111 protein-coding genes and 5 pseudogenes (1 of these 116 cut by a window edge) are annotated in these 115,343 nt (G+C 35.4%); 61 read left to right on the top strand and 55 right to left on the bottom strand.

The genetic code is table 11. The features are described 5' to 3' along the window. Positions 1-44 precede the first annotated feature (44 nt). Both D1867_RS10995 and D1867_RS10990 read left to right on the top strand, forming a co-directional pair. Positions 45-575: a hypothetical protein gene (locus D1867_RS10995; RefSeq protein ID WP_155864173.1), complete on the top strand. Its 531-nt coding sequence runs from the start codon at positions 45-47 to the stop codon at positions 573-575. Continuing rightward, positions 560-2,563 carry a hypothetical protein gene (locus tag D1867_RS10990; protein ID WP_155864172.1) on the top strand — a complete coding sequence of 668 codons (2,004 nt, stop codon included), beginning with the start codon at positions 560-562 and terminating at the stop codon, positions 2,561-2,563. The genes D1867_RS10995 and D1867_RS10990 overlap by 16 nt, the downstream gene beginning before the upstream one ends. 141 nt (positions 2,564-2,704) lie before the next feature. On the opposite strand, the pseudogene D1867_RS10985 reads toward D1867_RS10990, so the two are convergent. The 3 genes and pseudogenes from D1867_RS10985 to D1867_RS10975 all read right to left on the bottom strand — a co-directional run bounded on the left by D1867_RS10985 (position 2,705) and on the right by D1867_RS10975 (position 6,231). Further along, positions 2,705-3,838, bottom strand: a pseudogene (locus D1867_RS10985) (RNA-guided endonuclease TnpB family protein). Between the two features lie 338 nt (positions 3,839-4,176). Beyond that, the gene (locus D1867_RS10980; protein WP_155864171.1) at positions 4,177-5,754 is read right to left on the bottom strand and encodes a thiamine pyrophosphate-requiring protein; all 1,578 of its coding nucleotides are present in this window, start codon (positions 5,752-5,754) and stop codon (positions 4,177-4,179) included. Positions 5,755-5,927: 173 nt separating this feature from the next. Then, positions 5,928-6,231: pseudogene (locus tag D1867_RS10975) on the bottom strand (DUF488 domain-containing protein). A 723-nt stretch (positions 6,232-6,954) separates the two neighbouring features. Between D1867_RS10975 and D1867_RS10970 the strand changes: the two are divergent. Then, positions 6,955-7,581, top strand: a complete 627-nt coding sequence (locus D1867_RS10970) for an MBL fold metallo-hydrolase (RefSeq protein ID WP_155864170.1) — start codon at positions 6,955-6,957, stop codon at positions 7,579-7,581. 30 nt (positions 7,582-7,611) lie between these two features. Here D1867_RS10970 and D1867_RS12645 read toward each other — a convergent pair whose 3' ends face one another. Then, entirely contained in the window at positions 7,612-7,740 is a 129-nt protein-coding gene (locus D1867_RS12645; RefSeq protein WP_276608438.1) for a hypothetical protein, read from the bottom strand. A 223-nt stretch (positions 7,741-7,963) separates the two neighbouring features. Then, positions 7,964-8,761 (bottom strand): undecaprenyl-diphosphate phosphatase, encoded by a 798-nt coding sequence (locus D1867_RS10965; protein WP_155864482.1) that lies wholly within the window; start codon positions 8,759-8,761, stop codon positions 7,964-7,966. Between the two features lie 251 nt (positions 8,762-9,012). On the opposite strand from D1867_RS10965, the gene D1867_RS10960 reads away from it, so the two are divergent. Beyond that, a complete protein-coding gene (locus D1867_RS10960) occupies positions 9,013-9,399 on the top strand; it encodes a hypothetical protein (protein WP_155864169.1) in 387 nt (128 codons plus the stop codon). Positions 9,400-9,622: 223 nt separating this feature from the next. Here D1867_RS10960 and D1867_RS10955 read toward each other — a convergent pair whose 3' ends face one another. Both D1867_RS10955 and sfsA read right to left on the bottom strand, forming a co-directional pair. Further along, a complete protein-coding gene (locus D1867_RS10955; protein WP_155864168.1) occupies positions 9,623-10,333 on the bottom strand; it encodes a DUF72 domain-containing protein in 711 nt (236 codons plus the stop codon). 27 nt (positions 10,334-10,360) lie between these two features. Next, positions 10,361-11,020 (bottom strand): DNA/RNA nuclease SfsA, encoded by a 660-nt coding sequence (gene sfsA, locus D1867_RS10950; protein ID WP_155864167.1) that lies wholly within the window; start codon positions 11,018-11,020, stop codon positions 10,361-10,363. Positions 11,021-11,200: 180 nt separating this feature from the next. Here sfsA and D1867_RS10945 point away from each other — a divergent pair, with 180 nt between their 5' ends. The 7 genes from D1867_RS10945 to D1867_RS10915 all read left to right on the top strand — a co-directional run bounded on the left by D1867_RS10945 (position 11,201) and on the right by D1867_RS10915 (position 16,947). Then, complete coding sequence (locus D1867_RS10945; RefSeq protein ID WP_155864166.1) at positions 11,201-11,671, top strand: pyrimidine dimer DNA glycosylase/endonuclease V; 471 nt, start codon at positions 11,201-11,203, stop codon at positions 11,669-11,671. Beyond that, entirely contained in the window at positions 11,658-12,464 is an 807-nt protein-coding gene (locus D1867_RS10940; RefSeq protein ID WP_155864165.1) for an aldo/keto reductase, read from the top strand. Before D1867_RS10945 ends, D1867_RS10940 begins: the two co-directional genes overlap by 14 nt. A gap of 343 nt (positions 12,465-12,807) precedes the next feature. Beyond that, complete coding sequence (locus D1867_RS10935; RefSeq protein ID WP_162309170.1) at positions 12,808-13,572, top strand: hypothetical protein; 765 nt, start codon at positions 12,808-12,810, stop codon at positions 13,570-13,572. Then, positions 13,569-14,333, top strand: a complete 765-nt coding sequence (locus D1867_RS10930) for an ATP-binding cassette domain-containing protein (RefSeq protein WP_155864163.1) — start codon at positions 13,569-13,571, stop codon at positions 14,331-14,333. Before D1867_RS10935 ends, D1867_RS10930 begins: the two co-directional genes overlap by 4 nt. A 2-nt stretch (positions 14,334-14,335) precedes the next feature. Next, positions 14,336-14,929 carry a hypothetical protein gene (locus D1867_RS10925; protein WP_155864162.1) on the top strand — a complete coding sequence of 198 codons (594 nt, stop codon included), beginning with the start codon at positions 14,336-14,338 and terminating at the stop codon, positions 14,927-14,929. Further along, the gene (locus D1867_RS10920) at positions 14,922-15,233 is read left to right on the top strand and encodes a transcriptional regulator (RefSeq protein ID WP_338078046.1); all 312 of its coding nucleotides are present in this window, start codon (positions 14,922-14,924) and stop codon (positions 15,231-15,233) included. Before D1867_RS10925 ends, D1867_RS10920 begins: the two co-directional genes overlap by 8 nt. Before the next feature lie 586 nt (positions 15,234-15,819). Continuing rightward, positions 15,820-16,947 (top strand): MFS transporter, encoded by a 1,128-nt coding sequence (locus D1867_RS10915; RefSeq protein WP_155864161.1) that lies wholly within the window; start codon positions 15,820-15,822, stop codon positions 16,945-16,947. A 119-nt stretch (positions 16,948-17,066) separates the two neighbouring features. Here the strand turns inward: D1867_RS10915 and D1867_RS10910 are convergent, their stop codons facing one another. Together D1867_RS10910 and D1867_RS10905 are read right to left on the bottom strand one after the other, a co-directional pair. Next, a complete protein-coding gene (locus tag D1867_RS10910) occupies positions 17,067-18,785 on the bottom strand; it encodes an APC family permease (protein WP_155864160.1) in 1,719 nt (572 codons plus the stop codon). Between the two features lie 1,023 nt (positions 18,786-19,808). Further along, on the bottom strand, positions 19,809-21,863 hold the full coding sequence (locus D1867_RS10905; RefSeq protein WP_155864159.1) for a xanthine dehydrogenase family protein molybdopterin-binding subunit: 2,055 nt from the start codon (positions 21,861-21,863) through the stop codon (positions 19,809-19,811). 255 nt (positions 21,864-22,118) lie between these two features. Here D1867_RS10905 and D1867_RS10900 point away from each other — a divergent pair, with 255 nt between their 5' ends. Beyond that, positions 22,119-22,904: a hypothetical protein gene (locus D1867_RS10900; protein WP_155864158.1), complete on the top strand. Its 786-nt coding sequence runs from the start codon at positions 22,119-22,121 to the stop codon at positions 22,902-22,904. A 483-nt stretch (positions 22,905-23,387) separates the two neighbouring features. On the opposite strand, the gene D1867_RS10895 is transcribed toward D1867_RS10900, so the two are convergent. Genes D1867_RS10895 through D1867_RS10885 form a run of 3 tightly spaced genes read right to left on the bottom strand, consistent with a single transcriptional unit; the run spans position 23,388 to position 27,666 of the window. Then, positions 23,388-24,857, bottom strand: a complete 1,470-nt coding sequence (locus D1867_RS10895; RefSeq protein WP_155864157.1) for a hypothetical protein — start codon at positions 24,855-24,857, stop codon at positions 23,388-23,390. A 4-nt stretch (positions 24,858-24,861) separates the two neighbouring features. Next, positions 24,862-27,132, bottom strand: a complete 2,271-nt coding sequence (locus D1867_RS10890; RefSeq protein ID WP_155864156.1) for a LamG domain-containing protein — start codon at positions 27,130-27,132, stop codon at positions 24,862-24,864. Positions 27,133-27,138: 6 nt separating this feature from the next. Next, the gene (locus D1867_RS10885) at positions 27,139-27,666 is read right to left on the bottom strand and encodes a hypothetical protein (protein WP_155864155.1); all 528 of its coding nucleotides are present in this window, start codon (positions 27,664-27,666) and stop codon (positions 27,139-27,141) included. A gap of 175 nt (positions 27,667-27,841) precedes the next feature. Between D1867_RS10885 and D1867_RS10880 the strand changes: the two genes are divergently transcribed. The 4 genes from D1867_RS10880 (at position 27,842) to D1867_RS10865 (ending at position 32,001) form a co-directional block, all read left to right on the top strand. Next, positions 27,842-30,397: a hypothetical protein gene (locus D1867_RS10880; protein WP_155864154.1), complete on the top strand. Its 2,556-nt coding sequence runs from the start codon at positions 27,842-27,844 to the stop codon at positions 30,395-30,397. A gap of 52 nt (positions 30,398-30,449) precedes the next feature. Next, entirely contained in the window at positions 30,450-30,860 is a 411-nt protein-coding gene (locus D1867_RS10875; RefSeq protein ID WP_155864153.1) for a hypothetical protein, read from the top strand. A gap of 1 nt (position 30,861) precedes the next feature. Then, positions 30,862-31,329: a hypothetical protein gene (locus D1867_RS10870; RefSeq protein ID WP_155864152.1), complete on the top strand. Its 468-nt coding sequence runs from the start codon at positions 30,862-30,864 to the stop codon at positions 31,327-31,329. Between the two features lie 186 nt (positions 31,330-31,515). Next, a complete protein-coding gene (locus D1867_RS10865) occupies positions 31,516-32,001 on the top strand; it encodes a ribbon-helix-helix domain-containing protein (protein WP_155864151.1) in 486 nt (161 codons plus the stop codon). Positions 32,002-32,790: 789 nt separating this feature from the next. On the opposite strand, the gene cutA is transcribed toward D1867_RS10865, so the two are convergent. From cutA to D1867_RS10840, 5 genes are all read right to left on the bottom strand, one after another. Next, complete coding sequence (gene cutA, locus D1867_RS10860) at positions 32,791-34,974, bottom strand: glyceraldehyde dehydrogenase subunit alpha (protein WP_155864150.1); 2,184 nt, start codon at positions 34,972-34,974, stop codon at positions 32,791-32,793. A gap of 176 nt (positions 34,975-35,150) precedes the next feature. Next, positions 35,151-35,711, bottom strand: a complete 561-nt coding sequence (locus D1867_RS10855; RefSeq protein ID WP_155864149.1) for a DUF1404 domain-containing protein — start codon at positions 35,709-35,711, stop codon at positions 35,151-35,153. A 67-nt stretch (positions 35,712-35,778) separates the two neighbouring features. Next, positions 35,779-37,299, bottom strand: coding sequence for a proton pump complex quinol oxidase subunit SoxB (gene soxB / locus D1867_RS10850; protein ID WP_155864148.1), 1,521 nt, complete (start codon positions 37,297-37,299; stop codon positions 35,779-35,781). Between the two features lie 121 nt (positions 37,300-37,420). Continuing rightward, positions 37,421-37,957, bottom strand: coding sequence for a proton pump complex quinol oxidase subunit SoxA (soxA, locus tag D1867_RS10845; protein ID WP_155864147.1), 537 nt, complete (start codon positions 37,955-37,957; stop codon positions 37,421-37,423). 80 nt (positions 37,958-38,037) lie between these two features. Further along, positions 38,038-38,193, bottom strand: a complete 156-nt coding sequence (locus D1867_RS10840; protein WP_155864146.1) for an LPXTG cell wall anchor domain-containing protein — start codon at positions 38,191-38,193, stop codon at positions 38,038-38,040. A 140-nt stretch (positions 38,194-38,333) separates the two neighbouring features. Between D1867_RS10840 and D1867_RS10835 the strand changes: the two genes are divergently transcribed. The 3 genes from D1867_RS10835 to D1867_RS10825 all read left to right on the top strand — a co-directional run bounded on the left by D1867_RS10835 (position 38,334) and on the right by D1867_RS10825 (position 41,347). After that, positions 38,334-38,987, top strand: coding sequence for a sulfocyanin-like copper-binding protein (locus D1867_RS10835; protein WP_155864480.1), 654 nt, complete (start codon positions 38,334-38,336; stop codon positions 38,985-38,987). 71 nt (positions 38,988-39,058) lie between these two features. Beyond that, positions 39,059-39,811, top strand: coding sequence for a dioxygenase family protein (locus D1867_RS10830; RefSeq protein WP_338078131.1), 753 nt, complete (start codon positions 39,059-39,061; stop codon positions 39,809-39,811). Between the two features lie 153 nt (positions 39,812-39,964). Beyond that, complete coding sequence (locus D1867_RS10825) at positions 39,965-41,347, top strand: SelD-related putative sulfur metabolism protein (RefSeq protein WP_155864144.1); 1,383 nt, start codon at positions 39,965-39,967, stop codon at positions 41,345-41,347. Here the strand turns inward: D1867_RS10825 and D1867_RS10820 are convergent. The 4 genes from D1867_RS10820 to D1867_RS10805 form a co-directional block, all read right to left on the bottom strand. After that, positions 41,344-41,802, bottom strand: a complete 459-nt coding sequence (locus D1867_RS10820; protein ID WP_155864143.1) for a peroxiredoxin — start codon at positions 41,800-41,802, stop codon at positions 41,344-41,346. The genes D1867_RS10825 and D1867_RS10820 overlap by 4 nt on opposite strands. 38 nt (positions 41,803-41,840) lie before the next feature. After that, positions 41,841-42,275, bottom strand: a complete 435-nt coding sequence (locus D1867_RS10815; RefSeq protein WP_155864142.1) for a hypothetical protein — start codon at positions 42,273-42,275, stop codon at positions 41,841-41,843. A gap of 132 nt (positions 42,276-42,407) precedes the next feature. Beyond that, complete coding sequence (locus D1867_RS10810; protein ID WP_155864141.1) at positions 42,408-43,091, bottom strand: sulfocyanin-like copper-binding protein; 684 nt, start codon at positions 43,089-43,091, stop codon at positions 42,408-42,410. Between the two features lie 81 nt (positions 43,092-43,172). Beyond that, a complete protein-coding gene (locus D1867_RS10805) occupies positions 43,173-43,943 on the bottom strand; it encodes a hypothetical protein (protein WP_155864140.1) in 771 nt (256 codons plus the stop codon). 165 nt (positions 43,944-44,108) lie between these two features. Between D1867_RS10805 and D1867_RS10800 the strand changes: the two genes are divergently transcribed. Genes D1867_RS10800 through D1867_RS10790 form a run of 3 tightly spaced genes read left to right on the top strand, consistent with a single transcriptional unit; the run spans position 44,109 to position 48,935 of the window. Then, complete coding sequence (locus D1867_RS10800; RefSeq protein ID WP_155864139.1) at positions 44,109-44,738, top strand: arsenate reductase (azurin) small subunit; 630 nt, start codon at positions 44,109-44,111, stop codon at positions 44,736-44,738. Further along, positions 44,735-48,130, top strand: a complete 3,396-nt coding sequence (locus D1867_RS10795; protein WP_155864138.1) for a molybdopterin dinucleotide binding domain-containing protein — start codon at positions 44,735-44,737, stop codon at positions 48,128-48,130. The genes D1867_RS10800 and D1867_RS10795 overlap by 4 nt, the downstream gene beginning before the upstream one ends. 58 nt (positions 48,131-48,188) lie before the next feature. Next, positions 48,189-48,935: a hypothetical protein gene (locus D1867_RS10790; protein WP_240872238.1), complete on the top strand. Its 747-nt coding sequence runs from the start codon at positions 48,189-48,191 to the stop codon at positions 48,933-48,935. Positions 48,936-48,953: 18 nt separating this feature from the next. Here D1867_RS10790 and D1867_RS10785 read toward each other — a convergent pair whose 3' ends face one another. Next, positions 48,954-49,295 (bottom strand): DUF2173 family protein, encoded by a 342-nt coding sequence (locus tag D1867_RS10785; protein WP_155864136.1) that lies wholly within the window; start codon positions 49,293-49,295, stop codon positions 48,954-48,956. Between the two features lie 326 nt (positions 49,296-49,621). On the opposite strand from D1867_RS10785, the gene D1867_RS10780 reads away from it, so the two are divergent. Further along, positions 49,622-50,398 carry an aldose 1-epimerase gene (locus D1867_RS10780; RefSeq protein WP_155864135.1) on the top strand — a complete coding sequence of 259 codons (777 nt, stop codon included), beginning with the start codon at positions 49,622-49,624 and terminating at the stop codon, positions 50,396-50,398. Here the strand turns inward: D1867_RS10780 and D1867_RS10775 are convergent. Beyond that, the gene (locus D1867_RS10775; RefSeq protein WP_155864134.1) at positions 50,395-51,393 is read right to left on the bottom strand and encodes an SLAC1 family transporter; all 999 of its coding nucleotides are present in this window, start codon (positions 51,391-51,393) and stop codon (positions 50,395-50,397) included. The genes D1867_RS10780 and D1867_RS10775 overlap by 4 nt on opposite strands. A gap of 75 nt (positions 51,394-51,468) precedes the next feature. Beyond that, positions 51,469-51,789 carry a hypothetical protein gene (locus tag D1867_RS10770; RefSeq protein WP_155864133.1) on the bottom strand — a complete coding sequence of 107 codons (321 nt, stop codon included), beginning with the start codon at positions 51,787-51,789 and terminating at the stop codon, positions 51,469-51,471. A 398-nt stretch (positions 51,790-52,187) separates the two neighbouring features. On the opposite strand from D1867_RS10770, the gene D1867_RS10765 reads away from it, so the two are divergent. Continuing rightward, entirely contained in the window at positions 52,188-52,331 is a 144-nt protein-coding gene (locus D1867_RS10765; RefSeq protein ID WP_155864132.1) for a hypothetical protein, read from the top strand. Between the two features lie 107 nt (positions 52,332-52,438). On the opposite strand, the pseudogene D1867_RS10760 reads toward D1867_RS10765, so the two are convergent. After that, positions 52,439-52,861, bottom strand: a pseudogene (locus D1867_RS10760) (RNA-guided endonuclease TnpB family protein); the annotation flags it as partial. Positions 52,862-53,022: 161 nt separating this feature from the next. On the opposite strand from D1867_RS10760, the gene D1867_RS10755 reads away from it, so the two are divergent. Both D1867_RS10755 and D1867_RS10750 read left to right on the top strand, forming a co-directional pair. Further along, complete coding sequence (locus tag D1867_RS10755) at positions 53,023-54,570, top strand: APC family permease (RefSeq protein WP_155864131.1); 1,548 nt, start codon at positions 53,023-53,025, stop codon at positions 54,568-54,570. 30 nt (positions 54,571-54,600) lie between these two features. Next, positions 54,601-55,464 carry a KaiC domain-containing protein gene (locus D1867_RS10750; RefSeq protein WP_155864130.1) on the top strand — a complete coding sequence of 288 codons (864 nt, stop codon included), beginning with the start codon at positions 54,601-54,603 and terminating at the stop codon, positions 55,462-55,464. A gap of 300 nt (positions 55,465-55,764) precedes the next feature. Here the strand turns inward: D1867_RS10750 and D1867_RS10745 are convergent, their stop codons facing one another. After that, on the bottom strand, positions 55,765-56,595 hold the full coding sequence (locus tag D1867_RS10745; RefSeq protein WP_155864129.1) for a DUF973 family protein: 831 nt from the start codon (positions 56,593-56,595) through the stop codon (positions 55,765-55,767). 773 nt (positions 56,596-57,368) lie between these two features. On the opposite strand from D1867_RS10745, the gene treH1 reads away from it, so the two are divergent. The 4 genes from treH1 (at position 57,369) to D1867_RS10725 (ending at position 60,894) form a co-directional block, all read left to right on the top strand. Further along, on the top strand, positions 57,369-59,123 hold the full coding sequence (treH1, locus tag D1867_RS10740) for an alpha,alpha-trehalase TreH1 (RefSeq protein ID WP_338078045.1): 1,755 nt from the start codon (positions 57,369-57,371) through the stop codon (positions 59,121-59,123). Between the two features lie 267 nt (positions 59,124-59,390). After that, positions 59,391-60,134, top strand: a complete 744-nt coding sequence (gene cobB, locus D1867_RS10735) for an NAD-dependent protein deacetylase (RefSeq protein ID WP_155864127.1) — start codon at positions 59,391-59,393, stop codon at positions 60,132-60,134. Positions 60,135-60,242: 108 nt separating this feature from the next. Further along, a complete protein-coding gene (locus D1867_RS10730; protein ID WP_155864126.1) occupies positions 60,243-60,494 on the top strand; it encodes a VapB-type antitoxin in 252 nt (83 codons plus the stop codon). Beyond that, positions 60,463-60,894 (top strand): type II toxin-antitoxin system VapC family toxin, encoded by a 432-nt coding sequence (locus D1867_RS10725; protein WP_155864125.1) that lies wholly within the window; start codon positions 60,463-60,465, stop codon positions 60,892-60,894. Before D1867_RS10730 ends, D1867_RS10725 begins: the two co-directional genes overlap by 32 nt. Before the next feature lie 560 nt (positions 60,895-61,454). On the opposite strand, the gene D1867_RS12775 is transcribed toward D1867_RS10725, so the two are convergent. Then, the gene (locus tag D1867_RS12775; RefSeq protein ID WP_420809298.1) at positions 61,455-61,583 is read right to left on the bottom strand and encodes a hypothetical protein; all 129 of its coding nucleotides are present in this window, start codon (positions 61,581-61,583) and stop codon (positions 61,455-61,457) included. A gap of 415 nt (positions 61,584-61,998) precedes the next feature. Between D1867_RS12775 and D1867_RS10715 the strand changes: the two genes are divergently transcribed. Both D1867_RS10715 and D1867_RS10710 read left to right on the top strand, forming a co-directional pair. Beyond that, on the top strand, positions 61,999-63,318 hold the full coding sequence (locus D1867_RS10715) for an APC family permease (RefSeq protein ID WP_155864124.1): 1,320 nt from the start codon (positions 61,999-62,001) through the stop codon (positions 63,316-63,318). A gap of 674 nt (positions 63,319-63,992) precedes the next feature. Further along, positions 63,993-64,445, top strand: coding sequence for a hypothetical protein (locus D1867_RS10710; RefSeq protein WP_155864123.1), 453 nt, complete (start codon positions 63,993-63,995; stop codon positions 64,443-64,445). A 195-nt stretch (positions 64,446-64,640) separates the two neighbouring features. Here D1867_RS10710 and D1867_RS10705 read toward each other — a convergent pair whose 3' ends face one another. Beyond that, entirely contained in the window at positions 64,641-64,967 is a 327-nt protein-coding gene (locus tag D1867_RS10705; RefSeq protein WP_155864122.1) for a hypothetical protein, read from the bottom strand. Between the two features lie 131 nt (positions 64,968-65,098). Between D1867_RS10705 and D1867_RS10700 the strand changes: the two genes are divergently transcribed. From D1867_RS10700 to D1867_RS10690, 3 genes are all read left to right on the top strand, one after another. Continuing rightward, on the top strand, positions 65,099-65,356 hold the full coding sequence (locus tag D1867_RS10700; protein ID WP_155864121.1) for a DUF4898 domain-containing protein: 258 nt from the start codon (positions 65,099-65,101) through the stop codon (positions 65,354-65,356). Positions 65,357-65,675: 319 nt separating this feature from the next. Further along, positions 65,676-66,350, top strand: a complete 675-nt coding sequence (locus D1867_RS10695) for a hypothetical protein (protein WP_155864120.1) — start codon at positions 65,676-65,678, stop codon at positions 66,348-66,350. Positions 66,351-66,374: 24 nt separating this feature from the next. Then, positions 66,375-66,953 (top strand): hypothetical protein, encoded by a 579-nt coding sequence (locus D1867_RS10690; protein WP_155864119.1) that lies wholly within the window; start codon positions 66,375-66,377, stop codon positions 66,951-66,953. A 14-nt stretch (positions 66,954-66,967) separates the two neighbouring features. On the opposite strand, the gene D1867_RS10685 is transcribed toward D1867_RS10690, so the two are convergent. The 3 genes from D1867_RS10685 to D1867_RS10675 form a co-directional block, all read right to left on the bottom strand. Beyond that, a complete protein-coding gene (locus D1867_RS10685; protein WP_155864118.1) occupies positions 66,968-68,302 on the bottom strand; it encodes a hypothetical protein in 1,335 nt (444 codons plus the stop codon). Between the two features lie 50 nt (positions 68,303-68,352). Continuing rightward, on the bottom strand, positions 68,353-68,643 hold the full coding sequence (locus tag D1867_RS10680) for a DUF4898 domain-containing protein (protein WP_155864117.1): 291 nt from the start codon (positions 68,641-68,643) through the stop codon (positions 68,353-68,355). A gap of 92 nt (positions 68,644-68,735) precedes the next feature. Next, on the bottom strand, positions 68,736-69,044 hold the full coding sequence (locus D1867_RS10675; protein ID WP_155864116.1) for a hypothetical protein: 309 nt from the start codon (positions 69,042-69,044) through the stop codon (positions 68,736-68,738). 217 nt (positions 69,045-69,261) lie between these two features. Here D1867_RS10675 and D1867_RS10670 point away from each other — a divergent pair, with 217 nt between their 5' ends. From D1867_RS10670 to D1867_RS10650, 5 genes are all read left to right on the top strand, one after another. Next, positions 69,262-69,792 (top strand): hypothetical protein, encoded by a 531-nt coding sequence (locus D1867_RS10670; protein WP_155864115.1) that lies wholly within the window; start codon positions 69,262-69,264, stop codon positions 69,790-69,792. A gap of 71 nt (positions 69,793-69,863) precedes the next feature. Then, positions 69,864-70,895 carry a S26 family signal peptidase gene (locus D1867_RS10665; RefSeq protein WP_155864114.1) on the top strand — a complete coding sequence of 344 codons (1,032 nt, stop codon included), beginning with the start codon at positions 69,864-69,866 and terminating at the stop codon, positions 70,893-70,895. Positions 70,896-70,954: 59 nt separating this feature from the next. Next, entirely contained in the window at positions 70,955-71,260 is a 306-nt protein-coding gene (locus tag D1867_RS10660; protein ID WP_155864113.1) for an Sso10a family chromatin protein, read from the top strand. 70 nt (positions 71,261-71,330) lie between these two features. After that, a complete protein-coding gene (locus D1867_RS10655) occupies positions 71,331-71,810 on the top strand; it encodes a hypothetical protein (protein WP_155864112.1) in 480 nt (159 codons plus the stop codon). A 497-nt stretch (positions 71,811-72,307) separates the two neighbouring features. Continuing rightward, positions 72,308-72,706 carry a hypothetical protein gene (locus D1867_RS10650; RefSeq protein WP_155864111.1) on the top strand — a complete coding sequence of 133 codons (399 nt, stop codon included), beginning with the start codon at positions 72,308-72,310 and terminating at the stop codon, positions 72,704-72,706. Positions 72,707-72,878: 172 nt separating this feature from the next. On the opposite strand, the gene D1867_RS10645 is transcribed toward D1867_RS10650, so the two are convergent. Further along, positions 72,879-73,235 (bottom strand): hypothetical protein, encoded by a 357-nt coding sequence (locus D1867_RS10645; protein ID WP_155864110.1) that lies wholly within the window; start codon positions 73,233-73,235, stop codon positions 72,879-72,881. Between the two features lie 43 nt (positions 73,236-73,278). On the opposite strand from D1867_RS10645, the gene D1867_RS10640 reads away from it, so the two are divergent. Both D1867_RS10640 and D1867_RS10635 read left to right on the top strand, forming a co-directional pair. Continuing rightward, the gene (locus tag D1867_RS10640; protein WP_155864479.1) at positions 73,279-73,638 is read left to right on the top strand and encodes a PaREP1 family protein; all 360 of its coding nucleotides are present in this window, start codon (positions 73,279-73,281) and stop codon (positions 73,636-73,638) included. Beyond that, on the top strand, positions 73,598-73,960 hold the full coding sequence (locus D1867_RS10635; RefSeq protein ID WP_155864109.1) for a PaREP1 family protein: 363 nt from the start codon (positions 73,598-73,600) through the stop codon (positions 73,958-73,960). The genes D1867_RS10640 and D1867_RS10635 overlap by 41 nt, the downstream gene beginning before the upstream one ends. Here the strand turns inward: D1867_RS10635 and D1867_RS10630 are convergent. The 3 genes from D1867_RS10630 to D1867_RS10620 all read right to left on the bottom strand — a co-directional run bounded on the left by D1867_RS10630 (position 73,943) and on the right by D1867_RS10620 (position 75,429). Then, positions 73,943-74,362 carry a hypothetical protein gene (locus D1867_RS10630; RefSeq protein ID WP_155864108.1) on the bottom strand — a complete coding sequence of 140 codons (420 nt, stop codon included), beginning with the start codon at positions 74,360-74,362 and terminating at the stop codon, positions 73,943-73,945. The two genes, D1867_RS10635 and D1867_RS10630, sit on opposite strands and share 18 nt — an antisense overlap. A 481-nt stretch (positions 74,363-74,843) precedes the next feature. Continuing rightward, complete coding sequence (locus D1867_RS10625; RefSeq protein WP_338078044.1) at positions 74,844-75,215, bottom strand: type II toxin-antitoxin system VapC family toxin; 372 nt, start codon at positions 75,213-75,215, stop codon at positions 74,844-74,846. Further along, entirely contained in the window at positions 75,199-75,429 is a 231-nt protein-coding gene (locus tag D1867_RS10620; protein WP_155864107.1) for an AbrB/MazE/SpoVT family DNA-binding domain-containing protein, read from the bottom strand. The genes D1867_RS10625 and D1867_RS10620 overlap by 17 nt, the downstream gene beginning before the upstream one ends. A gap of 143 nt (positions 75,430-75,572) precedes the next feature. Between D1867_RS10620 and D1867_RS10615 the strand changes: the two genes are divergently transcribed. The 4 genes from D1867_RS10615 to D1867_RS10600 all read left to right on the top strand — a co-directional run bounded on the left by D1867_RS10615 (position 75,573) and on the right by D1867_RS10600 (position 81,200). Next, a complete protein-coding gene (locus tag D1867_RS10615) occupies positions 75,573-75,989 on the top strand; it encodes a double zinc ribbon domain-containing protein (RefSeq protein WP_155864106.1) in 417 nt (138 codons plus the stop codon). An 80-nt stretch (positions 75,990-76,069) separates the two neighbouring features. Further along, on the top strand, positions 76,070-76,351 hold the full coding sequence (locus D1867_RS10610; protein WP_155864478.1) for a Rieske (2Fe-2S) protein: 282 nt from the start codon (positions 76,070-76,072) through the stop codon (positions 76,349-76,351). A 96-nt stretch (positions 76,352-76,447) separates the two neighbouring features. Then, positions 76,448-80,311: a protease pro-enzyme activation domain-containing protein gene (locus tag D1867_RS10605; RefSeq protein ID WP_155864105.1), complete on the top strand. Its 3,864-nt coding sequence runs from the start codon at positions 76,448-76,450 to the stop codon at positions 80,309-80,311. A gap of 355 nt (positions 80,312-80,666) precedes the next feature. After that, a complete protein-coding gene (locus tag D1867_RS10600) occupies positions 80,667-81,200 on the top strand; it encodes a DUF350 domain-containing protein (protein WP_155864104.1) in 534 nt (177 codons plus the stop codon). Between the two features lie 49 nt (positions 81,201-81,249). Here D1867_RS10600 and D1867_RS10595 read toward each other — a convergent pair whose 3' ends face one another. From D1867_RS10595 to sta1, 3 genes are all read right to left on the bottom strand, one after another. Continuing rightward, on the bottom strand, positions 81,250-82,518 hold the full coding sequence (locus D1867_RS10595; protein WP_155864103.1) for an MFS transporter: 1,269 nt from the start codon (positions 82,516-82,518) through the stop codon (positions 81,250-81,252). Positions 82,519-82,549: 31 nt separating this feature from the next. Continuing rightward, the gene (gene lrs14 / locus D1867_RS10590) at positions 82,550-82,927 is read right to left on the bottom strand and encodes an Lrs14 family HTH-type transcriptional regulator (RefSeq protein WP_155864102.1); all 378 of its coding nucleotides are present in this window, start codon (positions 82,925-82,927) and stop codon (positions 82,550-82,552) included. 103 nt (positions 82,928-83,030) lie between these two features. Further along, the gene (gene sta1 / locus D1867_RS10585; protein ID WP_162309169.1) at positions 83,031-83,396 is read right to left on the bottom strand and encodes a Sta1 family transcriptional regulator; all 366 of its coding nucleotides are present in this window, start codon (positions 83,394-83,396) and stop codon (positions 83,031-83,033) included. Positions 83,397-83,671: 275 nt separating this feature from the next. Here sta1 and D1867_RS10580 point away from each other — a divergent pair, with 275 nt between their 5' ends. The 6 genes from D1867_RS10580 to D1867_RS10555 all read left to right on the top strand — a co-directional run bounded on the left by D1867_RS10580 (position 83,672) and on the right by D1867_RS10555 (position 88,938). Further along, a complete protein-coding gene (locus D1867_RS10580; protein WP_338078042.1) occupies positions 83,672-85,120 on the top strand; it encodes a cytochrome ubiquinol oxidase subunit I in 1,449 nt (482 codons plus the stop codon). 21 nt (positions 85,121-85,141) lie between these two features. Beyond that, positions 85,142-86,164 carry a hypothetical protein gene (locus tag D1867_RS10575; protein WP_155864100.1) on the top strand — a complete coding sequence of 341 codons (1,023 nt, stop codon included), beginning with the start codon at positions 85,142-85,144 and terminating at the stop codon, positions 86,162-86,164. Further along, positions 86,161-86,454 carry an antibiotic biosynthesis monooxygenase family protein gene (locus tag D1867_RS10570; protein ID WP_338078041.1) on the top strand — a complete coding sequence of 98 codons (294 nt, stop codon included), beginning with the start codon at positions 86,161-86,163 and terminating at the stop codon, positions 86,452-86,454. The genes D1867_RS10575 and D1867_RS10570 overlap by 4 nt, the downstream gene beginning before the upstream one ends. Before the next feature lie 126 nt (positions 86,455-86,580). Further along, positions 86,581-87,195 carry a hypothetical protein gene (locus tag D1867_RS10565; protein WP_155864099.1) on the top strand — a complete coding sequence of 205 codons (615 nt, stop codon included), beginning with the start codon at positions 86,581-86,583 and terminating at the stop codon, positions 87,193-87,195. Positions 87,196-87,261: 66 nt separating this feature from the next. Continuing rightward, positions 87,262-87,567: a hypothetical protein gene (locus tag D1867_RS10560; protein ID WP_155864098.1), complete on the top strand. Its 306-nt coding sequence runs from the start codon at positions 87,262-87,264 to the stop codon at positions 87,565-87,567. Positions 87,568-87,636: 69 nt separating this feature from the next. Continuing rightward, positions 87,637-88,938, top strand: coding sequence for a glycosyltransferase (locus D1867_RS10555; RefSeq protein ID WP_155864097.1), 1,302 nt, complete (start codon positions 87,637-87,639; stop codon positions 88,936-88,938). 296 nt (positions 88,939-89,234) lie between these two features. Here D1867_RS10555 and D1867_RS10550 read toward each other — a convergent pair whose 3' ends face one another. After that, entirely contained in the window at positions 89,235-91,442 is a 2,208-nt protein-coding gene (locus tag D1867_RS10550; protein ID WP_155864096.1) for a M1 family metallopeptidase, read from the bottom strand. A gap of 269 nt (positions 91,443-91,711) precedes the next feature. On the opposite strand from D1867_RS10550, the gene D1867_RS10545 reads away from it, so the two are divergent. Genes D1867_RS10545 through D1867_RS10535 form a run of 3 tightly spaced genes read left to right on the top strand, consistent with a single transcriptional unit; the run spans position 91,712 to position 94,969 of the window. Further along, positions 91,712-93,058, top strand: a complete 1,347-nt coding sequence (locus D1867_RS10545; protein WP_155864095.1) for a coiled-coil domain-containing protein — start codon at positions 91,712-91,714, stop codon at positions 93,056-93,058. Between the two features lie 45 nt (positions 93,059-93,103). Beyond that, positions 93,104-93,619 carry a hypothetical protein gene (locus D1867_RS10540; protein WP_155864094.1) on the top strand — a complete coding sequence of 172 codons (516 nt, stop codon included), beginning with the start codon at positions 93,104-93,106 and terminating at the stop codon, positions 93,617-93,619. Positions 93,620-93,625: 6 nt separating this feature from the next. Further along, entirely contained in the window at positions 93,626-94,969 is a 1,344-nt protein-coding gene (locus tag D1867_RS10535; RefSeq protein WP_155864093.1) for an ATP-binding protein, read from the top strand. On the opposite strand, the gene D1867_RS10530 is transcribed toward D1867_RS10535, so the two are convergent. The 8 genes from D1867_RS10530 to D1867_RS10495 form a co-directional block, all read right to left on the bottom strand. After that, positions 94,966-95,424, bottom strand: a complete 459-nt coding sequence (locus D1867_RS10530) for a PaREP1 family protein (protein WP_155864092.1) — start codon at positions 95,422-95,424, stop codon at positions 94,966-94,968. The two genes, D1867_RS10535 and D1867_RS10530, sit on opposite strands and share 4 nt — an antisense overlap. A 560-nt stretch (positions 95,425-95,984) precedes the next feature. Further along, complete coding sequence (locus D1867_RS10525; protein WP_152942426.1) at positions 95,985-96,893, bottom strand: 3-methyl-2-oxobutanoate dehydrogenase subunit beta; 909 nt, start codon at positions 96,891-96,893, stop codon at positions 95,985-95,987. Further along, complete coding sequence (locus D1867_RS10520; protein WP_155864091.1) at positions 96,886-98,046, bottom strand: transketolase C-terminal domain-containing protein; 1,161 nt, start codon at positions 98,044-98,046, stop codon at positions 96,886-96,888. Before D1867_RS10520 ends, D1867_RS10525 begins: the two co-directional genes overlap by 8 nt. A gap of 1 nt (position 98,047) precedes the next feature. Then, the gene (locus tag D1867_RS10515) at positions 98,048-98,308 is read right to left on the bottom strand and encodes a 4Fe-4S binding protein (protein ID WP_155864090.1); all 261 of its coding nucleotides are present in this window, start codon (positions 98,306-98,308) and stop codon (positions 98,048-98,050) included. Then, positions 98,301-98,846, bottom strand: coding sequence for a 2-oxoacid:acceptor oxidoreductase family protein (locus D1867_RS10510; protein WP_373469093.1), 546 nt, complete (start codon positions 98,844-98,846; stop codon positions 98,301-98,303). Before D1867_RS10510 ends, D1867_RS10515 begins: the two co-directional genes overlap by 8 nt. A 96-nt stretch (positions 98,847-98,942) precedes the next feature. Continuing rightward, the gene (locus tag D1867_RS10505) at positions 98,943-100,274 is read right to left on the bottom strand and encodes an APC family permease (protein ID WP_155864088.1); all 1,332 of its coding nucleotides are present in this window, start codon (positions 100,272-100,274) and stop codon (positions 98,943-98,945) included. A 72-nt stretch (positions 100,275-100,346) separates the two neighbouring features. Continuing rightward, the gene (locus D1867_RS10500) at positions 100,347-101,753 is read right to left on the bottom strand and encodes an MFS transporter (protein ID WP_155864087.1); all 1,407 of its coding nucleotides are present in this window, start codon (positions 101,751-101,753) and stop codon (positions 100,347-100,349) included. A 43-nt stretch (positions 101,754-101,796) separates the two neighbouring features. Then, entirely contained in the window at positions 101,797-103,107 is a 1,311-nt protein-coding gene (locus D1867_RS10495; protein ID WP_155864086.1) for an FAD-binding oxidoreductase, read from the bottom strand. A gap of 64 nt (positions 103,108-103,171) precedes the next feature. Here D1867_RS10495 and D1867_RS10490 point away from each other — a divergent pair, with 64 nt between their 5' ends. Continuing rightward, the gene (locus D1867_RS10490) at positions 103,172-103,909 is read left to right on the top strand and encodes a hypothetical protein (RefSeq protein ID WP_155864085.1); all 738 of its coding nucleotides are present in this window, start codon (positions 103,172-103,174) and stop codon (positions 103,907-103,909) included. A 58-nt stretch (positions 103,910-103,967) separates the two neighbouring features. Here the strand turns inward: D1867_RS10490 and D1867_RS10485 are convergent, their stop codons facing one another. Continuing rightward, a complete protein-coding gene (locus D1867_RS10485; protein WP_162309168.1) occupies positions 103,968-105,449 on the bottom strand; it encodes a thermopsin in 1,482 nt (493 codons plus the stop codon). Between the two features lie 221 nt (positions 105,450-105,670). Next, on the bottom strand, positions 105,671-106,396 hold the full coding sequence (gene nucS / locus D1867_RS10480; RefSeq protein ID WP_240872236.1) for an endonuclease NucS: 726 nt from the start codon (positions 106,394-106,396) through the stop codon (positions 105,671-105,673). A 53-nt stretch (positions 106,397-106,449) separates the two neighbouring features. Between nucS and D1867_RS10475 the strand changes: the two genes are divergently transcribed. After that, positions 106,450-107,415: a hypothetical protein gene (locus D1867_RS10475; RefSeq protein WP_155864083.1), complete on the top strand. Its 966-nt coding sequence runs from the start codon at positions 106,450-106,452 to the stop codon at positions 107,413-107,415. On the opposite strand, the gene D1867_RS10470 is transcribed toward D1867_RS10475, so the two are convergent. The 3 genes and pseudogenes from D1867_RS10470 to D1867_RS10460 all read right to left on the bottom strand — a co-directional run. Beyond that, positions 107,408-108,775, bottom strand: coding sequence for a hypothetical protein (locus D1867_RS10470; protein WP_240872234.1), 1,368 nt, complete (start codon positions 108,773-108,775; stop codon positions 107,408-107,410). The genes D1867_RS10475 and D1867_RS10470 overlap by 8 nt on opposite strands. Then, entirely contained in the window at positions 108,768-109,469 is a 702-nt protein-coding gene (locus D1867_RS10465) for an ABC transporter ATP-binding protein (RefSeq protein ID WP_155864082.1), read from the bottom strand. Before D1867_RS10465 ends, D1867_RS10470 begins: the two co-directional genes overlap by 8 nt. A gap of 197 nt (positions 109,470-109,666) precedes the next feature. Next, a pseudogene (locus D1867_RS10460) lies at positions 109,667-109,846 on the bottom strand (zinc ribbon domain-containing protein); the annotation flags it as partial. A 54-nt stretch (positions 109,847-109,900) separates the two neighbouring features. On the opposite strand from D1867_RS10460, the gene D1867_RS10455 reads away from it, so the two are divergent. From D1867_RS10455 to D1867_RS10445, 3 genes and pseudogenes are all read left to right on the top strand, one after another. Continuing rightward, the gene (locus tag D1867_RS10455; RefSeq protein ID WP_240872232.1) at positions 109,901-110,902 is read left to right on the top strand and encodes a GH12 family glycosyl hydrolase domain-containing protein; all 1,002 of its coding nucleotides are present in this window, start codon (positions 109,901-109,903) and stop codon (positions 110,900-110,902) included. 82 nt (positions 110,903-110,984) lie between these two features. Then, a pseudogene (locus D1867_RS10450) lies at positions 110,985-111,222 on the top strand (4Fe-4S dicluster domain-containing protein). A gap of 25 nt (positions 111,223-111,247) precedes the next feature. Next, entirely contained in the window at positions 111,248-111,781 is a 534-nt protein-coding gene (locus D1867_RS10445) for an adenosylcobinamide amidohydrolase (RefSeq protein WP_155864081.1), read from the top strand. Between the two features lie 449 nt (positions 111,782-112,230). Here D1867_RS10445 and lrs14 (D1867_RS10440) read toward each other — a convergent pair whose 3' ends face one another. Then, positions 112,231-112,602: an Lrs14 family HTH-type transcriptional regulator gene (gene lrs14, locus D1867_RS10440; protein WP_155864080.1), complete on the bottom strand. Its 372-nt coding sequence runs from the start codon at positions 112,600-112,602 to the stop codon at positions 112,231-112,233. Between the two features lie 239 nt (positions 112,603-112,841). Between lrs14 (D1867_RS10440) and D1867_RS10435 the strand changes: the two genes are divergently transcribed. Beyond that, complete coding sequence (locus tag D1867_RS10435) at positions 112,842-114,128, top strand: bifunctional DNA primase/polymerase (protein ID WP_155864079.1); 1,287 nt, start codon at positions 112,842-112,844, stop codon at positions 114,126-114,128. 16 nt (positions 114,129-114,144) lie between these two features. Here the strand turns inward: D1867_RS10435 and D1867_RS10430 are convergent, their stop codons facing one another. Continuing rightward, on the bottom strand, positions 114,145-115,296 hold the full coding sequence (locus tag D1867_RS10430; protein WP_155864078.1) for a hypothetical protein: 1,152 nt from the start codon (positions 115,294-115,296) through the stop codon (positions 114,145-114,147). Positions 115,297-115,320: 24 nt separating this feature from the next. Continuing rightward, positions 115,321-115,343, bottom strand: partial view of an MFS transporter gene (locus D1867_RS10425; RefSeq protein ID WP_338078040.1) — the 3' end only. 1,063 nt of this gene lie beyond the right edge of the window; only the last 23 of its 1,086 coding nucleotides appear in the window; the start codon falls outside the window, past its right edge; its stop codon occupies positions 115,321-115,323.

The following is a 115,343-nucleotide window of genomic DNA, read 5'->3' as shown; positions in this document are numbered from 1 at the left end:
AAGGCAAAGAAAAGTTTATTAGAATATATTCATATAGAGAACACATGGAAAACTCAGTGAGCGTCTTCATGATTCTAGTAGCTACATTAATCATAGGACTAATTATATTTGCATTAGCTTCCACATACTCTGCAGTTGTAACTGGCAATGCTTCCATTTCCAGCTATGCCAGTTCAGTCGCCCAAGGGCTTTACATAAGTACAACATGCCCAGTCGTTTCGGGCAATACTTATTCCATAGTTATAGTGCCTAGTGATTTTAACTATAATGGTACAATTTATCTAACAGCAATAGCAGTAAACCCCTCACTTTACGGAAGTAACGTAATATCACCATATCAAGCGTGTCCCGGAGTTAATGTTCAAATTAATGGTAGTAGTGGTAAAGTGGAAAATGTAATACTTTACACTACTTGCCTCAAAAAGCTTTACTGTGGAGAAGCCCAAATTTGGGAAAGTACAATTGGTTCTCCCCAAATTGTTACCGTACCTAAATGTCATGACGCAGTTGTTTGGATTTTCATTCAAACTCAAAAAGGACTAGTGGAGGTGGGTTACGCATGGGTAAAAGAGTGAAGGGTCTGTCTGAAGTAATCGGTTTCATAATCTTGTTAATAATAGCTTTAGCAATTCTAGTACCACTAGGATTTTACTTAACCTCACTCCCAACAAAGCAGGAACAAGCACAAGAGAATGCTGAAAGTTACAAAGCCCTAGCGGCTCAACAAATCTCTGAGTTCCAGCCAGTGTATAATCCACAATCGCCTTCACCGGTGCTACCGCCAGTCTACCTTACTTACACTGACGGAAGCTTGTACTTCATTTTAACCAGCTCAAAGAACCCGCCGATACCCGTAGTAGTTAAGGCGTATTTAATAGAATATGGAAATAATTGGTTGGTAGAGAAGACTAATCTAGTAGTAACTTCTACTACAGTTAACTCTACTTACGCTAATACATATAAAGCGATAGAAATACCATTGACCTCAATTTATAAGTTAAATCCCGCAAACATTAAAGCCGTAGCTATACTGACTAATTTAGGCAACATAATTTACGCTTACCCACCAACTTATATACCATTACCTAGTGTTAAACCAGAAGCAATTTTCATTTCGACCAACACCCTTTCAATTTGCATATTAAAAAACCCCAAGTTCGAACTAATTTGTAAATGCCTATACTTAATCGATTTAGCTAAACAACTAGGTACAAATACTCTGACTTTCTGGCTATCTTCATTTTCATATCTTACTGCGCCTCCAGGACGTGATTATTTGAAGCTAGACCTCAGTTGGTATGGGCCAATTGCCTTTTGCGGATCTTCATCCTCATGTTTAGCTAAATTCGAAGGCTACTTTAACGGCAGTTTCTCTCATGCATATATTAAGATTGACGGAAATATATCTAATGCCTACTTCATAGTTCCACGCTCTACATTTCCTACATTACTTTTAACTCAGAGAAATGTAATAATTAACGGTATCGCCCAAAATATAATATTCACAGATAGCCTTGTTAACAACGCGTGTATTATAAACGCTACTAACATTAATATATGTGTCGGATCTCCATCTTGCTTAGTTATTAAAGACGCTGTCAACGCAAATCTACATATTACTAACTCTACTGGTTGTATTGTATTCAATGGTACTTTTAAAGGCTACGTTTACGGGGTTTATGAACAAAAGTCTGGCAAAGGTATATCAATAAGTGGTTGTATAGACAACGGCTCGCTAATTGGAAATATTACTAGCATCAAGTTAACTTCAGGAGAAGGGATTAATGGGTGTATCGCTTCTGCACACGAAATTAAGATAAATTCCGCAACAATTAGCGGTAGTATTGCAAGTGGTAAAATAGAAGCATGTGAAACGGAAGGCGAGATTGAATTGGGCGAACTTGCTAACGGGAAAGTAGTAGTTGAAGGGGCTAATGGATACGTTACTACGTCTCAGAATACTATAGTAAAATTCTTACCAAATCCAAATTCATTCTTAGATAAGACGTCAGTGAGATTATTCAGCGGAATTATAGACGGTAAATTAAACTTTATTAATGATTGCTTAGAACTTTGCAACCTATTAAGTCCAGTTATAATATCAATACCACCAAGTGCTTTAAACATGGACGATAATAATGGTTACATTAAGACATTGGGTTATGTTATAACGCCGATAAAGATTAGATTTTCTCTTCAATTAGTCAATCCGACTAATGTAACTGAAGTTTTCACTCAAATGCCAATAGCGATAAAAGTTTCTGCAGATTTCCAGCCTAATAGTTTGTTTACCCATAATTGCTTCTTAGGTTCTACAACTGTGCAACTTTCACCACCGCTTGTGTTACAACCATTTAGCAGCGAAAATCAAACCTTCACAGTATCAATTCCCGTTACTTTGATAAACAAACCACAAATACAAAACCTCAAATCTCCATGCATCAACTGTTTCCAAATACAATACATCGAATTAACTATAGGACTGCGTTCAACATCAGGGTATACGTTTACAACAACTATACTAGTAACGCCTAACCAGATAATAACTTATCCACAAACCTAAACCTTTTTTTATTTCTTCTCAACTAACGCATGAAGTGAAGATTTTTTTTATAGAAATGTTAAACCCCAAACTCTAATCTTAATACCAACTATTCGTCTGACTTCCTCCCCGTCAGCGAGGGTTCCCCTCATCGATTCGGAGCTACATCTGGTGGGCAGTCGAGAGGGTCAGAGACCCCCTCCCATTTAAATTCATGATAGCAATAACATCACGATCGTTCTCATAACCACACGAGGGACAGTGAAAATACCTATAAGCAATCTCAATCATCTTCTTGCCACACTTTGGACAGGAAACGGAAGAGTACTTGGGATTAACATACTTAACAATCATTCCGTGTTTTCTGGCTTGCCACTCTATCCAGTATTGAATACGACGATATTGCATCAAATACAGTCTATCGCGAAACTCACTTGATAGCTTATTAACGTTCCTGATGAGGTTCTTAAGGTTCTCCAACTTTATAACGTTGGCACCCAAATCCTCAGCAAACTCAATGGTCCATCTGCTAACTTTCCTAGCAAAATCCTCTATGATTCGTTTAGCCTTTTGATGAAAAGAGCGTATTCTGTGTAGAATTCTCCTATTTTGTCCCCACCTCTTAGAATACTTCTTTTGCAAATTCTCAGCCAATGTCTTGAAGTGGTGAGCGTCGTGAAGGCGAGTGGGAATCCTAACATAGTGACTATCGTCCTTATCAACGACAATATCGCTCATGTTTACGTCTATGGCAACACTACCTTTGGGTTCTATCTTAACTTTTGGTTTCTCAAAAACCACCTGAGGAAAGCCTTGCCATCCTTAATTGTTAGCCTAGCTTCTTTCATCTCCCATGCTAAGTAGTCCTTTAGATTTCTAGGATAACCTAGTATTGGCAGTTTGCCAACACCTGCAATCTTAACTGTCATTCTATCTAAGTCTGCAGTATAACTTGCCTTTGGTGTTAGCCATACAGTGGGCTTATAAACTCTTGGAAACCTACCCTTTCTAGAATTGTTATGCCAAACTCTTGTATGTTGCCAGGGCATTACGATAGCAGTCCTCAGCAACCTTTGATGGTAGATTATAATCCTCCTTCAGCTTTTCATACAATCCCTCGTGCACTTTAGAAAGTGTGTCCTTTTCTTCGGGGTTTTTCACGTTTTCTTTCATCCAGTACAGTGCAAAACGGAGTGCTTTTACGTATCTATCAACTAAGGCTAGGAGAGAGTCAGATATGCCAATATTCATCGCAACTGTTGCTCTTATTGGGTTACGTGACCCCCTCCTAGCCATTGAATATTGGCAGGAAAAGAAGTTTTTAAATCTATAAGGGGGCTATCCATTGGCGAGGCTTTCCGCCCCCTTAACCCCCAGTTTTGTAAACTCACGGTTTATTTACGAGCTTGTGAAGTTGTATTGATAAATTATAAACTTTATTTGCTTAACCTCATACTTACCGGGATAAATTTCCTCATCTTCTAGTTCCTCTCAGCCCGGGTTTTCTCTAGCGTAGTCGAGAAGGAGAAATACTCCGTTGTCATAACTGAATATCCAGCGTAGGTCTCCCATTTATTTCCCAATTCTTGTGATACCTAGCCTCTAAAAAAGAATTGAACAACTTTTTCTAAGTTTTATTCTCCCCTCTTATCCGTTACCCTCGCGTGAACTATTGTTGGAATTCCATTCTTCACCTTCTCCTTTCCCCTCATCAGTGCTTCCTCAACTTCACTAGGCCTCTCCACGTACTCATAATACCCTCCTACGCTTTCTATCGTTTTGGGCAAGTCGTCAATATCAATTTCAGCCCCAGGGAAGCTCTCGAATTTCTCCCCGGGATAAACTTCCTTTACTGCCCTCTCTACTGCCTTCCAGCTTTTGTTGTCAAATATCACCACGAGTACTGGGAACTTTTTAACCACGTAATAGAAAGCAGTAGGAACTCCAAATATGAAGGAGCCGTCGCCAACCGTTATTACGACGTCTTTCCCAGTAGCCATTTTATAACCTACTCCTGCCCCTAGAGCCCAACCTAAATGACCAAACGCTGGGTCTCCAAAATACGAGTTGAAGGAGTTAAACTCTGCATATCTGGGGTTTAAATCGTACTCATTGAACACAGTCCACTTCAATTTCCCTATTTCATATGATAAATAGTCTGGGTGAATTTTCTTCTCGTCAGCTAATTTCCTTATCCTCTCCTTCTTTTCCTCCCTTTGCTTCTCTATCATCTCCTCCACGTCTTTCTCTAACTTCCTCTCCACTCTTAGTTTGTTAAAGAACTCGTCGACTGATGATTGTACACAAAGATCACACGGAAACTCGTAATAAGGAATGTATGAGTATGAAGGATCAACGTCGACTTTTATTACTTTAGCGTCTACGTCTGTAAAGCGGGGTATCCAAGGTACTTCAGTCTCGACTTCAATTATTAAGTCAGCCTCCCTTAAGTCTAAGTGATCTAAAGCCATCTTACCGTTTGAAGGGTAGTTAACTCTCTCGCCCACGTAGTTTAAGACGGGGATGTTTGCAGTTTCAGCAAACTCCTTTAGTGAGTTAAACCAACTTTCCTTCCTCCCGGCTCTCCAAGTTATCATTACCGGTCTTGAAGCCTTTAATATCATTTCCTTCGCCTTCTCGAGTACACTGTCAGGGACTCCAGGATAGAAGGGCTCCATTTTCACTTCCTTTTCCTCAACTCTTGCCACGCTGATTTCCCTAGGTATCGCCAAGTAAACTGGACCTTGTGGCTCGCTTAAGGCTATCTGTATTGCCCTAGATATTGCTGCAGGTACTTGAGAAGGATCTCTTATTTCAAACTTCCATTTCACGTATTTTACTAACTCCTCTTGGTTTGCATCTTGAGTCCAGTGGATCCTTAAAGACCTACTCGCTGTGCTCCCTTTATCAGTGTAAGGGCTTTTTCCTGCGATGACGAGCAAAGGTATCCTTGAAGTGTAGGCGTCAGCAATTATTCCCAAGGAGTTTAAAGTACCGGGAACAGTGTGAACCATTAGAACTCCTAGCTTTCCTGATAAGGAATAACCTAATGCTGCACTTGCTGCAGTGATTTCATGGGGGACTACCACGAATTCTGGGCTCTTTAATTTAAGCTCTGCTTTGATAAACGCTGGATAATCTGTACCAGATACTATGAATACCTTGTCAGTGTACCTTGAAATTACCCTGAGGATAAACTCTGCCGTGTCCATGTGTATTAAGTGTCTCGTGGTTAAATAAAGGTGATGAGCGTCTGTGACGCGGGCTCTTCTTAAGGAGACCGTTATAATACAATATCTCTTATCCCTTTATAACGTCTTCCACAGATATTACTCTCTCCTCGTTACTTCAAAGGGAGATCTGCTCATAACCTAACAGAAGGTTCTCAAACCCTTAATACTTTCTCTAAATACTCCTTAGCATTGTTATATGGGGACTTTGAGGCATAAAGTAAGGTTACATTTTCCCCTTTTTAATTAACTGTAAGAGCAACCTTAGGATTTTTACTGAGCTCCTCAAAGTACTTCCTTTTAAACTCCTCCCAATCGTGATTATACCATTTCATCACTAGGTGCTATGTCCTTAAGCCAAACGTCTACTTGATCCTTCTTAACACCTCTAGGCCACAACCTGTCTACTAGAATCCTAATTCCATCATCCTTTTCTAAAGGATCGTAAACCCTCTTAATGTCTAGTTTACACTCTCTAAAATAAGGAGGCTAATAGATTAGGTGTAATATTTTAAACCACCATCCTAGTGTGCAAAACCAATTCTTCTCATTATGTTACAAGTCCATATGAATAGTGAAGATCCTTTTTCGATTTAGGTCACTCTTTCAGATGTGGAAGAACTTTATGCATAAAGAGAGTCTTTTAAATATCCGGTAGAAATAATGATTTGGTCCCCCTAGCTGAGGTATGATGTAGGCTAGCGGGACTGAGAGGTGAGGATGTAATTTCTCTACGTCGTAATGAGAAAAAGACGATATAATGCTAGAAATACTGAGTAATTTCAAAAGGTTTTTATCATGGACGAAGGCAGAGCCTGGATTGCATTTCGAGTTAGAAAACCTTAATATTTCGCCCTATGACTGTTAATAGATGATGAGCACCCAACCTCCAGAGGAGTGAAGAAGGCTAGATTGTCTGAGCCACTCTAATTGAAAGCTAGTTGACCATGCAAGAAGCCCTAGATTTGCTGAGCTGTTTTACTAACGTTCTCAGTGTAACTGCAGAGACCATGGCATCAGTCTGACTTGGGTAGGCAGTCGAGAGGGTCAGAGACCACCATTTGAGGGGACTTTCATACTCTCGCCCTTCAATCGAGCTGGAGATGAGCCTCATTAACGTCTTGGGCTATTAATCCCCTTTTTGTGGCACACCTTTAATAACGTTGGCGAGGTAATTTAATTATGAAGGTTTATGAAATACCTTTGAGATTCGTTAAATCCTTCCTAATAGATTACGATAAAGGTTACATTCTGGTAGATGCGGGAACTCCGGGGAGCGGTAAGAGAATAGCTGAGTTCCTCAACTCAAAAGGAGTGAAGTTGGACTACGTAATTTTCACTCATTCTCATCCAGACCACATAGGTGGTGCTTATGAGCTTAGGAATTATACTAATGCTAAGTTTGCAATAGATGCCAACGGCGTTGATTATTTGAGAGAAGGCAAAATAAGGGAACCGGTTTTGCATTCCACCTTTCTAAAGGTGTTGTTTGCGCTAGGTAAGCCTTTCTTTTTTAAGAAATTTTCTGGAGTTAAGGAAGACCTTATACTTAAAGAGGGGGAATTAGTTGAAGGAGTTGAAGTTTTAAGGACTCCTGGACATACTAACGATTCCATCTCTTTATATTTACCTACTATAAATTCAGTAATTGTTGGCGACACTTTACAAGGAACTAACAAGGGCCTTAAATATCCACTAATATATGAGAACTTGGAAGAATTAATTAAGAGCGTTGAGAAAATAAAGTCTTTAAAGCCTTCATTCGTTTACGTTTCCCACGGGAAATCTGGAAGTAATTTCTTAGTTTAATTGCTCGGTCACGTTAAACTCAAAGCCTAGTTACCCCACTTCAACAACTTCCTCCCAGAATTCATCTAAGGAAGGCGATCCTTCCCTCAACAGAATATTCGCCATTTTAACACTAGGAATTCTGTCCCCTACTATCAAGACGTCGTAATCACTGGCCATTCCTTAGCGTCTTTTAGTATTAAAAGGTGAACCTTCATCGCCTTGATGAGAAAAATTGCGTACTGTCGTCTTCGGAGGATTTTCTAAAAGGTGAGAAATTTAGTTACCTCACTATAACAGCCTTCTATGCACATTGAATCACGCAAGTTCATAATATCCGCCATTCTCGGCATCCTCAGCTCGTTTCATATTAATTCAAGATGGCCAACAATCAAGGTAACCTCTAGCTTAAGATTAACCCTAGTACGCTCACTAGGATTGCTATCCCTCCCAACATGAAGTCTATTAAGTAAACCTTCTTGGTCTTGGCTATTCTCAATAGGAAGCTTATTACTACTAGACCAGTTAGTAAGGCAGAAATTACTGCCAAAACTATCCCATCAACTCCAATTAATGATATAACATAAGTGACGTGATGTCTAGTGAATAGGAGAGTTGTTCCCACTGCTCCTATTGCCGCAGGTATGTAAGCTAAGTAGGAGTAGTGAAATGCGTCCTCTGGATTTATTCCTAAAATTAACATTGTTGACACTGTCATTCCAGATCTACTTACTCCGGGAAGTGCGGCAATGCCTTGGGCTATGCCTATTAATATCATTTCTTTCGTGGAGAGATTCTTGAACTCCCTCGTTCTAGTTCTTGAGTACCTAATGTAAATTCCGTCGGCTATTAACGCTATGCCTAGAAATATCATTGGAATTGAAGGGTTATATGCGTTCTGCAGCAGCTTGTCAGAAATTATATAAAGCGGAACTCCAACTATTCCAGTGAAGACTGTTACCACGATCAGAAATTTTAGAAGGAATTTATCGTTGAAAACCTTCTTAACGTCATGTCTGAAATAAATTAATGCAGAACCAATTGATCCCATCTCCATAAATAAACCAAAGGTGTAAGCAATACTTACGTCTAGGCCAAGTAAATAATGGGAAGCAATTAATTCCTGAGTTTTACTACTTATAGGTAGCCATTCTGCAATTCCTTGTATTATTCCTAGAAGAATTGAAACAAAGAAGTTCATTTTACCACCTAGCTGTTGGAGATATAACGAATTGTCTAGAAAAACTTTTTCCAAGGAAAATCTCTTTTCCAGTTGATAGAAGACTTAGGGCACTTAAAGTAATGAATTTCATATGCTTAGACTTTTTAGCTAAATAATAAAAATAACCTATATAATCTATATATACAATAAAAGGATATATAAAATATATAGAGTGGATCTAAAAGTAGTGATATGAAAAAATATATATAGATAAAAAACCATGGAGATTTGTGGAGCATTCACCAGCTTTAACAGCCTTTATAATATTAATAGGAATAGTTGCTTCAACTTTTGCGGTAGTTTATGTTACTTACTCTTTAGTTTCAAGTTTATTTACTCAACAGTGCACAATTACTCTTTATAGTGGTTGTGTTTTTAACAATGACACTATTAAGGTTAAATTATTCTCTCCTAAGCAACTGACAGTAAGTTATGTTAAAATTAATGGCGAGGTATTTTACCCTGAAAATAAAGTTATAATATACCCTGGAACTAATACCTATTATATCACTACTGGAGACCAGAATTTATCTCCTCAATCTAAGGTTATGGTTGAAATATTCTTTAATAATGGTGAGGAAATAAGCTTCAATACTACAGTACTGACTTCCTCCTGAAAGGTTCCCTCCCAAAGCTAAATACCGTTTTGGATAGTTACACTTTTTATTTATATAATAGTAGGTAGTATTACATCATGTGTATTTTCTATTACTATTATGATAATCTCTCAACCGATGACTGTGTGACTGCTTCAGTTTCTGTTGGAGATTGCTCAAAAGGTAGTGATGTTTCCCTCTAACGGTGTATGATCTTTTAAGCCCGTGAGAAGTTACGCCAATCTCATCCTAGCATTTTCTTAAACCTTAACGCGTCATCAAAGGAATATATATTATTAAATAGAACGTATGTAGTAGAAGAACTAGCTTTAACAATGTCTTTCAATTTCTGCAAATCTTCATCAGTAAATTTATATGAATAATTAACTTCTCCTTTTCCTATTCCGTGTAGTCTATAATACTTCATTTGAGTTAAGGAGTTATGCCTAAATGGATCGACTACATGAACTACCCCTGTTCTTTCTAAAACTTCCTTCAAAAGGCTCTCATTATCGTACCAAGAGCCTCTAGGTTCCCAAGCATAAATAAAGCCCTTCTCTAAAGTTGAGAAATAGTCTATCAGCCTTTTCACGTTTTCCTCCGAAGGCTTAAAAGATGCAGGAGATTGAAAAACTATGATCCTAGCGTTCAATTCCTTGGCTTCCTTTAACGTTATTTCAGTAGCCTCCTCAACTTCCTTAGTTTCCTTAAAGGACCCAAAGTTCTCCTTATTTCCTTGGAATTTCTTCATTCTCTTATAAGTAGACGTGTTATATTCGTGAGTTATTACTTGCAGTGCCTTTAACGTTAGCTCTACGCCATTTTCCTCCGCCATCTTCCTCCATCTGCTTAGCGTTGTTTCACTAACCACGTCATAAAAGGTTTGTTGAACTTCTAATACGTTAAAATATTTGAAGTGCTTATTAGTAAAACCGCAAGTACCTACTTTTATCATCTAATTTTTTCTCTTCACTACTTTCTTTTAACCTTTACCGCATAGTGGAATATCCCTAACGTAGTATACCTTATTTCCTTCAAGTTTAAACTCCTTAACTTCAACTTCTAAGCCCTTGGTCAACGCTAGGTAAAAAGTTTCAGCAAATTTTCTATCAGTTTCAGCGTTTGGGGAAAAGCAGACTGCGTCGTCCCTCATTACTAGAACTAGGAGCTTAGCCCTCATCCCTCTCTCCATTGCTCTTATTAACTCTTCCAAGTGCTTTCTACCTCTCTCAGTTGGTGCGTCTGGAAAGAGTGCCACCCCGTCATTGACTAGGGTACAGCCCTTCACCTCAACGTAAGTGTTATCGTAGAAGAAATCTATCCTGCTCTTCCCAAGTTTTACTTCCTGCCTCGCCCCAGGTAAGAATTTTCTAGCAATAGCGTTGTGTATACTGGAGTCAGTAATGACCCACCTCCCATCCCAAGCTGCGGTGACTTGACAGGAGGTCTTCCTTTTCCCCTTTTCCACTTGCCTCACGAGGATTTTATTCCCAGGGTAAATTAACTCCTTTAGCCTCCCCGGGTCGTGTAAGTGGCAAAGCTTTCCGCTCTTTGTTTGTACTAGAAATCTATTTAATCTACTTTCCACAATTTCCTCGTGTAGTTCCTCCTTAAATTCGTAAACGAGTGATGATGCATTCATTTCTGAACTGTGAAGAACGGTGTAGGGACTGATTAAAAATTTTTATCTGAATATGATGGCTTAAATTCTATAGTTGCTACTGTGCAAAAGACTTTCTTTACAGCTTAAGGCTCTTCCTCTAGTCCTATTTTTCAATAAATTTTAACAGTAATTTTTAATTAGGTAGTATAATAAAAGATCATGAGACTTTGGTCAATTCATCCAAAGTACCTTGACACTCGAGGTCTTTTAGGCTTGTGGAGAGAAGGCTTACTTGCTCAGAAAGTTCTGCTAGGAGAAACGAGAGGATATAAAAACCACCCTCAGTTAATAAGGTTCAAGAGAACTAGCGATCCTGTCCTTTATTTAGGAACTTACCTTTACTACGTTTACATGGAGGGAGTGAGGAGAGGTTATTCCTTTAATAAGGATAAGATAGTCAAATATGATCTAACCTTAAGGATGCCGGTAACAGAGGGACAAATAAATTATGAATTCCATCACTTATTAGAGAAGTTGAAAATTAGAAACCCTAAAATGTACGCTGAACTACTCCAGGTTAAAATAATAGAAACTAACCCTATTTTCTTTGTCGTTAAAGGCGGAATAGAAGAGTGGGAAAAGATAGCGTTTTTTAATTCTAATACTACAATACCTTATGAAAAAGTTTAAGCACTTCACAATTTCTGATCTAGCCTTAGGAACTTGGAAGATGGGCGGAGGTTTCTGGACTCCCAGTTATGAGAACGACGAAAAAGACGTGAGCGCAATAAAGAAGGCTATAGAACTCGGAATTACAACTATTGATACTGCAGAAATGTACGGTGGAGGGCATGCTGAAGAACTAGTGGGCAAGGCAATAAAGGACTTCAAGAGGGACGACGTCTTTATAATAACTAAAGTTTGGCCTAACCACGCAAAGTATGACGACGTAATAAAATCAGCAAAGGCAAGTAGTTCAAGGCTCGGCACTTTCATAGACCTTTACTTACTTCACTGGCCTTCCTCCTCGGTACCAATATGTGAGACGATGAGTGCATTTGAAAAACTAGTGGAAGACGGAATCGTAAAGTTCATTGGGCTTAGTAACTTTAAACCAGAAGGAATACAAAAGGCCAACGAATGCCTTAAAAAGAACGAAATCACCGCAATTGAAAACCATTACAGCTTGTTGGATAGAAGTGATGAAGATACTCTGGAGTATGCTAAAAAGAACGGGATTGCGTATTTTTCCTATACACCGTTAGAAAAAGGAAGAATATCGGAAATTAAGATACTGGATAAAATTGCTAAAAAGTACAATAAAACACCAATTCAAGTTGCTCTAAATTGGTATATATCCATTGATGTTATGGTTCCAATAGTCAAAGCTAGTAATATAAAACATTTGGAAGAGAATGCTGGAGCAATGGGGTGGAAATTAAGTAAGGAAGATTGGGAGGCAATAGCTAAAGCTCGAGATTGACGTTGAGGAGGTTTACGGGAAGTGATGACAAACGAGGATTTCCAACCTTTTAAGGAACGTTTTTCTAACAAGAAAAATCCTAGAAATTCTAAATAACGAGAGAAAAAGAAATGTGAGGCATCCAAGTAGTCAGCCTATAAGTCGCAGATTACTTCGCTTCAATATAGAAAAATCTGAGGCTTCTCTCTTTCCCTTTTCAGTAGTTCAAAACCATACTTTCAAAAATTCTTTCAATGCTGACATCATTTCATAGTAGTTCAAAACCACGAACTTTCTTCACATTATAAAAGACAAGCAGTAAAAATATGAACACGTAAAGTTGCCTTTAATCCTCACAAAAAGGTTGTTAACTAACCCCTATGCCTTAGGTTGGGGGATAGCTTTCATGTTCTTCTGGATAGTAATGGGGGCTTTCATCGAGTCTGCCAGCGTTCCTAAATCATCAGCAGTTTACTATACCGCAAGTTGGTACGGCATAATAGCTTTGTTATCAACTTCATCATTTGCAACTTCCATAGCATTTATGATATATTATCAGTCCGGCAGTCTACCATACTTTATGAGGTTTTCGAAATTAACACCTAAATACTATCTATTTTCCCTTTACTTCACAATGTTAGTAACGACAATAATTGTAAGTATAATAATGGGCTTAGGAGTAATTTCGCTCTTCTCCTACCACTTTGGAGAAACAATAGCTCCCAAGAACTGGGGCTTATTCTTCCTCGACGCAATACTTGCTGGAGTATTTTATTTACCTTTATCCCTGCTTTTAGAGGAGCTTACAATAGTTACTACAAGGAGGCTGAGGGAGGCCATCTCATACATTCCCTTAGTCTTAGCTTACCTCTTCGGTTTATCTTATACAAACATAAACCTGGGTAACTTAGTTTATTACAGCCCATTCCTTTCTATTCAAGTTTTAGGAGTGCAGAGCTTCTTTACAGGGAGCATCCCGCTAAACTTTAACGACTTTAAAGGGCCCACCCTTAACGTAGATTACGTAATAATTTCAGCGATAGGTTGGTCTATAGTCCTTTCCTTCGCGTCGATGTTACTCTTCAGGAGGTTATATTATAAGAGTCTAGAGGAGGCGAGAATAGTATGATAGAGCTTAATGACGTCCACGTATATTACGATAGGGAAGTAATAAAAGGAGTAAACATGAAGGTAGATGGAGAAAAAGTGTTACTTTTAGGCCCTAATGGCTCTGGCAAGTCAACACTACTTAGTGCCATTGCGGGAATCATTCCGTACAAGGGGAGTATAAAGATTGACGGGATGGAAGTAAGAAACGTTAAGAACTACAACGAGGTTGCAACAAATTTGCCCCAAGCCTTCTCCATAGGATTGACAATAGATGACATAATAGAGATTTACGGCGAGTTAAAAGGGCTAAAGATTGACGTAAAGGCAGAACTTGAGAAGTTGGGAATAAAAACGAAAAAGAAGATTTACCAACTATCGGCAGGGCAGAGCGTTATAGTTAGGACTCTCATAGCCTTAGCTACAGATCCTAAGGTAATTCTAATTGATGAGCCTTTCGAGAACGTAGACGTTGCAAAGAGGAAAATTGTGGTGAATTGGTTGAAAGAACATGGTAAGGAGGGGATTATAGTTACTCACGAAGTTGATATTGCGAGGCAATTTAGCGACTATAAGGCTTTCATTATACTCGAGGGGAAAGTGTTTGGGCCAATAACCGTTAGCGACTTGCTCTCATCCTCAGTAGTTATGGGTGAAGACCCATCAGCTCTGCTTACCTTAGAAATTAATGGGAAGAAGGTGTCGTTAGTTAGAGGGGATAAAGGATATAAGATGGACATGATAGGTAGTTTAGAAAGGTTGTACAACCTATTGGAGGTATAAGGATGGAGAAGGACATAGTAAAGGAGTCTAGGGAGGTTGCAGAAAAAATCATTAAGGGAGAATTTAGGCTAACGCTTGCAAAGTATTATTTACTCTGGTCTACTTTTCCAATAGTTTCTTTCGCATTATACCTTATTAACACTAGATATCCCTTCTTGAATTACCCAATAGCTCTTTTTGGATATTTATATTATAATTTTAAAATTTTTTCAGATTTTTCAAAAATAGTAGAAAGAGTTTATGGGATTAAAAAATATAATAAGTATTCCGACATTATTTACACCGCAGTATGGTCAATCCCTACGGCTATGATATTCATAGGCTATGAGTTTAACTACCCTTACTTGGCTTTAGCTGGATTTGCTATCCTTGGAATTAATTATTCCTTTTTCGTTTATTTCTGCCTCAAAAAGTCATTCCATGATTTCCACTATTACGACTTGTTAGTAATGATGACTTTCATCGCTTATATTGTAAGCGTTGGAATTTGTGTTACGTTAAATATCTGTCTCACTAAAATAATGTGGATCCCCTTCACTCTATCTTGGATTTATGCATCGTATGCGTCTTTCATGGAGGTAATTGAAGGTGAGTGATGATTTAAAGAAGTTAATGGAGATACTCAGCGACCCTGCGTTGAACAACTCAATTAGGTTGGGCATTCTCCTCGCTCTATTTGGCTTAGAATCAATAAATTTCTCTCAGTTACTAAAAATTCTTAACATACCCAAAAGTTCCCTTTACACTCATTTGCAAGTTCTAGAGGAGGGTGGATATATAAGGATGACTAAAAAGTTTACAGCCTTAGGCCCAAGAACTTTTATAGAAATAACTGAAAAAGGGAAAGAGGTAATGAGACAATATTTAATGCTCGTGAATAAAATGTCAGATAAAAAATGATTCACGAAAATCTAGCTACAGAAGTTTTAGTTTCTTTGTGTTATTACATTTGAAACTTTTCATAGATCATCATCAAATTCGACGTATTTAATAACTCTTATAAGAGTGTTATCAAGTTAACAAAAATCCCCACGTTTTACTCAAAATAGTTGGGCACACTTTAATGGTCTTAGCTATGAATACTGATATACTTGTAATTTTCTACTAGTTAGGAAATAATTTTAGCTTACTCCCTCTTTAAACTGCACTAAATATTCTTATATTCCCGAATATATATTCGTGAATATATGTTTGAAGCACTGACTGGAAGGGTTCCCTCCCAGGGGGCTCATCGATTCGAGCTCAGAGAACCATTTGAGGGGACTTTCATACTGATTGCCCCTCACTCGAGCTGGGGAGTAGCGTCATCAACGTCTTGGGCTATCCATCCCCCTTTCCTCCCTTTGACCCCCATTTTTTGTAAAGCCTTTAAATTTTAAGAATGTCTCATTAGTAAATGAATGTCACGTTTCTATTATCTTGTAATTTCCGTGTAGTCCATCTTCTTGTTAGATAACCTTAAATTCTCAAAGTATTGGATTATGTGATGAAGCCTTTAAGGACTTATATCATGATAAGGAATTTTGCACTAAACCTTTCTCAACCTTTTATTTCATTCGTTTCCGCAGCATTTGGGATTTCTGGAGAGAACTTAGCTATAGTTTCTTCTGCAGGTTCAGCATTACCTTCATTTATACAGTTCGTAATGGGGTTCTTTAACCTCAGAGGGAAAATAATAACCTTTTACGGAACTCTTGCTGCAGGACTCCTTTGGATTTCCTTATCTTTTATCCCCTTTGGAGTGTTTTTCGTAGTAATTTACGTTATCTTGGAGGCTTCTCTAGGTATTTCTGCCTACGGTTGGTATTTAATTATGGAGAGAGTAAGCAATACTTCCAGAGGAAAAATCCTGGCTCAGTACTCCTTTTACTCCGTCATAGGAGGAATAATAGCTACGCTTATCACGGGTTTTATAGTAAACAAGGAATTTAATGAGGTGAGGTATTTCTTCCTCATAAGCGGTTCGCTTTTCATTCTTAGCTCATTAATCTCACTAGAGTTTGACGTTGATTATTCAAAGGAGCCTTTAAAGGGGCTTTCCTTAAATAAGGAGTTAAGTAAGTTCTTGATTATAACTTTCTTATTTGACGTAGTTTGGTCTATGGCTTGGCCTCTGTTTCCCCTTGCGCAAGTTTACTTGTTTAACATGGACTTTGAGAACATTGCAATAATTAACCTCATTGCCAATTTTTCTACCCTTTTGTTGCAGAGGAAGATAGGAGAGCTTGTGGATAAGAATAGGAGGTTAATGATGTTCTTAGGTAGGTTGGCTTTATCGGTTTTTCCTTTAGCTTACGCTTTGTCTACTTCTGTTTATGAGATTTACTTAGCTAACGTAGTTGCCGGATTTACTTCGTCCATTAATTCTACTGCTTACTTATCTTACATTTACGATAATTCAAAGGATGTGAGGAAGGGAATTGGTTTATATAATGCTGTGAGCGGACTTGGAGACATAATAGGATCAAGTATAGGAGCTTTTGGAGTTGAAGAATTAGAATTTTTGGGCATATTTTTAGCAATTAAGATTATGATGCTTATAGTTGCGTCATTGAGGGCAATTGCTTCCTTCTTCTATTTGAAGATACAGGAAGTAAAACCAGTGAAGTTTTAGCATTTTACTTAACTCTTAATATCTTTTAACAGCTTAAAAAAAAAGAATTGATTAAAAATTACGCTTCTCAATAAGGGAGGAGACACTAGCGGTTTAGCGTAAGACTGTGCGTGAGATCTTTATTCGCTCTCGTTTTTACTTGCTTCTATTCCTTTGCCAATGTTGACCTTTACGTGACATTCTGGTACTGCAGAGTTAATTGCCCATAAGTAAAATCCAATTGAAGCTATTATATCGATTATCCAGGCAAAGGGCAATGGTGAGCTAGGAATTACTCCAAAGCCGTAACAGCCTAAAGCTACTAATACTCCAGTAAAAATTAGGAAAGCGATCACCCACAATCCAGCCTTAAGGTCGCACGGCTTTTTATCCTTATATGTTAAGTAAGTTAATGCTCCTGCTAGCATTACACCTATTAAAATGTAACCTCCATATGGATCGGAAGGCGGTGCTATTAAAGCTCCTGCACCCCAGTAAACTAATAATGCTGAAATCACGAAAGCAGCAAGAGAGAATGCTTGATGTGCTGGTAATTTGAAAGGCCTAGGTAGATCCGGTGCATATTTCCTACTAAGTGGAAGGAATACTGAGCCTATAATATAGGAAAATACTCCAGTAGTAGTTATAATTGAAACTAATGCACTCCATGCACCTCCAACTGAAGAAACTAAAGTACCAGCGAAAGCCATTACTAACAGCACTATTGTCACTATCATTGTTGCAATTAAACCCCAAACTGGAACTCTGTATTTACCATGAACTTCGAAGAACTTATCAGAGAGGAAGCCCTCTTTAGAAGTTCCGTATAAAACTCTCGCAGTTGAGGCCATGTATTGGCTTAAAGTACCGCTTGGACTGACTACGCCGTCAATTGCCAACAAGATTGCTAAAGCTCCTAAACCTAGGCCCGCAACTTCATAGAAGAATGGGAAGGAATAAATTGGAGGCTGAGGCGATGAAGTTAATGCAGACCAATCTCCAGGAGAGACTCCGGTAGTTCCGAAAGCTGAAGAGTTCCACGCAAAACCCCCTATAAACACTACTTGTAACATAGTGTAAAGTACTATCGAAGTTCCTACAACTGCTAATATTGCCCTCCAAATATCTCTTCCCGGCATTTTAGCTTCTGCAGCCATTTCTATTGGTTGTCTGAAACCCAAGTATGCGAAGGCTACCCCTGTTGCAGGGATTGCGGAGAAAACTGGTAAGAATCCGTAAGGTGCAAATGACGGTGTAGTAAAGTTTGAAGCAAACTTTGGAACTCCTACTATAAGTATGGATATAACAGTGAGGGAAGGAATAATTAATTTCCAAGAAGTTATTGCAAAGTTGCTTGCCCTCAGTGCGGATATTCCAATGTAATTAATGAAAAAGAAGAGGGCAGACAATGCTAACGCTACTCCAAGCCCTTCAGCTGTTGGGAATTCTGAAGAGCATAAGGTTACCGAAGTTATTCCGTATAAACTTAAAGCTCCTTGCAAAACTTCAACCACTGCAACTGCCTCGGCAGCAGGGACTGCGATATAAGTTAATATTACGCTCCAACTAATTATCGATGCAGCTAAGCCTCCGTGAGAGTATTTTGCATACCTAACTGCTCCTCCAGCTACCGGTATTGATGTACCTACTTCAGCCCAAACTAAAGCAATTATTAGAATGAAGATTCCTCCAAATATCCAACTAAGTATTGCTGCAGGTCCTGCTGCTGACGCTGTTTCTAAGCTTCCAAATATCCATCCTGAACCTATTACTGCAGTTAAACCTGCAAAATATAAGTCTATCAAACGTAGTTCTCTTTTTAATTTTACACCTGACGAAGTTTCAGTTTGCCTAGACATGAACTTCTCTATTCATAAACTGTATATAAGAATTGCTTATATAATTGATAAAAAATTATCACTTTTACGTTGATTATTTTATACTTTTTTAATCGTTTGGAGTAAAACTAAAAGTGTTAAATAGAAGTAAGAGAACATTAAAGATAAAAAAAGTTCTTATTGTTTTGCTAAAATTTTCATTAAGTAAACTAGTTTTAAGTATAGAGAATTAAAAAGTATTTATAGAAAATTCACGCCAGTGTCGATTAAAAGATTTTTACGAGGAGTTTATACAATTGCCATCTGACCTCCCAATGGGCTCATCGATTCGGGTGGCTCACAGGACTACCGTTTGTCCCTACACTTTCATTTCACTCATTTTATCTTCAATCATGATCAAGTGTAGGGACTTAGCCCTCAACCACCTTTTAGGTGGGTCATGGGACTCCTTAGAGCCCAACGGCACGGGACTCACATCTCTCTATAATCCCTCCCACCCTTTTGGGCATAGCCCACATCGGCGTGAGAGATCATCTTTTTATCGACAAACGCATTATAAACGAATATAAAAAGTTTTCTATTAACATGAAAAAGGACTCAGCCCCAGAGGAACGCTGGGAAGGAGCGTAACTAAAAACTTTCTTGGGCTATCTATTGTAAATAACGAAGTATCATTAACGAAAGATAAAGATTTTCAAGATATTAGGAATTTAGGAGTAAATATGGAAATAATTTAGTTGTTAATTATGTTAATTAGTCTAAACAAAATTTTAGAAGATAACTTACTCAATCCTCGTTAAAGAGTTAAAGCTTTTACGTCTTCCTAACTTACAACTTCTCTCTACTCTGGGCTGTAACTCTTTTACGTATAGTCGTTGCTTCTAATCCTTAGAGTGCGTCACCGTGAAGCAGTCACGAGATGAAGCATCCAACGAAACATGTCCCGGAGGCGTTTGACTACCACTCACGGCATCTAAAATATTCATGATTTGGTATTAATGATAATTTTAAATAATTAAAAATAAAAATTTGTATAACTATTTCTTATCTTATTGGAACTTTAGATATCCTCTTCTTTATTGCGTCCTCAACAGCACTTGTAACTGCTGCAGCGGCTACCCCTACTGGGACTTCTCCTATCCCTTTTTCGCCGAAAGGAGTATAAGGAGATGGAGTAGGTACAAGGTGGACTTCGAATTCGGGCATTTGATCGGCACTAGGCAGACCGTAGTCTGATAGGCTTAAAGTAAGTAACTGTCCTTTGTCGTAAACGTAACTTTCGTAAAGAGCAAGAGAAACTCCTATTGCAGAGCCTCCAATCACTTGCTCCTTGACTACCTCTTCATCCAATGGTGTACCCGGGTCTAGATAAACTACCAACTTGACGGGCTTAATTAACCCTGTTTCTTCATCAACCTTTACAACCGCAATATCGCAAGCGAAAGGATAGGCAATAAACCTTGTCTTACCTTGCTGAGAATAAACATAAGAAACTTCCTCCTGCAATGAAGTTATAGGAATCTTTTCCTCACCTCTCAACAAGAAGCCGTCCTTATATTCTGCATTATATTTTCTCCTAAGTTTACTAACCAGCTCCTCTACGGCCCCTTTAATCGCCCCAGCCAAGAAAACGGCCATTCTGCTTCCTCCCGGACCGAAGCTCGAAGGAGAATTCTCACTGTCTAAAAGCTCGACTTCAATGGTCTCCAGAGGAATTCCCAAAAGCCTTGACACTAAAAGTTTGCCTACATGTTCATTTCCTTGTCCTTCCGGGCCATAACCTATGCCGAGTATTACTTTACCATTTCTTATTGATAGTTTTACTCCTTCCTGGCCAGAAGGTGTGCTAGGATCGGTGGAGCAAGCTAAACCTACCCCATAACCTTTTTCCCTCAAACTCCACAAGTCCTTTCTAGAGAGCGCAAGATCAAGTAAGTTCCTAGGATTACCGGAATCGTAATGAGCGTAAGGAGCGTCGTAAGGGAAGGAATCTATTAAGTTCTTCCTCCTCACCTCGTGTCTTTCCATTTTAAGCTCATCCGCAATGAAGTCCATTACCCTTTCTAAAGCCCAAGTATGAGGAGGAGTTCCTGCTCCCCTAAACGCCCCTGGAGGATTCTTATTAGTAGCGACTAAGCTAACGTCGTACTTTATGTTCTTCACTTTATACGGCCCCGCTAGAATTCCAGTAGGCTTAAAAGCTTGTCCGTTGTAAAGCGAAGCTCCTATATCTTCCCAGATCTTGAAATCTAGGCCAGTGACTGTGCCGTCCCTCTTGAAATATGCCTTTATTCTGAACTTCCTTTCTGGACCAGAGCTGTTAGAGGCCATTAAGTGTTCAGTCCTAGTTTCTATCCACTTAATGGGGATGTTAAATTTAAGGGAGGCAAGCCCTAAGACTATTGCATAACGAGTTACTGAGAACTTGGAACCGAAACTTCCTCCGTGCCTTGTAGGGACTACTTTTACCTTAAAGTACTTAGAGATTTCATTACTCTGGAACTGAGGGGCTTGAAGGTTTGATATAATTGTTACTCCGTCTCCTTGAGGAATTGAAATTACTCCAAAGGTCTCTATAGGATTACCTGAAGACCTACTCCAATAAAGGGAGACCTCGATCTCCTTGTCGTTTTTAGGCATCTCGCCATATTCAAAAGTCTTCTTGTATACCTCGTTAGTCCCTAACTCTTCGAATACTAGGACGTCGTTCTTAAGTGCTTCGTCTATATTACTTACTGCAGGTAAAGGTTCGTAATCTACAGAGACCTCCTCAGCTAAATCTGTTGCCTCGTAAGGGTCTTTTGCTATTACCAAAGCTATGGGTTCACCTACATATCTTACTTTTTTATAAGCCAAGAGGGAAGAAATAGATGAGCTTCCTTCTTGTTCTTCCTTCCCTTTAAGAGTCGATAATGATAGTAAATCCTCCGCAGTCAACACAAACGCTCCTTTCCTTCTCGCACCTTCAACGTCTACCTTCCTTAAAATTGCATGAGGGTATTGACTCCTCACGAATACTCCATAATAGCCTGAAAAAGGTAAATCGTCTACATAATTTCCTTTTCCTTTTATTACGTCCTCTAGGTCAAGCCTTCTCATAGGTTAGTTTCATACCATACATAAATAAACTTAGCTTTCACGTGACTAGCAATACCTTAACATGTCAGACCTTCGCCGGGTTCTTCACGACTTCGGAGGGGACGGACTCTCATCACATGGTATTTAAACAGATAGGGTATATAATAAGCTTACGACGCCCATGATTCACCTTTGTAATATTCGTTCGTTTTCTATTTAAGACTATATATATTATCTAGAAATAAGTTTAAATATTACATACTATTAATTACACTCATGACATATAGAAATGAAATAGTAGTAAACGCTAACAGATCCACAGTAATGGGAGTGTTAATAAACCCGTTCTTCTTTGCTGGAATAGTTGGACATATAGGGATTCTGAGGGTTAAGGACAAACTAAAGGGAGAATATGTAACTCCCGAATACTTAAACTCTCCGGAAAACGATTTTGAGGTAGCTTACGTTTTCGGCACCCCAGAAAACTACCGCGTTACTCTTGGTTACATGAGAGGACCAGAAATATCTTCGGGGGAGATAAAGTACAAAGGAGGTACGTTTGATGGAAAATTCGAGTGGGAAATTTCCTTCATCCTCACTCCTCTAGGAGATAATAAGACGAGAATATCATTTTTAGTTAAAGCACAGTATAAGAGCTCTGTACTGTCTAGGATATTCGGAAGGAGTGAGTTTGATTTAGCGACCCACATAGTTGAAGGTCACTTTATCCCTTTCATTAGGTTTTACTTCAAGCCTTCAGAAGAATTCGAGTTAAATAAAGTAGAAGTTTTAAGCGAAGAAGGAGACTCAAACAAGGTAATCGGGAAGTTCAAGGAAGTAATACATAAGTTAGAAGCAGGAATAGTGAAGATTTTCGGGAAAAATTTAGAGTGTTTAGTAGTAGTTTTGAATAGGGAAATAAAGAAGGCGTCTTGCATCACTGGAAACGATATAAAGACTGGTAGTGAAGCCCTCTCCTTACTCCTCCTTTATAATGGAGAGTTAAAAATGAAGGCATATGAATTACAGCTTGAAGACTTGATAGAAAAATTGGAGACTTGATTTTTATCTTCTCCTAGATGTGCAACCGATTCTAGAAACTCTTTTTCCGTAAAGATTAATGTCGTTCCTCATTTTACAAAGATTTTCACACATCGCGATACTATGCTTTCACGTGACTAGCAATACCTTAACATGTCAGACCTTCGCAGGGTTCTTCACGAATTCGGAGGGGACGGGCTCTCATCATCTATTTAAAAGATTTCTCTAGGATTTTTAAATTACCGTCTACGTAATATAGATGGAGTAAAATTTTCTACATTAACTTTCTTATTAATTATTGTTGGTGGATGAATTTGAAATAAATTCTAAGGCTTTATTATAGTTATTAATTGCAAGAAAGTAAAGGCTAAACACTTCCGCTTTTCTTGTTATATAATAGCTAATTCAAAATAAAGGATCACAAATTGTACTGAAGTTCCACAGTTTAAATAGCTTTACCCCGCCCATAGAAGGGACGAGGCTTGTCGTTCATCTGTCAGGAATTTAGCTCTGTCTTCTCCTTATTACCATTATCATGAATATTAATGCCACAATTACTAAAGCTATTGCTATATAACAGGCTAAACTAAGAGAGTTATTGCTATTATTGCTGATATGAGTAGTAGTAGTAGCAGTTATTGTGCTATTATTAGCAGTGAGATAAAATGAGCCCGCATTAATTACTATCTCCTCATCCTGAATTAAGTTTACGATAAAGGTCTTTGTCACTCCATTTATATCAATCTTAACACAATACTGTCCAGCAGGTAGTGTGAATTTTACTATATTACTGTCTTCAAAGTAAGTTTGATTGTTTATAGTTATGCTGTATCTACTCCCATTATTTAAGTCTTCGATTATTACACTCAGTTCCTCCGGAATTCCTACGTATTTTATAGTTAATGTTTTGTTACAATTTAGGTTAATTACCTCATTATTTATGCACGGTTTATAGATTGAACAATTTAAGAAAGTTAAATTATATATCCCTTCTTCCAATCTTAATTTAAGACAATTATAAAACGTGTATTCTGTACCATTAATTAAAACCTTACCATAAAGGCCTCCCACTTTCTTTATAGTTAGTGTATAAATTGGCAAAGAAGATATATTAAGTGCAATAATTCCAGATTTAGTAGCAACTAACACTGAGCAATTATATATAATCATTGAATAAGCAGGGCATGGATTATAATACACGCTTTGATAATTTTCAAGGTTAATTACTTGAATTCCTTGTAATGATGATATGTAAAGCATTCCTTTAAAATAAATTAAACAACAGGGAGTAACTTTAGTGCATACTAAAGTAATATTATACTCTGGAAGTTGTCTCAGATAGATGTCCCAGATCTTATTTAAGTAAATGACGCTGAGATTATTATAAATAAAGAGACCTCTAGGATCGAAGGATCCTGTAATAAATTTACCGTCAGCGAAAAGCATTCCGGAAAAAGCGTCCTGACAACTTATCGTTAAATGTTCACTACCATTATAAAAGAAGATAAAGTAACCGCATTGACTATCAACAATGGCCTCATTGCAGTTGAACGTAACGTAACAGAAGCTTAGAGGAATATAATATGATGCGATCACTCTACTACAATTTATAATATAAAGATGTGAATTGCCGGTAACGTAAAGTTCACCAGTATAATTGTCGTAAAATAGCTTGAAAGGATTAGTTATATTTAAAGGAATAAGATAAGTTAGCTTGTAAAAATAGTAAAGAGTTCCATTGTTTATATAAATTCCCTCCTTACCTCCTTCTATCTGTTTTATATTATTCATTTGTAAAATTTTAACCCATTGACCGTGACAGAATTCGTAAACTACTGAAGATGAAGCCATAAAAAGTTTTCCGTCAAAAGTAGTTAAAGATACTGCAACAGAAGGGGATGAAATTTGAGATTGCACATTAGTAGATATAAGGAATAAAAATACAAAGAATAAGAAAAAATGTTTTGCCTTCATTTTTTCACACCTGATACGGCTCCAACTGAGTTATTGGAATATAAGTTAACCATTGAGCTCCTGGTGGCAACCACATTATATTAAAGTATACTACTGGATAATTACAGCTGGATTGAGGACCAACAGGACCTACTGGTTGATTGTTTGCACTTCCTTCATACATATTGAACGTAAATATTACAGTAATATTAACTGGGGATTTCAAATAGCATCCAAACATCGGAATATTTTTCTGCTGATAGCAAGGAATATTACTATATAACACATGTAATTGATTATTCACAAACTCTCCTTCAAATACCTTCTGACCATTGATGTAAACAGTTGCCCACTCATTTGCATAGGTTACGGTCTGAACGTTTCTCTCTACAGTAGCTCCAGGCAACGGATCTGTAAAGTTAACCGAGAAAGTATATCCTCCTGGAGTTGTGGGTATTAAACAAGCACTATATCTTACAGTTATATTTACATTACAATGAACTAGAGCTGAAGGATTGAGCACTATTGGAGACGCTCCTCCCCATAATACAACATCGCTAAATGGTGCAAATGAAGTAGGGATAGCCCCCGCTAATCCCCAGAATCCATTAAATTGACATAAGTTTGCTAGGTTAAATACTTCATAATCATACTCTCCATAAGGGCATTTACCAGGTGGACCTCCTGGAGGATTACTACAATACTTATAGCAAGGAGTAACTGTCCAAGTGCTTGTGCATATGTGCACATATTCAGCTGAGTTCTGAGACCATAATATTACAATATTATCCGGAGACGGAATACATCCAATAAACAAACTTTTAATCTGATAAGGCGTTAATGAGGTATTATAAATTATTGTAGGACCTAATGCGCCGTTAAAAGAGTATAAATTATTTCCCCCAGTATACATATCTCCAGGGAAGCCTGGCAATTCACATAGCCATGGATTACCTCCTCCATTATAGGCAGATCCAACATCAAAATAGGATAATGGATTTACGCATAATTTTTTACAATTAACAGTAGCTTTACTCACTAATGTACCATTAATATACAAGCATAGAGTTCCCGTCTTAGAATTGAAAACTCCTACAGCCAATGTCAATGGAGACGCAGGCTGACCATTCTCTTTACCGACTACCGGAATAGGTGTAGTATCAACTATTGTAGCCCAAGAGCCGTTAGCTAAGTGTACAGTAAAGGCAACGTAATATGGAGGACTTTGAGGACCGCTTGGTTTAGGAGACGGAGGCGGTGGATCTACTAATCCAATTTTTCCTGCTCCCACTATTAAACCAGCATCTCCTGTCCATGTAATATATCCTCCAGTTGGAGCATATTTTGATATATACACAGTATTCTCTTGAACAGTTGATGGAGCTAAACCGCATATATAAATGCAGATAGGAGCTAAATTGCCGCTTGCTATGAACCACTGCACTATTGTTTGAGTATTTAGCTCAGGATTTCTCTGGCCCACTGGTAAAGGTCCTATATTATCGTTATCACTCTGGTATCCTGTAAGGAAAGAAGAGAAGGGAAAATATGCCGAGTTTATGTATTTTTGCTTTAGCAAATTATTATTTAAGTGAAGAATTCCTCCATTCGGTAAATTGCAAACTTTTCCGCAAGGTAATATAAGTTTCGTACATTTAGGCAATTTATAACATGAATTACTCTTTGCCAATTTGGGCAATGTAAAACAAGGTGTAATTATCTCTGTTCCATTAGGTAAAATAATAGTTTTACCGCAGGGCGTGATTACATAAGAAGGAGTAGAAGTAGTTTGAATAATACAATAAATATTTGTTGAGGCCGATGCTCCTATAGTAGAAACTGGAGTATAAAATATATTACCTAGACTAGTAACTATTTCAATTAATCCAGTATATTCTATTGGCGTGAATAGATAAATTCTTTCATTCCCAGTTACTGTAAACGGCCTAGGATATGCTGAAACCCATTTACCAGTATTTTGACAGAAATAATAAACTCCTATAATAGTAATAGGTGTCAAGCCGTGCTTATAATGGAAACATAAGTAAACTTGCCCTTGAGATCCTTGAAAAGCCGAAATCGAAGGATCTCCACTCTCAACCTCCTGAACTTGGAGCTCTCTCTCACTGCTTAGAGCAGAAGCTGACACTGCACTAATATTAGAATAATTTGGAGTAGTGCTCCTTATTATTATGAAAGGTATTAGAACCGAAAAAATTATTATAGTAATAAAAATAAAAGCTATTACAATTGAAATGCCTTTACTTCTTTTATTGGAAACTTTCTTTTCTACCATTTTTTATCACCCATAAGCATATAAAACTCTAAAATTATATTCACCATCAGAATAAATAATCCAAATAACTAGTGAGCACCCTGGCTTAGGGGGTGCAATAATTTGTATAGGGTAATTAGCAGGTACAGTGTACCCAGAAATACTCGAAACTAAGATATGACCGTTAATATCATATACATTACTTAAAGTTACTTTTAATGCCAAAGTAGAATTAATATACACGGGGAACGAAGAGGAAGGAGTAACAATAGCTATGGACTGGAGCTCCGAGGAAGGAATATAAAATGCAATTACAGTAAAATTACCAGAAAACCCAGGGGAGTATATATCAACTAAATAATTATAACACCCAGAATTAGTTGTTTCTGGTGGGCTTATGCTAATGAAAGTCGATTGTGAAATAGTTTTAGCATTTTGTTCGGCATAAGTAAATGCGTATTGCGGAGCTATATAAGCGGTCGTAAAGCTAAAGATAACAAGACCTATTATTACTGCTGCAATGATAAGTATAAAGTCCGATAACGCAATATCCATTTCGTCGCCATTTTCTATTTATATTTTTCTTTTAAATAAAGTTTTCTCTTTAAATTACCATTATTTTGGCTGTTAGGAAAACTCTAACTTTAATTCATTGCGGTTTTGTGAGATATAAGTTTTTATAGAAGATACTCTAAAATAAATTTGATAAATTAAAAGATAAGGTGATTTAATGAATAATGCTCTAGTTACATTCCTATTCCTTATAATAACAATATCTATGGCTTTAGGAATTCTAGTATATTACTCAACGTCCTCATCATTAATCGAAGCTAAAACTAATCCACTTTATATTGCTGAAGATTATTCTAAAGGATTAGAGGTTAGCTCAACACAACCCGTTATAAATTATATTATTCCTCAACACAAATGTCAGCCGATAAATTTCACCGTAAATTTTATACTTACTGTAAATATCCCGGGATATCAAGGAGGAAAATTATATTTAATACCTTTCTTAATGCCTTCAAATTATAATCCCTACTATTACGTGCCTACTTCTATCCCTAATCAAGTCTCAAACCCCAACTATGTAGGTTATGTAAGTATAAAAATAGGAGACACTCAACTGAAACCAATCCTATTTAATAATAACGTCTATTTTTTGAACCAGCAACAGGGAAAAATTGAAGCTTACGCTTTCTGTATATGCAATGGACAAACGTTAAACGTAACTTTTGTAACTTCCCCCAATGAGACGCCGGTTATTTGGATTATAGCTAATATATGCGGACAAATGTATAGATTAGCTTATCCTTATTTCATAAGCTTATCTAAAGGAATAAACACTGCAAATGGAATAATTACATCTGCACCTCTTACTTATTACGAATTATATCAAAAAGAGCTAGGATGCTTAAGCATATTATTTTCGTCGTCCTCACGTGGCTTTGTAAAAATATACGGAAATGATGAAATTAAAACAAACCATGGAAATATAGGATACTTCGCAAATGAAGGTTGTTTACAAATAGTTGGAGACGTAAAATTCTGTAACGTGTGCACGTTATACCTAAGTAAAGGCATAGAGGTTCATGTTGGCGATCATTGTCCAATTCCTAAATGTTGCAAAATAGAATATGTCCCTCCATGTCCTTGCGTTTTTGTTAATCCAATTTATCAATATTATAATCCCAGTAATTACCAGCAAGAGTTACAGAGTGAAATTAATAGTGTTAAATTCTGTAAATGTACAGCTCATGACTCTTCTTGTATAAATAACAAGTTCATAAAATATTGTGATGGAATCCTATACATTTGTAAGCCCATAAAATTCTGCAATCAATTATGCATAGAGAAATCATCACCTATTCACACAAAATGTATAATATTCAAATGCCCAGTTATATTTAGTAACGGTTTTGTGGATCAGTCTTGTGTTAATCTAAGATTCTGTAAGTGCGTTGTCTCTGAAGGTTGTACAAGCGTTATATCTAATGCCGAGCTTGTGTTCGAGAAAGGTGTATTGTTTAATTGTACAACTAATAAAAACGTTGGAAAGTTAATATTAACTAGCACTCATAAACAATCTTGTGGTATACAGATTATATCTTGTGGTCCATTCATAGCCTATTTCGAATGTGCTCCTAAAGGAAAAAGCCTCGTAGAACTTAGAGGAGTTCACTTACAAGATAAGAACAACATAATTAGTTTCACTGCAAAATGTATAGAAATATGCGGAGTTGATACAATATGCTCATGCTATCCGCTTTTTATACAAGCACCAAGTTATCCTACCATCGGCTTTAATAATGTCACTATATGTGGGGGTCTAGTACTGAAATCTGGTTGCCACACTACTTTGACTTTCACTGGATGTAACAAACTTTGTGTCAAGAAAGGACCATTAATAATAGATACCGGATCTTGTTCGTCTTTAACAATGGCAAGAAATAGTCAAATTAATGTGTGCGGTTACTCCTTAATAAAGGTTAACAATATTAAGCTTGATGGAGGTGCTAAATTAGTAACTTCAAAATACGATCTATTCTACGGCTGTCGTGTAGACTTTTGTGGAAATGAACTAATAGTCTGTAATTATCAACCTCCTCAAGGAAAACTCAGCCAAATTACAGTATATCCTACCATAACATCAAGTTTCGGAGTTGCAGGCTGGTTTAGCGTATTTCCTAACAATACGGAAGTAAATTACTTGAATATAAAACTCTCAAACAGTACTTGCACATTCTGCATGTTTCTAAATATTTCTCCATTAAATAATGGAAAATATAATATAACCCCAATAATTCACCCCTCGTCTGTAATTTTACCTAGCTCTGGTAGTGGTGCTAAGCCTGCATGCTTAATCGTTGAGCAAGGAGCTAAAATATTTTATAATATCTATGTTTCATTTATTAGTACATGTGAAGTAAGAATATCGATATATTTATATATTCCATGTTCAAACGAACCATATTACTATTCAACATACACTTGGTATAGTGGTGGTAGAAGCTTTGGTTATATAGGTGTTCCAAAGGATTCTCACTTAAGCATAAGTTTATATGATGAACCAACGTATCAAGTGCTATTATACGAAGAGGCTCAGCCTCAAGCAGTGAATTTGATGGAAAATTGCGGACCTTATGTAAAGCTTAACTTAAACTGTAAAACTCCTGTAGAGTACTTTTACTTAATTTCCTCTTGTATAAATGATAACATCTTAACTCCTACATACTCTACTATGGGCAATGAGTATTGCATGTATCATGTTACATACTTATGTTAAAACTTTTTTACTGTAGTAAGTTTTAAATGGAAATTTATCTAGAAAATATATAATGAAAGGTATTTCAGATTTTGTAGCTTTTCTTATTATTCTTGTGATTATTGTAGGAATTATACTTCCCCTTAGTTTATTCTTGCTTAATCCTTACTATCAATCTCAGCAGTCGGAGTCTCAAAATCCTCAAATTATAAATAATGGGTTAATAACAATCACTTATGTTAGTAATAATAAAGGTGGAATATTAAATATTACATATTCCACAGTAGAGCCAGAGGTAATAGAAATTTATAATTACTCTAACGGTATTTGGGTGAAGGCTAATTATTCTTTCTTAAGCTCATGTAAGAATTCTTTAATTTATAAGATATGCGGCTATGCACCGGAAATTGACGTTGAGCTAAATATCGCCGGGAGGATATATTATGCCACGGTTTCTTATGGTTCTACGGCTAAGGTGACATAAAATGAAAGGTTTGTCTAACGTTATAATGCTAGTTATTATTCTGATAATAATACTCTCCGTATTTATTCCGCTAGGAATAGAATTTATGTACTTTCCACAAAATAATCAAGAAATCTTGTTTTCAAAAGAGAGCTATAATTATTATCATTGCTTGATATGCCAAGATATAGCCTCAGGCTTCCTAAAAATTTCCTATTCGACGCAGAAAGTTGATGGAGTTTACAAAGTAATCTTAACCTTCTGCCTTGCAAAGGGTGTAGGAGGAATACCTATTTGTAAAATTAATATCACTGAGATATTTTATTATAATCAAGGACATTGGTGCGTTGTAAAACTTAGCTATCCTATTATAATATCAATTTCTTATTCACCGCATTCTATAATCTTTTATCTAAATGAGTTATCAGACCTTGCTATAGTAACAAACTACGGTAACTTAATATTTATTGTCCCTTGTAGTTCAACTTAAAGTTTGACTATTTTATAGATTTTAAGCTCTTAATTTATGATTTGTTAAGGATAGTAAATATCATTATTTTTATAGTAAATAATATTATATATACATACACATACTGATTTAATTTATTTAAATGAACACTTGTTATCTTCAGCTAGGTGAGTAAAACTTATAAACTCTTTTTACATATTGTTAAACATGTCAAGCAATGAAGATGAGAAAAACAAGAAAACTGTAACTATTAGAGGAGTGGATAAAAGTATTTATGAAAGGGCAGTAATGACTGCAAGAGAAACCGGGAGAACGGTAGGAGAGATTGTTAATCAAGCTCTTTCATCATTTTTAGGATTAACAAGTAAAGCTACTAATGCTGTAACACAAGTTGTACAAGGAGTTAAAGAAACTGGAAAATCCTTCGTGCAGGGATTTGAAGACGCAAAGAAGGACGTAGTAGTTATTTCTGACGTGCAGGAATTAAGCGTAACAAGAGATGAAATATTACAAGTAGGTAAGCCAATCTCCTTTAGAAATATAAAGAAACTTACTCTTAATATAGACCAAGAGGCACTTAACTACGTAGACTCGATAATTGGTGTTGACGAATTGGTAATCCCTTCGACAATAAATAAGATAATCCTCTTGCAGAAGTGCAAGTTCGTGAAAAAAATTTCTACCATATCGTGAGTTTTTTATTTCTTATGAGGAAAAAAGTTAAATTTCTCTCTTTATTAAGAAACACTCCCCTAATTAGATCGAAGATTTTACCGTCGTCATGTTACTACATAAGTATTAGCCCCAATTTCTGGTATCTGACTTCCTCCCCGCCCTGGAAGGGCGATGGTTCCCTCCCAAAGCGGTTCATCGTTCCCACCATCGATTCGGGTGGCTCAGAGAACCATTTAAGGGGACTTTCATTAGATAAGTCTAGTCCCTTATTGAGGAATGCTGGTTGCCCCTCCCACAGTCAAGCTGGGGAGGAGCGTCATTAACGTCACTAATAGATAAACGAATATTTAAATCTATAAGGGGGGCTATCCATTGGCGAGGCTTTCCGCCCCCTTAACCCCCATCTCTGTAATAAACACATGGGCTACTAGCCGATCCACTAGGCCAGTACCATAAAATACCGTCTGTAGTTGTCGGTGGCATGGGTACACGAAGTAGCAATAACCTAAAGCGTAAGGTCTCTATTGTTGGCAAAATGTAAGTATTGTGCAACGGCCCGTTGTTAAACATCGTGTTCGAAACAGCGTAGAAAGCCTTTACCCCTTGTACTGTTTCAATAAATGCTTGATATATCCCGCTAGCGATACTTTTGCAACTGTATTTTAGAACAAAATTGTAACCGTTTATTTCTGAAGGTATTTGAAGCATTGCGTAAGAAAAGAGCTTCCCATTAGAATAAATAGTGAAAAGAGTCCTTTGGGATAAACCCAGTTGAGACCCAATGGTGAAATTGATTAAGATGTTATTTTAGATTAACTCCTCCATTCTCACTGGGATTTTAGTTATCCTCTTCCCTACGGCCCTCTCTATAGCTCTAGTTATTGCGGGCAATGAACCTATACTAGCTCCTTCACCTATTCCCTTAGCGGGCAGTGGAGCATTGGATTTACCTTCCTCCATGTATAACCATTTTACGTTAAAAGCCTCCACGGCTGAAGGGATTGCGTACTCCGCAAACGAGGGAGTCAATAAGTTCCCCCTCTCGTCATAAACTATTTCTTCCGTCACCACTTCACCAAAGCCCTGAATCACTCCGCCCATGACTTGGCCCTCAGCTAACATTGGGTTAACTACTAGCCCTAAATCGTCTATTGCTACGTAATCCAAAACCTTTACTTTCCCAGTTTCATCTACTTCGACCATTGCTATGTGACTGCCGTAAGGGAAGGTGTAATTATCAAGTCCGAAGGATGCAGTTGCCTCCAAAGTCGGTTCAGCTTTATAATTCCAAGTGCCGCCAAGGTTTGAAGTAGCCATTTTTGCAATTTCTGCTAAACTCAACATCTTCCCAGTCTTAGGGTTAATTACTTTCCCGTCCTTGTATTGCAATTCCTCAGGATCGCTTTTAAGGAACGCGGCAGCCAACCTCATGATATTCTCCTTTAACCTCCTTGCTGCTAGGAGTGCTGCATTTCCTGCTAACGTTAAACTCCTACTGCCGTAAGTTCCAAAGGCGTTAGATATCTTGTCTGTGTCACCCCAAACAACGTTAACGTCATCTATGTTAATTTGAAGTTCATCTGCAACAATTTGAGCAATTCCTGTTCCAGTACCTTGACCGTGAGGTGCGGCGCCAATAATTACTTCAACTTTACCATTAGATAATAACCTTACTGATGCGCTCTCCCAAGGACCGAAATTGTTTTGCTCCACGTAAAAGGATAACCCTACGCCAACTTTCTTTCCTTGTTTCCTCAATTCTTCAGCAGTTTTCTCCATTTCCCTATAAAATTCTTCAGCCTTATTAAGTAGATCTAGATAATTACCACTATCATATTTTAACCCAAAAGGATTTACATACGGCGTCTCCCTTATAGCGTTCTTTTTCCTTAATTCTATTGGGTCAATTCCTAACTCGTCAGCAAGGATATCCATTAGTCTCTCATATACGAAGGCAGCTTCAGGCCTTCCCGCTCCTCTATATTGGTCCAATGGGACTTTATTTGTTAAAACTCCTTTAATAGTTGAAGTAGCGTTCTTAATGTCGTAAGGTCCAGTGATTAGCGTTCCGGAAATATCTGCCAAATAAAATCCGTGCCACGCTGCTCCTAAGTCTATAATAATATCATCAATCAATGCATTAATTTTGCCGTCCTTGTTTGCTCCTAATTTTACATGGTGTATTTGACCTCTAGAATGGTAGGTTGAATGAAGTTCCTCTGTCCTAGTATTAACGAATTTTACGGGCCTCCTAGATTTGATTGAGGCATAAACAGTTATGTAATCCTCGGGATATGGGAATAATTTAGAACCAAAAGCTCCACCTACATCTGCTTGTATAACCCTAAAATCGTACTCTGGAAAAGCAGAAAGTAAGTAAGACCTCATATAGTGAGGTGATTGAGTTGATGCGTAAACAGTTATCCTATCTTGTTGGAAATCAACTACTAATCCTCTAGGTTCCATAGGTGCAGGATAAACCCTTGATATGACGAATTTCTCCTCTATCTTTACCTCACTGTTTTCATATGCTTTCTCCGCGTCACCTCCTTTGTAAACTTTTGAATACGCAATATTGCTTCTTCCTTCTACAGCCTTAACCTCGTCTTTTACTGCCTCCTCAGGGTCAACAACTGCAGGTAGTTCTTCATAATCATACGAAATGTATTCCAAAGCATCGTAAGCAGTGTATCTATCTTCAGCTAAGACCGCAGCTATTGGTTGTCCTGCATATAAGATTTCGTTTATAGCCATTGGGAAATTATTTGGCCTATTCTCAACGCTTATTTTTAGCCCGGTTATTACATCTACTACTCCGGGTAATTTTAGAGCATCTTCAATGTTTATTTTCTTTAACCTTGCGTGAGGAACGTTACTCCTTAGAATTGCTAAATAAAGCATGCCGTTAAGGTTTATGTCGTCTACGTATCTTCCAGTCCCGGTTATTAATTTTAAATCTTCTTTCCTCCTTACTCTCTGTCCAACATACATATTCGTTATTAAAGAAAGTTTGGTTATAAATTCTTAATTAAGTATACAGCCCAAGCGTTAGTTTTAATTTCGTACTTTTAACATTGCTAGCAAAAAATTAAAAACTTCATTTCTTTAATTGACTAGGATGATGAAAGGGTCAATGACGATGAATGAAGATAACTTGCCCGACTGACTTAAAATATTGATGCATTCCTAAGTATTTTGATTATTGCATAAACTAGGATTACATTCATTACTGCGAACATTGAAATACCTACAAAAGGCAATTGTGAAGGAGTGTAATCTAGGAAAGGAAAACATTCGTGGGTATATTGCTTATACTCTAGTATAAAGAAGATACTTAATATGCTGTCTGCTAACATATAAACTGCTAAAGCTCCTACCTTGCCAGAAAGTTTCATTTGAGGAATATATCCTCCAGCTATCAAACCGCCTAAAAATAGAGTTAACTCTTCTATTGTCCTATATTGTATGAATGACGCACCTAAGGCAAAGAATAATGGGATGTGCCAAAAGCCTGCTGGGATTACACCTAGGAGAAAGAGGTAAAAGTTTGTCCTAAGCAACTTATAACCTAGTAGGACTCCAGCGCCATAAATAGCATAATGGTCCAACATATAAACAATGGGGTTAGTAAATTCTAACCCTTGTATAAAAGGATTAAGGAATGCGACTAAAAGAGCAATGGGAAGGATTAAATCCTTTTTTTCGAATTCTTTAGAGTATCTAATCATAAAAAAATATTCTATTAAAACTTAAAAAAGTTTTCTCTTATAAATATCTAAAACATAAAACTTTAATTTATTTATCATGCTTTGCCATAGTACCTGGTAAAGATGTGGAAGGCAGTGAGGTGGACTCTGTTGAAACCCAGAATGCGGAAGTCTTTATAGGTAATAAAGTTCCTAAAATAGGAATTGCAAACATTACAAAGGAAGCGGCCATAGCAACTGCTAAATATGTCATTGCATCCATATAAGGTAAGAAGTTCACTGGATAGGCGTCCCATCTCCTAATTAACCCGTTATATCCTGCATAACTCATAACGTATCCTAGGGCTAATGCTGAGGCAGTCCACATAGTTAATCCAGCAGTTAATAGCCCTCTTCCTAAGTTGGAGAAATCTGCATTCCCCATTTTAGTTTTTAACATATCTAGGAGGATTGCAGTAAATCCTACTATTATTATAGTCCATATCATCATGTGGAAGTGACCTACAATGTAGTATGTGTTGTGAACGAGAACATTAAGTGGATTTTCTGGTAACATTAGAGCTTGTAAACCTGCAAGTATAAATCCTATTAACGCAATGAGCGAAGCCATTCCTATTGGATCCTTCCAATTATAACCTTTGCTTGTAAATATTGTTAAACCTAAGTTAAGGACTGTCAATCCAGAGCCCGCAGCAAGTATTAATGTAGTTGGAGTTATGAAAGCCCTAATAGCTACTGGTAAAGGCCATGTTTGTAAGTGGTGAACCCACGCTAACATGCCAAAAGTAAATAATAATGCAATATTCCATCTGGCCCACCTTTCACTGTACAAAGGCCTTCCTGCATATTGAGGAATTAAAGTGTAAAGTCCTCCGAATACCGTGAAAGGTACGTAATATACTACAGGATGCCCATAAAACCAGAATAATACTACCCAAGTTAACGGGTTTACTGGAACTCCAAACCAGAAATATAACGAATACCATAACGCTGCGGCAGTAAGTGCAACAATGGTTATTGGCATGAACATTCCTCCAAAAGCCATCCCATAAGCGGCAAATATCGGTATTTTACCTTCCCTCGGTCTTGTCTTATATCCGTCGAAGAATAAAGTCAAGCCTCCAATTATTGCCCCTAATGTATTAAGTACTTGCATGAAGTAAGCTAAGCCTATCATTAAATTTGCATCAGGTAAACTTCCATATATATTCCAAGTTCCCGTTTGTAATGCTAAAGGAGGATATTCATACCAACCAGTTGTAGGACCTCCTGCAAACTCAAATATTAAAGGTAAATTAATCAGCCAGAAGGCAATAGTCATTAGCTTAAAATGCTGTATGCTCATTTTACTTTTATATAATCCGTAAGTAGCAGCAGCTAGTGTTAAATCTGGAACTACGATAAACATTGCTATTTGTCCGTGCATTGTTACTAAGAAATAGTATAACGGTGAAATGACATTTTCTCCTATGCTTGGACAGCATATGTGCGGAGATAATAGTATTGTTCTAAACCATAATGCTGCAATTCCTAAAACAGCTAGCCAAGCTAATGCTCCTCCAGTATACATTAATGCTACTCCTACTGTAGACTTAGGATACAGCTTCATGTTTCTCATGATAATTATATTAACATAGTTTAAAAGCTTTTCTTTCTTTTAAAACATAAAAAGTTAAAACTATAATTTAAATTAAACAAGAATGAGATAAAAATAAAAAAGGTTTTAAATTTTATTGTACATCAAAATATCCGTACATGTAAGAATGACCAACGCCGCAGTATTCAGCACAATGGAACGAGTAGTTACCGGGAGTTGCTGGAGCGTAGAAGAACGCATAGCTATCTATTCCCGGCACAATATTCCAGTTCTGATCTCCGTGAGGTAATTGTATATAAAATGCGTGGACAACGTTGTTACTATAAAGTATTAATTCTATTGGCTGCTTAGGATAGACCTTAATATATGGGAAACCGTCAACATACATTATTGCGTCTGTAATTAAGACTTGTTGAACTGTACCGTTTGGCAGGTAAATTATTTCAGATACATTTTGCGGTATCCAAGCCCACTGAACTGCAAGCATGTAAATTACTAAGGTTCCATTAGGTAGCTTTGAAGGGAGACCGCACTTTAAAGGTAAGCCGTATCTATATGTAGCAGTTGAGCCAGTTAGTATCGACTCGTAAGACCACGCCACGAAAATTATTACGAGTATTAACATTACACCGAACCATATTTTCTCCCAATCTCTATGTTTTGCACTCATGTTCTCAAACTTTCTTATTTTTAGAAAGTTTAAAAGCTTTTCTTTCTTATAAAATATAAAAAATATATGCGATTAAAAAGTTAGATTGCCTTCTTCCTCATTAAGAGATAGTATCCTATCCCTGCTAATATGGCTAAACCAGCTAACAAGAAACCAAAAAAGTTCTCGAATGGGATACTTGAAGGAGACGCTGACGTAGCTGCAGTTAGAAGGACAAACACGTTTACCACAATCATCAAGTAATTATAGTAATATATAAAGCTTTTTCTTTATCAATTATTATTATGAAAATCATTTTATAAATGATATAAAGCTTCGTTAGTTTACTAAGATAAAAAATAAATACTTTCGTATTTTCTAAAATATCTTGATAGACATGAGAGCGTTAAGTAAAATAGGGGCTGTGATACTAATACTCATTTTCGGCGGAACTGCAGTAATGGCAGGCTTTTTAGCATATAACTTTGCAAAAGTGACTTACCCAGTTCATTGCTACCATCCAACGGTAAGCACTACAACTCCAGTAACAACCACTGTATCAACAACTCAAATTACCCACAACTTATTGCCTTATAATCCTTCTACTAAGACTGTTTATTTGTATATTGCTAGTTTGGATAGTGGTTTTCCGTATAATTTTAACGGAACTTCTGACGGTGAGTTGCATATCTTTATTCCCGCAGGTTGGAAGGTTTGTGTGATTTATACTAATTATGAGCCAATTGATCATAATTTCATTATTGTAAAGAATACTACTGCAGTACCACATTGTAGTATAATACCGTCCTCAAACATTATATTATACGTTGGAGTATCAAGCAGTAACTACTTCGACTCAGGAATATCCTCAGGAGCATCAGCAACAGGATCAATAGTACTATCACCAGGCTACTACTGGTTCGCTTGCGGATATGAAGACCACGCAGAAAGCGGAATGTGGGGAGTAATAGAATGCTCATCATCAATAACACAACCATACTACGAAGTAACCAATGAAGAAATAGAAGAAGATGAAGAAGACGAAGAATAAACCCCCACAAGACAAAACCTTTTTTTAAGCAATAACAAATCTAAAATTTTATTTTTAAAAGCCAATAGTATATCATGAAGGGTTACTACATATCTCACGGTTCTCCTCTTCTTTTAATTGAGGAAAATAAATGGAAAGAAACCTTACGTAATTTAGGAAGGAAAATTAGGAAAGAAATAGACCCAGAAGTAGCAATAATCATTAGCCCTCACTTTTTCTCATGGAATGGAAAATTTTTGATAGAAACTCAAGAAAAATTAGAATGCATACAAGACTACTACGGATTTCCAGAGGAAACCTATAAGTATTGTTATTCTGCAGAAAACGATACTGACACTGTGAATAACTTGCTTTCTACCGGTCTTTTCACTCCAGATAATAATTGGGGCCTAGATCATGGAGCATGGATTCCCCTTTATTACATGTTTCCAGAAGGGATTAAAGTAGTTACAATTTCAATAAACGACAAGCCTGTAGAGGAGCATTATAAAATCGGTGAAGCAATAGCTAAAGTAGTTAATAAGAGAGCAATAATTATAGGCACTGGTTCTCCTACTCATAGATTAGATTTATACTATTTCAAGGTATCCCCTAAGGAGAGCAAATTTGATATGATACTTAAGGACTTATTATTAAAAGGGGATTTTAGCGGTATTATGAAGCTGGAAGGTTCTAAAGAATGGAAAGAGGCTCAACCAGAAGGATTTTTAAGACCTTTATACATAGTGATGGGAGCCGTAAAACCTAGAAAAGCAAGTATCATTGATTATTCAATACCTTGGCCCGGAGTAAGTATGATTGCTGTAGAGTTTTTTGACAAATGACGTAGTAGTTTTTCAGCTACAAAGACTTATAAGAATCAATTAGTTGGCAAAATATTAACGGCCTTGTAATAAAATACATGATTATTCCAATGTTTTTTACAAAATTCATGTATATATAGTAAATTTTAAAAACAATAAAAATAAGACTATATTATGGAAGAAGTATTTGAAAGATTTAGGAAAAACTTGGAAATTTATAATAAGATGGGGTTAAATCCATTATCGCTAGCCACTGGTTGTGCAGTGAAAGTTGATTTAATAGACACAGTTTATCCTGCATTAGAAAAAATAAAGAATAAGCTAGAGAATATAGAAATATTACCCAGAGAAGATGCAGATATTTTTATCACGCGGGAGAAAATGGAAATAAAAAGAATAATAGGCGGAGGGGATTTTGATGCGGATAGGGGAGTTAGTTTAATCCAAGTTAATCAAGATACTGCAGGAAACCCTGAAAAATTTGCTAACTTTTTATTGAAGGCATATTCTTCTATCCGGAGTAGAAGAAAATTAACTATAGGAAAAGGTCATTCCATAGTAACGACTATCCCTAGTGCAGAAGTAGCTGTCCTAGATTTGATCAAATTAGATGGAAATAAAATCAATTCTTATACGCTAGCAAATAATGATACTATACAAATAGTAGATCCGCTTGAAGACCCAGGGTCACAAATGCAAGTTGATGTTGCTATATCAAATTCTCTGAACGATTTATTTACTAAGGGTGCTTATCAGAATTTAAGGATGCTACCTTTATTCGATGCACCTAACAGTGATTTAAAAGAGAGAATAATGAAAAATTATGAAAATTATTCAGAAAAATACAATATACCAATTATTAACGACGTTCAGCCAAACACTAAGAGCCTCATGTTAGGTGCTACGGTTTTAGGTGAATCAGACCACGAATTGCCAACGTATTATAATAAGGTTGAGGAAGGTGATGAGATAATCGTTACTCGTCCAATAGGCGAGTTAGCTCCAATTAACGTCTATCTTTGGATTTTAGTGGTTCCGGAAGTGCTTGAACTAATGGAAAGTAGAGGAATCTCTTTTAATCGGTTAGAAAAAGTTAAGATGGAAGTGATAGAACAAATGAGGAAGCCTAATATCCCAACAGCAAAAGTAATTTATAATTACTTGCCAGAATTTGGAAAGGAATTTGATAGAGAGAATTATATTACCATGACCACAGACGTTACCGGTCCAGGAATTTTTGTCATTAAAGAGTTTGCTGAAAAGGCGGGTATTGACGTTAAATTAGATAAGATTCCCGTAATAGATGAGGAGATTGCTGAGTTTGCGACTGAAGGCTTTATCATACCTAATTCTACTTCAGGGACTAATGGGGCTACAGTAATATTTTGCAGTAAGAAAATCTCTGATAACATAATGGAAGATTTGCAAAAAGAGGGATTAAAGCCAATAAAAATAGGCAAAGTGCTAGGCAAGGGTAAAGGAGTGGTTCACGTTAATAAGGATATAGAGAGGTTTATTCATAGAAAAAATGTATTATCTCACTTCAAAATTGATTAAATATACATCACAACTCCTCCATAAACTTCTTCAAGAAATGTCTCAGCTCCTTTTATGTCATCAACTATATCTACTAGATCCTCTTTTTTAACATTATAAAAGGCTGAAGCTACGGGACATGCGTAAATTCTGAAGGAATCCTTATAGTCCATCTTTAATTGTTTTAGGAATGAATACCAATCTTTAAGTTGACCGTTTTTCACAGCATTTTCTACGTTCTTTAAGAATTGGTCTGTATAAGGCGTATAAAATTCTGGCTTTATTGTCATTTCTAGTCCAAGAGTGTTTAATTTAGGTAGAACATCTTTTCTAAAAGCCACTACTCCTTCATTTACTAGGTGTAGTATTACTTCCCATCCTGCAGCTAATGCCGCCCCTCCATATATTGCAACGCAACATATTCTATTTGATGCTCCAGATGCGAAAACCAAACCCAATTTCCTTTTTGACTCCATAATTTCATTACTTTCCCTAAATAATTAAACTTTATGATCTATGCAAAATTTAGTTGCAAATTCTGTCCATTCTCTAAATGGATTGTAAGTGAGGTAATGTTAGAACATGTGGTATTAAAGGCTATTATTATGATATTCTTACCTTGAGGAATTTCGTCGCCATAATATGAATTCTTATAAAAAACAAAAATTTTATTGAAAGTAATGGCAACTTTGTCTAATCTTATACAACAAATAGGAACAGATTTTCCAGGATTATAAACTGTGAGGTTAAAATAGTAAACACTTCCGTTAAGACCTATTTTAGCCATGCAAGGAAGAATACCGTGCTTTATGCAACCTTGCTTAATGATAGTTATAGTACAATTTTTTGAGCTAGATGGCTTTATTGCTATAATAGAAATTATAACAATTAGAAATATTATAACGCTGACCATAACAATGTACTTCTTACTATTAGTAGTGCCTTTCATCTTAAGGATAAGATGGTTTTACTGATTTATTAACCTTTCTTTTCTAAGAAAAATATTATACTTATGATATTTATAAATGATAATTAGGTTCTCAAATATGTTTAGATAAAAAAGGTTTTGTCTTGTGGGGGTTTATTCTTCGTCTTCTTCATCTTCTTCTATTTCTTCATTGGTTACTTCGTAGTATGGTTGTGTTATTGATGATGAGCATTCTATTACTCCCCACATTCCGCTTTCTGCGTGGTCTTCATATCCGCAAGCGAACCAGTAGTAGCCTGGTGATAGTACTATTGATCCTGTTGCTGATGCTCCTGAGGATATTCCTGAGTCGAAGTAGTTACTGCTTGATACTCCAACGTATAATATAATGTTTGAGGACGGTATTATACTACAATGTGGTACTGCAGTAGTATTCTTTACAATAATGAAATTATGATCAATTGGCTCATAATTAGTATAAATCACACAAACCTTCCAACCTGCGGGAATAAAGATATGCAACTCACCGTCAGAAGTTCCGTTAAAATTATACGGAGAACCACTATCCAAACTAGCAATATACAAATAAACAGTCTTAGTAGAAGGATTATAAGGCAACGGCCTAGCTCCGGGTGGTAATACTGACGTCGTTACTGAGGTTGTAGTTGTTGTAACGGGGGTAGTGGACATAGTCACCGTTGATACAGTAGAAGGTGGTAATGTTGTTGTGCCTACTGGTATAGGAGATCTAGTTGCTAAATAATATCCTGCTACTGCCACTAATATTAACGCTATTGCCACAACTATTACCACGGAAGTAGATACGGCTTTGTTCATTGAGTAAAGTTAATCAATAAATGCATAATAAAATTTTTGATATGTTAATCTTCATAACTTTTCTTTTAAACAAACTTTTCATTATTTAACTTCACACACCTTCTTCTTGTTAAGTCTTTGTAAAATTTTGTTCATTTCCCTAAAATTTTCGAAAAGTAAAACGGCTGAGCCTATAGGCAATCCGTACCATACAAAGGAAAAATAGATAGGGGAAGCTAAAATCGGTAATACAGAGTACACTATTCCTAGGTCTAAAGCCGTGAAGTATATGATTATACTAGGCAAAGAGAGACAACACGAGGTCCCTGAAACAACGCCAATTATCGGAACTCCAACAAGCACAGCATTGGCTCTCCTTTTGCTTACTTCTCTCTTTAGCTCAAGGATTTTTTCAATGTTTGCTCCTATTAATAACGCTAATATTATTCCTATGAAAGTGATAAATGGAGATATAATGTCCTCGTATCCAAAAATGACAATGTTTAATGCTGGGCTTAATGACTCCCAATAAGGCAAAAGGAGAATGGAGGACGGTGGTATTCCTACTCCGTAAGATACACTAACTTCTGGAATAAAAATGTCAAGGCCCAATATTATACCGTAAAAGAAGCCGTAAAGCATTACGTGGAAAAATAAGTATAATCCAAATGATATCCAATATGCTCTGGTCTTCTTGACGTTTAGAATCATTCTAAAAAATTTACTGGGGATGAGAATTAGTACCCCAGCCCAGAATGAGAGCGATGATATTGCAGATGTTATAAAAATTGCTCCCCTACTAAACGACATAAAATACGTGATAACTGTTACTGTGAAGAAGACTAAAGCAATGGCTATCTTCTCTTTCCTCATTATCTTTATATTAAGTTAATAAAGTGTTATATAGTTAACTTAAAAATGTTTCAAAAATAAAAAATTTTATATTTTTTATAAAAATAAATATGTATAGTTATGCATATATATGTAGACTTTTTACCAGTTTTTTAACTAAATTCTACATGACAAAAGTGGTGAATTATGTCTACCGAAAAGAAAAATGAGGGCAAGAAGCCCGATCCAGATAGGAGAGCTATAATAATAGGTGGAGCAGCAGCAGTGGCAGGAGTAGCCGCAGGAATAGTAATAGGTAGTCAAGCTTTTCCAAAACTACTTACTAAAACAGAAGTACAGCCAGAAGTTACTAAAGAGGTAGTTCCACAATATATAACAAAAACTGTAACACAAGTAGAGAAATATGTAAAGCAATTAGTAGCAAATGTAAGTGACTTCCCAACTGCAGGAACTACAAAAATGACTACCTACATGGGTTATCAAGTTATTTTAATCAAGACAGGAGTTCCTTCAATAGGGGGAGTAGGTCCAGATAACGATATTGTTGGTTTTAGCGGATATTGTGCACACATGGGTTATCCGTTAAGCTACGATCCCAACACTAACTGCTTATTATGTACAATGCACTTCTCTCAATACGATGTAACTAAAGGTGGAATGCAAGTTATAGGACATCCTAACCAATACTTGGCACAACTAATTCTAGAATATGATTCCAGCTCTGGAAATATTTACGCATTAGGTTTTAACAAGTTAGTTTACGGAGCATACAATAACGTTTTACAAGGTACAACAAGTGGGGGTGTGAGTTCATGAGTTCCTCAAGTACTCAATACACTGGAGTGCCTAATAGTAAAGTTCCATTACCGCCGACTTCTGCAGAAAGATATTTTGCAACTTGCAGATTCTGTAATGTAGGTTGCGGATACGACATATTTGTCTTTCCAGTTGGACAAGAAGGTCAACCAACGGCTGGACAGAATGGAATACAGTATAACTTCATTGACTATGTATTTACTGTAAATGGTGAACCTAGGAAATTAAAAGAATACAAAGCCGATTATACATCCCCACTACAACCTCTTTCAGCATTAACAGGGACTCCTTGGATAGGAGAAGGAATGGTAACCAGGACAATGAGATATAATCCATCAAAGCAAACTTGGGAGGAAGTTTGGATAGAAGAAATTCCAAGCCCAGAATGCCCGGTGAACCAAGGTAATTATTCCACCAGAGGAGGAAGAAATGCTCAAAGGAACTGGAGTCCATTCAGCGACGTAGCCTCTGGTTTTGCCGTTTATCAATCAAGGATAAAGACGCCATTGATAAGGTGGAACGGTAGTTTACAGCCAGTTGGTTGGAGTTACGCGATTAAGGTAGCGGCAAAAATACTTAAATATTACATGGATAATGAAACCTTCGAATACCCTGTTGGTCCCGGTGCTGTTCAAGTTCTGGCTATAAGGGCAGACCACGGCGGAGGCCAAGGTGGAGGAGTATTTAGCAACTTAATGCCTGGATTATTACTTCACATGGGATTAGCTACTCCATTCGTAAGGTTTCATTATCAAGTAGCGTTCTCATTCACGCAAGATGCACTAATGGAAGCGACTAACGGTAACGGTACTGACACTGCAAGTATGCTCGATATTACTATAGCAGACAACCTAATCTTGTGGGGAATTAATGAATATACTACGTCTACGGTTAATTTAATCCAGCACATATTTGATAATATTAGTGGTAGTACTCTAGATAGGAAACAAGCGTGGTTTGATACCGGTGAACCTGCATTACCTGCAAACATTATAATAGTCGAAGCAAGACCTTCCGAGACAGTTAAGGCCGTAACTGCAAAGCTAGGAGTTAGTGTACAAGATGCGATGCAAGGTTATGATATAACTGCGGGAACTGTTTATAATGGTCAATACAATCCTAATCACCAATACGTAGTTTTCGCTCAAGTTAATCCCGGAACAGATGCTGAGTTGGCAAACGCTATTGCAGCATACATTTATTATACTTATCCTGACGTAGTTAATCATTTCATCACAATGTATCAAAATGCCAGCCAATACGGTTTTACATTCAATAAGCAGACCTACCAGTATTACATACAATACTTACAATCAAAGTCTCTAGACGAATGGCTATCAGAAGCTTCACAAATAACTGGAGTTCCGCAAAGTGTCATTCAGCTAATAGGAGACATTATTGCTGCACCTAAGACTAATAGTAGCGGGCAATCATTCTATAAGAGAACCCTAATAGAGTTTGAAAAAGGAGTAATATGGTCTGGTAATTATACGCCGATTTACGCCATAGCTAACCTAGGAATAATTAGTGGTGCATTATCTGGAAGACCGGGCTGTGGTGTGTCAACAGGTTTCGGACATCAGAGAGGAGCAGCATTCCCAGCACCTCCCCCACCACCGTGGTCAAGTAACTTAAATGCCCCTAGAAACTACTGGATTCAAATGCACGAATATGTTCCGCAGCAATTACAAGCACAAGGTCAAACTGTTACCGGCACTGCTATAGCAGAGTTCATTAAGAACTTCTATAACCAATACACATCTACATTAGTGCCTCAAGTATATCAAGATAATCCTGTCATTGATTACCTAATCTATAGCGGTTATGGAAAAGTACTCTGGGTATTCACTGCCAATCCTTACAAGCTTACTATGAGCGGTGAAAAATTAAGCCAAGTAATTGATAATAGAGCTCACTTATTACAGGAATGCGTAGAAAATACCATTAATCTAGGAATACCTTCTTCAAACACTAACTCACAAATACTCAGCGGACAATATAATACCCAGAACGTTGGTGCACCATTACCTAACTTCCCAGACCCAGACACTTATGCGAATGCAGTAATTTCATGTCTCAGTGGGTCAAATGCTGTTCCTGGAGCACTATTCGTTGTAGGTAATGATATAATATTACCGCAAAACGGAGTTCTTGAGAGAGCAGCTCATTTAATATTACCTTCAGCTTCAAATCACGGAGAAACTTATGAAATAAGATGGAACGGACACGATAGAAGACTTAGACTGGACGAGGTTTACCACTCTCCACCAGGGAGTGCTATGCCGGACGTTTGGATTTACGCCATGATTGCTTACGAGATTTATCAACTATATCAAGCAGAAGGAAAGCAGAATTCGCCACAAGCTCAAAGGATTTACCAGGCCTTCAACCAAATCTGGAATTCCCTGAGTACTCACATGATACAAAACTCTCAACCTTTATCGTTAATCAGCAGTTATTCTGAGTTTTACTATGACTACGATTGGTTTAATATTTACAACGATATCTGGAAGTACTACGTAGCAAATGGACCTATAAACTTTAAGTCCTGGCCTTATGGATATATTGTACCACACTGGGCTCCAGGATGGGCTCAAATAGATTTAAACGACCTCAAGGCTGCAAGGACTATAGGAGTTCAATTACCGATACTCGGTAAGATTACTAATCCAGATGGTAGCTTTAGCCTTTACGGCTTAGTTAATTATGCAGAGCCAGCAATTAACGGAGAATTCAGAGTTGAAGAAGTAACAATTGATCCTAATCAAGCAATTACAGTAGGAACTACTCCCTCTGGACAGACAATAACGTTACCACTCATAACTAGGAAAGTGACATACATAAGTATTAACGATTTACAGTCAATGTTCGGTTACAGCTGGAATGATCTATTACCTTACGTGATTAACGGATTTAACCCATTCCCAACGCCTTATGTAGGAATCTTCGGTTACGCTGCACAATTACAGAGTAAATACAAGTACTGGTTAAATAACGGTAGATGGAACATAATCTTCCAGTCCGGATGGATAGACTATCAAATCCCAGAAATATTACAAAGGGTTCCTTACCCAATAGTCATGATGAGTTCTACTGACGCCCAGAACGAAGGATTGCAGAACGGAGATATTGTAGAACTTTATAACGACTATGGTTCAGTGGATGCAATAGTTTGGATTTCTGACACTGTGCCTCCTGGTCAGTTATTCCTAGCAATGGCATTCGAAGTTAAGCCTGGAGCAAATAACGCTACTACACCCACGGTTGACCCAGTAACTGACAACCAAATGGTAAAGTGGAGCTGGGTTAATATAAAGAAGATAGGTACACTGTCTGAGGAAACTAAGGCAAGGCTAACCTTCAGTCCAGTAAGCTTCCATTTACCGTCGTGAAGGAATAATGAAGTCATCTTCCTTTTTTTCTTCCTCTCTTCTTAGATACCTCTTTTTAATGTTAGCAGGATTTTTCATCATTTATATTTCTCCAAGTTCACCGGATTATTTCCTGTATTCTACAGTTGGAAATTTAATATTCTGGTCTTCCCTCCTCATTCTTTTAATAAAGACTGTACTTAGGAAGCCCATTCGCTATCTGAAGAAAGGTAGAACAGCACTAACGATATTCTTCTCTTACCTGTCCGTCCATTACTTTGTTTACAGCATAGCTTTAGAAAGGCTATTGACTGGCTTTTATGGAATTTTGTTCACAGTACAAAATCCCTTCATAACGTTCTCTTTCACTCCTTTATATCCAGCAGGGTTGTACGCTGCTATAATGAATTTGGTATTTAACCCTTCAATAGCTGGAGGCTTCCCTCCCAACTATTATTTCGAACTTTCACTTTACGCAATGATAATGGGCTTAATTATTGCTACTTTAGTTACCGCAAATATTATGAGAGTTCTTGAAGTTTCCTCTAGATTAACTAGGGCCAAAGTAATTCTGTTAGCCCCTCTCTTAGGAGTAATAGGTGGAGGGAGCTGTTGCATATCTATACCAATACTGTTGGCTACAGTAATTCCTGCTGCAAACTCTTTACTCTTTTTACCAATAGGAGATGCTGCACTCTTCCTAGCTTATATTTTACTTCCTCCTATAACTGCTATTGGATTAAAACTTAACTACGACGCACTCTTTCCAAAAGTTCCTAAAGAATTTAGAATAAAAAACGAAATGCTAACTAAAAGAAAAAATTGACTTAAGGTCTTCACTACCTCAAATTCCTGCTACTTCTCTTAAAGTTTTGAATATTTCATTAAAATCTGCCTCATTCACTTTCACGAACACTCCATATCTCCCGACTACACAGACTGCGTATTCTCCTGCAGCTACTGCCCAACCTATTAGTGGAGTCCACTTCATCCCGCTTATTTTAGTGAAAGATTCCGCTTCCGTTTTTGCCATCAGTGAATTTGCAGCGCACATCATAGCTACCAACTTTGCTAAATCTTCCGGCATTGGTCCTTTATATCCCGCCAATTCGCCGTTCTCCTTAAACTCTCCTGCTGCTATCGCTCCTTTTAATTTCATTAGTTTTTCTAACTTTTCTTCAGACATGTTTTTCTGATATATATGATATATTTCATATATATAAGAATTTATATTAAACATTGATAAATATGATAATAAATAAAGTGTTGTTCATTAATTATCATTTTAAACATTATGGAATATCTTCAAAACGATAACGGAAGTTGTTAAAAATTTTCGTATTACAACTTTTAAATTCAATAAAACTTGAGTGTAAAATCGATGGGAAAATTTTATAATTTAAATCACTTCTTCTCTTTTCCATTCATTATTTTCTAAATTTTAATCTAAATTAATGATGTTAACATTCCCGTTATGTTAAAAATTTTTTATCCATGAATATATGATCTCATATGCACATTCAAAAAGGAGATACGGAAGCTGAAATTCTAGATAAGGGTGCTTATTTGTATTCATTCAAAGTTAAATCAAAGGATATACTGCTAGAAGGTAGGGAGAGACAAACTAGAGGGGGAATGGCTTTACTAATCCCTTTTGCTAACAGAATAAAAGGAGGAGAATATTACTGGAGAGGTAAAAAGTACGAACTCCCTAAGAATTCTGAAGGAAACGCAATACATGGCTTAGTAAGGGATAAAATATGGGACGTTGAAAGTTTAAAAAGTGACGAAGTAACCCTTTCCCTTTACTTAACGGATCCAGGCTATCCGTCTCCTCTCTTTATCAAGGTAAAGTACTCCCTTGACTCCTCTTCATTGACCACAGTTATCACTGTGAAAAATGAGGGCGAAGACGCTCCCCTAGTCGTAGGAGCTCATCCTTACTTCATGGTTAAGGGAAATTGGAGGATTTTCCCTAATAAAGCTAAAAGGCTCATAATGAAGGATAAAATACCTACCGGAGAAATGGAAGATTTTACAATAACTCAAGGAGAGTACGACGATTGTTTTCTACTTAAAGGTAATGTAACTTTAATTTCTGATTATTCAAAAGTAATGATAGAAAAGGAAAATATGGACTTTGTTCAAATATACACCGGACAACCTTCTGCGGTAGCTGTAGAGCCTATGAGCGGTGCTCCCGATGCATTTCATAATGGCATAGGGTTAATAATTCTAAAGGAAGGAGAAACTGCAACTTTTACTTTCAAGATTTCTGTGAGACTTTAGACCTTATTCTTTAAAACAAAGATAGTATTCCTTAAAGAGTAGGCGTAAAGCAGTATGATTGCCAAGGAGAATGCAACTTCTGTAGCTTTAAACACCAGAAGCGACGTTTCTTGGTAAAGCATAAAGTCCGAGAACGAAGATATTGCTAAAGGAAATACGTAAGCCCAGCTAGTTAGCGAAGGTTTATCTTTTATGTGCTTCACTGCAATTATAAGTGCAACTAGTGAATTCCACATTTCAAAGCCCCAGAGCATTATTGCTAGTGTTAAGGCAGACTCTGGAGGAAAATAAAAGAGGTGAAGGTAATTATAAGACGGAAATACTAACACGTTGATGGCTAATATGCTCGCTGCACCCACGGGAATCATTACAGTAGCCGAACTTCCCTTATATATTACGTGAGATAGGAAGGCTATACTACCTATAAATATCACTTGAAAGAAAGTTATCCCGACTGAGAATAGCATGATAAAATAAACGATTTTAACAAAGTAAGTCGATATGAAAGGGAGAGAAGGAGGCAATAGGGGAGCACTTAATATAACGTTGGCAGAAAGTGCTATTGCTGGAACTAATAATGCGTAAGATATCTCGTTCTGTCTAACATCCTTGGTAAATAATTTGTATCCTAAGTACACGTTAACTAAAAACACGATAGAGTAACCCAAGAAGTAAAGAACTAGTAATGCATAAGCTATTTCATAATTTATTTCAACATAAGTCATGAAAAAGAAGCCTGAAATGAATAATATTACTCCTAGGAATGCAGTAGAGCTTATCCTATTCAAGTTCTCCATGTCTTCTCTCCAATTCGTAGTTATCCTAGATATCCAGCCATAAAATATTATGATAAAAATTACTAGAGCTATAAAGTATATTACTTTTCCTACATCAAAAAGTATAGGTAAATTAAAGAGTATAGAATTCATCCAACTTATTAAGGATAATACGAAGGTTCCTATAATCACGGGGAACCATTCTGAGCCTAACTTCATATGAGTAACTTTGTTGCATAGTATATAAATATTAGCTAGAATTGAATTTTAACAACTTTAACCTCGGTTATTTTCTCATAGCAAATCTCTCTCGTCAATCCTAATCCTATTTACCTCAAGATAAGCGAGCAAGTCTAGGACCTTCCTCATGTATGTTTTAACAAAGTAATAAACGTGGTAAGAGCGGAACTCGTTCTCATCCTTTGTAATAACGGTAAGGTATTCTTCAGGATAATAATGCTTTACTGTAAGCTTTCTACCTTCTACTTCGATCTCTTTAGGAACTTCCCTTTGCGAAACTATGAGTAATTCATTTCCTTTAATTCCAGCCAGTTGTACATACCACTTATCTACTTTTTCTAAAGCTTTTAATACAACTTCCTTCTCTTCCATCATAATTTAATAAAATAGATTTATTAAAATATCTTTCCATAGACTGCTTTTTCCTGATTGAAAGCCTCAGCGTGGAAGAGTCAGCTATAAGAGCTCTCCTAGTAGAAGGAGCAAAATAAATTTCAAATCTCGTATTGAATTAGTTATACATTCGTATTGGAAAAGAAGAATTCCACTAGCTCAACCTTTTTAAACCTACAAGTAATTAAAAACTCGGATGAGGAAGGCTACAGCCCCAACGAACGGTGAAGAAAGGCCTGCGTTCTGACGCTAAATTAGGAAAGAGACAGCCAAGGATAGAAGAGCGCCTGCAGATAGGGTAAAAATTCCTAAAAAAAGGGGATAAATTAACGGCAAAGCCTATGCTTATTGGAGCAAGCAATGAACCTATTTGAGAAATAGTGCTAGCAAGACCTATTGAACTGCTTGAATTCTCTTTTCCTGTAAATTTTACTATCAAAGCGTCTGTAGGAGATCTAAAGGAAAAAGAGAAAATACCTAAAAAGAAGGATAACCATCCTATCCTGGATAAGAATAACATCTGACTTCCTCCCCGTCAGCGAGGTTCCCCTCATCGATTTGGGTTTACATCTGGTGGGCAGTCGAGAGGGTCAGAGACCCCCATTTAAATTCGTGACTGCAATAACGTCACGATCGTTCTCATAACCCCTAGTATTGGCAGTTCACCAACACTTGCTATCTTAACTGTCATTTTCTCTAAGTCTACACTGTAGCTAGCTTTTGGTGTTAGCCATACAGTGGGCTTGTAAACGCGCGGGAACCTACCCTTTCTAGAATTGTTGTACCAACTCTTGTATGTTGCCAAGGCATCACGATAACAGTCCTCAGCAACCTTTGATGGCAGATTGTACTCCTTCTTTAGCTTTTCATACAATCCCTCGTGCACTTTAGAAAGTGTGTTCTTTTCTTCAAGGTTTTGGATGTTCTCTTTCAACCAGAACAAGGTGAAACGGAGTGCCTTAACTTAGTTGTTCACGAGGGCTAGGAGGGTGTTAGATAAACCAATCTTCATTGAAACTGTTGCTCTGATTGGGTTTTTCTTCCTTCTAGCCATTGAATGACAGGAAAAAGAAGTAGTTTTTAAATCTATAAGGGGGCTATCCATCCCTTAGGCTTTTCGCCCCCTTAACCCCCAGTTTTGTAATCTCACAGTTATTTAGAATCAAACTTCTGTTAAGATGAAAACTTAAATATTCCTTACTATTTTTACTTTTTATGCCATTACGTAAAGAACTTGGTTTCTTGGAACTGACAATTCTAGGAATTTCGGGTGCAGTTGGAACGGGAGTTCTTTTCAGCTCTGCAGGAATGTCTGCCTTAGCTGGTCCGGGAGTTATTTTAGCTTGGGTACTAGGTTCTATATTTTACACTTTCGTAGGCTTAACTTACGTAGAATTATCGAGAATTTATCCAGAGGCAGGAGGGCCATCTAGATATGCAATATACTCCCATGGAAAAGTTACTAATTTAATAAACGCAATGGCAGACCTTATTTGGTATTTATTTATACCACCAATAGAAGCCTTAGCAGTAGTCGAGGGGCTGGACTATTTTTACCCTTCTTTGATAAATTCTTCAGGAGTTCCTACTACTGAAGGCGTTTTAATAGGTGTCGTAATTTTATTTCTTTTCATTCCTTTCAATTATTTCGGAGTTAAATTCTTCGGAAAATCTACCCTTGTAGGGGGAGGAGTAAAGCTAATACTTTACTTAGCTGTAGCATTGGGCGTAATAGCATTATCTTTCATTCCTAGGAATTTTACTGCTTACGGAGGTTTTCTTCCCTTCGGTTTTGCAGGAGTATTTTCAGCAATACCTTTAGCGATGTTTGCCTTCGGAGGAATTAGAGTTATACCAGATTATGCAGAGGAAGCCAAGACTAAAAAGCTTGGTAGTGCAATACTAATAACTATCTTAGGTCAATCCTTAATTTACGTACTTTTCTCAATTGCCTTTGTTGCGTCATTGAATTGGAGTAAATTAGGAATAAAACAGGGTTGTTGGTCTTCATTATCATCACTTCCTGGTAATCCTTTCATTGACATTGCCTCAAGTCTGCATTCATCACCTTTACTTTTGCTAACCATAATAATAGGTATTATAGGACCGTTTATTACTGGATATATTTACCTAGGTGCAGGGACTAGAGTTTTATTTGCAATGGGTAGGTCTGGATACGTGCCAAGTTCTATGAGGGAATTGCACGAAAGGTATTCAATACCTTACTGGAGCTTAATAGTTTTCGCAATTATAGGTTCAGTGGTAACTTACATTTCCTCACCTTTGCCAACAATTTACGGCTTAATTACTGACAGCGTTATTGCAGGCTACATAGGTTTTTTAGTTAACCCCGTGGTAATGGGTTCTCTATGGAGAAAAGGAGTTATAAAGAATAGATTTACTTTAGTGGTCTCACCTCTAGCTTTTATTTTCTCATCTTTAATAGTATTCTGGTCAGGCTGGCCTTTAGTTCCTTATGCTGTAATTTTACTTACGGCAGGAAGTTTAATTTTTGGAGCAATCTATAAAGTAAAGGAGGACTTTGTTAAATCCTTGTGGTACATAGGAGATATTGCCTTCTTAACCATAATGACTTATATAGGTAGTGACGGTGCTCTAAAATTAATTAACTTTTATGAAGCATCTGCAATAGTTTCAGTTGTATCCTTGATTTTTTATTTTCTAGGAGTGTGGAGTAGTAATATATCTACTACTAGTAGTAGAAGTAACTCAGATAAAGCAAGTAATAAAGAAGTTAGTTGATTTTTTATATTTTAAAGAGTATTTAATCTTATGAACGTAAGAAGAGTTAGGACTTATATCCCTGGATTAGACGAAATACTTTATGGCGGTATTCCTGAAAGGAACATTGTCCTTGTTTCTGGAGGTCCAGGAACCGGTAAGTCAATTTCAGCACAACAATTCATTTATAACGGACTGATTAGAGGAGAGGCAGGAGTATATGTTGCCTTAGAAGAACACCCAGTATCAGTGCTTAGGAGTTTTCACCACTTCGGCTGGGATGTGACAAAATATGAAAAAGAAGGCAAATTCGCAATTGTTGACGCATTTACTGGCGGTTACGGTTCAACTGCGCAAAAAGAGAAATACGTAGTAAAGAACGTTGACGACGTTAAGGAATTGGCTGACGTATTAAGGCAGGCTATAAAAGACCTAAAGGCTACTAGAGTTGCAATAGACTCAGTAAGTACGCTTTATTTAACAAAACCCGCAATGGCTAGAGGAATAGTAATGACTTTAAAGAGGATAATTTCTGGACTTGGCTGTACTGCATTTTTCGTCAGTCAAGTTTCCGTAGGAGAAAGAGGTTTTGGAGGACCAGGAGTAGAACATGCGGTAGACGGAATTATTAGGATGGACCTTGATGAAGTTGAGGGCAAAATGTATAGGTCAATAATTGTATGGAAGATGAGAGATACTAAGATCTCAATGGTTAGACACCCAATGGAAATAACGGATAACGGAATTATTGTAGAGTGGGATAAGTATTTAAAGGTCACTAATTTCTCTGCAACAGTTGAACCTTTACCAAAGGAGGAAGTTGATGAAATGAAGAAGGCTATGGAGGAGGAAGAGAAGGCTGAAAAGGAAAAGGTTACAGAAGAAATTCAAGAAGTTGAAGAAGATGAAGGTTAAACCATTATTTTCTTGTAGAACCATTGAAAGTAAAAATAAATACACCTTATGTTATAGATTATATAGCAATTAAATGCATTTAATAAATAGTATAATAAATGAATATAAAATAAAGTTTTAAAACATATATAAATTCATCTTATTTCCTTTCCCTGCAATTAATTGTAGGACATTTTTAATAAGGTTATATCATAAAATGTTTTTATAATAAATATTGTATATAACATTATTCTAATATTTAATATGAATTATTTCTAAAATAAAACTAAATTTTTGAGAATAAACACAATAAATAAAGGTTTAAGTTGAGGAGCATGTTACTACTGCCTTTATGCTGGTTCCATTTGATAGATAAATCGTAAGATAATAATTATTTCCTGGAATTAACCCTGTTACTCCTGCAAATTTCATTGTAATGAAATTATTTCCTACATTTAGTACGTTAGGAATTATATTTGTTGTAGTATAGGGGGTATTATCTATTGAGGCACTTACTACGTTTACATTAATTGAAGAAAATAAGGTAAGGTTAGCCGTTCCATCAAGTCTTATTATTCCTTGCCCTACTTGATATACTTGAAACTGCTGAGGCACATAAGTTCCTCCCCTTAGTTTATTTATAACTTCATCGACACTTACATAAGTCAATATCCAGCCTATAAAGGAAATGAAAGGAATTATAATTAAAATTCCTCCAATTTTTAGCATATCATTATTGTAAAAGTTGCCTAAGTTAAAAATATCTATTCCTATAAGTAAATATGCTATAAATAGAATAATTGCTGCTAAAAATACTATCACACCTCCTACAATAGCAAGGCTTACACTTGAGGAGAATAATCCAGCTATTGCCAGAGCTCCTCCTAATAGTTCAACAACTATTCCTGGCAGAATTAAGTTCAATCCTGTAAAACCTTTTGAGACATTTTTTCCAGTAGACGCAAAGATTTGAAATGCATGTCTAAGTTTTGGAATAGCTATCGTAAATAGAAGAACTAAGTCTATTACTGCAATTACTAGAGCAGCGACACTAGCGAATTCTCCTATAATTGCTAATATTTCTATTATTATAAACCACAGAGAGGCATCCTTTAATTCCTTCAATCCCTCTATATCTGTTTCAAAACTCATGATTATATTTCATAGCATTAAAATAAAAAAATTTACGTTCAGAAATATCAGATTTTAATGGAAACATGCAAGTTTTATTATTCTCTAGTTAGTGTATTGACTATCCTGTATCTTGTAGAAATTCTACTTATAGAGTCTAGGAAAAAAGGAAATATCATTTTATTAATTAGAAATTTTAAATGAATGGATGTATTTTATTTTAAATCTCCCAACTGCAGGATCAATATGTTAAGATTAAGGAGGATGGGCAGACTAACTAACTAAATCAAAGCTATAACCCTAGAGACTTACAGTATTATAGTCGATTATGTGATGATTTTTAGTTAAAATCGCTTAGTACTGTATAATATTCATTTATATTACTCATATACGCTATTAAATTAATAAGATACAAGGAAAAACGTATTTTTCTATCGAAGAAAAATTAAAGGGTAAATTGAGGTCATAAGTTACTATTATGGTGAAATAAATAGTAAAACTGAAACTATATAAAAGTATAATAGATTAATTGTCTATATAACGATCAATATCAATATTAAGGCTTATAAATAAAGATAAACTGATTAATTTTATGTATTATTTAAAAATATCAATTATTTAGAGTTTCCTTGTAATGATAAAGCGAACGACAAAACTTGCCCTTTGGAGAGGAGGCAAGCCCTATTTCGGAGTACATCTCGCAATAGCTTCCTATGGAGTATTATTCATGTATTTATTACTGCATCGTATATGCTTAGCATATGCTTTATTATCTACCAAACTTTTCTAATTTTGTGAAACCTCTCCCCTGCATCAATAACGAGTTCACTGGAGCTTTAATAAAAGGAACTGACATTGTTTGGCTAGCATTTCCAAGGTATGATTCGCCCTCAGTTTTTTCCTCAATATTAGACCCTCAAAGAGGAGGTCATTTTTTTATCTCAGGAGAAATAGCAAAGCAGGAATACTTAGTTCCAAACGTTCTACTAACTACACTAAAAGACGGAAGCGAGATAACTGATTTATTACTCCACGGAGAACATGGATTGGTTAGAAAAATTGTGGCAAAAAATCCGTTAAAAGTTTCAATCCTCCCCGTTTTTAATTACGGTAAAAGTCCAGCAATAATAGAAAGGCTTTCAAATAATGTCTTCAAGTTCTCAAATCCGGAAAGCTCAGAATTCTTAGAAGTTCATCTTCTTTTCGACAAGCTTGACCAGATTTCTGAAAACTCTTGGACAGTTTACGGTGAGGGTTACATTTACATGGGTTACTTTAAAGATGATAGGTTCGGAATATTCGGCAAAAGACAACTTAAATTCGACGTTGCAAGGGGGTTTGAAAGGACAATAGCCTATTGGAGGAATACAATGAAAAGGGGAAGGAGTAAAGGAAAGATTGCAGAAATAGAAATTGAAGGATACACTGGAGACAAATTACTTGACGCTTATCAAACTTCTGTTGGAATACTTTTAGGACTACTTTACAACCCTACTGGTGCAATTGTTGCTGCCCCCACTACGTCTCTCCCTGAAGTTGAAGGAGGAACAAGAAATTGGGATTATAGATTTGCATGGGTTAGGGATTCGTCAATAGTTGCAGAGGCTTTAATATCTGCTGGTTTTTCTGCAGAGGCTAGAAGAATAATAGAATTCTTCTCAAGAATGGTCTCATTTACTTCCAAGCCCTTCATTTATCCTCTCTACTCGATTGATGGCTCAGTCCCTCCAAAAGAGGAAGAAATACCTTGGCTTTCAGGTTACGAGAACTCTAAGCCTGTAAGAATAGGAAATGCGGCTGCTGGGCAATTACAGCTTGATTTGGAAGGTTTCTTCTTAGATGCTTTTTACAAATACTATGAAGCTACTGGGGACGAAAATTACATAAGAAGCCATGTGGACGTGATAGAGTACATTGCAGATTGGGTTTCGGAAAACTGGAAATTAGAAGATGTAGGAATATGGGAAGAAAGAGGTGTACAAGGGCATTATATTCACTCTAAGGTAATGATGTGGGTTGCGTTAGATAGGGCAGGAAAATTAATGAACGCAATAGGTAAAGAAAATCCATGGAAGGAAACTAAGCATGAGATAAAGGAGTGGGTTTTACAAAACGGAGTTAAAAACGGAATATTCGTAAAGAAAGTAGGGAGTAACGAAGTTGACGCTGCACTGCTTACTTTACCAATTTACGGTTTCATTGACGTGAGAGATGAGATTTTCTTAAATACGTTGAGGGAAATAGAAAATCAGCTCTTATATAAGGGACAACTGAAGAGGTATAAGAGGGACTTCCTAGGTGAGGCTAAATACCCCTTTGTCCTTGCGTCCTTATGGCTAGCTAGGGTTTACATTAGACTAGGTAGAATCCAAGATGCTAAGAACATAATTAAAGGAATACTTGATGCTACTCAAGGAATATACTTAGTTGGAGAGCATATAGATCCAGACAGGAAGGAATTTACTGGAAACTATCCTCAAGCCTTTGCCCAAGCTAATTTAATCCTAGCATTGGATGAATTAGCTGAGAAGAAGGAAGATAAAAGCTGATTATCTCTTTCTCCTCATTCAACTGGCTTCTCTTCATCAGACAAGTTTTTTGTTCTGACTTCCTCCTGGAAAGGTTACCTCCCAAGGGACTCAACGATTCTAGCCCAGAGGAATACTTGAGAGGAGAGTCATTAATACTAATTGGGATATCCATCCGTCCATTAATCCCCATTCTTGTAAATTCTGATATTCTATATGTATGTTTAAATTATTTCGTTTTAGCAAAACATAATATCCCTTCTTCAATAATATTTATGAGAACCCATTATGGAAAATGTGGTAGAGCTCCTATTATCCTCAACTTACGCAATAGCATTTACAGGAGCAGGAATAAGCACCGCCTCCGGTATCCCGGACTTCAGAGGGCCTAACGGATTATGGAAAAAGTACTCTCCTGAGATCGCCTCAATTGATTATCTAAACAGAGATCCTAAAGGCTTTTGGGAATTTTATTCTCAGAGAATGAGAGGATTATTCGAAGCAAAACCAAATGAAGCACATTACGCCTTAGCTAAGCTGGAGAAAATGGGTATTATAAAATATGTAATTACGCAGAACATAGACGGTCTGCATCAAAAGGCAGGCTCACAAAACGTAATAGAATTACATGGAACAATGCAGAGATCTTACTGTTCATCATGCTTTAGACAATACGATTCTAGGGAAGTGCTCAAAATGATCGATGAAGGAAACCTTCCTCCTAAATGTTCTTGCGGAGGAATTATAAGGCCTGACGTAGTACTTTTCGGAGAGCCAGTAAAGGATTTTGAATTAGCAGTAAGGATAGCTTATGAGGCAGACCTTGCTCTAGTTATAGGTTCTTCCCTTACTGTATATCCTGCAAACTTAATTCCTCAAATAGTTAAAGAAGAGAGGGGAGGCTCACTTATCATTATTAACGCAGACGAAACTCCTTTAGATCAAGAGGCTGACGTAATTATTAGAGAACCAATAGAGGTTGCATTACCTAGAATAGTTAATGAAATTGAGAAGGAAATTACAGGAAAATAATATCTCTTATCGTCATAATAACTCAACGTTCACTTACGATTTTGATTATACACGTTCCCTTTGACATTTGGTAAACCTTAATATACTTTGTAACAAAGTAACAAAGTGATGTCAGACACAATTAGAGTATCAAAGGAAGTGAAAAGGGAATTAATCAAAATCATGGGCGAATTACAGATAGAGAGAGGAGAAAAAGTGGATTTTAACGACGTAATAGAATTCTTACTTTCTCTCTATAGGAAGAAAAATCCAGAGATTTTAAGGAGTTTAGTAGGAATAGTGCCTAACCTTTCTGCGGAAGAACTTGAAGAAGAGAGGAGAAAGGAAATTGAGCACGAGAAAGAGAAGTATGGTGTTTGATTCCGGAATACTCATTGACATATTGTCAGGAAGCGATGAAGGCAAAAAATTAGAAAAGTATATAGAAGATAACTTGGAAGAAGTAGTAATAAATGAGTTAAACGTTGAGGAAATAAAATACGTAATTTGTAGGAAAAACGGAGAAAAGAAGGCAGAAGAGGTTGAAAATATGCTTAAAACTTCAGGCTATTTTACAATATTCCCGTTTTCCAGGATAAAAGGAGAAGTTTATAAAATAAAGTGTAAATATCCTATATCGTTGGCTGATGCGAGTAGTATTGCAACGGGTAAGGTCTTAGGTTTACCAACCTTATTTAGAAGGGAAAAGGAAATTGAGCCTTTTAAAGCAGAACTAAATGTAATTTTTGTTGATGAAATACTGACCTCCTCCCCGCCCTAAAGGGCGAGGTCTCAAGGGTTACACCCCTTTATGGGTGCTACTCGGTTGTGATCTACGACGAATGATAGAGGTTCCTTAACTGCATTAACAATTTTTCTTGTTACTTTCTTTAGAACGTTTAACGCACCGTTTAGGTCACTGTGAAGTTTATGTCCCTTGGGGCAAATGATTACTCCTCTAGGCTTCTTCGTGACTTTAATTAATAGGCATAGTTGGCGTTTAAAAGACTTTACCCAGCCCCTAGAAGGGGCGAGGCTTATCGTTTATTTTGTCATCTCGAGAAATTCCTTAATTGATAACCCGACAGCTTGGAAGCATCCGCAGTAAAGCTTTGCTTTCCCTTTTCTCATGAATGAATATTTACAACTGACTTTAAACCGTTATCAGCACAGCGATTTTCTTCACACCTCAGCTGAAACACGGTTCATCATTTTACTATTACATTTACTCATGATCTTATAGAATTTTTCCTGCTATAGTAGGATTACGCGTTATATCTATATAAGAGACAATTATTTATTTTCTCTTTATTCTTATAGAAATCTTTTCCGCATCACTTTTCATGAAATCCAAAAACGTGCAAATATCAAGCAGAATGCAAGATTTTGTATGCCTCTCCCCAAGTTCTTTGCTGCCTCAAATAATATAGAAGAGGTCCATCTTTTTTGATTCTCCACAGTTCTTAATATGCTAAGCTTTTTCCTTATTGATAAAAGCTTTATTGTTTCTTCAGCAGCCTTATAGTGACGTTAATGACACTCCTCTCCAGCTCAAGTGAAGGGTAACAGCATGAAAGTCCCACACTCTTCCAATGGTAGTTCTCTGGCCACCCGAATCGATGAGCCCCTTGGAGGTAACCCTTCTAGTCGGTGAAACAACGTCATCCTTAGAAAGAAAATCATCGGCAATCGATAATAATACGTCAGAAGAAGTTTGAGTTAGCATTAAATAAAATTTAGAAAAGAACCTTAATAATTCTTAATCTCTTCTAGTATTATAAAAGAAAGAGTAATTTGATTATATTTTCTTTTATATCCGTGATATTATTTTATCAAAATATAATACAAGTAAGTCTTATAATTTTCCTCCGCAAATTATTGTATAATGAACGATCAAAAGCCAGTAGGGATCAACAAAGGCAGAACCAAGATCAAACTTTCAACTTTAGACTTATTTTTCCTATCCTTTGGAGGTCAAGCTCCTTTTATTTCTCTACTAACCTTCGGTACTGTAATGATATCGTTAGTAGGGACTCAGGGAGCTTTTGCAATGTTAATTGCTACTGCGGTCGTTGCATTAAATGGAATAGTAATAAATAGGCTAAGTAGTAGGTTTAAGAGGGGAGGAGGTTACTATACTTATGCTTATTATGCGCTAACAGAAAGATTGGGGACTAGCACAGGTTGGGTTTATTTAGCCTATGCATTATCTTACGGAGGTACATTGCTAGCAGGCGGAGCTTACGTACTTTATTCAATACTTAGAATGTTACCTTTTACACCTAGCATCTTACTTAATCAATGGTTATTGGCATTAATAGTTAGCGGACTGGCTTCCACGCTAGTAATTGCAGGAGTTAAGGCATCAGCAAAGTACGCAATGATTATGTCAACTGCAGAAATGATAGCTCTCGTTAGCCTGGCAATATTCTTCTTGAGGGACTCAGGATGGCACTTTTATAATCCTTTCAACATTAGTTTATCCTCTTCGCTTTTTGAGGCAGTAGTTTTTGGTCTAGGAATCCCTACAGGCTATGGTTCAATTGCACCATTAGGTTATGATGCCTCTTCAAAGAGTATAGGAAAAGTTGCAGTTGCAGTAGTATTTTATGGAGGCCTTTTAGCAGTGTTTTTCTTTTACTCCTTAGGGGCATTAGACTTTACAGGGAACTTAGTTCAGTATTTATTAAGTGACTTCGGGATAGCTGGCGCAATAATTTTAGGCTTTATATCTTTAAACGATGGAATACTAGGCGGAATGAGCTATATTCTAGCAAATTCAAGGACTTTAAAGGCAATGTCAGAGGATAAGGTATTTCCTTCAATTCTGGCTAAGGATATAAAAGGAAAGCCCTTATATGCTGAAATCTTGATAGCAGGAATATTTACTTCCGCCGTAGTAACGCTTACAAACTTTATGGGATTATATGGGGTTTTCGTCATACTAGGAGGTCTAGCAGGCATATTTAACTTATTCATACATTCTTCCGCTAATTTATCCTTAGTAAGAATTACCGCAAAGAGGGCTAAGAAACACTGGTGGGAATTAACTATAGGGATATTAGCAACTTTAGTTAGCATTGTAGTGCTTCTATACTCATTCACGGGATTCTCTCCAATAATGATAAATATCTTTTTGGGCTGGATAGTCCTAGGTTTCTTCTATCTGGAAATTAAGGAAATGCTATCATCAACAGAAGATTAATAGTACTGCATACAATTTTTCTTACAAACAATAATTATTTACTTCAATAGAGCGAACAAAAGTGGAAAATCTTTATATTCTCTACACCAAGTATTATTCGCGATGGTTAAATTAAATAAATAAAAAAGTAAGGTAGACTTTACTTACCTAAAGAAGGGATAAATTTAATGTAGATGAGTTTTATTATATAACTGAATTAAGGAATAGCCCCTAGGGTTAAAGTTCTAGAAGAAGAGAAAAAGTTCCCACAAAGCTTGAGTATCGAGGAATTAAAAAAGAAAGCTTTAGAGGAGGCTGAAAAAGAAATTGCTTCATATTGATTCTGATTTTTTCTTAGCTATTAGCTGAAGAGAAAAGCCTTATTGATCTTGCAGGAGTACAAAAAATGATATATCAACGTCTATAGCAACTTTTAGAAATTCTCTCTTGACCCAATTAAGGTTACTGCATCGATTGATGATGAGGATTTTAAGAGCTGCTAAAAACGCTTCTGCGAAAAATAATTAGCTCTGATTCTATTTACGATAGTTTGGGAATAAAGAGAACCAAACTTGAATCTAAATATAGTATACTGATAAATTCTTTTTTAATAATGTAATTTATTATAAACATTATGAGCATTTCTTTAATACTCATCTAGCAACTCTATTTAACCTTGAGTGAGAACATATCACATGGAACCAGTTCTTGTAGGAATAACTAGGGAAGGAAAAATTTTCGAGAAAGGATTTGTAACTTCAGCAGGTTTTCTAGACATTCAGTTATCTTCGGAATATTCATCGTTTTCCCTTAATGACCAGATAACTTGTGTTAAAATAAAAAATAAATCAATATTGAACGGAGATGAAATAGAAGTCGATTGCGTTAATTTCCTTAAAAGATATGTAAATTGCATTGAAGACCTTCTGAACAATTTTTATCATTGTAATAATAAGGAGTTAATAGAAAACGTAAAATTACTTAATGAAAAAATAAAGTACATCGTGTATTTAAAAGAGGACGAAATTATACTGCCTTTTGTGGGAGAAGAGGAGATGGATTCTCTTTCTTTTAAGATACTAAGAGATTATAAGGAAAGATTTTACAAAGTTAAGGAGGCAAAGCCTCACGATAGCCCAAGAATGTAATGACGCTCCTCCCCAGCTCAAGTATGAGCAACCAGCGTGAAAGTCCCACACTCTTCCAATGATGATCTCTGGACTAGAATTAATGACGGGAACTATGAGCCCCTTGGAAGGTAACCCTTCCAGGAGGAAGTCAGAAATAAATAAAGACAAGGAGTAAGAGTTAATTCTCTTAATGTTAGTCTAGCCTTCAATTCTTTACTCTTCAATTACTAAGTAAAACTTCTCCTTGAAGTACTTCTCAACTTCGCCTTTTAGTCTATAGCAATCAATTATTTTAAGCTCTAAATCCGGAAGAGTCCAATAAGTATATCTGTATTTGCACAGTATAACATAAAATGGTTTTAGGTTTATCCTCATTGTCCAAATATATTTATTCGACGGTGCCAAAGAGAATATGCTTCCTTTACTCCTAAAATAATGAGCGTTAGCCTTAAGTTTAGGGATAATCTCGTCTAGAACATCTTTAGCAAATAATCCATGTTCGCTCATTGATCTGTCGTATAATGACTCTATTACCTTCATGAGTATTACTTTGACGATCAAGAATAAAAAAGTATTACATCAGAATATTGCAGTTAATTCTTCTATTTAAATATATTTATATAGACTAATCTATACGAAATGTTTATAATATTAATAAGTATATATTCCATATGGAAAGAAAGAAGGAAATAAGCGAGGAATGCCTTTATTATAAGGAGATACCTAGGTCACTAATATCAAATTATGAGAAATTCTTTAATTTTGTTTTACCTAAAAATGTAGAAGATAAGGAAATAATTATAAGCGTCCCAGAAACATTATTTCATGAAATTGAGATGATACGAAATTCAATATCAAAAGTAAGAAAATTTAAAACTGTAATAATAACTCTAGATAAATCTAGTAATATATCCATATGCATGAAATAAAATATTTATAATCTTATACTATGGGTTTGATAAAAATTTTTTAGTTATATTGTACATTAAAAGTGATCAGAAATATACGATAAATTTATAATAAGTTTTTAATTCTTTCGAGTACTGTATAAGACACGATGCAGTATTTTTCCCGCAAATTGCTAGAAATCGTTAAATGATGTTTTATATTTTAATTTATATAAAGGATTTACATTTATTCATATAAATTTCTGAATAGATTTAAGTAGAATAGACAACATAGGCATTAATAATTTTTATTAGTTATTCGAGGTAAATCCTTATAATTATAAACATAATAATATATAATATGTATGAAGTTGAAAGACTAAGACAACTGGGCTATAACTTAAATTCCAAATATTTGGTTCATAGTATTGAAAATTATTCATACATATCTTCAAATGGACTAGGAGAGTTTAAGTATACAATAAATTTTACTTTAAAAGAAGATTTAAAGAAAGATTTGTTTATATTCAGCCTATTTCCTGTAGAAAAAATTCAGATTATAGAGAAAAATATTAAATTATTTGAAAATAATATAGAGAAATTATGTAATTTTAATATAAACTTGTCTAATTTGGAAATGATATATGTTTTTAGCTTAAAGTTAGAATGTAATCTAGCCAAAAATAGAAATTATTTATTATTATTCAATATAAAATATAAAAATTCATTAGATAATCCAGATAAATTGTATAAAGTACTAAAGCGTATTTATGGAGAAACTAGCATTGCTAACTTTTTTATATTAACTCGTAATTTTCCTGTCATGCGTTATTCTGTATGGCTCAAATATGAAGGATTTGAAATATCTAGGAGCGAATTAGTTATTACGGACAAAATTAATCAATATGGAAAGCCTGAAAATATAATTTATAAAAATGATATAAAGATTTTTAATGATGAAGTAAGAGCTACTATTGATTTCCCAATTCCAGATACAGCTTATGTAATACTGACAAAATTATGTAGTAAAAAATAAAATTTGCCTAGAAGGCATGTAAGTGTGAATAAATATTTTATTCAAGAAGTCTTGGAATATTTTAAAATTCCTAGAAGCACAAGAGAATTGAGAAAGATTAATTATGAGAAAGAGACACTAATAAATAATCTAATATCCATAAGAGTACTACTGAAAAAAGGGCAGTATGTTATCTTAAATCCTTCAATTGACGTTCTACTATATGACGTAAATATAAATGATTATAGAAGATCGTGTGAAATATCTTTAGATTTAATAGAAATTAAAGACGACGAGAAACTAAAAGCAAAAATTTTAATGATTATAAGGAATAGAAAAGTTGACAATATAGAAGTTAAAGATGGGAAACAAACTTGTAAAGTTTCTTCGTTATTATATCCAGAGGATGTAATATTATATTCCTCAATAAGCTTACCTTATCCCGTGATCAACTTTACTTTCAAAACGGAGTTCTCTAAAACATTATATATTATGAATTCAATCAGCTTACCTTACTACCTCCCTCCAAAATTAAGTAATGATGAAGCATTTACGAATAAAGATACCGTCTCACTTAATTTTATTCAACCATCCACTATCTTTATATATTATAAAAAATATTAATCCTGTATTTTTATTTAATAATTTACGGAATATACATAACCTATATCATTATCTATGCTCCAGACTTCAAGTACATTCTTTCCTTTATAAAGTATTATAGGCTTGCCTAAGTTTGCAGAATATTTTATTATATCGTCTACGTCGTTAACTCTTATTACTTCCTTAACAAAGGGTTTTTCTGATGTCTCTATAAGTATCTTTTTCACTTTCCTTAACTTTCTCATAGTTCTCTCTTTAAGTGATTCTTCTTTATTCTTTGTGAGCGAAAGTAATAGAATTAAAGCTGCGGCAGGAAGCGCTGAATATATAAAATTTAGTCGGTTAAAGTCTTCTTTCAGATATACAGGCATGTTTACTGTAGAGTTATACGATGTAATTGTAATGAATCCAGCGTTATTCGATATTACAATGTAGGGATCTAGTGTATAATTACCTGATTTATTTTTGATATATACTATAATATCAAAACCTGAAGAATAAACTCCGTACTTGTAAAGTAGTTCGGAAACATAATTTGAGATGTTAGTAACATTAAGGGGTATTATTGACGAATTAGCTATACCTTTTTTATATATTAAAGATCCTAATGTGGTATTAACTACAATCTCATAACAAGTTAGATTACTATAATTAGGATAACTCCTAACGTGAATACACAATTCTTGTAACAATTGTAACGGAAAGGAGTTTCCGGTAGTATTGATATAATTTTCCTTGATTTTTCCTTCATAAGCTATTACAATATTATTAATTTTCAAATTAAGACAATTACCTTGCGAGTATATAATAGTACAGGAAGTTTTATTATTATAACATAACCTGACTATTATCTCATAATTGCCCGGAATATATTTTGAGAAATTGTTTAATGCATAGCTTAATGCAGAAACCGGCAACAGTAATTGCCCTTTAGCCGTACCACTAAGTAATGTTATATTATAAACTCCCACATCATAAAGTATAACATTATATTTAAAGCATGATACGTTTTTAACATCTATTAAAAGATATTTAGCTATGTATTCTGGAAAGTGAGTAACATTAATTAGTTCATTTGTTCCTAAAATCTTTGAATAATTGGAATAAAGTATTATAGATGCTAATACACTAAGATTTTCGTATTTAATTATTGGTTTGCAAATAGTTACATTTATTCCATGACTGAAAGGATTAGGCGTCATTAATCCAGAATAATATATACTGTCGTAAGCCACAGTTTGATATCCAATTAGTATAGGATGAGAAGATGCTTCTAAAGCCACAACGTTAGTATACGTCAAGGCTATAGCAAGTATTAATAGTGTGAAAATTAGGAATAACCTTAATCTTTTATTAAGATTTATTCGCATAACTATGAATTATTTGAGTAAATATTAAGCTTTTCCCTTAATTAAGTATATCATTTTAAGCATAGAATGAACTTATTAGTTATCTTATCACTTAATAAAATAATTTTTATATTATCTATATTTCTTATTTTTCTTATCGCATGCCCAATTACCTCTGATTCACTCATTTTATTCTTAGGAATTATTACTATAACCTCAGATATATTACGAGGTAAGAAGAAATTAAAGAACTTAACATAATTTTCAACAAGACTAAATGGAACTTCATTTATTCTCTTACATTCACTTAAATCTAATTTCATAGGTATTTTATAATACTTTTCTACTTTTAAATTTTTCATAAGATTTCCCTTGTGAATTATCACATTAAAAAATTAATTAACAAAAACTAAGCCAGTTTTAAATTAAACACAAAGAAAAGCTAACAAGAATTTTATTCATATTTTAAATATACTACTAATAAAAAGCACGGCCTACAAGGAGAAGAGATATATATTTCAGATGCATTGGAAATATATGTGCTCTCTTTAGGTAGTAGAGTTAATGTGTGGCATCCATAGTTAACATGAATAGTAAAACAGTATGGATTGTATATTATCGTCTTGCAGTTAGATTCTTTAATAAAATTAGTCACACAAGCTGTTGCTGTAATGCCTCTTTGTTCCTCAAAGAAATATGAATACACGAATCCCAAGGACAGGACTAGAAGCATACCTAATATAAAGAATAAAACTGATCTCATAATTCATTCTATTATTACTAGATATTTAACATTCACTGTGCAATTTGCTAAGATTAAACATTCTTACAACATAAATGAAAGGTATAATTTTCTTATATTCAATTGCTTAAGTAATATCTTTGAATATATCAACACAAATAATTTATATTATCCATTTATTTAGATTAAACGATATATTTTTAAATGGCAAAAACAAGTAACTATCAGTGGAAGAAAAATGAGAACGGAAACAAAAGCCCTAACCCTAGGAGTTATAGCAGGAATATTCTTACTAAGTCTAGTAGTCTCAATGGACTTCGTTTACTTCGCACCTAGAACTGCAGTAGCATACGTAGTTAATGACTGTGCAGCAAATATAGCATTAATACCGAATGACCACCACTTAAAGTCTCCCTGTGGTTACTTCGCTTTTATAAATGCCCAAGGCGACTTGCAGATAAACTTCGGTAAAGTTGCTCCAAATAGCGTGGAAATATTAAGCGACGTATTCTATGTTAAGAACAATTTAAATGAACCAGTAACAGTAACAATAATGGCAGATGCGCCAAAATGCGCTTCAATATATGTCTTTAATACATCAAACGTGAATCCGAAAGCTATGCCTGATCCATCATCACCCTTAGTGCTAGGTCCCGGACAAGAAATACCAATAACATTAGTATTAGTAATTTATAATGTACCACCAGGAACATCTTTAACCTTCACGATATACGTAACTGCAACGTATAACGTAGTTAATGGACAATAATATCAAGTAAATAAGTTAATTTGTTAATATTTTTTTATATCTCTTCTTATTTAGTTATATGGTGATTTAATTTGTTAAGAGCTATTGCTTACATATTCTTATCCTTGCTTTTAATTTCCATAGCATTTAGTTTAATTTCACAATACTTCTTTGGCTTACCTTACGGCTGGAATATTGAAGCAACGAATTCCATGGTACCAGAACTTAATCCAGGTTGCATAGTCTTCATAATGCCATTATTAGGAAAACCTCACATTGGAGAAATAGTAGCTTATAAACCGCCTTTTTATAACCATTATATAGTCCATGAAATAATAGAAGAGAAAGCGTGTGGATATATAACTAAAGGAATTCATAATAAATTTCCAGATCCTTGGATAGTTAAGCCATATTGGATTAAGGGTTTTGTACCAGTGATTTTAGGAAGACCATTATCTATTCCTTATATAGGTTACGCTATTTCTACAGTGGATACTACCCAAGGTAAAATATATGCATTAATAACAATTTTTGGAATTTATATATTATTAGAGATTATAGATAAAAATAAAATAGAAATAATGCAGAGAAAACAGTATAATAAGCTAAATACAAAATTAATATTTTCCACGTTATTCGTGTTATTCTTTATAGTATTCTTCGTTATATTCTCAGTTAATACTATACTAACTAGAGCTCAATGGACTTCTACATGTGCGCCTTCGTTTCTTACTAAGAAGGAGATTGGAGTTTCATTTAAAATTGGAGTATTACCTGAGTGTAAAAACATTACGTTAGTCCTACCGGTTAACGTTAGTAAGTTCATATTTAAATTCCCACTTGCCATATTATTTTACTCTAATACAAGTAATTTACAATTAATTGGGAATAAAACAATATGTCATTCATCTAATATTACATTTATGCTAAATTCTGGAAAAGGAGGATTTAAATCAACTAATGTGGGATTCTTAATAGTCCCAGAACTATTACCTTATTGTATTATGGAAGGCTTGTTCTCTTTTAACCCTTTATTATTTTTAGTAGTTTATTCAGCGTTCCTCTCGTCAATAATACTGGGCATAATAATTATAATAAGCAAACTTCTTTCCTTAAGTTATTAATATCCCCTCTGTTTTATTCAAGATAAAGCTTATAATTTTGGCTAAAGTTAATATTTTATATGGCCCTATTTAACAAGAGAAAGAGAGACAAGTATGATATTTACCACGATATTCTGAAGGCATGTAAAAATAATGTCGGGGGCATAAATAAAACGAGATTAATGTACTCGGCTAACTTAACATTTGAGGTAGCAAATAAATACCTACCGTTATTAGAGAAATGCGGCTTAATAATCAGAAAAGATAATTTGTATTTCATAACTAATAAAGGAGAAGAGGTTCTTCAAAAATTAACTAGGTTTAAGGAAATTAAAGGAGAGATGAAAGAAATTGTCGAGAAGTTAAAGGAGGAACTTCCTCATTGATGTACCCTTTTTTGTAATTTTATTAATTGATATATTATTTATTAGTATATCCTTTTATATTGCAAGTAAAATGGAAAACTTAGGCCAAGCTTTAAATACTTCATTAAAACACAAACTTTCTATAAAATTTTTAGAACAGAGCGAAAATTTTCTCAGCAATAGTGAACTAAGTAACCTAATAGAAGAAATTATATATTATTATAGGGTTTTTGGAAATCCAAATTTAGATAAAATAAGTAATCATATTATGGAAAAATCGGATAAAATTCGCAAGGAAATAGAAGATTTATTTTCAGTAATAACAACAATCAATGAAATTAGATATAAATCTAAGGAATTGAGAAAGAGCGCTAAGGAATTGAGAATTCTCTCGATATCAGCATCAATACTTATACTAGGAAATTACGAGATTATTAAATTTGGAGATTATTCGCTTAGTATATTACTGCCGTTAGGATTAGGAATAAGCATACTTATGGCTCTTATATTTCACATGTTTTACGTCTGGTTCTCTACATGTAGATCTACTAAAAATATTTTAAAGACATAGTAACATTCCCTCATTTTGAAAGGTTTGTACTATTTGTTTTGATGATCTATATAAACATTTGTTAAAAAGTAGTTTCAATTAAACATGAAATTTAAAGGTCTAATTTATATACATAACTTACCTATCATGTAAATATTTTTTAAGAATATTAAACCATACTAAGTATTGTTAAAAATTTCGCTAAAACTCTAAGCTATTTTATAAAAATAATCTAATATTTTATGAGCTTTTTAGATATAATTTTATATAATAACGTAAGTAAGCTAAGATAATTTTCGCCTTAAATACTTTTTGAGTACAATGGTAATTACTATATAAATAATTCAACACAATGTGTAATGATAATTTTGTATTACGAGTTGGATAGATTAAAAAGTGTCATATTCATAGTTATCTTTAGTTTTCCTAATCTGGATATCGGCCTAATGCTAGATTTTGGTAGTATATTATTTTAAGGAAAAAATATTAAGGAAATACTTTATATATATTTAGAGAATATGACTACAATAGAAATAATAGATTTAATAATTGGTTTTCTTGTAGCATGGATTATTGTATCTATACCGGTTTGGTTAGCAGCTAAAGTCTTTAATAGTAGATCATCTTTCCTTAGAGCGATGGCAGCATCACTACTAGCAATCATAGTATTTGAAATAATAGTTGCTATATTTATATTTATAGCATTTGTAATACCAAATCCTATAATTGTACTAATAGGTTTCATAATAGCTATTATTGGAGTATTAGGAGTTTTCAAAGGAGTATTCGACGTAAGTTGGCTAGGTGCTTTCGGAATAGCAGTTTTAGCTTTCATAATAGCTATAATTATTAACTTCGTATTAACAGCTGTGGGCTTAGGAGCTTTTACTATAACGCACTTTCTGAAAATGAGTTGATAAAAGGAAAACTAACTTTTCCCTAATTTTATTCTCCTTGTTGCACTTTGAAGCCACAAGTGGGCGATGATGATTTAATGAAGAAATTCATGCCTTTTACGTAGAACTCCCTCCAATGAGGCAATGGAGAAGGATTAGTGCTGACGTTGATGTGGGAGTGCGTTGATTTTTGCTATTCTTCTCTCAAATTTTTTAGAAAATTCTGCAATTCTTCTTCATTGAAGAAAATTCTCCCGCTCCATTTACCTTCCATAATCCCTATCCCTTCATCGCCTTTTATACACTCGAATCTCCCGCTTTTTTGAATGCAAACTGCCTCATTTGGATCCTTACTAGAGAGAAGAAAGGATAAGAGGACTTTCATAACTTGTAGGTTTTCAGCATTTCCGGTAATTCTAATTTTCCCTTTCTGCTTAATGTTTAATATTTCTAAAGAACAGTTTTGATCCAGAATAAACCACTCGCATTCGCTATAATTGCATATAATTCTTAACAAATTCTTTCCCAGTACTAGATAAGCTTCTCTCACTTTTTCACCACATTTATTATTTAGAAAGAGGGAGTATATAATGATGTTAAGCTTAAAAACTTCTGCAGACATTTACTTGGAAGAGGCTGATGAACTGTTAAAGAAAGGAGATTTAATACAAGCATCAGAGAAACTATACAAAGCAGCAGAAGAAGCAATAAGGCTCTTGTCCTTCATTCTAAAATTAAACTTGGAAATTGTTAATACTAAATCTCTTACTGATGCTGTGTTTTTAATTTCGGAGAAATTAAATGACAGTAAAATACCTATTTATTGGGCATCTGCAATATCCCTTATTACAGTAAATCTGAGTAAGGAAGTAGTAAAAGACCTTAGAAACGACGTTGAAGAGTTGGTTAAAATTGCAGATAGAGAATATATTAAAGTTCTTGGAAGAGGCTGATGAACTGTTAAAGAAAGGAGATTTAATACAAGCATCAGAGAAACTATACAAAGCAGAAGAAGAAGCAATAAAATTCCTATCCTATAGAGAGAATATTAGTGTTTTATCTAAGGTTAAAAAAGAGGACAGATGGAAATCCGAGTTTCTGTTTGATGCCTCTTTACAGCTTTCTAACTCTTACCCTGAAATTAAGGATATATGGAAGAGCGCGTGGATTCTTCACGTGGAGGGTTTTCATGAAACTAGGCTAGATGAAAACAAAGTTAAATTTTATGCAGATAACGTTAAAAAGTTACGTAAAATCTTAGAACCATTTTTTTAGTAGCTTCACATAGTCAGCTGAAAGTAACTCAAGGTAGGATGAAGGAAGCTTAAATATTAACCCTAAGCCCATCATCAGTAAGGTATCCTTGAAAGTCTTTAAGGCTTTTTCCATAGCCTTCTTTTCGTCGTTAGTTCTGAATATTAAATAAAGGGGGACTGCCCCTTCATAATAATGCCTTTCTAGGAGAGTGTAAGCTTTCTTTCTGCTTGATGCAATGTAATAAGCAGTTGAGAAAGCTGGCAGGTTGTAATAATTTAGTAAAGGTAACGAAAATTCTTCATTCTCTATTAGAAATCCAGAGTATACGAAGTAAGTTGTGTCACCGCTCTTTTCTTCATCTATTGACAGTAAGAGAGTATGTAGAGAAGAACCGTTGATTGCAAATAAATAACTGTTCATTTCACTCTCTCTTCTAATTTCTCGAGGATTTTAAGTATTCTATTAGCGTGTTCGAAAGCCTTCCTCGCCTCTTCTGCAGTTATTACGTCTTTGGAATAATCAGCATTTTACTCTCCTCAGATTAACACATTGGCTATCTCTCCTAGGCACTTCATACCTAAAGACTAGAAGAATATTTTCTAACCGATGCTGAAACTGCATTATTCAAGTTCCCCTTATCGAGGTCGTCATTGGCTTCCTTTAATAATATCTCGAATTTTCTCATATTCCTCAGCCCATTGTAGAATCGTGGTGGGAATTAACGTCAATCTTTTCCCTAACCTTGTCGGCAACGACCAAAACGTTGACAAACGAACGAGTCTTCATCTAGGGCTATAAGCATGACAAACCTATTCCCAAGAATAACTGGAAAAATTCTGTCCTATCCTACTCATCGTTACATAACGAGAAAGAAAGCCTTTAAATCTCGAGGACTTCTGAGCTATCTAACGAGTATCACTTTTGCCTCCTTAACGTCTTCCAGCTCGTGATCGCTTGTCACTGCATTGCCGTTAATACTGATAGCTGAAGCCAATAGAAACGAGTCACCAAGGGAGAGGTTGTATTTTACTTTCAACTTAGCTGATGTTCTAACTATTTCATCAGTGATGTCGATAACCTTGAAGGAATTCCTTACCAAAGTATACTTAAATAACGCCTTCTTCCACCCCTTTACTTTAGTGTATGAGTACAAAAACTCTGTCAAGTTGACGGGGTTAACATAAACTTCCTTTGACCTCGAGATTATCTCCTTGACGCTCTCATTACCGTAAAAGTAGAGAAGTATGGCTGAGGCGTCAAGAACTACTCTCACGTTCTTTTCTCCTCTCCTCTTCTAATACCTTAAGCGCTTTTATAGCGTCTTTATCGCTACCAAAATACTTCTCGATGTTCCTTTGAGGAAAAATGAAAATCCCCTCGCCATCAGCAACCACGTTCAACTCGTCCCCTTCCTTAATATTAAGCTTGTCCCTAACCTCTTTGGGAATTACTATGATCCCCTTCTTATGAACTTTAAGCTTATACATGAGTGAATATTCTCCCCACTCTCTAATAAAGTTTAACTTCACATCACGTTAAGTTAAACCAACAAAACGGCAAACTCATAGTAAGCATATTACCTTAATCTTATGATAAAGGTTTTATATGCGGAAAAAGTAGGTAAAAATATATGAAAGTTTGTCCAAGATGTGGTCATTTAAATCCAGACAATGCATACGTCTGTGAAAAGTGTGGTTATTATTTAGGTTTTGAGAGCGTACCACACATTATGCCTTCTACACCTATAACTCCTCCTGAGAAGCCTCTAGTTAAGGTTTGTCCAGTTTGTGGTTATATTAATCCTGGAGACGCAATGAAGTGTCAAAGGTGTGGTTACGTTTTTCAACAACCTCAGGTCATTGTTTGCCCTAGGTGCGGTTCAGAAAACCCAATAAATGCAACTCATTGCTTAAGGTGCGGATATCCTTTTAAGCAATCTGTTCCTCAAACCATCGTACAGAGGAGAAAGTTTCCTACTATTCCAGTGCTTGCATCAGTAATTATAGCATATATAATGATAATAATTCTAGTTTACTTACTGGGCTAAGAGAAGGCACATATTTAAATACTTGCATCCTTAATTATTTTGTGATTAAGACAGTTCTTTATGAAGGAAAATATCCAATAATGATATACGAAAAAGATGGTAAAGAATATTCTTTCCTTGCAGTTTGCCCTCACAAAAATAGACCTATTCTTTTTGAAGGTTATAAAATTGATAACGATAAAATAGAATGTCCTTTTCATCATGCAGTCTTTAGCCTTATAACTGGAGAATTAATAAAGCCTCCTAACTCTAAAACGCCTTGTCCCGCTGACTGTAAATTAATCAAGGTAGAGTTTATTTCCTCAGGAGTTAAATTTTATGGTAAGCCAATTATTCCAGAATTACCTAGAAAAGATACATAATTTTTGTTTAGATCGCCTTATTAATTCTATATATATTTCTTCTCGTCATGAATAATTCACCATAACGTTTAAATAATCTTGTACGAAAAACACTGTATGCGTGGTAAATCTATAATAATTTTATTTCTACTAATTTTTGCAACAATTCAATTTCTACCGATAACGCATTCACAACCAACTGCTCCTACAGGATTTAAAACCGTAGGAAGTTTACAACCGAATAAGGAAGTTCTCTTCACAGTCTACATACCACTAAAGTGCACTTGTAAGATATTCTATTACGCTGAGGAAACCTCAAATCCTTCATCACCTCTTTATCACCATTTCCTAACTAGGTCACAGATTCAGCAATTCCTTCCTACAGAGAAATATGAGGAAGTATTAAATCAATTAAAGGCCGGAGGCTTCAAGATAATTTTGAGCACACTAGACTCGGTAATCGTTGCAGAAGGTACAGTCTCACAAATTCATAAATACTTAGGCTTGAATTTCGCAGTTTATACTAACGGGACCCTTACTTTTTACGAATCTTACGGTAATCCTACGATTCCCGGAGTTGTAATAGTTTCGCAAAACCTTACAGCATATTTGTTTGCTCATCCTCAGTTCTTAGTTACTCAGAAAGAAATTCAGTCTTTTGCCTCAAAGCTAGCAAATCAAGTTAACATTACTGCACCGACTGAAGCTTACTGGCCTACTGCGTTGCAGAAAGTTTACAATGCCACTGCACTTTACGCAATAAAAGACTATGGTCAAGGATATAACATCGGGATTCTGGACTTTTGCGGAGACCCTTACATTTTCCAGCAGTTAGCTTACTTTGATAAAGTTACAGGATTACCTCCTACAAACTTTACTGTAATACCTATTGGTCCATATAACCCTAGCACAGGAATAATTACTGGATGGGCTGGAGAAATAAGCCTAGACGTTGAAGTAGCTCATGCAATGGCTCCAAAGGCAAATATAACATTATATATAGCCAACGGCGCTTTATCGTTACCTGCAGTAATTGCCTGCATAGTAAATCAAGATATTGTTGACGATTTGTCTCAAAGCTTTGGTATACCAGAATCAATATTCTCATTATTTAACGCTCAGGAGTTTTACACTTGCGTTTACGAAAGTGACGTTTATTACGCCCTAGGATCTGCCGAGGGAATAACTTTCTTAGCCTCAAGTGGAGACGGAGGAGGTTCCGGTTATAGTAACGGACCTATAGGTAGTGTAATTTACCCATCAACTTCACCTTTTGTAACTGCAGTAGGAGGAACAACTACTTACATACAGTTCCCTGGAAACTCTACACAAACAGCCTGGTCTAATTATGGTTTCGTGCCAGATGACGTGAACTTCGGAGGCTCTACCGGAGGAGTTAGCGTAATTGAGCCTAAGCCTTATTATGAATGGGGAATACCAACTCCTTCAACTTATCCTGCAGGTAAAACTACTCCAGCAATTTCAGCCAACGCAAACGTCTATCCCGGAGTATACATTATCTTTCCAGGTAACGTAACCGAAATAACTGGAGGGACTAGCGAAGCTTCTCCGTTAACTGCTGGATTATTGGCACTGATCATGAATTATGCTCACTCAAGGCTAGGTAACTTAAATCCAGTAATATACATGTTTGGTGAAAATTCTACGATTTACTCAAAGGTGTTTAATCCTATCACTTTCGGCTATAATATTCCTTGGACCGCTACTTATGGATATAACTTAGTTACAGGGTTCGGTACTTTAAACGTTGGCGAGTTTGCGTTGTATTATAACATGACAATGAAGGAGAAAAAAGAACTTAATATTCAAGTGCAAGTGGTAAATTCCTCAGGAGAGTCGCAGCCTCAATACTTCCCTGGAGAAGTAGTAGAAATAATAGCTAACGTGACTTATAATAATACTCCAGTTTCTTCAGGCAATTTCAATGCAATCATAAGTAATGTGATGGGCAACATATCCAGAGTAATTATGGCTTATAATCCATTGACTAAGGAATGGTATGGAATAGTGAAATTGCCTTCTAATGCTAATGGTATATTATCTGTAACCGTTGTGGGTGAATCGGGAGGAATTATTGGTTACGGTATGGATGAGATATTTTCGGGATATTATGCACAATTCTTATTACCAGAAACTTTCGTACCGATATTGGCTAATGAGTGTATTATTATATCAAATGTAACTAATGCCTTAGGACAATTATATAACTTTAGTACGGTAAATATTACCATATATAAATATTGCATATTAAACAACTCTTATACATTTGTAGCTAATACAACATTAAGTATAACTCCGAGCGGAGTTGCATGGGTAGGAAAATATCCTTGCTTATTGCCTGGAGATTATTTAATAATGGCTGATAACGTCTTCGGATTCGTAGCATTTACCAATGGAGTTTCGTTACAAGGAGAGTATCCTTACGGTTTATTTATAATACCTCCAGTAATTGAAGAGCCAGGAAGCGTCTATCCTGGCGAGAATATTATAATAGAAGGTATAATACAGCCTCCGTCTATATTATTCGAATATATATCGTCTTCATTAGGAATTTGTGAATATTCTGCAGTATTAGACGGATCCAACGTTACCGCAGAACTAGTTAACCCAGAAGGTAAAGTAGTTAGCACGACAAAGATATTCTTTAACTGTCAAGGCATCTATTTTGGAGAATTACATGTCCCTAGTGACGCTACTCCAGGATTATACACAATATTACTTCACTCCAGTTACTTCTCCCTAAGTCTGGGGCAGTACATTAACGGAAGCTTCTATGGTCAAATATACGTTCAAGAGCCATCAACTGTCAACGTTAAAGTGCAGTCTTACTCCTTCGAGGGACAGACTCTCACAATCTACGCTAACATCACTTATCCAAACGGTACTGAAGTAAAGTACGGAATGTATTCTGCTACTGTATATCCTCAGTCCTTATGCTTCGAATACTCTCAGATAAGCACAATGGTTGAGTTACCATTATGGTATAACGCTAAACTAGGCCTCTGGGTAGGAAATGTAACACTTCCCTCAACGTTATATCCTGGAAATCTAACTTACTTAGCAGGATTGAACTACTACGGTGCACCTTTCAGGATATTAATTACCGGCGAGTCGTATAACGGCTACTCTACTTCTCCTTCGCCAACTCTTGCAGGGACAACTTACGTCTTACCTTATACTGCAATTGAAGGAAAGACACTTGACGGTTTCCAGACTTATAATTCTGCACTAATAAACGATACAATAATTACTACTAATGGAACTTTAACTAATGATATATTAATAAACGATACAATAATAGGTAATGTGACTATAGTTGGTAGTAATTTAACTAATGTAAAGTTCTTAAATTCAAGCATAACTCTAATATCATCTTCTGCTAGTAACTTGTATCTAGACGATTCCAATATAACCTTAGTCGATTCTTCAGTTAATGGAATTACCCTGGTAAACTCAATGATAGCTATAGAGAATTCTAGGATAAGTAATATATCCCCTGCATTACCAGAAATAGAGATAATCTCCCCAACGGCTAACCAAAACTTAACTGGCGTATATACTATCTCGTTTAATGTAATAGGACAGGACGTAAGTAAAGTAATAGTATTATTAAATGGGCAAGAAATTACCGAGTTTAGCGGCAATGGAACTTTTAGTTATGCTCTGAATACAACTAAATATCCGGATGGTAGCTACACTATTGAAGTTGAGGCAATACAGACTGACGGATTACATACTAAATCTTCTGTAACAGTCAATTTTGAGAATAAGTTAGAAAACCTATGCAAAACTGTAAATACTGATGAAACCAGCTTATCTAGCTCAATAAGCAATTTAGACAATAGCTTAACATCTGTAAAGACTAGTTTGTCTACGCTAATTTACATAACTCTAGGTTTAGCAGTAATAGCAATAATAATAGGAATCGTAGCAATAATAATGAGCAGAAGAAGGAAGTAATTCTTAACCAATTGGTAATTAAGTTATTTTATTTTTTGAATTTATGTATGTTTCTTTCACTTATTCTTTAGTATTAATTCAATTATTATCAGCTTTATTTGTGCACAAATTTATCTCATCGCTTTAGCAGTGCTTAAGTTGGCATTTTTAAAATCGTAAATTATTGACAGAGATAAAATAAAAGATTTTCAATATCCCTTATTTTTAATTGATTTAATTTTACTTCTTTCTTCATTTTTCATTTTTAATAAAGATAGGAAGTTTTGTATTTTCGAAACTTCCTAGGAGATAATACCAAAGGATTACCTTAGTTTATTTTTTAAACCCCGTTAAAGAGCCTTCATTTAGACCAAAAATGAACTTCCTATACATTGGAGAAAGCTTAGGAATAGCAGTAGTTCAAATAGTTGTAGGAGTTGCATTAGCACTTTTTAGTATAACACTTTCGTTAAATTTACTAGATAAGTTAACTTCAAATCTTGATCAGATTGCAGAATTAAAGAAGGGAAATATTGCAGTAGGAATTTACGTAGCAGGAATATTAGTTGCAGTAGCTAGCGTAATAGGTCAAGGCGCTTCAGGGATTGCGAGAGCATTCTTGGGAGGAAAGTGCGCAATTGCTGATCTAATTGGCGGTTTAATACAACTATTCATAGGATTACCCCTAGCAATATTCTCAATAACTTTAGCACAAAGAGAAATTTACAGATTCTTTGCTCATAGGATGTCAGGAAAAATGGAAACATTCTATATAAATAATGAATTAAAGAATGGAAATATTGCAATAGCTGCAATGTTATTTGGAGCCTTCTATGCAACATCCGCAGTAATAAGCCAAGCAGTGAGCTTCCTCTCCCAACCAATAGTAGCTGCTTTATCCCAAATCTAAGCTAATACTCTCCCAATGTTTTAGCTTATTTAAAAAAGAAAAAGAGATTTTACTTTTTGTTGTTATTATTAATAAGTATAATTTTTCCTAAACTTATTTCTTCCAATTCCTTCTTCCTAGTCTCCTTATAAGTTAAGAACGAAATTGCTAACGCAAGAGTAGAAGTAATTCCAAATATTATTAAGGATGATGAAAAGCCCACAGAACTAACCATTGATGGGAAGAAGTATACTCCGAGTATTGCTCCTATTCTGCTAACTGAAGTTGCAAACCCTTGAGCAGTAGACCTCACAGAAGTTGGAAAAATTTCTGTAGGATAAAATAGAGTTACTGCTCCAGCCCACTGCTCTAAAGCTACAAAAGTCATAAAATAGGGAACGAGCAAAAATCCTCCAATTTTAGTAATTCCGCCTATTATTAGTAGGAAAGCCATTCCGCCCAATCCCGTAAGTAAGACCTTCCTCCTACCTAGTGAATCAATTGCAGACACTGCAATTAAATAACCTAATAAAGCTCCGCCAGCTATTGCCATTGTGACATAAAGAACCTCAACGTTTGAAGGGAAAGCAAACTCTCTTAGTACTAGAGGATAATATAGCCCTATACCGTAAGACGCTACATCAAATAAGAACCAGACTATTGAAACCGCTAAAACATAAGGTAATAAAGGATTTTCGAAGAGTTCCTTAATTCCATTTATTCCTTTGTTCTCAGCTAGGGGGTTAAATTTTTCGGTAACTAGCATTCCTTTTGAAGCTAACCACCTAGGAGATTCGTCAAGCTTTATCCTAAGTAAAATAATTGGCAATGAAATTAAGGCACCGAACAGAAAAGTATACCTCCAAAATTCGTAAAGACTTAAGAAAGCTAAGTTGGCTATTGAGGCTACTAAAGTTCCTATCCAATAAAGAGATATTGATGCAACGAGATATTTCCCTCTATTTACTGCTGGAGAAAATTCACTTATAATCGTAGAGGAAATTGGGTAGTCCCCTCCAATGCCTATCCCAAGCAACAGTCTAGATATGAAGAGTTGTGTAAAGTTCTGTGAAAATGCCGAAGTTATTCCGAAGGTCATGAAGAATACTAGGTCAACGCCCATTAACTTTTTCCTGCCTACTTTATCAGCTAGGAAACCGAATAATAGCGCACCAATAGTCATTCCCATCAATGAAGCAGATGAAACTAACCCTTCTTGTGATGACGATAGCTTCATTTCTTGAGCTATAAAGTACAGTGCAAAAGATATTACCGATAAATCGTAACCATCTAGAAAAAATCCTGCAGAAGATACGAAGAAAGGTCTTATCTTTTGCATGAAATGCTCTTGTTTAAAGAATTTAAAAAATTTATTTAATCGTGACTGATTCTATATGAGATTTATACTTTTCACAAAAGATTTTAGCAATAGCTTCCAGATCATTAACTATCTTATTATAAACCGCATTCTTGTCAGTGTAATAAAGATACTTAGGCCTTCTCTTTCCTTCTCCTTCAGTTTTATCTCTCATAATTAGACCCTTAGATAGTAAAATGTTTACTGGTTTACTTATTGATGTTTTAGCTATTTTTAATCTTTCTGAGATGTCTTCTACGGAGAGTTTTTCATCTGTAGACAGAAGAAGATGTAAAATGTTCATTTCGCTATCAGTTATGCCGTAAAGGAATTCTACAAGCTTGTGGAAATCCACTTGTCTTCCGTCTGGGAATTGAATTTTAAAATCCATGAGTACATTTCGATTCTAAAATTTATAAATTATCATTATAAATAACTTTCATATCTTTCTTTAACAGAGTTTAAAAGGGATTTTAATAATAAAATCAAGAAAATTAAGTATTTTTCCTAATTTTAGATATTTCTTTTAATGATTCATTTAATATGTTCTGTAAATCAGTAAGCAATTTAGAGTAAATGTCAGGAGTTGCAAAATAAACTAGCCTAGGTCTGCCATTAGCCTTTCCCTTTTCTTTATCCCTTAGTACTAAGCCCTTTGATAACAACAAGTTTATAGGCTTAGTTACTGTATTCCTTGATATATTTAGAGAAGATGCAATATCCTCTGCAGAAAGTTTACCTTTTGTATTGACTAATAACTTAAGTATCTCCAACTCTGGGTTGCTTAAGCCATAAACGAATTTAAAAATTGTAAGTACATCAACTTCTCTGCCATCAGGAAATTTAACTTTCCTTTCCATACCTCTCATTATTCTTAACAATTATTTAAAGCTCATTATAATTTTGTTTCGATATTTGCAATTAACATTGTTAAATACATTTTTAGCCCTTCAAAGCGAGACTTAAATAGAAATTGCGCTCTCGATTTTCTCATATTATACTCAAGATCATATTCTAGGATTTAATCCTTTAATAAATATAATTACCATTATAAACCAGAATTTCTCTGATAAAGTGTGTTAAAAATGAAAATATTTAAATATTTCCCAGTTATAATTTATCATGGTGGATTGAAGTGAGTTTGGAAATATTTGATAGAGTACTCGCAGGATATACAATGGCAACACATGTGTTATTCACTTACTGGGCAATAGCTCTTCCATTCTTTATAATATCTGCCGAATACTTAGCATACAAGAAAAATGACCCCTACTATTTGGCAATAGCAAAGAGATGGTCAGTAGTTATGGCAGTTCTGTTTGCAGTAGGTTCTGCGGCAGGCGCAGCAATAGCGGTAGAATTCATAACAGTGTGGTATAAATGGATGTATTTAGTTAATCAGATTGACATACTGCCCTTCGATATAGAGGTTCTGGCGTTTTTCTCCGAAGTAATATTCTTAGCGTTATATCTGTACGGCTGGGACAGAATGAGCAGGACTGCTCACATGATAGTTGGAGGATTAATAGGCTTAGGTTCTTCTGCTTCTGCAGTGCTCATAATCTTAGTAAACTCTTGGATGAACACTCCAACAGGATTTAATATACAAGCTTACTTACAAAATGGACAATTAGTTGGCGTAGACCCATTGGCCGCATCGTTACCTACTATTGCACTTGCAGAGGTACCAATGGGATTAGCTGGGGCATGGTTCGTTGGCTTCGGATCTATAGCTGGGTATTTTGCTTTCAGGAAATTAACTAAGAAAGACATGACTACAGACGAGAAGGAGTATTATAACAGAGGATTAAAGTTAGCAACTTATCTAGGGGCTTTAGACGCAATATTCCTAGCTTGGGCTGGAGATAATGCAGGTAAGATGTTATACCTATATCAGCCATTAAAGTTGGCCACTTTAGAAGGCGTAATGCAAACGGCAGCAGGAGCTCCAATGCAAGTAGGACCAATAACGATACCTAACTTGCTTAGTTTATTAGCAACATGGCCTCCTAATCCCCATGCGACAGTCCTAGGATATTCAAGCTTCGTTCAGACTGACTGGGATCCAATATGGTACATTTCCCACACGGCATATGACTTGCACGCTACCCTAGGAATAATAGGAGCCTTAGTTGTATGGATATTAGCTTACTCCTTCTGGAAGCAGCCAAAGAACGCATTATTTAAGGCCTTCGGATTGGATAATCCTGCTGAAAAGAAGATCCCGCTTTACGCAATGTTCTTCTTAGGTTGGTTGCAAGTAGTAGCCTGGGAAGCTGGTTGGGTTGCTGCAGAGACAGGAAGACAGCCTTTCGTAATATGGGGACCAATGGTACAGACTGCATCCGGACTTTACGAGATACAAGCAGTAATGTTAACAGCAGACGCATTTAATAATAGTCCAGAAGTCTTGCCTATAGGAATAGCAATAATGGTAGTCTTAGCCTTAGCAGTTGCAGGTACAATATACATGCTAAAGAAGTTATTTACTGGTAAGGAAGTTTCTGCAGATGTTAGCTCTGCAAGACTTATAATGGCAGCCAATGTAGGAGGGAGTAGCTCATTAAATGTTAAAAGGAAGTGACTCTCGTGGAGGTGACTCGAAATGAATGAATTCGTCCTGTTCTTCTTTATACCTTTAGCGTGGTTTGTAACAGCTTTTATGATTGAGGCAGGATCGGTAGTAATGATTCCAGTGTGCAAGTATGAGAACTATAGGGAGAAAATGCTAATAGTTATAGGCTCACTATGGGCTATTATAGCTACTTCCTTAGTTTACCTAGTAGTGTCTTTAGATACAATATTCGCTCCAGTAATGTTCGTAACTGGTGCAGTGCTCTATGCACCATTAATGATATTAATAATAATGTTAGCTTTCCACCACTTTAGCATAGGAGTTGCAGAAGGCTCATCAACTTTAGGTAAGCACTCTATGGAGAGGACCTTCTTAGTTATTGCACTACCTTTTGCTTTAATAGTAGCATTCCTTGGAAATACGCTATTTACTTCAGTTTTCAGCGGGTACGGTTTCTGTGTACATAACTTGCTGACACTGGACATAACTCCTAACTACACTCAGATGATATTCAATGCCTTCAACTGGATATTCTTCATAGGAGTAGTAATGTACGTAGTTTATTTCACTGTAGTATTTTACGGAATTAAGGAGAGACTGCTAGTGGGAGCTTTAGGATTAACCTTGGCAAACATATTGTTCCTTGTTAGCACTTACGAGTGGTTACCAGTGGTATTCAATAGTGCGGTAAATAACCCTGGCTTTTGGATATACATAGTTATCCTCTACGCTTACTTATACATAGCAACAACTAGGAATGTTCCGTTCAGGCAGGCTTGGATATTCTTATTAACTTTCATAGGTGCTATGATGTTTGGAGCTTTTACTCAAGGTAGAATACTTGAGGATATCGTACCTGCAGGAACTGTAGGACCTCTACCAGGAGTTCCTGCGTCACTTTTGCTAACAAATGCTGCTACTTTAACTGCTGGATCTATAGTCCTAGGAATGGCGGGATTATTAGTCTTAGGAGGAATTACTGCTGTATCTTACAAGGTGTTGTATAAAGTTGCCACAGAAAGAGTCGAAGCTAAAAAGGCGAGGGTTCAGTGATCAACGTCGGTCTTTATTACAGAGTAAAGGAAGGCCATGAGAAGGAATTCGAGGAAATATTTAAGAAAGTAGTTGAAACGTTAAAGTCAGCAAACGTTGGTTTCATCGACGGTAAGCTTTACAAGAACGTTGATAATCCGAGAGAATACTTAATATACAGCGAGTGGAAGGACCTGGATTCCTTTAGAAAATTCATGCTTAGCAAGGAATTTAAGAACACTACAGATTACGGAAAGCAAATAATAGAAGGAAGGCCTTACCACAGAATATTCCAAGAAATAAATGCATAAAAGTCATTTATCTTTTTTCTTTCGTTATATAATAATTTTACTCTTAATATATTGATTAATATAGATTACAATTAAAATAATGATTTTTTAGAAGATTTTATAAATTCTAATGTATAATGTTAAATTATGAATCAAGAAGAAGCTTTAATTTTCTCTTCAATTAGTTTAGTACTCAGTATAATTTTAAGTTACTTATCTTGGAGAAGATATGAGAGAAGCAAAAGCTTAATGTGGTTTTTCTGGTTTTTAGGCTTCGTTTTTTATTTTATTGCGGCCCTAGAGCAGGAAATATTTGCCATAGGATACTGTAACTATACCTTGGCCGCAATTTACATGTTCATTGTTGCAGAGCTTGTTTTAGTTCTATCGCTGGGATCCGTACAACAAGTTCCAGAGAAGTGGAAGAAAATATACTATTACTACTCAGCCTTTGCTACAGCGGTACTAATAATTACCATAGTATATAAACCATTTACCATTGTAGTAAATTATGTGCCTACAAATTTTCCTGCGTTACCTGCAGGCGCTTCATCAATGGTGACAATTCCTGCGTCAGGATTAATATTATTCTTGGCAGCTAGGGCTTTGCTATTCAAAGGTAATAAAGTAAAGATGATCTCTACTATTTTGGCAATAGTTATACTTGGCTTTGGAGGGATGCTTTCTGCCAGCGGATTTGTTCTAGCTCTCTATTTGTCCCAAATAATTGGAATGTCTCTATTCCTTTATGGCATTAGTTAATAAAAATAACATTTTTTACCATCTAATCTGCAAAGAACTTAAATTTCTAAAATGAGATGATAGTATATGAATAAAAGAGATTTAGGATGGTTGATAAGTGGTATAGCCGGAGGAGTCGGTTACATTATAGGTACATTCTATGTGATATTCTTTAGGAGAGATGAATATAGGTGGCTAGGTTTACTTTACTTAATAGGTCCGGTAGGTTCAGTTTTAATGTATTATATGACGAGGAAGGAAAATAAGGAATTGGCTAGAATGTCTATCCTTCTGCTTTTTGGCTTTGCAATATGGGTTATTATTGCAGTATCTCTAAATATAAATCCGTTCTACCAGTATTTCGGATACATACATGGATGGATTGGAGACTAATACATCGTGCAGTATTGAATGTTAGAAATTAAAGTAACCTTTATATATTGAATACGTAAGATTTACTAGATGAGATTCGATATCGAAATTTATTTAATTACTTCTACATTGGTTTCAGCATTTACCTTTATTTACATTACTTCTATATTCTTGTTTTCTTCGCTAAAAAAAGGTAAAATCTCTCTCCCTCTAGAAGTTTCCGAGAACGTTACCGCAGTTATTCCCGTCTACAATGAGGATGTTAAACTGTTCAGAAAGGTTATACAATCCGTGAAGAGGGAGAAAATTCCATTCATAGTTGTAGGGGATGGTGTTACTGAACCTTACAAATCTATAGTTGAAGGTGAAGGTGGAATATTTATAAGTATAAAGAAGGGAGGTAAAAGGAAGGCAATAAAAGAAGGAATTAAACTTGTGAATACTCCATACGTGCTACTCTTGGACAGCGATACTATTTTACCTCAAGGAGGAATTAAAAGACTAATTTCCAGACTTCAAGGTAAAGTTGTTGCAGTCTCTCCAGAAATTAGATTAATTAGAGGAAAGAGTAAGTTAGCTTACTATTCCTCCGAAGTTGTCCACTTTTTGAGGAGAATAAGTTATAAAGCCTTATCAATTTTTGGAAGTGTTTTGACACTTAATGGGCAATGTATATTAGCAAAAACCGAGGTAATTAAACCTTTCATCTTATCTAAGGAGTATGATGGAGTGAAATTATTCCGCTTTTCCACAATTCTTGGAGACGATAGGCAACTAACTAACTACGTGTATAAACTGGGTTTTAAAGCAGAAATAGTTGATGATGTAATAGTAAAAACTAAGGCTCCTGACAGCATCTCAGCTTTCTTTAAGCAATTGATAAGGTGGTATAGGGCTAACAATTTCTTTATGATTAAGGAATTTTTTGACGGTTCAATTTTTAAGAAAGGCATTTTTTACAGTTTTAGCCTAGTATACTGGAATAGTTTGCCTATCCTTATTATTATTTCTAACTTAACTTTCATGGAAATTACGCTTAGACATATACTATCCCATCCGAAATTGCTAGACAAAATATTGGAAGATCCAATACACGCATTCTACTTTATCATAGTAAGGAGAATAGAAAATTTCATGCACTTATTTTATGTTGATCCTTCATTTATATATAGGCATATAGACCCCTTCTATTTTGAAATATTTATGCTACATAACATATTTGCTGAATTGTCCTCCATTGCCAGTAGTATAATGCTCCTAGTAATTTTTGCACACTTTAGGAAAAACATCAAGGGTTTTATCATGGGTTTAGCAGCTTTTCCACTAATGTTCTTTGCTGAACTAATAGCGATGTTTACTATGTGGAAGAAAAAGTGGGAAGGTAGGCAATAAGAATGCATGATCTGTAAGAGGTCATTGGAGTATTTAAAGGCTGCAGAAGATTCGCTGGCCTTTATAACGTAAGCAGTGTTTTATCTCAAATATCTGCAGAAGTTTTTAGGCAACAATTTCTTTTCCCGAGATACGAGTTAATGTAGGTCTAACATTTAACTCTATATTGACCTTTTTGCTTCTTACTCGAGGAAGGAGAAGAGGAGACTGGAACCCCGCCATAACTTTTATGGCGCAAACGAGTCAATTGTACAAGAAGTGCTAGAGTATATTAATAGGAGAAGAAAAATGGTTGATTATTGTCCTAACTTATACAACACTCTTAAAGCATTTGACCTATTCCTTAACTCTTCGTCTTCATTATCTACAATTACCTTGAGTAAATCCTTCATTTTTAATTCCTCAAGAGATTTAATTGTTGCACCTCTTACAATGGGTGAAGGATCCTTAACCAAGTAGTATAGGTATTCCCTACTTTTATCTCCAAATCTCCACAAATTCCTTGCGACTGCTGCCCTAATAGTTTCTTTTTCGTTCTTAAGTCCACGGTCTATCACAAACCTAAAGGATTCGTCGTCACCAAAATAGCTTAAAGCCTCTATCACTGCAGAAGGTACTATATCAGCGTAACTTTCGTCTTCAAAATGACTTATAATTTTCTCCTTAACATCTGTAAATCCTATCTTACCTAGGCTAATAATTGCCTCTGCCCTTACTTGATAACTCTCAGCTTTATCCATTACCTCTAAGAGAAAATTCTTTGCTCTTTGATTAAATTTGAATTCTCCTAATGCCTTTGCAATACCTAACATTACCTTAGGATTTTCGTGACTCAGCATTAATGCGTTTAATGCGTCATCGTTCTTTATTTTACCTAAGGAGATTGCGGACTCGTAAGATACTCCCCAAAAGTCGTTTTCTAGCCTTTCTTTTAACGCTTGTATTGCTTTAAAATCCGAAAACCTTGAGAGTGAATTAACTGCCCTAATTCTACATATTAATTCCTCATCCTTGCTTTCTTTTATTAAAGCCTCTTCTCCCTGCTTATCCTCAACCTCTGCTAAAGAGGTAAAATTGGGATCTACGCAAACGTATTCTCCTGATAATATACTTTCTCCAGGCTTGACTTTCCTTATCTCGCTACCTATCTTTACGTCTACTTCTACCTCATTCTTTATCCTAACTCCTCCGTCAATTGAAGTTACTTCTACTGAGGGATTAAAGGCAGAGTATACAAATTGGTCGAAGAGGAAAGTCAAATCTTTCCCAGAAACTTCTTCCATTACTTTCTTAAAATCCTCTGTATCAACTGAACGGTATTTAAATCTCTCTAGGTATTCTTTAATCCCCTTCCTAAATGTCTCATCTCCTAGAAAATTCCTTAATTTATGAAGGAATAATGCCCCCTTATTGTAAGTATGCCTATCGAAAAGTTCGTCTCCCCACTTGTAATAACGACAGACAATTGGCCTGGTGTATTTTTCCTTCTCTTCCTCATAACCTTTCCACTTATTATAGAGGTTATAAAGAAATTCTTCCCTTCCTTTCTCGTGCTCTACGTAAAGTGCCTCAAAATAACTTGCAAAACCCTCGTTAAGCCAAATATTGGGCCAATCCTTTGTTGTTATTAAGTCTCCGAACCATTGGTGAGCTAACTCGTGAGCAATGAGATTTTCTGAGGAATAATTTTTCTCCGCAATTTTATCGTGAATTACTCTCCAAGTAAGGTGAGTTGAGGTAATGTACTCCATTCCACCGTTCATTGAAAAAAGTACTACTTGTGCGTATCTGCAGTAAGGATATTTTACTCCAGTATATGAAGAAAAGAATTCAATTGCTTTCTTTACTGAGGATAAATTCCAGAAGAATTCTTCATATCCCTTGGGTAAGTAATTTTCTAACTTTATCCCTTCCCATTCGTCCTCTTCTTTCGAAAAAACTCCTACAGCTATACTATTAAGGTAAGGAGAGTGGGGTTTGTCCATTAGCCAGTGAAAAGTGATAAAGTCTCCATCCACCTGTTTGTCTATTAATCTACCGTTGGATAAGGCGATGTATGGTTTTCTTACTTTGATATAAAATTCAGTAGTAGTTTTCACTTGGGGATCATCTAGGATAGGAATCCAATTTCTAGCTTGGTCAACTTCCCCAGTAGTTGCTACTTCTATATAGTCCTTCAATTTCTTAAAAACGAGCCCCAAGACTGGTTTTGTTTCATACTCTATTTCAGCCTCTTTTCCTTCCCCTTGTATGCTTATTTTTTCACCATCGTAAGAATAACTTACTTCTTTTCCATCTAGTTTAACCTTATTAATCTGAAAATGTCTAGCATGTAAAAATAAATCTTTTCCAAGAAATTTTACTACAGCTTTGCCTTTTATTCTGCTTTCTTCTGGATAGATTTCTAGATAGTAGGTATAATGTAAAATTTTGAAATCATAATTCTCTGGATAATGAATTTCATGTTCTTTTAGGACATAATTTTTACCTATCCTATCTAGCATAATGGATATAATAAGCAATAATTTAAAAAGTTAAGTTCTAGCAGATTTAACAATGTTTAATTTATAATGTATTAGTTTTTATTACTTTATAATGAATAGCTCATTTCAGAATAAATTAATGCATAGAAGAGAGCCTAATTATAAGTAAAATACTTAATTTAAGATAGTTTTTATATTTAAAATCCATATATGCGATTATTTAAATGCATACAAGTAAAATTCATTCAAGGAACGGCAAAGTATTAATTTATTTGAGCATAAATTCTATTATGAAAAGTATTAACTTAAGCCTAGTTGTGGACGAGAATTTTAATCCGTTACCAACTTATAAGCAATTGGCAATATCAATTGCAAAAGTTGCTGGTAAAAATAATAAAATTTCTTTAGCTTCCCTAGTTGGATGGCCTTTGCTAGCAGTAAAGTCTGAGGCTGGCGGATATTATATTTTTGATGAGACCGGTAAATTCTCTACATCAATTAATTCCCTTATATTGCAGGATTATAATAAAATAATTTCAATGATAGAAAAAACTTCTGATGAATCGCAGGTGTTAGAACTAATGAATTCCATTAGATGGGATGAAGTTAGAGGCTCTTCAACTATTCATTTTGACTTTGTAATGGATCAGGAATTTAAAAATCTATTAAAGTTGGGAAGCTCGCAATTACCTCTACAAATTCTAGACAGGAAATTGAAAGATATAGACGTTCAGTTTCTAATCTCGGATATACAAGGGGCAGTGAATAAAATAATTTCAGAAATAGATTTAATAGAAAAGATTAAAGAGAAAATTTCAGAAATAATAGCAATAATAAAAGGAAAGAGAGTTGAAAAACGGAGACAAATAGAGAGCGAATATGATGCAAAAATAATGGCAAAGAATGAGGAATTAAAGAAAGTAGTTAATAGCGAGAAGACTAAGGTTGAAGAAGAAATTAAGCAGTACTCTTCTCAACTTTACTCTAAGCTTCCAGATATTGAAGTTTTAATAGCAAAAGCTGAACTAGATAAGGAAGCGGGTTTCATAGATAGTACCTCATCTGTAAATAGTATAAAGGAAAAATATCTTAATGAGATTTCTGAGAAACTTAACGAAATAAAGGAGAAACACAAGATCGAAATTAGAAGATTAAGAAGTGAGTTAAATGAATTAAATTCTATGAAACAAAAGGATCTAAACAAAATAAATGAGGAAATTAAAAAATTGGATGAATTGCAACAATCTATAATATCCAAATTGAATAATGTTGAAAATTCAGAAAAGGTAATCTTGGATAAATTACAAAAGTTACCTAAGTTTATATCAATATTAGTAGAGGATAGAGCTGAAATAGTAGTTCCTCTCTTGATAGCTCAAATTGACTCTAGAAAAGTTATACTACCTCCACAGATATATAAAGGAGGTAAAAAGGGATTCTTTGGAGGAATATTCAGGAAAGATCCGTCAGAAATTTCAGAGGACGTTGAAGGTGGAGAAATATTTGTAAACAGTTTCGACTTAACTGTACAAGACAACCTAAGGAATTATAAGGATTTAATAGAAAAAGGGCTTCAAGAGTTATACGAAGAAGGTTGGAGCGTAAGGAGAAGTTTAGACGAGTATTATATTAGGTAATACTTAGAACTAGTGGTTTAAAACAATCATAATAAGAGTTAATTCATGTTAAGTGAAGAACTAGTTATTTCTACCATTAAGGAGCTTTACGATGGTAGACCGGTTGCATTTTCTAAAATTAAGAGGAAATTAAAAGCTGATGGAGAAGAATTGTCTTTAGTACTTGAAAAATTGGAAAAAGAGGGAAAAATCAGGAAGATAGAAAGCGGTGGTGGAAAATCATTTGAATTAATCTCACAGAATGACGATGATAACAAATTTGACTTATTATTAAAGGAAATTTCAGAGATTAAAGACGAAATTAAGAAACTGCAGGAGGCTGTATTAGAAAAGAAGAAACTAAGCGAAAATTACTTTGACGAGATTTACAACGAAGTCAAGGACAACTTAGGCTATGCGCATTTGAAAGATATAAGGATAGAGATGGGGTTAACTAAAGAGGAATTTTACTCCAAGTTAAAGAGGCACATTGAGGAAAATTATGAGCTAATTGCCGGAGGAGAAGAAGGAATCGTCAAAAGAGGATCTATTTACGGTATAATAATAAGAAGGAAGAGGTGATGAAAAATGATATGCAATATTCCTAAAGTGACTGTAACAACTTGGAATTCAAACAATGTAATCCTAGTAGGGCCTACTTATAAACAATACTTGGAGAAAGCGCTTAATTCCATAAAGAATAACGATATTGCTTCAATTATAGGCCAGCCGGGAATGGGTAAGACAACAATATTAAAGAAAGTACAAGAGATTGTAAAGGACTCTCTTTACATGGACCTAGCAAGTAAAAATGAGATAGAGGAGGAATTTTGGAGTAAAATAGACAAGAACGAAATTAGGCAAAAAGTCTTACCTAGGCTTGATAAGAAAAAATACGGCTATACATTTTGGAAGCGATTACTTGGAATAAAATTTGAGGATTGGTTAATGAAAGCCTGCGGTAAGTATAATGACCCTCTCCTTAGGTTATACTGTTTTGATTATCAAAAGGACTTTGACGGAATGATAAAAGCAATAAACGACTTAAAGGAAGTTGAGCATCTCTCCTTACTCATAGATGAAGTTAGGGAAAACCACATTCCGAAAATTCATAGGCTAATAAACTCGGGTTTAGGAGTCCCAATATTAATGGCAGTACCCACTGAAGTTTACAGTAAAATTACGGATTTAGCTATAAGGAGGAGGCTAGACGAAAGTAGAATATCCCTAGACAATGCCTTAACTTCAGAAGACATTAAGGAAATAGTTGATGCATATTGCCACGAAATATCTGAAGACCTCTTTCCAATAGTTTTATCTTTATGGAACGGGAGAGAACTTAACACTGTAAGCTCTATACTTCAGTTTATGAAGTCCGAAGTAGAAAAATTTGAAAAAGAATGCTCTAACTCTCAAGATGTCATAAACTGTGTAAAGGAGAAGTTAAAGGAATCTCACAGCCTTAAAAACCCTGAAGAGGAGTCAAAACAATTAGAGAAAATGATAAGGGATTTGTTATCATCATTATCTAAGGAATTCCAAATAACCTACGTTCATCCCAGAGGAAAAAGGGCTGAAATTAAAGGTAAGTATGTTACCTTAGGAATATTCTTTATTAAGGAAGGCAACGCTTACGTAGGTTTAGTGAAATTATTAAATGATGATAGGACTGATGATGAAGAAGTGAAATTACTTTCAATGCTGGAAAAAGTTGAGCACGAAAAGAAGGAATATCCGGTTGAAAAGAGGTTCATAATAACTAATTCCCAAAAGCTCAACGTAGACAACACTGTAACAAAGATAGAGTTAACTACAATGGAGGCAATTAGAATATTACAAGGAGATTCTGAAATTCTAGAGGAAAAATTAAAAGAAATACTGAATTCATTTAACACTAAAGCTTCGTCAGCAAGTGTAGTTGTAAGTACTTAATCCTCCTCCGAAAAACTTTTTGATTTTCGTAAGTAACCCTTTGCAATTTCTATCAATTTTTTACAATACTCCATTCTTATCTTAAATGTCTCTTTATCTTGGGGTCTGGGATGAAATTCTGCGTGAAGTTTTTCCGCATTTAAAAAATACTTTACGATCTCCGTATTATTTTCCTTAAAGGATAAATATTCTGCTAAGTTATAGTAATCTTGATAGGAGGAAATCTCCATACCTTCGATTTCAGCTATTGCCTTAAATAGATAAGATAAAGCTTTCCAACAAGTTTCTCCGTCTTTGGCCTTTTCTTCATATTCCTTACTTAATTTAATATAAACTCTTATTCTATCTTCTCTATCTAAAGATGTTAAGAACGCCTCGACTAAAGTATCCGAAACGTCTTTTCCTAAGCTTTCTGTTATAAAGCTATAAATTACATCAGGGATTTCTATTTGCATAATATAATCTTTTCAGCTAAAGTTAATAAGAAGATAAAGAAAGCGTCCATTTCCAAGTTTTTAATACCTTTATCTCCTCATCGTTAAAATTTCTTTGGTCAAAAATTCATACTGCAGGTCAAATCGTGATAAGGTTGACTTTCAAATTCGGTATAAAATCATTAACTAATGGAATATTTCTTAGCCTTCTTGACAAACTCTGACCTCCTCCCCGCCCTAAAGGCGAGGTCTTAGGGGTTACACCCCTTTATCATTCTTCAAAATCTCTGAAAGCTTAGAATTATTGGTAAGCTCTACTATATTATGTGTACGAGGGATAGCTAACTGCAAAGATTGCTCTGGAGAAAATATTGCTAAGTATTGTTAAACAAGAGTTCAGCATATCTAAGGCATTGCGTTTTAGAAAGTCCATTATGTGTATAACTTTAAGGATATTTATGCAGATCCTAAAGTAGAAATAATTCCGCTAATCAACAAAATTCTCCCTTGTCAATTCAGATTATCTAATGATGTGAACAAAGGAAAATTTAAACAATACAATATCTTATTTCCATTATTATTTATCTTTTCACTAATTCAGCAATATAGTCCCACATCGCATCAACAGCGTCCTGCATTATCTTTATATCTTTCTCACTCATCTTACTGAACCTACCTTGAAGTTTAAGGTATTCCGTTATTGGCTTTCTCTTACTCTTGTCTAGCAGAACTTTACTTATCCCCGTTAACTGGAACTCTCCGTTAATTACCTCAAATAAAGGCCAAATTCCTGTCTCAACAGCAAGCTTTGCTACTTCAATAGTTAGACTGCTATCAAACCTCCAACCTGGAGGACAGGGCGATAGTAAGTGAATATATCTAAATCCTTGAATATCCTTTGCTTTCCTAACTTTAGCTTGGTAATCGAATGGATAAGCGATAGACGCAGTAGCCACGTAAGGTATTTTATGCTCCATCATGATGAAAGGCAGAGGTTTCTTAAATTCCCTCTTACCTGCAGGAGTAGTTGTAGTCCACGCTCCGTAAGGAGTTAAAGAAGACCTTTGAATCCCAGTATTCATGAAAGCTTCGTTATCATAACATACGTAAAGTATGTCCTCATTTCTCTCGGCTGCGCCGCTTACAGTGGCAAATCCTATATCGCCAGTAGCTCCGTCTCCTGCCCAAACAACTACCTTAGCGTCTTCTCCCCTCATTTTTAATTGCCTACTTAATCCTGAGGCAATTGCGGCAGCTGAAGCAAAAGCACTGTGTACTACCGGGACAGTTGAAGGAGACCCATGAATATCACCCATTATTACAGTACTGCACGATGCAGGGACTACTAGAACAGTCTTCTTGCCCATAACTTCTAGAAGTAAGTCTAACTCTTTAGGTATAGGACAGCCTGGACAGGCAGCGTTTCCCCTTAGGAAGTATTGTTGTCTAATTACTTTCTTTTCTTTAATGTAAGATGGAACTTCAGTCATTTAACCACCTCTCCTCAAATTTTCTACCGGCAAGAACGTCTTCCATAACCTTCTGGAAGTGAAGGGGTCTAACGTCCTTACCTCCGATGCCAGCAATTACGCTCATTACTTCTATTCCAGAATTGTAAATTGCAGACTTAACCTCGTTAGCTAAAATTCCTCCATAACCGTAGGAGTATTCCCTGTCAAATACTATAACTCCTTGAACTCCTTTTAATGCCTCCTTTATTCTCTCTTTCGGAAAAGGCCTTATTACTCTTAACTTAAGCAAACCTACTTTCTTCCCTTCGTTTCTTAGCCTTCTTACTGCCTCTCTAGCGTCTCCAGTCCACGCTCCTACAGTAATGAACACGTAATCCGCATCTTCGCACTCATAGCACTCTACCAGACCATACTGTTTCCTTCCAGAGATCCTCTCGTACTCTTTACTTATTTCTTCAATAACCTCCTTACTTCCTTCCATTGCCTTCATTGCCTCATACTTTATTTTCATGTAATCGTCTGGTAGAGCAATAGGACCTACGTTTACCGGATCGTTGAAGTCTATTAAGTTGAACTCCCTAGGTGGAAGGAATTTTTCTACAGTCTCGTCATCTAATATTTCCAGCCTCTCCATTGTGTGAGTTAAGATGAAACCGTCAAAGCCCATCATAACAGGTAAAATTACTCTCTTATCTTCACTTATCTTAAAGGCTTGTAAAGTCATATCGTAAGCGTCTTGAACGTTTTCCGCCATCATCATTATCCAAGAGGCGTCCCTTTTGCTAAAGAAATCTTGGTGGTCGTCCCAAATGGACCAAGGTTCTGCTAACGCTCTAGTTGCTACTGCGTTTACAATAGGTACTCTTTCTCCTCCTATCCAATAAATCATTTCCGTCATGTAAAGCAAGCCTTGGGATGAAGTTGCCGTAAATACTCTAGCTCCTGCAACAGCTGCTCCGTAAACTGCAGCCAAAGCTGAGTGCTCTCCTTCAACTTTTATTAGTTCTGCCTTCAGCTCTCCGTTATCTATATATTCTGCCAATTTCTCTAACATAGTAGTTTGAGGAGTTATTGGGAATACGGCCAACACTTGAGGTTTGGCTTGTTTAACAGCGTAAGCTACAGCGTGATTGCCTACCATTGCAGTTACGTTCTTTTGAACGGTTATCATTTCACTTCACCTCCGGAACCATTTGTATTGCTTTCTGAGGACAAATTTGTGCACAAACCCCGCAACCTTTGCAATAATCGTAATCAATCCTCACGTCAAATCCTTCAAGGAGGTCTATAGTATTCTCAGGACAATAAATTACGCAAAGCCTGCACTTAGTGCACTTTGAGTAATCGATTACAGGCTTCATTAACCTCCAATGGCCAGTTAATCCTGATGATCCAATTTTAGGCCTTCCTAAAGGTACTGGATAGTTAATCATATTTACTCACCATTTCATAACCTAATTTTGCCGCTTCAGCGTTTAATTCTCCCAACTTTCCTGAAAACTCCTCTTCTATCGCTTCAACAACAGAATCAATTTTTATCATTCCAGTAACTTTAGCTATTGCCCCTACCATGGGCATGTTTACTAATTTCCACCCGGCAATGGATAAGTTCAATTTATCTGCTATCTCCACCGCATCCACGTAAAATGTATTTTTCCATAGTTTCTTAGGCGTCTTAGTGTTAAGCAAGAGAATTCCGTCTTCTTTAAGCCCTTCTAGAGGATTCAGTATGTTAAATAATGAAGTATCGAAAACTGCTACAAGGTCTGAATTATAAATTTCTCTGTGAATATAAATTGGTTCATCTGAAAGCCTTACGTAAGAAACTACAGGTGCTCCTCTTCTTTCTCCTCCGAAAAATGGAATTGATTGACCATATTTTCCTTCTTTTACAGCAGCTTTAACTAAGGTTTCTCCAGCAGTTACAACCCCCATTCCTCCTCTTCCTCTTAAGATAATCTCCCATCTCATCATGAGAATGTTGTATTTCAAAAATTTATTAATATGTTAGAAGAGGAATTCTAAACTTACATTAACCTTGTTATTAATAATTTCTCGTAAACACTGTTAATCTTCTTGCTCTTCTCTTTCCATCTCTATAACTTCTGCAGCCAAGAAGCCCATTATTATGAAAGTCATGAATATGTAAACTAAGACAGGAGTAGTGGAACTTATAGTCTCAATCATGTTCCAGGCAGTTATACCTATTGCGGCTAAAGCTAAGGAAATTTCAACTAACCTTCTCCTTAATCTCTTTAATGAGATCTTGAAAAGTGAAGAGTCAGCTGCAATGTGTACTAATAAATTGGAAAGAACAGCTATTTCTGCTACTTCTTCAAATGCTAAATATGGTCTTAGCCCGGTTAGATATAGTGAACTGACTATCGTAATCAAGTAGAGTACTATTGTTAATAATGATGCAAACACTGGTCCTCTTTCGCTCTCAAACTTAGAGAATATACTTGGAAGGAAACCATGAGTTGACATTGCGTAAGCTGTCCTAGAAGTTGCGAGCATAAAGGATAATGTTGCTAATATTCCATCATTTGCTGCTGCAAAGATTACGAAAGCGAAGGTAATTATACCGAACCTACTTTCAATTAACGAAAGAAGATCGGTAGAAGTTGGGCTAATATGATAGTAAAGTAAATGATCTCCTATCGCATAAACGTCAAATGCTGCCAATAATCCACCTAAGAGAATTACAATAACTATTGCTAAAGGAATAGTCCTTTTAGGATCTTTAACTTCCCCAGATAAAGGAGTAATTGAACCGTAACCAGTCGGAATACCTGAACCAAATAATATAGCCAAAGCCAACGTTCCAATTGATATGTGATAATTAAAAGGATTATAGAAAGCGAAAGAAGTAGATTTTAGGAATAAGACAGCTAACGTAGCCATTATTCCTATTTCTATTACGCTAGCCACAATTGCATATTTAGCTGAAGGTTTTATCCCGGTCAAGGCAAAAATTGATGAGACTCCAAAAATTGTCAATGCTATTATCCAAGGGTTTATCTGAAGTACGTGATGTAAAACAAATGTAGCACCTAAGATGTAAGCTGATCCGTATAATACAGAGTAAACTAAGTATATCCAACCGGTTTCAAACCCTAATCTTTTTGTTAAGGAGTAATAAGCATACGTATAGTATCCTCCAGATTTTGTATACCTAATTGATAGCTTGTAAATTACCATGCCGTTGAGCAGAACTAGAATAGTCCCTATAACTATTGCAATAGGAGCAAAATAACTTCCGTAAAGAAAAGCTGAGACACCGTAAGTTAGTATGCTTAAGAAAGGAGATTGCCCGCCAACGCTTAGGAAAACCAAGTCCTTTAATCCTATTACACGTTTAGGTTCTTGATAATGAGACTCTTCCTTTTCCTTACTCATCAAGTACAGTATTCATATGCTGTTATTAAATCTAACCCGATTTATTGAATATTTTTAGCAAAATGAATATTTTTAACTTAAATAACTCCTCTCTTCCTTTCCTCTAATTGCAGAAAGTACTAGAGCAATTGAAAGAATAACAATTGAAGCATAAAAAGCTGAATGTATTCCGATTAAGAATTTACTACTCAGCTCTCCTAAAGAGTAAGTTCCTAAAAACACTTCAAATGCGACATACCTAGGTATTGAAATTGATGCAATGGAAATAGCAATGACGTAACTTATTAATATTCCTATGTTTGCCAAAGTCCTCATTATTCCAGAAATCCCTCCATAAATGCTTCTAGGGGCATTTGACATTATAGCACTGTTATTAGCTGGGTAGAAGAACGAAGAACCTAGACCTCCAATTATTGAGGTGACTATTATTACGTAATAAGGAGTAGTTAGAGTAAGGTTAGAGTAGATAAACGCTGCAATAATCATTAACCCAATTCCTATCGTTGCAGGAATTCTTGCACCTATTTTGTCTGAAAGTCTACCGGTAATTGGCCCAACCATGCTAGCTAAAACATACCCTGGAACAAGTAATAATGATGCATTGAAAGGAGTCAATCCTCTAATCCCTTGTAAGTACATGATTAGAATAAACGCAGTAGCTAAATAACCTGAACTTTGTAAAAAAGACGCTAAAAGCGACGCAGTGAGTACCCTATTTTTAAATACTTTAAAGTCAATTACAGGAAAAGGCTGTCTTTTCTCTACTAGGTAAAATGGGAACAATAATATAATTCCAAGAATTATCAAGAATAAATTAAAAGGAGTAATACCAACTCCAGCAATTTCCGACGCACCATAAGTTATTAAAATGAGAGAGGAGGCTAAGATGATAACTCCTAAAATATCGAACTTTGCATTCACCATTCTTGAATCTTTAATTTCCCTTAAGCCTAAGATAGTAGCTATAATTCCTATAGGAACGTTTATATAAAATATATACCGCCAACCTACAAAAGTAGTTAAAATTCCTCCTAGAATAATTCCTAAAATTGCGCCAACGTTCCAACCTATTGAAGTATAACCATAAGCTTTTCCTCTCCTATTTGGAGGATAATTATCGGCAATTATCGCACCGCTATTAGCTTGCAACATTGACGCACCTATAGCTTGAACAGCTCTAGAGGAAATGAGAAAGCTTGCATTAGGCGAAGCACCACAAAGGGCTGAACCTATAGTGAATATAAGAAATCCTAAATTGTATATCTTTCCTCTTCCAAATCTATCTCCTAGCCTACCTAACTGGGTAGTTAGAACTGCGATAGTTAATAAGTAAATTAAAATTATCCAAATGAGAGTTAGTAAATCAGTATGCAGACATTGTAACATTACTGGTAATGCAAGAATCACAATAGTAGAATCAATTGCGGCCATCATTGTCCCAAGAACTACTATAAGGGTGACAAGTGATACTCTATCCATAAAGTTAAGTATGTAATCAAAAAATAAAAAGTTTGTTACCAAATTACTTAAATTTATAAGCTAGCTCGACGTACTTGTCAGGGTTCAGTATATCCTTTGGATCTAGCATCCTCTTAATTCCCATCATTAAGTCTAGAACCTTCTCACCGTTATGACTTTTTATCTGCTCCGACATCATTTTAGCCTTCTGTATTCCTACTCCATGCTCTCCGGTTACTGAGCCTCCTAAGTCTATTGCAACTTTGGCTATTTCATTAAATATCTCTTCCATCTCTTTTTCGTCGTCTACAACAATGTTGGGGTGTAAGTTACCGTCGCCTATGTGTGAAATAATGTAGAACTTCGTGTTATGCTTCTTTGCGATTTCGTTTAGTTTAGATATAGCTTCTGGCAATTTAGATATAGGGACTACTATGTCTTCTGCGTAAAAAGTTCTAGTTTCTGCCTTAACTGCAATTGCTGCTTGAGACCTCAAAGAATAAAGCCTCTCAGCCTCATCTCCTTCTAAAACTTCTACCTTACCTTTCAATACCTTTAATAAGTCTTGCAATTGGTCTTCTTCTATTGAAATCAGAAGCATTCCTCCTTCTGATTCTTCAAGGCCGGCATTTAAGTTCCTGTTTAATGCCTTTATTACATCAGCGTCTATATATTCTGAAAACTCCGGTAAGATTCTGGCTTTCCTTATACCTATAATATTATCTGCCACAGTACTAAAATCTGGCAATAAGACTTTCACTGTATAAATCTTCTTTCGGGGTTTTGGAATTATTCTAAGCCAAGCTTCAGTTATTATCCCAAGTGTACCTTCGCTGCCCACAAACAAGTGGGTTAAATCATATCCTGCTCTATTCTTCCTTAACGGTTCTCCTACTTTCACAACTTCTCCAGTAGGCAATACTACTCTCAGCGAGAGAACCCATTCCCTAAAAGGTCCGTATTTTACTCCTCTCATTCCACCGGAACCTTCAGAAATCGCTCCTCCAACTGTGCATAAGAAGAAACTAGCAGGATCTGGAGGGAAAAAGAATCCTTTGCTTTCCACTGCTTCATAAAGGTCAATGAGTTTCACTCCAGGTTGGACTCTTACGTACCAGTCTACGTCATTTATTTCGAGAATCTCATCCATTTTCGAGAGGTCAACGAGGATGCAGTCTTTACATGCAGTAGCTCCAGTTAAACTACTACCAGAACCCCAAGGAACTACTGGAATATTATGAGTATACGCATATTTAACTATCCTAACAACTTCGCTCTCGTTTTTTGGAAAGAAAATCATTTTAGGAGAAATTTTATAGCCTGCGAAGTCTTCTCTTTCCTCTTTTGAATGCTCTATATCGAGTAGTTCTTCCATATTACTAAATTTTACCACTATAATTTAAGCTAACGATTTAACTTACATTTTATTAAACCTATTTATGATAACCTTAAAGCTCCTTAATTCTCAAATAACTTATGACGGAGAAGTAATATTAATAAAAGAGAATATACCTAATAGTGAAACTAATGTTGAAATTTTTGCTGACGGAATTAGTAAGCTATCCTTAGAGACGCCACACTATAGAATTACCGGGAAAAACCTATATTTACCGTCAAGGGAAATAAACTTAGCAGATGTCAAATCCTTTGCTTACTCAGCAGTAAGGAATCTAATTAGAGAAGATAAGGAGCCGATAATTGCTTTAAGCGGTGAAGGCTTAGTTTATGACTTCTCAGTTAATTGTCACGAGGTTAAAATAATTGAGAAGACTTTAAACGGAATACATTTCCTCTCTGCAGCTTTACAAAAACCTCTATTGCCTTCTTCTGTTAGCGTTCAGTTACCTCCTTGGGCTACTCCTTTTAAATTGTTATCAGCAGTTATATTATTGTCTGAAAAACCTCAAGACGTTTTGAAGAAACATTTTCAACAGATAACAAAGATAGTTACAGATTCTGGATACATTGAGAAGAATGGTCTAAGATTGGTTAAACTGTATTATGGTGGAGTTAATAAGGTATTATGTTATTCCCAATTAACTGGTTACTTATGCTTCGAAGAGGAGGAAAAGGTTAAAGAAATAAGGCCTTCGGATAAAGATATAGAAAAGTTAGCTAATAATATCCTAAAAGGTTATGGGAAATGCGTTATAGAAAAAGGAATGATAGTCATCTAGTCCTTCTCTGACAAGGGCGAGGTCTTAAGGGTTACACCCCTTTGTGGGTGCTACTCTGTTATGATCCACTATCATTTTTTCTAAAAAGTAAATAATATAATATAAATGATAAAATCAGAGCTATAGGGATTAAAATTTCATAAGTATAATAATTGGGATTACTGACATGACTACTAATTGTAATTACAGTTATAGATTTTGTTGATGAATTACGCGATGATGGGATATTATGATAATGAAAAGGATCTATGGAATAAGAACATGCCCTATAGCATCTGAAATTCTCTTTTCCAGTAGTTAACTTTGCGTAATATTTACAAAAATTAACTGCGATATTTACAACTTTCTCCGCAGTGTCCTCTCCAAAAGTAAAGTAATTTGGAAAAGTTACGTAAGTATTATTCTTAAGATAAAATAACCATAATGTAGCATTTAACTTGCAGAATTTGGTAATTTCACCGTTTCCTCCTCCTCCGAAAACTAATTCTGCATCGTAGTAACTTCCAATTGGAGTGTAATGTTTCCCGCAAACTAATATGTAAGCAAATTTGAATTTACCATGAATCAAAACGTTATCATATACAATTTCCTTATAGCACATAGAACTACCATTCTTAACAAAAATAACAGCAAAACTGATTAATATTCCGCATTTTTCTAAACTAACGTTTGTTACTAGATATCCGCATAATGGTAAGCAGTATTTGAGCTCCGGTTGACAGTAATAATTTCCATAATAATATTCAATTTTACCGCTTTGGTTAACTATTGTAACGTAACCATTGGGGGAGGTAATACTAGAATTTGAAAGAGTAGAATCAATACATGTAATATTTAGAATACCATCTGCTAGTTTAAATTCATGTTTTAATGTAAGAAATTCTAAAACATTCTGAAGCCAATAGACTTGCCTACAAGTTTTCAGTACTACATTAAGTTGTAAAGAAGCAGAACATGGGGGTACTAAATTTTGTGAATAATTATAAGCTAAAATACAACTAATGTTAAATTTACCTAAAATAGAAGTAGTTTTTATTAAATAAGGTTTAGTTGCTTTTGTCTCGTTAAGGATACCATAACTAGCTATGCCTTCTGAAGATAGTGAGGAAAGTTTAAGATAAGGGTTAATAAAGCAAGGAATTACTTTATATGATAAATAAAATAATGAGTCTTTGTATACGCATATTTTTATAAAAATATTCTTAGGATTTTTAAAATATACGTAAGAATCCTTTGAGAAAACTATTGTTGTATTTTCATATTCTTTAATAATTTTATTACACTGAATGATTTCAAAACTCAATGATACATTAGACACAACAAAAGCCTTTAGAGCTTCTGGGGTTTCTAAGTCAGGTATAGGAATTAGAACGGATTCATTTGTACTAAATAAAAATGAAGGGCATAAAGCTTTTTGAATGCATTTTAATTTTATAATGTAATAATGAAAATTGAATTGGCTAGCGCTTTTAACTACTACTTTATATTTACCTTGAATTAGTAGGAGCCCAGAAGTTAAATTATTTTTTGTATAATTCATATAAATTAATTTTTGACAGGAATTATTGCATATTCTTAAAATGGAAATGTTAACATTCTCTCCTTCTATATTAAAAATAAATGCTGAAGGAGAGGTAATATTAAGGATATAAGTATTATTACATTGTGAATATAAACTCACATGATTACCAAGACTTAAAAGAATGAGGATAACAATTACCAGTTTTATAATATGCATTTTATTGAACTACTAATGATTACCTATTTTAATCTTATCGTAGGAAGTAGTTTTGGACTTAGTTGAAAGTACTCTAACCCATACTTTTTAAGCAATTTTAACGCACTCTTAGATATTGACGGAGCAACTATTCCTCCTCTAACCCTCTCTCCTTTCCAGCTTAAGTAATCAACGTATCTCTTCAGCTGAGAAACAGCTTCTAGTCCTGCTTGAGCTCTCTTAAACTCCAAGATTAAATATCCTGTAGAAGTAACTCCAAGCAAGTCTATTTTACCGAATGGAGTTTGATACTCCCTTTCCAAAGGTATGAAATCTCTAGAAATTAATTCAGGATTTTTAACTACTTCTTCCACCATTTCGCTCTCACTACCAAATAAATGAAATTCACCTTCGTCCACTTTCGATAAAGATAGATAATACACTATAGGCATTAAAATTTCCAAGACCTCCTTAGGTCTCTTCCTTTCCACGTAAATATTAAGTTCGTCACCTATTTCCACCTTAACTTCTGAACTCGAAGGTTGCCAATTAACGGGCTTAAGCTTTTTATTACTATGAACTAGAACGCTTCCATCAGGCTTAAAAGTTATTAGTCTAGAACTATAAGTGGCTATAGAGGAAGCTCTACCAGCGTATAGAATTTTGCATAACCCGAAGAGAGTAATAACATAGTTTTTCCTTTCATTCTCTAGAATATCTTTTACAGTAGAAAACTCTGGAAGATCAAAGAATTTGTACTTTTCCATCATGAGTGGTAATACCTAGGAAATATTTTAATCTTACTAAATGTAAAGGTGATATCATGGATTTCCTAGACGAGATTCATAATGTAAGATATAGGCTGGCCATGGCGCTTAAGGTTTCATCTTTTAAGATCGGTGATTTTACTTACATTGAAACTTCTGACCCAAATAAGGACTTTGTAATAGGAGAAGAAGAAGGAAAGGTTTTCGTATTGCCTATAAATAAGGACTGCGTAAAGTTTAGCCAGGATATAAAACATTGCCTTGGATTTGATTATTATTACAAAGAGCAATTTCCATGGAAGGAAGAAGTTAAAATAGGAGTACTTGACAGGATTATTAGAATTTTAAAAGTATTTAATGACTATAGTGAAATTAAGAATTATATAATCAACCAAGAGATTACTCAATACGAAGGAAAAGACTATGCAATGCTTGAAGGCGACCTTTATTTTTCTAACCCGTATGAAGAATTTCTTGACAAATTAAAGGATAGCGACCTTGAGAAGATAAAAAAGCTAAGTAAAGCTTACCAGGAGGTAAAGAATTTTCTTGACATGCAAGTAGAAAATCAAACATCTGTTGAAGATATATATAAGGAAATAGAGAGTGAATTAATTAAGATAGCAAGAAAATATAACGTGGAGTTAGATTATGGTAAATCAATAAAACTTTATTCTGACGAGAGAATTTCTGAAGACGAAGAGCATGTAGAGGAGGAAATAAGAGAACCAATTAATGTTAACTCCTTATTAGCTAAAATCAGAGCAAAGAAAGTAATTGAGAGAAAAGATGACTTCCTAAATTTTCTATTTAGCAAGGAAGGAGAATTTAATATATGGGACGAAATAAAAGGAAAAGGAATTATACTAGATGAAATGAAGGATAAAAATGTTACAGTTCTATTAACTTACCCGCAAGAATTAGAGATCAACATAGGAGGAATTAAAAGGAAGATTTTAGTTCCTAAACCGTCTATTTTATTTATAAAGAAGGACTCCGCTTATTTCGAAATAGCTAGGTAACTGAAGTAACAATTTTTTCTATTGTAGATTCCCAGTAAGAGTTTGATAGAAGAAAAGGAAAAGATATTGAAACATAAAATAGTGTCAATGGAAGTATAAATAATAAACAGAAAATTAAGCATTTGGGTATAAACGCTAATATTACTAGAGGAATAAGTGGAATTGAAGTTAGTAGAGATACTAAGAATCTTATCGGTGAAACATTTAACGGCATATTATATCTTTGTTGATAATATCTGGCATATACTGACATTATGAATATAGAGCTTAAAGGTATGAAAACTACTAATCCTAAAGCGTTTCCAATATAACCAAAAAGTAATGAAAGTATAGCAAAGGGTGATAAAATAATCGCAATAGATACGGCTTTACTTATTAAGTAATATCTTGCAAACTCTAATGGCGTCATAACGTTCAAATCTAGCCATAGAGGTTCAGTAATGAAAGAAGCACTTGCGATCATTATCATAATAAACCAACCTCCAAATAATATATAGAAAAATATAAAATTTAATTCATTAATATGATTTAAAATAATGTAAAGTACCCCAGCTAAAATGGAAGAACCTAAAATAACCTTCCATAAATCAACTCTTTTAGAAATTAATGTGTTCATACCCATCCAGTTGACTCTTCCCCCTATTTCAATTATTCTTATGTTTCTAATTAAAGTTAAGATAAATGGATTATACGATTTAAAGGAAATTTGATCTTTAACCTCTTCTTTCTCAGAAGATATAATAATATTGGAATAGGAAGAAAAGTTAAATTTTCTTATAGCTATAATAAATATTGCTAATGCAAATAAATAGGAAATAGCATATCCCTCAAAATATCCATAAAACATTGAAAGAGGACTTAATGGGAAATCGAAAATGGCAGAAATCAGCCAAAATATAATAACTAAATCTACTAATACCTTTCTTTTATTATCTAAGTTAAAAAGTATTGCAGGCAATGAGGAAGAAATTAATGCAAATGAAGGAATAACAATTACTCCTATAATACCTAAGGCTTCAATAAACCAAAATATAAAGATTGAAAGAAAAATTATATTAACAATGAAGCTTCCTATAATTAATGCTGTTATTATCTTATCATCGTCAAAAGGTAATAAGGCTAGAAAATCACTATCCGACTTATTTGCTAAACTAAATCTACTATTGAAGGGTGATACAGCCACCATAGTTGTAAGATAAAATATTGATAGATACTTAAATTCCTCATTTACATAAATTGGCGCATTACTATAACTTACATAACCTATATAGCCAAAGAATATTGCAAAGACCAAATAGAAAATTAGACTTCTCTTCGGAATTCTAGAAAATATAACAAATTTAATTAATTTCTCAAGCATTTCTCATCATCCTAGCAACAACACTTTCAATTGTTTCGTCTTCTCTTCCTAACGCTCTAAGTTCATCTATACTTCCCTGCCATATTACCGTACCCCTAGATATAATAATAACGTGATCAGTAAGTCTTGTCGCTATGGACATAATATGGGTTGAGATCAAGAAAGTTGATTTCATATCCCTTAATACATTTATCACCTTCTCCTGAGTAGGAATATCTAGGTAATTTAACGGCTCGTCAAGCAAAATTATCTTAGGATTATGAATAAGTATTAATGCCAATGACAATTTCTGTTGATTTCCTCTTGAAAGTTTACCAGCTTGAACTCTCTCATATTGCCTTAAATCAAGTAAGTCCAACATCTCATCTACTCTTTCCTTTTTAACTCCTCTTAAGGAGGCTATATATTCTAAGTTTTCTCTAACAGTCAAAATCCTATATGGCATTGGATCCTCTGGTAAATAGCCTAAAAATCTTTTAACTTCTTTAGTTCCCGGCTTCATTCCCATTATTTCCACTTCTCCATAGTCGGGTTTTAAAAGTCCTGCAAGAATTTTCATGGTAGTAGATTTTCCAGCACCATTAGGACCTAACAAAGCAAACCTTCCATCGCATGGAATAGTAAACGATAAATTATTTAATGCAATTATTGAGCCAAATCTCTTAACAACGTTCCTCAAAGAAATACATTCCATTATCTTACAATTTTCACGTGAATTATAAAAAGTTTTTACTAGCATGATTATTTTGCTCATCACTTAACATAAATTTTATTTTATCTCTATCTAAGGATACATTACTATTAGTTTTAATGTAACTATGGATAAGGCTATTAATGGTACAAAAACTCTATATTTTAATGCTGACTTCCTCCCGTCAGCGAGGGTTCCCCTCATCGATTTGGGTTTACATCTCTCATCTGAGGGGCAGTCGAGAGGGTCAGAGACCCCCTCCCATTTAAATTCGTGACAGCAATAACGTCACGATCGTTCTCATAACCACACGAGGGACAATGAAAATACCTATGAGCGATCTCAACCATTTTGTGACCACACTTAGGACAAGTTGTAGCAATAGCTTTAATTTTACTTTTCATAATAATAGTGGTATTACCAGGAGGAAGAAGATGAAGAAAAATGTTATAACAAGTGTTGTCTTAATCGCGGTAATTATAGTAAGTATGACTTTTATTTTATTACATTTCTTAAATAATAATATAATGCATATCAAGAGTTCAGAAAAGGGTAGTAATGATGAAGTAATTACTACTGCTTCCCATCAAGAAGGATATTTTTCAATAATTGGAAGCTATAAGAGCGATAGCGAATATTCAATGGGGGAAATATATTCTATTGATTGCTCATTCTTCGTTTCACCCTTCCTGTGGAATTTGAAATATGCGGACGGTAATGCTAATCTCACCTTTAGGAACGGAGTTTTATACGTTAATGTCAATTTTTCGCATTTCGAGAAAATAACTCCTTCAATCCCAGTTGATGGCTATCCTGGATTAATGTATGGTCATGAAGGATGGTTTCCCTTTGCAGGAACTACTATAGAAAATCCTTCTTTAGTATTACCTAAAAAGGTATACTGTTTACCTAATATTATCTCTACCCTCAACTACTCGGTATGGGTGCAGGAAGGCACCATTGACGATTTCTCTTATGATATTTGGTTAAGTCAAAATCCTAACACTACGTATTTAGCTTTTCCTGACATTGAACTAATGATCTGGTTATACCACAATGAGACTCTCTCTTCCTACTTCATAAAAGTGGGAGAAGTACAAGTACCTATTTGTGTAAACGGAAGCAAAATTACGTGTACATTTACTGTTTACATTTTACCTCACACAGGTTCTTCTAACGGTTGGATAGGAGTATATTATTTATCAAACCAAAATCTAGAAGGAAAGGTTAGTATTCCCTTAACATTCTTTATAAAGGACGAATTTCAATGGATAAATAAAATATTCCCAACAATAAACGAAAGCTCTTATTACCTAGATGCAATTCAAGTAGGAATGGAATTCAATGACTATAATGGAATAGCACAACTTGGATATACTCTTTATTGCTGGATAATGAGTACACCACAAGGAGTAAAGATATTAGATGAAGCATAGGCACTACAGCAGTTTTATCTACATATTATTGAGAGATATTTAGGGAACCTATTATAGAACTACGAGAAAAGTGGTTACAGAAATTCAAGGAATAAAAGTTTACGATCCATACCAACCGCCCAAAAAACTTGGGAACAGTAGTTAGAGTAGACTTATGCATTGCCGACGGCTCTTGTATAACTGCTTGCCCAGTAAACGTATTCCAATGGTATGACACATCAGAAAAGAAGGCTGATCCAATAAACGAACAAGCTTGCATATTCTGTATGGCCTGCGTAAACGTTTGTCCAGTTGTCGCAATAGATGTTAAACCACCTTAAATACTTAGGTGGATACAAGAAATTAATGATAAAGGTTTTTCATTTAAGAAGGACTTACTTAACACTTACCTCCGCACTTTATCCGGAGGGAATTAACTTCATTAATAAAATAAAGGTACTATTTGTGAACAAGAACTACTGTAAAAATGCCTTTGAAGATGTTGAGAAGTTAAGAGAAGGCAACACTATAATATTCATAACTGCCGCTAAAAATTACGAATTTAAACAAACATCGTGGGGAGAGTTATTTATTTCTGCTGGAGTAGGAGAGAGTGGAGAAAATGCGGGTTGTACAATAAATATTTCTGCCTTCGTAAATTATCCGCTCAATTTAAACGGCTTAGTTGATTTAGTTAGGTCGATAACTGAGGCAAAGAGTGGTGCCTTAAGGGACCTTAATTTTCTATTTACTGGAACTGCAAGTGATGCAATAGCTGTAGGTACTATTGGAGGAAATGAGTATTTTGCAGGGCCTTCAAGCGAAATAGGTAAGAAAGTGACTAAGGATGTTAGAGAAGTTCTTAGAAAATTATTGATCAAGGATTTGAACTCTGAATAACTTTAGGAATATGGATGAGATGTTAGAAACTAGATGAAATTATAGTAGAGCTTACAGAGATAGGGGTTAAGGGATGAAAGGGGATGGATAGCCCCCTTATAGATTTATTCGTTTATCTACTAGTGGCGCTCCTCTCCAGCTCAAGTATGAGCAACCAGCAATAAGGGACTAGGTGAATGAAAGTCCCCTCAAATGGTTCTCTGAGCCACCCGAATCGATGAACCCTTTGGAAGGGAAACCCTTCCAGGAGGAGGTCAGAATGGGCACCTCTCCATACGCAATCTTAAGTCTTATTTCATGATAAACAATTGAACCTTTATGAGCAATATTCAAGTCAAATCCTTATGATATTCCAATTTTGAAAAAATTGAGAATTACATAAGAAACTTAGATTTCTTTAAAAGGAGAAAATTAAATAAGGAAGGTATTTTTAAAGCATTTAATCTAGCTCATTTTAATTCCGCTGGTGTAATGTTTATAAATATTTTTGCGCAATATTCGAAATCCCTTGAGATCTTATTTACTAGCTCATCAGAACTTATTGCAGAGTAAATAAATCTCGGTCTTCCTCCTTTAGAACTTTGATCTTTCATTCTTTGAACAAAACCTATGGAAAGCAATTTATTTAATGACCTATTAACTGAAGCTTTGCTTAGCTTTAGCTCTGCTGCTAACTCATCCTCATTTTTTGGTCCGTTCTTTATTAGCTCTTTCAACACCTTAAAGTCAGTATCAGAAATGTCATAGCAGAAGAGTAGGGCATCTAACAGACCTACTTCCTTTCCTGAAGGTAATTTAACTTTAAGCTTTTGCACTTCCATATCTAATCATGATATATATGATAAAAACGTATATATAAATCTTTGTATAATTTAGTAAAATATTAATTTATTTGATTATTTAGAATATACTTAATAAAATGATAATAGGCTATAACGTTTCCATGTAACTTTTAATAACTGTGGAGAATAATTTTTACATTTATATTAATAAACTACCTATATAAAAGAAGCTAATAGCCCTTTTTAATTTTATTACTCGAGTATTAACTAGAGAAATTATGTCATCACAATTTCTTGTTCATTACAACAAGGAGGTAGTAAAAAAGGAGATCTTTGAATTTTCAAAGAATAGGTGGATTGCGCTTTACGGAAAAACAATGATAAGGTATAACGATAAAGAACCTTTATCCATATCATCTCCGGAAGAGGTTCCTTCTCTAGTAAAGAGGTTTAACGCAAGGACTGTTTATGCAACTGCAGGAAAGTACGAGAAAGTGAATAAAGAAAACGTGAGTGGAGACAAAATATTCGCTTATACCCCTTTCTTTGATATCGACACTAAGATAGATAAATGGGAATATGCAATAAAGGCAGCAGATGTAATTATTTCTGCCCTAGATAAGGAAGGAGTTTCAATGTCTGTTTATTTACTATGGAGCGGTGAGGGAATTCACGTAAGGATAAACGAAAATGCTATACCAAAAGATTACGATCCTTTGACTGCAGCCCACGCAATAGTTCAATATGTACTAAAGAAAGTTAAGGACGAAATAAAGAAGCTTTCAGACGAATCAGGAGGAGTACTTAAAATCGACGAGCTAATTGATGCAAAGAGAATATTCACTGCACCTCTCTCATTCCACAAGGAATTGAATTATGTAGCCGTTTGTTTTTCTCCAGATAAATTGCACGAATTCAATTTAGACTGGGCTAAGCCTGACAGCTTTAGACATGAGGAAGGAGTCTTCTCAAGGTATGTAGAAGACGAAACTGAGGAATTGCTTTCTAAGGCAATCCTTGAGTATAAGCCAACTCACGAGGGAATAAAGCCAGAAAGAAGAACTACTCCGCAAGGTAAAATAGGAAGGTTTCAAGTAATGGGAATAGTCCAGGCTGCAAGGTATTATGTACTTTACGGAGATTTGCCAAAGGCAGAGTCTTTTGGATTAAATAGAGCAATATTTTACGCATGGGCAAAGTATTACGGTAAGGGTTACACTCCTAAAGTTACCGGGCAAAAATTGCCCGCAGAATTTAGGAAAGATAGAATTTTAGTAACAGTTGCTGGAGAACAAGTTTACCAGAATCCAGAGAACGGGCTTTTCGTTATAGGCGATAAGGAGCAAACTCCAGAAGATTATAACAGGGAAATTAAGGAGAAAATAAACGCTGTAATCCCTTACGATAAAGCTTGGGAAGCTACTGTAAAATACGTTTCTTCGTTTCCTAAAGAGGTTTTACAAAATCAGAGGGAATTCTACCAGAAAGTATACTTGCCAATTCGTGACGCGTTCATAGAAAAAGTTGTAAATAGGAAGAGCGGATTGGATGCCTTCTTCAAATGACTCATGCCTCGACTTTTTAAATGAATTTGTTTGTCTTTAATCCATAAAGGAGCAATTTATAGTCCTTCCCGCTAACGTAAGTAGATACTATAGCACTCATTATTATAGAATAAGGAATAAAATACATGTCACCAATCTCCTTCATAATTGATATAAGTCTTACTGATTTTTTTAATGCTAATGGATTTACAGCAGGAGAAACCTCCAGGTTTAGCCAACCGTACCTCTTAACTTCCTCCTTAATTTCTTTAAAGTCCACGCCATTATCTATCGCCTTCTGAAAATCCCTCTCGACGTCATCAATTAATTCCCTCAATTTAACAAATAAATGGACCGCATCTTCTAAGGAAATTCCGCTCTTTTTTAAAGCCCAATTAGCGTATCTGAGGGAGGAGAGTAATATTCTCTTGCTAGTTTCGCTTTTTGATTCTATAAATGAAGATAATTCCTTCGAATCCAATTTTCCTAATTCTATTTCTAGGAATTTTCTTGAAAAAGAAAGCCTGTCTTCATTTAGCTGAGTTACCGTAATCTCTTCGGGATCTATAAGTACCTCGCCCATCTTTAAGCCTACTCTAGGTGGAGAATTAGATAGGAAGACGTATGGCCTAAAGAAAGGGAAAAGCCCTTTAGAAACTAAAATTACGTATGTAGTTAATCCCATGTAATTGCTTACTATTTCCTTCCCAGAGGTCACTTTCTTTACAGCCTCATCAAAATTTGGAGTATAAAACTTCCAAACATAGGGGAATACATATTTTGGCTCTTCGTAGCTCGAAGGTTTAAAGAGCTCCTTTAAGGACAACTTATCTAGAATGAAGTCCTCATATTCTTCCTTTATTTTTTCAGCTTCTTTTTCGTCTTTAAACTTGTTGAGTAAAAAGCTTATAGCGTTTCGAGCGTATTCCTTTCCAGAGATATAATCGTTTAAAACCTTTTGTTGGAAATATGTAGCATACATTGGAAAATCCTTATTCCTTATCTCGTTTAATTCGTCGTAAGACTCAAACTTTATGCTTTCAATAACTTCTAGGTATTCTTTCTCTTCCGGCTTTTTCTCGTACATAAAAGGCAGTAGGAATAATGATACTACAAAGTTAGGGTCTGTAAATTCTTTCCTATTTCCTGCGTCAATCAGTATTGAGTTTGGCAGTATTGACTCTAGCATTTTAATAAATATGTGAAACAAGGTTTAAAGATGTTCCTCTCTCTTAA

The organism is Acidianus infernus (genome assembly GCF_009729545.1).
GTDB lineage: Archaea > Thermoproteota > Thermoprotei_A > Sulfolobales > Sulfolobaceae > Acidianus > Acidianus infernus.
This window is presented reverse-complemented; position numbering and strand designations above follow the sequence as displayed.

Coding starts and splice junctions, on each gene's coding strand:
- D1867_RS10890 (WP_155864156.1), bottom strand. CDS start 27,132: ATGGTAGAAAAGAAAGTTTCCAATAAAAGAAGTAAAGGCATTTCAATT.
- D1867_RS10555 (WP_155864097.1), top strand. CDS start 87,637: ATGAGATTCGATATCGAAATTTATTTAATTACTTCTACATTGGTTTCA.
- D1867_RS10955 (WP_155864168.1), bottom strand. CDS start 10,333: ATGATAAAAGTAGGTACTTGCGGTTTTACTAATAAGCACTTCAAATAT.
- D1867_RS10465 (WP_155864082.1), bottom strand. CDS start 109,469: ATGGAATGTATTTCTTTGAGGAACGTTGTTAAGAGATTTGGCTCAATA.
- D1867_RS10965 (WP_155864482.1), bottom strand. CDS start 8,761: ATGAACTTCTTTGTTTCAATTCTTCTAGGAATAATACAAGGAATTGCA.
- D1867_RS10475 (WP_155864083.1), top strand. CDS start 106,450: ATGGATTTCCTAGACGAGATTCATAATGTAAGATATAGGCTGGCCATG.
- D1867_RS10885 (WP_155864155.1), bottom strand. CDS start 27,666: ATGGATATTGCGTTATCGGACTTTATACTTATCATTGCAGCAGTAATA.
- D1867_RS10515 (WP_155864090.1), bottom strand. CDS start 98,308: ATGATTAACTATCCAGTACCTTTAGGAAGGCCTAAAATTGGATCATCA.
- D1867_RS10780 (WP_155864135.1), top strand. CDS start 49,622: ATGCACATTCAAAAAGGAGATACGGAAGCTGAAATTCTAGATAAGGGT.
- D1867_RS10540 (WP_155864094.1), top strand. CDS start 93,104: ATGTTAAGTGAAGAACTAGTTATTTCTACCATTAAGGAGCTTTACGAT.
- D1867_RS10615 (WP_155864106.1), top strand. CDS start 75,573: ATGAAAGTTTGTCCAAGATGTGGTCATTTAAATCCAGACAATGCATAC.
- soxA (WP_155864147.1), bottom strand. CDS start 37,957: ATGAGTGCAAAACATAGAGATTGGGAGAAAATATGGTTCGGTGTAATG.
- D1867_RS10485 (WP_162309168.1), bottom strand. CDS start 105,449: ATGAATTATACAAAAAATAATTTAACTTCTGGGCTCCTACTAATTCAA.
- soxB (WP_155864148.1), bottom strand. CDS start 37,299: ATGAAGCTGTATCCTAAGTCTACAGTAGGAGTAGCATTAATGTATACT.
- cutA (WP_155864150.1), bottom strand. CDS start 34,974: ATGTATGTTGGACAGAGAGTAAGGAGGAAAGAAGATTTAAAATTAATA.
- D1867_RS10970 (WP_155864170.1), top strand. CDS start 6,955: ATGAAGGTTTATGAAATACCTTTGAGATTCGTTAAATCCTTCCTAATA.
- D1867_RS10980 (WP_155864171.1), bottom strand. CDS start 5,754: ATGGACACGGCAGAGTTTATCCTCAGGGTAATTTCAAGGTACACTGAC.
- D1867_RS10495 (WP_155864086.1), bottom strand. CDS start 103,107: ATGGAAGAACTACTCGATATAGAGCATTCAAAAGAGGAAAGAGAAGAC.
- D1867_RS10820 (WP_155864143.1), bottom strand. CDS start 41,802: ATGGAGTCAAAAAGGAAATTGGGTTTGGTTTTCGCATCTGGAGCATCA.
- D1867_RS10695 (WP_155864120.1), top strand. CDS start 65,676: ATGTATGAAGTTGAAAGACTAAGACAACTGGGCTATAACTTAAATTCC.
- nucS (WP_240872236.1), bottom strand. CDS start 106,396: ATGATGGAAAAGTACAAATTCTTTGATCTTCCAGAGTTTTCTACTGTA.
- D1867_RS10445 (WP_155864081.1), top strand. CDS start 111,248: ATGATAAAGGTTTTTCATTTAAGAAGGACTTACTTAACACTTACCTCC.
- D1867_RS10655 (WP_155864112.1), top strand. CDS start 71,331: ATGGAAAACTTAGGCCAAGCTTTAAATACTTCATTAAAACACAAACTT.
- D1867_RS10565 (WP_155864099.1), top strand. CDS start 86,581: ATGAATCAAGAAGAAGCTTTAATTTTCTCTTCAATTAGTTTAGTACTC.
- D1867_RS10855 (WP_155864149.1), bottom strand. CDS start 35,711: ATGATTAGATACTCTAAAGAATTCGAAAAAAAGGATTTAATCCTTCCC.
- lrs14 (WP_155864102.1), bottom strand. CDS start 82,927: ATGGATTTTAAAATTCAATTCCCAGACGGAAGACAAGTGGATTTCCAC.
- D1867_RS10795 (WP_155864138.1), top strand. CDS start 44,735: ATGAGTTCCTCAAGTACTCAATACACTGGAGTGCCTAATAGTAAAGTT.
- D1867_RS10605 (WP_155864105.1), top strand. CDS start 76,448: ATGCGTGGTAAATCTATAATAATTTTATTTCTACTAATTTTTGCAACA.
- D1867_RS10610 (WP_155864478.1), top strand. CDS start 76,070: ATGATATACGAAAAAGATGGTAAAGAATATTCTTTCCTTGCAGTTTGC.
- D1867_RS10840 (WP_155864146.1), bottom strand. CDS start 38,193: ATGATTGTGGTAAACGTGTTTGTCCTTCTAACTGCAGCTACGTCAGCG.
- D1867_RS10530 (WP_155864092.1), bottom strand. CDS start 95,424: ATGCAAATAGAAATCCCTGATGTAATTTATAGCTTTATAACAGAAAGC.
- D1867_RS10755 (WP_155864131.1), top strand. CDS start 53,023: ATGCCATTACGTAAAGAACTTGGTTTCTTGGAACTGACAATTCTAGGA.
- sta1 (WP_162309169.1), bottom strand. CDS start 83,396: ATGGAAAGGAAAGTTAAATTTCCTGATGGCAGAGAAGTTGATGTACTT.
- sfsA (WP_155864167.1), bottom strand. CDS start 11,020: ATGAATGCATCATCACTCGTTTACGAATTTAAGGAGGAACTACACGAG.
- D1867_RS10490 (WP_155864085.1), top strand. CDS start 103,172: ATGATAACCTTAAAGCTCCTTAATTCTCAAATAACTTATGACGGAGAA.
- D1867_RS10525 (WP_152942426.1), bottom strand. CDS start 96,893: ATGACTGAAGTTCCATCTTACATTAAAGAAAAGAAAGTAATTAGACAA.
- D1867_RS10945 (WP_155864166.1), top strand. CDS start 11,201: ATGAGACTTTGGTCAATTCATCCAAAGTACCTTGACACTCGAGGTCTT.
- D1867_RS10745 (WP_155864129.1), bottom strand. CDS start 56,595: ATGAGTTTTGAAACAGATATAGAGGGATTGAAGGAATTAAAGGATGCC.
- D1867_RS10775 (WP_155864134.1), bottom strand. CDS start 51,393: ATGAAGTTAGGCTCAGAATGGTTCCCCGTGATTATAGGAACCTTCGTA.
- D1867_RS10470 (WP_240872234.1), bottom strand. CDS start 108,775: ATGCTTGAGAAATTAATTAAATTTGTTATATTTTCTAGAATTCCGAAG.
- D1867_RS10700 (WP_155864121.1), top strand. CDS start 65,099: ATGGAAAGAAAGAAGGAAATAAGCGAGGAATGCCTTTATTATAAGGAG.
- D1867_RS10865 (WP_155864151.1), top strand. CDS start 31,516: ATGTCAAGCAATGAAGATGAGAAAAACAAGAAAACTGTAACTATTAGA.
- cobB (WP_155864127.1), top strand. CDS start 59,391: ATGGAAAATGTGGTAGAGCTCCTATTATCCTCAACTTACGCAATAGCA.
- D1867_RS10545 (WP_155864095.1), top strand. CDS start 91,712: ATGAAAAGTATTAACTTAAGCCTAGTTGTGGACGAGAATTTTAATCCG.
- D1867_RS10550 (WP_155864096.1), bottom strand. CDS start 91,442: ATGCTAGATAGGATAGGTAAAAATTATGTCCTAAAAGAACATGAAATT.
- D1867_RS10805 (WP_155864140.1), bottom strand. CDS start 43,943: ATGAGGAAAGAGAAGATAGCCATTGCTTTAGTCTTCTTCACAGTAACA.
- D1867_RS10825 (WP_155864144.1), top strand. CDS start 39,965: ATGGAAGAAGTATTTGAAAGATTTAGGAAAAACTTGGAAATTTATAAT.
- D1867_RS10620 (WP_155864107.1), bottom strand. CDS start 75,429: ATGTATAAGCTTAAAGTTCATAAGAAGGGGATCATAGTAATTCCCAAA.
- D1867_RS10500 (WP_155864087.1), bottom strand. CDS start 101,753: ATGGATAGAGTATCACTTGTCACCCTTATAGTAGTTCTTGGGACAATG.
- D1867_RS10875 (WP_155864153.1), top strand. CDS start 30,450: ATGAAAGGTATTTCAGATTTTGTAGCTTTTCTTATTATTCTTGTGATT.
- D1867_RS10670 (WP_155864115.1), top strand. CDS start 69,262: ATGAGAACGGAAACAAAAGCCCTAACCCTAGGAGTTATAGCAGGAATA.
- D1867_RS10925 (WP_155864162.1), top strand. CDS start 14,336: ATGGAGAAGGACATAGTAAAGGAGTCTAGGGAGGTTGCAGAAAAAATC.
- D1867_RS10900 (WP_155864158.1), top strand. CDS start 22,119: ATGACATATAGAAATGAAATAGTAGTAAACGCTAACAGATCCACAGTA.
- D1867_RS10880 (WP_155864154.1), top strand. CDS start 27,842: ATGAATAATGCTCTAGTTACATTCCTATTCCTTATAATAACAATATCT.
- D1867_RS10940 (WP_155864165.1), top strand. CDS start 11,658: ATGAAAAAGTTTAAGCACTTCACAATTTCTGATCTAGCCTTAGGAACT.
- D1867_RS10715 (WP_155864124.1), top strand. CDS start 61,999: ATGAACGATCAAAAGCCAGTAGGGATCAACAAAGGCAGAACCAAGATC.
- D1867_RS10505 (WP_155864088.1), bottom strand. CDS start 100,274: ATGAGTAAGGAAAAGGAAGAGTCTCATTATCAAGAACCTAAACGTGTA.
- D1867_RS10575 (WP_155864100.1), top strand. CDS start 85,142: ATGAATGAATTCGTCCTGTTCTTCTTTATACCTTTAGCGTGGTTTGTA.
- D1867_RS10995 (WP_155864173.1), top strand. CDS start 45: ATGGAAAACTCAGTGAGCGTCTTCATGATTCTAGTAGCTACATTAATC.
- D1867_RS10815 (WP_155864142.1), bottom strand. CDS start 42,275: ATGAAAGGCACTACTAATAGTAAGAAGTACATTGTTATGGTCAGCGTT.
- D1867_RS10685 (WP_155864118.1), bottom strand. CDS start 68,302: ATGCGAATAAATCTTAATAAAAGATTAAGGTTATTCCTAATTTTCACA.
- D1867_RS10895 (WP_155864157.1), bottom strand. CDS start 24,857: ATGAAGGCAAAACATTTTTTCTTATTCTTTGTATTTTTATTCCTTATA.
- D1867_RS10430 (WP_155864078.1), bottom strand. CDS start 115,296: ATGCTAGAGTCAATACTGCCAAACTCAATACTGATTGACGCAGGAAAT.
- lrs14 (WP_155864080.1), bottom strand. CDS start 112,602: ATGGAAGTGCAAAAGCTTAAAGTTAAATTACCTTCAGGAAAGGAAGTA.
- D1867_RS10910 (WP_155864160.1), bottom strand. CDS start 18,785: ATGTCTAGGCAAACTGAAACTTCGTCAGGTGTAAAATTAAAAAGAGAA.
- D1867_RS10640 (WP_155864479.1), top strand. CDS start 73,279: ATGTTAAGCTTAAAAACTTCTGCAGACATTTACTTGGAAGAGGCTGAT.
- D1867_RS10990 (WP_155864172.1), top strand. CDS start 560: ATGGGTAAAAGAGTGAAGGGTCTGTCTGAAGTAATCGGTTTCATAATC.
- D1867_RS10835 (WP_155864480.1), top strand. CDS start 38,334: ATGAGAGCGTTAAGTAAAATAGGGGCTGTGATACTAATACTCATTTTC.
- D1867_RS10810 (WP_155864141.1), bottom strand. CDS start 43,091: ATGAACAAAGCCGTATCTACTTCCGTGGTAATAGTTGTGGCAATAGCG.
- D1867_RS10675 (WP_155864116.1), bottom strand. CDS start 69,044: ATGAGATCAGTTTTATTCTTTATATTAGGTATGCTTCTAGTCCTGTCC.
- D1867_RS10905 (WP_155864159.1), bottom strand. CDS start 21,863: ATGAGAAGGCTTGACCTAGAGGACGTAATAAAAGGAAAAGGAAATTAT.
- D1867_RS10710 (WP_155864123.1), top strand. CDS start 63,993: ATGGAACCAGTTCTTGTAGGAATAACTAGGGAAGGAAAAATTTTCGAG.
- D1867_RS10630 (WP_155864108.1), bottom strand. CDS start 74,362: ATGAACAGTTATTTATTTGCAATCAACGGTTCTTCTCTACATACTCTC.
- D1867_RS10750 (WP_155864130.1), top strand. CDS start 54,601: ATGAACGTAAGAAGAGTTAGGACTTATATCCCTGGATTAGACGAAATA.
- D1867_RS10455 (WP_240872232.1), top strand. CDS start 109,901: ATGAAGAAAAATGTTATAACAAGTGTTGTCTTAATCGCGGTAATTATA.
- D1867_RS12645 (WP_276608438.1), bottom strand. CDS start 7,740: ATGGCCAGTGATTACGACGTCTTGATAGTAGGGGACAGAATTCCTAGT.
- D1867_RS10730 (WP_155864126.1), top strand. CDS start 60,243: ATGTCAGACACAATTAGAGTATCAAAGGAAGTGAAAAGGGAATTAATC.
- D1867_RS10510 (WP_373469093.1), bottom strand. CDS start 98,846: ATGAGATGGGAGATTATCTTAAGAGGAAGAGGAGGAATGGGGGTTGTA.
- D1867_RS10930 (WP_155864163.1), top strand. CDS start 13,569: ATGATAGAGCTTAATGACGTCCACGTATATTACGATAGGGAAGTAATA.
- D1867_RS10785 (WP_155864136.1), bottom strand. CDS start 49,295: ATGTCTGAAGAAAAGTTAGAAAAACTAATGAAATTAAAAGGAGCGATA.
- D1867_RS10680 (WP_155864117.1), bottom strand. CDS start 68,643: ATGAAAAATTTAAAAGTAGAAAAGTATTATAAAATACCTATGAAATTA.
- D1867_RS10435 (WP_155864079.1), top strand. CDS start 112,842: ATGTCATCACAATTTCTTGTTCATTACAACAAGGAGGTAGTAAAAAAG.
- D1867_RS10560 (WP_155864098.1), top strand. CDS start 87,262: ATGAATAAAAGAGATTTAGGATGGTTGATAAGTGGTATAGCCGGAGGA.
- D1867_RS10870 (WP_155864152.1), top strand. CDS start 30,862: ATGAAAGGTTTGTCTAACGTTATAATGCTAGTTATTATTCTGATAATA.
- D1867_RS10790 (WP_240872238.1), top strand. CDS start 48,189: ATGTTAGCAGGATTTTTCATCATTTATATTTCTCCAAGTTCACCGGAT.
- D1867_RS10600 (WP_155864104.1), top strand. CDS start 80,667: ATGAACTTCCTATACATTGGAGAAAGCTTAGGAATAGCAGTAGTTCAA.
- D1867_RS10650 (WP_155864111.1), top strand. CDS start 72,308: ATGACTACAATAGAAATAATAGATTTAATAATTGGTTTTCTTGTAGCA.
- D1867_RS10770 (WP_155864133.1), bottom strand. CDS start 51,789: ATGATGGAAGAGAAGGAAGTTGTATTAAAAGCTTTAGAAAAAGTAGAT.
- D1867_RS10520 (WP_155864091.1), bottom strand. CDS start 98,046: ATGATAACCGTTCAAAAGAACGTAACTGCAATGGTAGGCAATCACGCT.
- D1867_RS10660 (WP_155864113.1), top strand. CDS start 70,955: ATGGCCCTATTTAACAAGAGAAAGAGAGACAAGTATGATATTTACCAC.
- D1867_RS10915 (WP_155864161.1), top strand. CDS start 15,820: ATGAAGCCTTTAAGGACTTATATCATGATAAGGAATTTTGCACTAAAC.
- D1867_RS10800 (WP_155864139.1), top strand. CDS start 44,109: ATGTCTACCGAAAAGAAAAATGAGGGCAAGAAGCCCGATCCAGATAGG.
- D1867_RS10705 (WP_155864122.1), bottom strand. CDS start 64,967: ATGAAGGTAATAGAGTCATTATACGACAGATCAATGAGCGAACATGGA.
- D1867_RS10595 (WP_155864103.1), bottom strand. CDS start 82,518: ATGCAAAAGATAAGACCTTTCTTCGTATCTTCTGCAGGATTTTTTCTA.
- D1867_RS10535 (WP_155864093.1), top strand. CDS start 93,626: ATGATATGCAATATTCCTAAAGTGACTGTAACAACTTGGAATTCAAAC.